Origin of the sequence: Agrobacterium sp. GD03872 (assembly GCF_029840625.1) — a bacterium.
GTDB classification, from domain to species: domain Bacteria; phylum Pseudomonadota; class Alphaproteobacteria; order Rhizobiales; family Rhizobiaceae; genus Agrobacterium; species Agrobacterium fabrum_A.
The window spans coordinates 1-109,408 of record NZ_JAOCCY010000012.1; the positions used below are offsets into that span (position 1 = coordinate 1).

The window sequence follows — 109,408 nt, forward strand, 5'->3', positions numbered from 1 at the left end:
GGGCACCCACTCGCTTCACAATTGCCCTGGAAAACCAAGGCAACCCCCCAAAATCAGCAGATATCCGTCGCTGAAATCTTGATGCCGAACCCTTCCAGCCCGACATAATGCCGTTCGCGGGTGGTCAGCAGCTTGATCGAGCTGATGCCGAGATCTTTCAGGATCTGCGCACCGAGGCCGATTTCCAGCCATTCGTTTTCGCGCGAACGGGCCTGTGCATGCGCCTCGTCCGGGTCGCGCGCCTTGCGCCGTCCGGTCACCTGACCGACACCGACGGAGCCCTCACGCAGATAAACGATGACGCCGCGGCCTTCTTCGGCGATCTTCTGCATATAGTGCCGCACCGGCTGGCGGTCACCGAACACGTCGTCGGCGACATTTTCCGGGTGCAGGCGGACCGGAATGTCGATGCCATCGCGGATATCGCCGAAAATCACCGCCATGTGCTGCATCGGGTCCCAGGGCAGGGAATAGGTCTGCGCCTTGGCCGGTCCGAAGGGTGTCTCGATGGTGAAGGAGGATTCCATCTCCACCAGCGTTTCCTTGCGCTGGCGATAGGCGATGAGATCGGCGACCGAAACGTGTTTCATGCCGTGTTTTTCGGCGAAATCCAGCACCTGCGGACCACGCATCACCGTGCCGTCGTCATTCACCAGCTCGCTGATGACGCCGATGGGCGGCAGGCCGGCGAGACGGCAGAGATCGACCGCCGCTTCGGTATGGCCGGAGCGCATCAGCACGCCGCCCTCGCGGGAAATCAGCGGGAAAATGTGGCCCGGCCGGGTGAAATCGGCAGCGCCGACATTGGGATTGGCAAGGTTGCGCACCGTTAGGGTGCGGTCATCGGCGGAGATGCCGGTCGTGGTGCCGTGCTTGAAATCGACGCTGACGGTGAAGGCCGTGGTATGCGCGCTGTCATTTTCCGCCACCATGGCGTTGAGGTTCAGCCGCTTGGCTTCCTCGCGCGGCATGGGCGCACAGACGATGCCGGAGGTGTGGCGCACAATCAGCGCCATTTTCTCCGGTGTGCAGTGCACCGCCGAAATGATCAGGTCCCCTTCGTTCTCACGGTCGTCATCATCGGTCACGACAACGATTTCGCCGGCTTCGAAAGCGCGGATGGCGTCGACGACGCGTTTCTGGTCATAGGCCATGGCGATATCCCCTCACTTCAAACGGCCGGTCTGGCCGCGATCCCTCAGATAGTGGTCGGCAACGGTGCAGGCGATCATCGCTTCGCCGATAGGCACGGCGCGGATGCCGACGCAGGGGTCATGGCGGCCCTTGGTGCGCACGTCCACATTGTTGCCGTCGGTATCGATGGAAAGACGCTCCGTCAGAATGGAGGAGGTGGGCTTGATGGCGAAGCGGGCGATGACAGGCTCGCCGGTCGCGATGCCGCCCAGAATGCCGCCGGCATGGTTGGAGAGGAAGATCGGCTTGCCGTCATTGCCCATGCGCATCTCATCGGCATTTTCCTCGCCGGAAAGCTCGGCGGAGGCGAAACCTTCGCCGATCTCCACGCCCTTGACGGCGTTGATCGACATCAGGCTGGAGGCGATATCCTGATCAAGCTTGGCATAGATCGGCGCGCCGATGCCGGCTGGAACGCCTTCCGCCACCACTTCGACGACGGCCCCGATGGAGGAGCCGGCCTTGCGGATGCCGTCGAGATACTCTTCCCATACCGGCACCATGGCGGCATCCGGGCAGAAGAACGGGTTCTGGTCGACCTGATCCCAGTCCCAGTTGTCGCGGTTGATTTTGTGCTTGCCGATCTGCACCAGCGCGCCGCGCACATTGAGGCTCGGCACCACCTTGCGGGCAATTGCGCCGGCGGCGACACGCGCTGCCGTTTCACGCGCGGAAGAACGTCCGCCGCCGCGATAGTCGCGAATGCCGTATTTCAGGTCATAGGTGAAATCCGCATGGCCGGGGCGGAAACGTTTGGCGATTTCGCCGTAATCCTTGGAGCGCTGGTCGGTGTTTTCGATCAGCATGGAAATCGGCGTGCCGGTGGTTATCATCGTCTCGCCGTCCTCATCCAGCATCACGCCGGAGAGAACCTTGACGATGTCATCCTCGCGGCGCTGGGTCACGAAACGGCTCTGGCCGGGTTTGCGCTTGTCCATCCAGTGCTGCACCTCGGCAAGGGTGAAACGAATGCCGGGCGGGCAGCCATCCACCACGCAGCCGAGCGCCGGCCCGTGGCTTTCTCCCCAGGTGGTAACGCGGAAAAGATGACCGAAACTGTTATGCGACATAGCTCTCAAAACCGGAAAACAGGGCGCCTGTGGACAGCGCCGTTTGAAACAAGCGGATTTGTCTTAGTGGAAAATCCGGGCAAGGCAAAAGCCTTTCTTTCTCAGTGGCCGGATAAGTGCGGTGCGCGCCACGTCGGGTCTCCGCCCTCATTCCTGCGGCAGGCACGGGGATAAGGCTGGGGGCGGCGATTCGCACCGGCCGGCAAGGTTTTTCAGGATGACGAAAATGTAAAAGCGCCGCCGTTTTCCACGTTTATCCGGAGTTTTCCAATATTGCCGGGAAATGCGGTGTAAAAATCACTAACGGCTTGAACACGATCCCAAATCCGTTCATCAATTGGGCCGAAAATGTCATGGTTGCGGGCAATTTCCGCCACATTCGAAAGGCAATTCTTCATGCATGTAAGGTTTTCACGCAAATCCACGAAAGCTAGATCGATGCGTATGATGATTGCCGCCCTTCTGGCCACCGCCAACCTCCTGATGCCCATCAACGGCTTCGCGCAGAGCGTCGACGTGGAAGGCACGATCAGCAAGATCGATGCGAACGGGCTGAGCATTACGCTCAACGACGGCAAGACCTATCGCGTGCCTGAGGAATTCAACTTCGAAGGCCTGAAGGCGGGCGTCAAGGTTGTGGTTTTCTACACGGAAGTGGATGGGAAACGCGTGGTCGACGATCTTCAGGTCGTTGAGTAAGCGGCGATTGCGGCTCTGCCTGCCGATGAGGCGATTCTTTCCTCTGCCATTACGATAAAACGCCTGATGAGCGGATGCGGCTTGTTTCTTCTCCCCGCCGGGGAGAAGTCCGCGGCAGCGGGATGAGGGGGCAAGGGTGCGGTCTATCGCTGGCGTTACCCCCCTCATCCGACCCTTCGGGCCACCTTCTCCCCGGCGGGGAGAAGAAACGAGAGGCGACGTTTAGCCAAATAAAAGCGTATCAAAGAGGACGGTGCGGAAGCTTATGCTGCCTGAGCCCTCACGACACCCACTCCGCACTGTTCCTGTCGATCTCGACCTTCAAAATCCGGTCCTGCGGTATCTGCGTCCTTGACGCCTCGTCCTTGTCCATGCCCGATACCAGCCGGAAGATGGAGCGGATGACGCCGCCATGGCAGACGCAGACCGTCGGCACTTCGACGGAAGAGAGCCATGCGCCGATGCGCCAGGACAGGATCTCATAACTTTCGGCATCCTGGCCGGGGGGAATGAAATCCCACTTGTTGGCCTTGCGCGCCTTCACCCGGTCGGGAAACTCTTTTTTCAGCTCCGGCAGGGTCTGCCCCTCCCAGTCGCCGAAGGAAACTTCGATCAGGCGGTCGTCGGTGCGGTAGGCAAGGGGGTCGAGACCCATCGCGCCGCGCATCAGTTCCATGGTCTCGCGCGTGCGCCCGAGCGGGCTTGCCACATAGTCGAAATCCGTGGCCTGCTCGCCGAGCAAATGGGCGAGCAGCCTGCCATTGCCGACCGCCTGCTGGCGGCCGAAATCGTTGAGCGGAATGTCTTTCTGGCCCTGAAGCCGGCGTATCGCATTCCAGTCCGTTTGTCCGTGCCGGATCACATAGACGAGCAAGGCGATACCCCTGTTTCAAGCATTTCCGCTGGCGGTCAGTCCTTCACCACCGAAATGTCGGGCGCATCCACTGCCTTCATGCCGATGGTGTGATAGCCGGAATCGACATGGTGGATTTCACCGGTCACGGCGGTCGAAAGATCGGACAGCAGGTAAAGCGCCGACTTGCCGACTTCCTCGATGGAAACCGTGCGCTTCAGCGGCGCGTTATATTCGTTCCACTTCAGAATATAACGGAAATCGCCGATGCCGGAAGCGGCAAGCGTCTTGATCGGGCCGGCGGAAACAGCGTTGACGCGGATGCCGCGATTGCCGAGGTCGACCGCGAGGTAACGCACGCTGGCCTCGAGAGCGGCCTTGGCCACGCCCATGACGTTGTAGTTCGGCATCACCTTCTCGGCACCGTAATAGGTGAGCGTGATGATCGAGCCGCCGTCATTCATGACCGGCTCCGCCCGCTTGGCGACAGCGGCCAGCGAGAAGACGGAAATGTCCATGGTGCGGTTGAAGTTGTCGCGGCTGGTGTCGAGGTAACGACCCGTCAGCTCGTCCTTGTCGGAAAACGCGATGGCGTGCACGACGAAGTCGATCTTGCCCCAGTGCTTTTCCAGCGCAGCAAAAACGGCATCGATCGTCTCGAGATCGGTGACGTCACAGTGGCCGGCCATGAAGGCGCCGAGTTCCTGCGCGAGCGGCTCGACGCGCTTCTTCAGCGCATCGCCCTGCCAAGTGAGTGCGAGTTCCGCACCTGCGTCCGCGCAGGCCTTTGCAATGCCCCAAGCGATTGAACGATTATTGGCGACACCCATGATGAGGCCGCGTTTGCCAGCCATGAGGCCGGATGCCTGAGCCATTTTATGCTCCCTAGTACTTTTGATCGGTCCTGCCTATGGCATAGGCTGCAATCCTGTTCAAGATTGCCAAAGATCATCAACTGTTAGGGAACGTAACAAAGGGTGCGTTGTCCCGGCTATTCGCAAAACTTTCACAGATACAGGCCCTCGCGCATGTGCCGCATCAGGTCGGTCACCTTTTCATCCGGCTTTTCGAGCAGGACGATGCGCAATTCGATGATGAGATCACCGGAGCCGCCCTTGCCGTCGGATAAACCCTTGCCGGCAAGCCTCAGCACCCGGTCGGAGCCGGACCAGGCGGGAATCGTGACATTTTCCTCACCGAGCGGTGTCCGAACTTTCGCTTCGCAGCCCAGAACCGCGTCGCTGAGCGAGATCGGCAATGTCGTGTGGATATCGAAGCCGCGAAGGGAAAAGGCGTCGTCGCGGGCGGCCAGCAATGTCACGGCAAGATCGCCGCGCGCCATGTTGGGAAGTTTCAGCCCCTGTCCCTTCAGCCGCACCACATGCCCGTCCGTCATGCCGGCCTCAAGCTGGAAGCGGACTTCGCGTTCATCGGCAAGCGGCACGGTAATCCACTTGTGCTCCAGCAGATCGGCGACCGTGACAGTGGCTTCCGCGGTGATGTCAGGCGCTTTTTCGGGCGTCTGCTGCGGGGTGCGGAACCGGCGCACGAGGGCGTTGAAGAGATTGGCGGCAAGCGAGGTGGGTGCGGTCCTGTCGTCGCCAGCGCCGGGCTGCGTGGTTTCGCCGGCGGCGGGCATATCGCCTTTTGCGGCGCTCGCGGCAGCCTTTGCCGCTTCCGCCGCCTGCTGCACCTTGGGATCGTTCTGCGCCTCGGCGCCAAAAATCCGCTCGACGATATCTTCGGCGGTTTCCGCTTTTGCGTCGGTTTTCTGGCCAGCCTGCGCCCGGTTGCGGGCGTCGGCGCGGGCCAGTTCCTCCATCAGTTTTTCAGCCGCCTTGGCGCGTTCGGCGGCCTCGCGCGCGGCTTCCCGCTGCTGCATGATGGTTTCGCCGCGCTGCTTTTTCTCGGCCGCCTTGCGGGCCTGATCGTAAAGATCGCGTTTCTTCGGGTCTTTCAGAAGATCATAGGCCTGGCCGATCTCGGCGAATCGCGCCGAGGCATCGGGATCGTCGCGATTGGCGTCCGGATGGACGGTTTTCGCCTTCGTGCGCCAGGCGGCCTTGATCTCCTCATGGCGGGCGTCACGTTTTACGCCGAGGATCGAATATGGATCGCGCATGCGAAACACCAGTTACGTTGGCTCAGGCGCCTGCCGCCTGTCATGGCGCAATCCTGAAACTAACCCCTCCGAAAAGGCGCGCCCGCGATCATTCGCCCGCACGCCCTCGTTTTATCAACGTCGACTGTTGCAATAAGTTGCTAATCACTCCTTTACGCAGGAAGCGCGCCGCGCCCGGCCGGTTCTATTCCCGATGGCAGGGTAAACAGATTATTTCTGCTCGAAGCGGGTCAGCAGCCATTCGCCGGTTTCCGACAGGCAGGCCTGTCCGGCATAGCTCGCCACGCCCTCGAAGGAGTGGCGTGTCGTCCTGAAATCGCGGCAGACGAAACCGCTGGATTTGTCTTCATGGATGGCGGTGACGACGCCGGCGCTGCCGGTGGCGGCATTGGCCCAGGGCAGCGGCTGATCGGCAAGCTTGGCGAGATCGGCCGAGGTGACGGCGTTGCGGATGGTCGCATCGTCGGTCTGCGGCGCATTGTTCGGCTGGTTGGGAATGGAGGCCGTGGAAAGCGAGCGGTCGACCTTGTCGCCGCCGAACAGATCGAGGCTGACGCAGCCGCTCAGCACCACAAGCATTGACACGACGGCGGAAACTTCCGCTACCGACGAAAGGAGGCTCTTTGTTCGACTGTTCGACTTTGCTATGACGGTCACCATCTTTCGCCAGAGATCATCTCTGGGGTCCAAATCAGCTCGGGAGCATTTTAGTCAATATGTCGGAAACGGGGTTAACATCCAGTGACTTCACGGAAGAAAATGAACCGTTCACGCTTTTTGCCGAATGGCTGAAGGATGCGACGGCTTCCGAAATCAACGATCCGAACGCGGTAGCGCTTGCCACCGTGGACGAAAATGGTCTGCCGAATGTGCGCATGGTGCTGCTGAAAGGCGTCGACGACCGAGGCTTTGTTTTCTACACGAATTTCGAAAGCCAGAAGGGTCAGGAGATCCTCGGTCAGAAAAAAGCGGCCATGTGTTTCCACTGGAAAAGCCTGCGGCGGCAGGTGCGCCTGCGCGGTGAGGTGGAGATCGTCAGTGACGAGGAGGCGGATGCCTATTACGCCTCGCGTCCGCGCGGCAGCCGCATCGGCGCCTGGGCGTCCAAGCAGTCTCGGCCGCTGGAAGGCCGTTTCGCGCTGGAAAAGGCCGTGGCGGAATATACCGCCAGATATGCCATCGGCGATATTCCGCGCCCGTCCTACTGGTCCGGCTTCCGCATCCGGCCGCTCAGCATCGAATTCTGGCACGACCGCAAGTTCCGCCTGCATGATCGCATCGAATTCCGCCGCGAGACGCCGGATGCGCCCTGGTCCAAAGTCCGCATGTATCCTTGATTGCGGCGAAAGCGTTGACTGTGGCGAAGGCGTTCGGGTTGTTGGTGAAATCTCACGCCAAACTCGACGTCATCCTCGGGCTTGACCCGAGGATCCATGGTCGCGCCTGATTGTGGATCCTCGCCTCAAGGGCGAGGATGACGGAGAAGGAAGCACACTGCTGTTACAGTTGAAGGCAGTCCCTGTCTTCGCCTATTTCAGCAGCGAATCGAACAGCGGCAGGCCGATGACGGCGGAGATGGCGATCAGCCCATAGCAGATGCGCCGGAACGCCGCCTCGTCGGCAAGCCTGTGCAATTGCGCGCCGGCATAAAGGCCCGCCCCATAAAAGGGCAGGGCGAGCAGGAAAAACACGAAGACATCGGCGGTGAACAGGCCGCCGACAAAATAGCTGGCGATGGAAAACACCGTCGAAACCGCGAAATAGAGAATGACATTGGCGCGCACGAAAGCGCCTTTCAGTGCCCCGCCCAGCCAATAGGCGACGACGGGCGGGCCGCCCAGTTGCGCAGCCCCCGAAAACAGCCCGGCCAGAAACCCGGTGAAGACGGTGAGCGGCGTTTTCGGCCGGCCGCTATAACGCCAGCCGGACACAAGAAATACCAGCAGCACCACGACCACGCCGGAGATGAGCCAGCGCAGGGTCAGTGGATCCCCCTTTGAAAGCAACAGGGTGCCAACCGGCACGCCGACAAGGGCACCGGCCGCCATGGTGAAGACCTCGCGCCGGTCGGCCATGCGAAAGGCAGGCGGTATCATGCCGAGCGTCAGGACACCGTCCACCACCAGCAGAACGGCTGAAGCGATACGCGGCCCGACGATGGCGCTGGCCAATGGAATGAAAATGAGCGCCGCCCCGAAGCCGGAGAAACCGCGGGCGAGGCCGGCAAGAAACGCCGCGCCCGCAAACATGGCGAGCAGCGCCGGGCTATGCGCGGTGACGAGCGAGGAGAAAAAATCGAGATAGGACATGGATGACGGCACGGTTTCGAATACCTTTTTCGTAGCCCTGCTAAGGACGCCTGTCGCGGAAATTTCGGTCACGGCGATATGGCGCCGCCCTTTCGAATCGACCTCGCCGGAGAATCGTGATTAGAGTTGTAGTCTACGAACAAAGGATGAACAAATGCTCATGTCCATGATGCGCCAGTTCGAGGTGGCCTCGCAGAAATATGCCGATGAAAACGGGATCGCCCGTGATCCGGACTGGTACATGCTGAAGCTTCAGGAGGAGGTGGGCGAGGTGACGCAGGCCTGGAACCGGCTGACGGGGCGAGGGCGCAGCAAGGGCCGGAGCGAGGAAGACCTGAAGCGGGATCTGGCCGATGAAACCGCCGATCTGCTCGGGCATGTGCTGCTGCTGGCGCATTCCAATGGTCTCGATATCGAGGCGTCGATAGAGCGGAAGTGGCGCTTCAGGCCTTCGGCATGACCTCTGCTGCGAGTGGACCAGCCTTTGCGGCGGTCCGCCGCTCGGTGTTTATGAGAGCGAAACGATAAAGAACAGAACGGCCAGCACAGCCGCCACCGGCGTCATGACCATGCGCTCCGGGCGGCTTCGCGACATGGCGTTCAATCCGATGCTCACTGCGAGAGTGCAGGCGATGGTCCAGATGCCGGGCTCGATGAAGCCCGCCGGCCAGATGCTGACAAGACCCGCCTTTTGCAGCGGAAAAGATGCGGCAAAGGCATAGATCGGGACAGACACGACGCTGGCGATGCGCTGTATGGCGGGCAATACCCTGTACTCGCCGCCCCAGGCAAAGCGACCGAAGGGCGCACCCGCCGCAAGGGCAATCTGAAACGCGGAAAGGGCGAGCAATATCAGCGTCGCGACCGACACCGCAACAAGTTGCATGATCGCCCCTTCCATGGATGCGCCGCAATGAATTTAAATCAGGCCGGCCTGTCGGCCGGTATGGGCCTCACCATAAAGACCGATGGCTAAGGCCATGTGACGCGGCTTCATGCCCCGGAAAGCAATACCTGCTGCATGAGACCGGCCACCGCATGAAGGTCGCTTGCAATGGCAATGCACTTCTCCCGCATTTCCGCGGTCGGCGGCGCCACATCCGGCACCATGATCGTCATCATGCCCGCCGATGTGGCTGAACGTACGCCCGAGTAGGAATCCTCCAGCGCAAGGCAGCGGCCCGGATCGAGGTCAAGCCGTCGGGCTGCGGTGAGGTAGGGCATGGGTGCGGGTTTCGGTTCGGTATAGTCGCCGCGCGCGACGATGGTGTCGAAACGTCTGAGAAGATCGTGGGGGCCGAGATGGCGAGTGACCGAATCGTGCCGCGACGAGGTGGCGATGGCGCGGCGGATATCGAGCCGGTCGAGCAGATCGAGAATGTCGATGACGCCCGGCTTCAGCGCCACGCCATCAGCCATCATCACGCCAAGATGCCGGAGCCAGGCGTCGCGGAAACTGTCGATCGGAAAATCCGCGCCATAATCGGCAAAGATGGTGCCGGTGATGACGTCCCACGGGCTGCCGCAGACCTTCTGATAGGTCTCGACCTTCATGCCGTGGCCGCCTTCCTCGGAGGCAGCCAGAAATGAATCGCGATAGAGCCTCTCGCTCTCGATCAGCAATCCGTCCATGTCGAAAACCACGGCCTGCGGAAGAAAAGGCAGCATGGCTTAACCGAACCGGAAGGGCCGTTCGCCGAGGCTCTCGAACGGGCGGATCAGATAACCATCGGGATCGGCGACGATGAATTGCCGGTTGCCCACTTCGACCGTGCCGCGCCTGTACCATTTTTCCTCCAGCGGCATGACGAGATCGATGGAGGATCGCTCCAGCCGGGAAAGAATGGGTTGCAGGGAGGGAACGGCGAGTTGCAGGTTCATGCCGCGGCCGAGCGGAAATTCAAGTGCGGCATTGTCAGTCACGAAGGTCCGGGTTGCGCCGATCTGGTCGATCATCAGCTGGGCATCGCCCAGCGCCAGATAGGTGAAACCCTCTTCGGGGCGCTCATAGACCACATGAAAACCGATCAGGTCGCAATAAAAGGCGCGGCTTTTCTGCCAGTCGCTGACGGCAAGTTCAGGAACGAGGGCATTTCGTATGATGGTCATGGTCTCCTTTGCCGCGCGGGCCCGGGGTGGGAGGAGGGGCCTGCCATGAGAGATGATCTTACCGTCTTCCCGGCCGCATGCCAGAGGAAACCTCATCATGGCAGCCATGTGCGGGGTTATGGGCTGACAGGGCGGCGACGCTGCGGGTGAGGACTGTCGCGGCAGGTTCGACGTTTCCCGCGACCGCGCCATGCCGCGGAACTAAGCCTTCGTACCGCCGACGGTGATCTGGTCCATGCGCAGATGCGGCTGGCCGACGCCGACCGGCACCCATTGTCCGGCCTTGCCGCAATTGCCGATGCCGGTATCGAGTTTGGAATCGTTGCCGATCATCGACACGCGCTTCATCGCATCCGGCCCGTTGCCGATCAGCATCGCGCCCTTCACCGGTGCGCCGATCCTGCCGTTCTCGATGAGGTAGGCCTCGGTGCAGCCGAACACGAATTTGCCGGAAGTGATATCCACCTGGCCGCCGCCGAAGGAAACGGCATAGATGCCCTTCTTCACGGAAGCGATGATCTCTTCCGGCGTCTTGTCGCCTGATAGCATATAGGTATTGGTCATGCGCGGCATCGGCACATAGGCGTAGCCCTGCCGGCGGCCGTTGCCGGTCGGCTTGGCGCCCATCAGCCGGGCGTTCTGCCGGTCCTGCATGTAACCGACCAGCCTGCCGTTCTCGATCAGCACATTATAGCCGGAAGGCGTACCTTCATCGTCCACGGTCAGCGAGCCGCGGCGGCTGTCGATGGTGCCGTCATCCACCACTGTGACACCGGGGGCGGCGACCATTTCGCCCATCAGGCCGGCGAAGGCCGAGGTTTTCTTGCGGTTGAAATCGCCTTCCAGGCCGTGGCCAACCGCCTCGTGCAGCATGACGCCCGGCCAGCCGGAGCCGAGCACCACATCCATGGTGCCTGCCGGCGCATCGATGGCGGTGAGGTTGACGAGCGCCTGGCGCAGCGCCTCATCCGCGCCGTGCTGCCAGTTTTCCGTGGTGATGAAATCGCCAAAGCCGACGCGGCCGCCAATGCCGTAGGAGCCGCTTTCCTGCCGGTCGCCTTCGCCCGCCACGACGGAGATGTTGATGCGGGTCATCGGCCTGACATCGCTGACGCGGTGTCCGTCGGCGCGCAGGATGTCCACCACCTGCCAGCTTGCGGAAATAGTCGCCGTGACCTGCCGGACATTCGGATCCTTGTCGCGCAGATAGGCGTCGATATCGGTGAGAAGCTTTACCTTCTCTTCAAAGCTCGGGCTGCCGATGGGGTTCTCGTCGCCATAGAGTTTCTTGTTGGTGCGCTGCGGCGCGGCGGCATAGGAGCCGGAATAACCTTTGGTCACCGCGCCCACCGCATCCGAAGCACGCTTCAGCGCGCCTTGCGACAGCTCGCCCGCATGGGCGTAGCCAACCGTTTCGCCGGCGACGGCGCGCAGGCCGAAACCCTGATCGGTGTTGAAGGAGCCGCCCTTCAGCCGGCCGTTGTCGAAGGTCAGCGATTCGGCCTGGGCATGTTCGATGAAAAGTTCGCCATCGTCAGCGCCGGCAAGCGCCTCGCCGACGAGCTTGCGCAATTGCGTTTCGTCGCAATCGAAGAGTTTTACAAGATCGTCGGTCATGGGAGGCTCCAGTCATTATCGTTCATGACCGATTTAGGCACTGGAGCGGACGGACGCAAGGCTGTCCCTTGATGGCGGGCTTTATGGAAGCGCGTCGTAACCCTCGGCAAAGCCGGAAAGCTCGATCGGAATACCGACGCGATCCTGGTCCACGGCCTCGCGCAGCGCGAAAACCGCGTTCTTGCCGGCGCGCAGCACCTTCAGCAGCTCGTCGTCGATATCCACCTCGACATAGCAGCCTTCGGAGAAGCAGCGGGTGAAATAGGCGCGGCCGATATTGTTATTGTCGATGTAAAGCTCCATGCCATCCTTCAAAAGCACGCCGAGCGGCGCGAGGATGCGAAGGATGCGCGACTTGCGGTCCGCCGTCTTCAGCACCACCACCGAAAGCCCCACTTCAGGCCGGTCGTCGGCGATGACGTTCTGCATCAGCGCGCATTGTTCTTCGGATGCGCCCGCCGGCTTGTCGCAGATGACCGACCATGCGCCATGCGTCGACTTCGGCGTTCCGGGCTGCTGTTGCGCCAGCGCCGCGGCGGCGGGAGCGATGATGGCAAGACCGGCGGCGGCAAGAAAAGTGCGCGCGAGCGGGGAAAGACGCATGGATACCTCTGGGATTCGAATCAGTGCGGCTATTTTGACGCCATAATCCGGAAAAAAAAGCCTCGAGCCTTCAATTCCAGCGGAGTTGGGCGGAAATAGGACCTGTCCGGCCAGATGGGCGTCTGATTTGCCGGGCGCGACATCCGTTATCCGGCAATGAAACCAGCCGGAAGAAGGGGCTTTGCCGCATTATCGCCGCCTGAAACCGCGTTCGGCCGGTCGGCTCCCGCATGGTGCGCGGGAAAGTCGACCGTGGATTGATCAATGGCAAAATTGGGGCGCATCCGTGTCCCGACGCATATTGCGGCAGAGGACAAACTGTGGTTTGAAGTTAGTACCATAAGCATGGATTCTGCGTCTGTGATTGATCTAGATCAGACGCGTGAGGGAGAGGGTACCGTGACGAATAGGATTTACGCAGCACTGGCGGGGATGACCTGTCTGCTCACGGCTGTCGGCGCCCACGCCGATCAGCCGGTGCATTGGCAAATGGGCATGCAGGAGGCCGCCACGCCGATCATGCACGAAATACGCTGGTTCGAACAATATACGCTCTGGTTCATTGTTCCGGTCACGCTTTTCGTTCTTGCGCTGCTCATCGTCGTCGTTCTGAAGTTTCGCGCCGCGAAAAATCCGGTGCCTTCCAAGACCAGCCATAACACGGCAATCGAAGTGGTCTGGACGCTGGCGCCGGTTCTCATTCTCCTGTTCCTTGCTTTCCCCTCGTTCAATCTTCTGAACGCGCAGCTCACGCAGCCGGAAAACCCCGACGTGACGCTGAAGGCGACCGCCACGCAATGGCTGTGGAGCTATGAATATACGGCCGCCCAAGGCGCCGAGCCGGTGTCCTTCGACAGCTACATGCTGAAGGATCAGGATCGCGCCGCCGCGGGCAAGGAGGACAAGGCCCGCTATCCGCGTCTTCTCGCCGTCGACAATGAAATGGTCGTGCCGGTCGGCAAGACCGTCCGTCTGCTCGTCACCGCCGCACCGACGGATGTGATCCATTCCTTCGCCATGCCGGCTTTCGGCGTCAAGATCGACGCCGTTCCGGGTCGCCTGAACGAAACCTGGTTCAAGGCGGAAAAAGAAGGCCTTTATTACGGTCAGTGTTCCGAGCTCTGCGGCAAGGATCACGCCTTCATGCCCATCGCCATTCGGGTGGTTTCCGAACAGCAGTACAGCACCTGGCTCGCCGCCGCCGCTTCCGATCTGAACGGTGCGAACCGGGCGCTGATGGCCTCTGTCGACGGCGCGCCGCGCACGGTCGATGTCGCCGCCAACGAAACCAACTGATTCTGGAGTGAGGACAATGGCTGGACCTTCCGCACACGACGATCATCACTCGCATGATCATTCCGCACATGATGGCCACGCTCATGACGATCATTCGCATGACGCGCATCATTCCCATACGCCGGGCTTCTTCGCCCGCTGGTTCCTGTCGACCAACCACAAGGATATCGGCACGCTCTACCTGATCTTCGCGATCATCGCCGGTATCGTCGGCGGCGGGCTTTCCGTCGTCATGCGCATGGAGCTTCAGGAACCCGGCATCCAGATCTTCCACGGTCTGGCGTCCATGGTTTACGGTTTCGAGGGCGATGCCGCCATTGACGGCGGCAAGCACATGTTCAACGTGTTCACGACAGCGCATGCGCTGATCATGATCTTCTTCATGGTCATGCCGGCGCTGATCGGCGGTTTCGCCAACTGGATGATCCCGATCATGATCGGTGCTCCCGACATGGCCTTCCCGCGCCTGAACAACATCTCCTTCTGGCTGATCGTTCCGGCCTTCATCCTGCTGCTGCTGTCGCTCTTCGTCGAAGGGCCGGCGGGCGCCTATGGCGTGGGCGGCGGCTGGACGCTTTATCCGCCTTTATCGACCAACGGCATGCCGGGACCGGCGGTGGATCTGGCGATCTTCGCGCTGCACGTTTCGGGCGCTTCGTCGATCCTCGGCGCGATCAACTTCATCACCACCATCCTCAACATGCGCGCCCCGGGCATGACGCTGCACAAGATGCCGCTCTTCGCCTGGTCGGTTCTGGTCACCGCGTTCCTGCTGCTGCTTTCGCTGCCGGTTCTGGCGGGCGGCATCACCATGCTTCTGACCGACCGCAACTTCGGCACGGCATTCTTCTCGCCGGAAGGCGGCGGCGACCCGATCCTTTACCAGCACCTGTTCTGGTTCTTCGGCCACCCGGAAGTCTACATCCTGATCCTGCCCGGTTTCGGCATCATCAGCCACATCGTGTCCACCTTCTCCAAGAAGCCGGTCTTCGGTTATCTCGGCATGGCCTATGCCATGGTCGCCATCGGTGCGGTTGGCTTCATCGTCTGGGCCCACCACATGTATACGGTCGGCCTGTCGCTCCAGGCGCAGCGCTACTTCGTCTTCGCCACCATGGTCATCGCGGTGCCGACGGGTATCAAGATCTTCTCGTGGATCGCCACCATGTGGGGCGGTTCGCTGACCTTCTCGACCCCGATGGTCTGGGCGATCGGCTTCATCTTCCTGTTCACGGTCGGCGGCGTCACCGGCGTGCAGCTCGCCAATGCCGGTCTCGACCGTTCGCTGCACGACACCTATTACGTGGTGGCGCACTTCCACTACGTTCTGTCGCTCGGCGCGGTCTTCGCGATCTTCGCCGGCTGGTATTACTGGTTCCCGAAGATCACCGGCTACATGTATAGCGAGTTCCTCGGCAAGCTGCATTTCTGGGTCATGTTCGTGGGCGTGAACCTCGTGTTCTTCCCGCAGCACTTCCTCGGTCTTGCCGGCATGCCGCGCCGCTATATCGATTATCCCGATGCCTATGCCGGCTGGAACATGGTATCCTCCTACGGTTCCTACATCTCGGCCGTCGGCGTGCTGATCTTCCTCTTCTGCGTCTGGGAAGCCTTCGCAAAGAAGCGGATCGCCGGCAACAATCCCTGGGGTGAAGGCGCGACGACGCTCGAATGGCAGCTGTCTTCGCCGCCGCCCTACCATCAGTGGGAACAGCTGCCGCGCATTCGCTGATGCGCGGGCCGGAAGGCGCGGGCAGGGCCTGCGAGTTCCCGGCGCTGAAAAAGAGGGACGGCGCGGTTCGGTCCGTGCCGTTTCCCGAACGGGCAGTCTCTCCTGCCGCGTGACATTTTGTCCAAGCGATGCCTGCCGTCCGACGTGATACATGCGCCGGACGTGATAAATGCCAAATCTGGCCTTTATGAAATGCAAGCGCAGACGAATGGCGGCAGGGTGCGGTGAAAAGCCGGAAAATGGCATCGGTTTTGCCCGGCGCCGCTCATGCCAGGACGTTCGGGACCCATGAATTGACGCATCGCGCATTCCGGAAATCACATTCGTTTTCGGGCCGGTGCAGGGGACGTCGCTTCACGCGGCGTTCGAAGGAAACAGGACAGGAAATGAGCATTATCGACAATCGCGACATGCTGGGCGTCAAGGGTTCCGAACTTTCGGAAGCTGGCGCGCGCGATTATTTCGAATTGCTGAAGCCGCGCGTCATGTCGCTCGTCGTCTTCACGGCCTTTGCCGGCCTGGTGCTGGCGCCGGGTGAAATCAACCCGGTGCTCGGCATCATCGCCATTCTCTGCATCGCCGTCGGTGCCGGCGCGTCCGGCGCGCTCAACATGTGGTACGATGCCGATATCGACGCCGTGATGAGCCGCACCGCCAGGCGGCCGATCCCGTCCGGCCGTATTGCGCCGCGCGAGGCGCTGGCCTTCGGCCTGACGCTTTCGGCCTTTTCGGTGGTCATTCTCGGCCTTGCGGTCAACTGGTTCTCCGCCGGCCTGCTCGCCTTCACCATCTTCTTCTACGCTGTCATCTATACGATGTGGCTGAAACGCTCGACGCCGCAGAACATCGTCATCGGCGGCGCTGCCGGCGCTTTCCCGCCGATGCTCGGCTGGGCCTGCGTCACCGGCGGCGTTTCGCTTGATAGCATCATCCTGTTCCTCATCATCTTCCTGTGGACACCGGCGCATTTCTGGGCGCTGGCGCTTTTCAAGATGCGTGATTACGGCGCCGTCGGTATTCCGATGATGCCGAATGTGGCGGGCGAGCGTTCCACCAAGAACCAGATGATCGTTTATGCGGTGCTGACCGCGGCCGCTGCCGTCGCGCCTTATTTCACTGGCCTTGCGAGCGCCGGCTACGGTATTTTCGCCGCCGTGCTGAGCGCAATCTTCATCTACTGTTCGATCGACGTCCGGCGCATGCCTGAAGGCGACGAGAAGATGCTGCCGGCCAAGAAGATGTTCGCCTATTCGGTGCTTTATCTCTTCGCGATCTTCTCCGGCCTTCTGGCCGATCATTTCGCGCCGGCCCTGAAGGCCGTGATTTCGGGAGTCCTGTAATGGAAACGGTGGAACTGAGCGCGGCTCAGAAAAAATCGAGACGCGGGCGTAATATCGCTCTCGGCGTTTTGCTCGCCGGCCTGGTGGTGCTGTTCTACATCATCACCATCATCAAGATCGGCTCGCACTGACGGTCTGACTGGAGGAGAGGGGAGGACATGGCGAATATGGAAACACAGGCGGCAGGGACTGCTAAGCAACGGGTGAGCAATCGCTCCATCCTCGTGCTCTGTCTCGTGTTTTTCTGCGGTATGATCGGCATGGCCTATGCCGCGGTGCCGCTCTATACGCTGTTCTGCCGTGTCACCGGCTATAACGGCACCACCCAGCGCGTCGAGCAATATTCCGACGTCATCCTCGACAAGACCATCAATGTCACCTTCGACGCCAACACGTCGAACGGCCTCAACTGGGATTTCCAGCCGGTCGACAAAAAGGTCACGCCGAAGATCGGCGAAACGGTGCAGGTGACTTTCAAGGCGACGAACCGTTCACCTGTGGCGACCACGGGCACGGCGGTCTTCAACGTCACGCCGATGGAAGCGGGCGCCTATTTCAACAAGGTGGAATGTTTCTGCTTCACCGAAACGACGCTGCAGCCGGGTGAAACGCTGGAGATGCCGGTGGTGTTCTTCATCGATCCTGACATCACCACGGCGCGCGAAACCAAGAGCATTCATACTTTAACGCTGTCCTATACGTTTTATCCGGCCAAAACCGAAAAACCGGTTGCGTCCTTGCCGGTAAAGACTTCATCTGGCGAAAGCAAATTGTGAGAGGAGATCTGGCCTTTTATCTGAGGCCGGATCAGGGAAGAGACATTCGGGGATTGTCGCAATGGCAGATACGCATCAGAAGAACCACGACTACCACATCATCGATCCAAGCCCCTGGCCGCTTCTGGCCTCGATCGGCGCCTTCATCCTGACCTTCGGCGGCGTCTGTTACATGCGTTACCTGTCGGGCGGCTCCTTCAAGCTGTTCGGCGCGGAACTGGCCAATCCCTGGCTGTTCTATATCGGCCTCGTCATCGTGCTTTACACCATGTACGCATGGTGGTCCGACACGATCAAGGAAGCCCATGAGGGCAACCACACCCGGGTCGTCTCGCTTCACCTGCGTTACGGCATGATCATGTTCATCGCCTCGGAGGTGATGTTCTTCGTGGCGTGGTTCTGGGCCTATTTCGATGCCAGCCTCTTCCCGCACGAGGCCATTCAGGCGTCGCGCCTCGAATATACCGGCGGACAATGGCCGCCGAAGGGTATCGAGGTCATCGACCCCTGGCACCTGCCGCTCTATAACACCGTGATCCTGCTGCTGTCCGGCACCTGCGTCACCTGGGCGCACCACGCGCTGCTGCATAATGACCGCAAGGGCCTGATCACCGGTCTGTTGCTCACCGTCGCGCTCGGCATCCTGTTCTCCACCGTGCAGGTTTACGAATACATGCACGCGCCGTTCGACTTCAAGAATTCGATCTATGGCGCAACCTTCTTCATGGCCACCGGTTTCCACGGTTTCCACGTCTTCGTCGGCACGGTCTTCCTGCTTGTCTGCCTGTTCCGCGCCATTGGCGGCGGTTTCACGCCCAAGCAGCATTTCGGCTTCGAGGCCGCGGCCTGGTACTGGCACTTCGTTGACGTCGTCTGGCTGTTCCTGTTCTTCGCCATCTATATCTGGGGTGGCTGGGGCGCGCCGCTGGCCGAATGATGCGGTTTGTTTTCTGACGCGGAGGGCGGCATGTGCCGCCCTTTGTGTTTAGGGAGGCGGGCCGGGCGGAGGTTAAACCGGCCCAAAGCGGGAGGTCTTCATGTCTGAACCGGGAAATGGCAGCTTTGCACCGGTAGACCCTATCAAGGTCGGGCTCAGGGGCTGCTGCCCGCGTTGCGGCAATGGCCGGCTGTTCTATGGCTTTTTGACCATAAAACCCGCCTGCAGCGCCTGCGGGCTGGATTACGGTTTTGCCGATGCGGGGGACGGCCCGGCCGTCTTTGTGATGTTGATCGTCGGTTTTCTGGTCGTTGGGCTGGCGCTGTGGGTCGATCAGCGTTTTGCGCCGCCCGTCTGGGTGCATGTCATGCTGTGGTTGCCGTTTACGGTGATTGTTTCCCTCATGCTGCTGCGCAAGCTGAAGGGGATCATGATTGCGCTGCAATACCGCAACAATGCAAGCGAAGGCAGGCTTGATCGTGAATGACGTTTCCCACATGAAGGCGGCGGAAAGACGGGTCTGGTTCGCTGCGCCGCTGGTGCTGCTGGCGCTTGCCATTCTTTTGGGCCTCGGCACCTGGCAGGTGAAACGGCTCTACTGGAAAGAGGCGCTGCTTGCCGATATCGAGGAGCGCCGCAGCGCCAGCCCGGCCACAATTGCCGATATCGAGGCGATGGCGAAGGGCGGCGGCGATATCGAATATCGCAAGGTCAGCCTGTCCGGCACTTTCGATCATGCCCGCGAACGGCATTTCTTCGCCACCCATCACGGCCAGACCGGTTATTACATCTATACGCCGCTGACGCTTGCCGATGGCCGCATCCTTTTCGTCAATCGCGGCTTCGTGCCGTTCGAGATGAAGGAACCGGCCAAACGACCTGACGGCCAGGTTTCCGGCGCGGTCGCGATAACAGGGCTGGCGCGCGCGCCGCTGGTTGCAAAACCGTCCTCGCTGCTGCCGGATAATGACATCGCCAAGAACATCTTCTACTGGAAGGATCTGGCGGCCATGGCGTCCAGCGCCGATATTCCGCCCGACCGGCTGATCCATTTCTTCGTGGATGCTGACAATGCGCCCAACCCGGGCGGTTGGCCGCAGGGCGGTGTGACGCTGATAGATTTGCCCAACAATCACCTGCAATATGCGATAACGTGGTATGGGTTGGCGGTGGCCCTTGTCATCGTCGCCGGTTTTGCCTATTTCCGGAACGGTAAGGCGCAGGGTGAATAAGGCGCGCGCCGTCCGGTAGGGCAGTTTATCGGGCAGGACCAAGGCGCCGGCCAAGGAGCACGAATGAACATCGCCGTTTCCAGACCCCCTTTGACGATAAGGCTGTGCGGACCGCGCGGCTTTTGCGCGGGCGTGGACCGGGCGATCCAGATCGTCGTGCTGGCGCTGAAGGCCTATGGCGCGCCGGTCTATGTCCGCCACGAAATCGTGCATAACCGTTATGTGGTGGAAGGGCTGGAAGCCAAGGGCGCGGTTTTCGTTGAGGAACTGCATGAAATTCCCGCCGAACACCGCGAGCAGCCGGTGGTTTTCTCCGCCCATGGCGTGCCGAAATCCGTGCCGGAAGATGCGCAGGCGCGTAACCTTTTTTATCTCGATGCCACATGCCCGCTGGTCTCCAAGGTCCATAAGCAGGCCATGCGCCATCAGCGGCTTGGCCGCCATGTGGTGCTGATCGGCCATGCCGGGCACCCCGAGGTCATCGGCACCATGGGCCAGCTTCCCGAAGGCACTGTCTCGCTGATCGAGACGGTGGAGGATGCCGACCGTTACGAACCGCTGGACCGCGAAAATCTCGGCTTCGTCACTCAGACGACACTTTCCGTCGATGACACGGCCGGCGTCATTGCAAGGCTGCAGGAACGTTTCCCGGCCATTCAGGCGCCCGCCGCCGACAGCATCTGTTACGCAACCACCAACCGTCAGGATGCCGTGAAGCAGGCGGCCCCCGGCTGCGACCTGTTTATTGTTGTCGGCGCCCCCAATTCCTCTAATTCAAAGCGCCTGGTGGAAGTGGCGCTGCGGGCCGGCGCCAAGCGCTCCGTGCTGGTGCAGCGGGCCGCGGAAATCGACTGGGACGAAATCGGCGATATACGCACCGTCGGCCTCTCGGCCGGCGCGTCCGCTCCCGAGGTTATTGTCGATGAGATCATCGAAGCCTTCAAGGCGCGTTTCGATACGACGCTCGATCTCGCCGTGACGGTCGAGGAAACGGAACATTTCCTCGTCAATCGCGAGCTGCGCAGCATCGAGCTGACGACCGACGACATGGCCTTCGTCAACGGCAATGCCAGCAACGCGCTGCCGCCGAAAACCGCCGCCGGCATTTGAAGCGGGACGACGCCGAATGTGGGCGGTTTCGCTCCACCCGCGTCGTCCGTCCTCGAGATTTCCACTCCGTCCTTCATCAAGAGATTTGAAATTGGCAGTTTATACGGACATCACCGAAGATGATCTGAGGAATTTCCTCACGCAATATGACGTCGGCAGCCTCACCTCCTATAAGGGCATTGCCGAAGGCGTCGAGAACTCCAATTTCCTGCTGCATACCACCAGGGACCCGCTGATCCTGACGCTTTATGAAAAGCGCGTGGAGAAAAACGATCTGCCGTTTTTCCTCGGTCTCATGCAGCATCTGGCCGCCAGGGGCCTGTCCTGCCCCTTGCCCCTGCCGCGCAAGGATGGCGAATTGCTGGGTGAACTGTCGGGCCGGCCGGCGGCGCTGATTTCGTTCCTCGAAGGCATGTGGCTGAGAAAGCCGGAAGCGAAACATTGCCGCGAAGTCGGCAAGGCGCTTGCCGCCATGCATCTGGCCGGTGAAGGCTTCGAGATCAAGCGGCCGAATGCGCTCTCGGTCGAAGGCTGGAAGGTGCTTTGGGACAAGTCCGAAGCCCGCGCCGACGAGGTGGAGAAGGGCCTGAAAGACGAGATTCGCCCCGAGATCGATTATCTCGCCGCCCATTGGCCGAAGGATCTGCCCGCCGGCGTCATCCATGCCGATCTGTTCCAGGACAATGTGTTCTTCCTCGGCGATGAGCTTTCCGGCCTGATCGACTTTTATTTCGCCTGCAACGACCTGCTCGCTTATGACGTGTCGATCTGCCTCAATGCATGGTGCTTCGAAAAGGATGGCGCTTATAACGTCACCAAGGGCAAGGCGCTCTTGGAAGGTTACCAGTCGGTGCGCCCGCTGAGCGAAGCCGAGCTGGAGGCGCTGCCGCTTCTGGCGCGCGGTTCGGCGCTGCGTTTCTTCCTCACCCGCCTCTATGACTGGCTGACGACGCCGGAAGGTGCGCTGGTGGTGAAGAAGGACCCGCTGGAATATCTGCGCAAGCTGCGGTTCCACCGCTCCATCGCCAATGTCGGCGAATATGGGCTGGCGGGCGAATGAAACATGTCGATATTTTCACCGATGGCGCCTGCTCCGGCAACCCCGGTCCGGGCGGCTGGGGCGCCGTGCTGCGTTACGGCGAGGTGGAGAAGGAGCTCTTCGGCGGCGAGGCCGAGACCACCAATAACCGCATGGAACTGATGGCGGCGATTTCGGCGCTCAATGCGCTGAAAAGCCCCTGCGAGGTCGATCTTTATACCGACAGCGTCTATGTGAAGGACGGCATCACCAAGTGGATTTTCGGCTGGAAAAAGAAGGGCTGGAAGACGGCCGATAACAAGCCGGTCAAGAATGTCGAGCTGTGGCAGGCGCTGGAAGCGGCGCAGCAACGCCACAAGGTCACCCTGCACTGGGTCAAGGGCCATGCGGGCCATCCCGAAAACGAGCGCGCCGACGAACTGGCGCGCAAGGGCATGGAGCCCTTCAAGCAGCGGTAACGGACGCCTGCCCGCCGCGGGCCTGACCGATGTGCAACGACCACGGCCCATCATCCCAATTGGGGGTTGTGAAAACTGAAACCCGACTTATCTTGTCGTCAAACAGCCCGACGGCGTTTCAGCGGAGGAAACATTCGGATGATCCTGCATTGTGTCTTTCTACGGTTCAAGGCCGCCACAGCCTCTTCTGAAAAACACGCGATATTCGAGGCGATCGCCGCCCTGAAGGATGTGATACCCGGCATCGTCGACGTGAAATACGGCCAGAATGTCTCGCCCGAAGGGCTGAATGGCGGTTTTGTCGATGGCTTCATCGTGACGCTGGAAAGCCCCGAGGCCCGCGACGACTATCTTGCCCATCCGCAGCATATGGAAGTGGGGGAACGTCTCGTGTCGCTCACCGATGGCGGTCTGGCCGGGCTTCTGGTGTTCGATATGAATGTTTGAGAAAGCGGTTTCCCGCCGCTCTCTTCCGTGATGCTCGGGCTTGTCCCGAGCATCTGTAACGTCTCGATTTTATTGGACGCGATTAGATCCTCGGCCTAGGGCCGAGGATGACCTCTTTTCCAGGGCCAAGAGGCCTTCTTCTTAACGTCAAAGCTGCTCGATCATCGTCGCAGCGGCCGAAACCGTCGCCTGGCCGGGGTTTTCTTCGACGTTGAGCGATTTCACCACACCGTCTTCCACCAGCATCGAATAACGCTTGGAGCGCACGCCGAGGCCGCCGGCGGAAAGATCGGCGTCGAGGCCGAGCGCCTTGGTGAAGGCGGCATCCCAGTCGGCGAGGAAGTGGATTTTGCCCTGGCCGCCGGACGATTGCGCCCAAGCGCCCATCACGTGCCAGTCGTTGACGGCGACGACGGCGATATCGTCAACGCCCTTGGCGAGAATGGCGTCGCGGTTTTCGAGATAGCCCGGCAGGTGGTTCAGCGAGCAGGTGGGGGTGAAAGCGCCGGGAACGGCGAAGAGAACCACCTTCTTGCCGCCGAAAAGCGCGTCCGTGGTGGTTTCCACCGGGCCGTCGGCCGTCTTTTCCTTGAAGGTTGCGGAAGGCAGTTTTTCGCCGATCTTGATGGTCATGTCCGTGCTCCTGTGGCCGTTCGGTTCGCGCGACTATAGAGTTTGGCAGGGAAAAGTGGAACCCGGTTTTCCCGAGGAGACAAACGAAAACAAGGGCCCCGGATTCTGCCAGATGCAGAATGAACCTGACAGAATCCGGAGCGCGGAAATGAAATCTGTCATGCGGTTTTCGAGCTAATTTCCGTCACCGAGACGCTGCTCAGGGCTTCGGGAAATTCAGCATCGTTTCCATGGCCCGGTCGCCGGATTTGACCAGGATAGGCCAGCTGTTGCCCTGCACCTGATAGGTTTTCGGCAGGCCCTTGATGTTCATGTAGAAGGAGAGCTTGCGCTTGTCGCGCACCAGGTTCTGCGGTTCGTAATAGGCAAAGCCGGAAGGACCGGCGATGAAGATTTCAGTTTCCTTCGGCGCATTCTCCGGAAGCTGCACTTGCACCCCCAGCATGGTCTTGTCTGGCGTGATGTGGAAATCGATGACCTTGAAATCGTCTGATGCCGCCTCGGGCAGCGTTTCGCGCGCCTCTTCGAGAAGGCGGCGCTCCTGGCCGTCATCGTTACCCGCATTGCCGCGGTCGATTGAAAACTTCGCTTCGAAGGGAATGCAGATATTCTGGCACACGCCGATAAAGGCGGTGAGATCGATCTTCCCGGTTGCGGCCGGGTCGGCGGCCTTCAGCTGAAAGGGAATGCTCACGGCGTGGTCATAACCGATATCGGTAATGTCGCCGTTTTCGATCCGCTTCGGAACCGGATAGGCCATGGTGATGAGGCTGACGCCGCCTGCCGGATCGAGCGTGATCTGGGGTGGAATGCCGGCTTCACCGGGCTCGCGCCAATAGGTTATCCAGCCGTCTTTCGGCTCGATCTGCAGCACCCCGCGCAGCACACCATCGGCATCCATGGCAAGGCTTGCCACGCGCATCTGGCCGCCCTCGCTTCTGGCCCAGTCGGTAATGTCGGCCCGGGCGACGGCGGCGCCGCCGAGGAGGGCGGCAAATGCGGCCGCGAAACGAAGATGTGAAAATCGAAAGAATATCCTGGCGCTCATGCTTCCCGTCTAACCCAACATCGCCCGGCGGACCAGTTACGAATTCGTGCGGTTCATCATTTTCGGTTGATTGATCGGGCGCGATGCCGCATCCTGTCCTTTGTCGAAGTGCGAACGCCGTTTTCCGTCGAAGGGCGGAATCCGGTCTGCTGGAGGCGCCGGTGAGCTTTTCAACCCTGATGGACAAACGCGAACGTGGCTTTCTCGATGGTCAGTTCCTCATCGCGATGCCGGGGCTGGACGACGGCAATTTTGCCCGTTCGGTAATCTATATCTGCGCCCATTCGGACGCCGGGGCCATGGGCTTTATCATCAACCGGCCGCAGCAGATCACATTTACGGATATTCTGCTGCATCTGAAGCTGGTGGACAGCAACGACGCCATCATGTTGCCCAACCGCACCCGCGAATTTCCGATCCAGTGCGGCGGCCCGGTGGAATCCGGCCGGGGTTTCGTGCTGCATTCCGATGATTATTTAAGCGAATCCAGCATTCCGGTCAGCGATGACATCTCGCTCACCGCAACGCTCGATATCGTCCGCGCCATTTCCAACGGCCGCGGCCCGCAGAGGGCCACCATGATGCTCGGTTATGCCGGCTGGGGTCCGGGCCAGCTGGAAAACGAGATCGCCAATAATGGCTGGCTGAATTGCCCGGCGGCGGAAGAGCTGATCTTCGACCGAGGACTGGACAATAAATACGAGCGGGCGCTGGCGCTCATGGGCGTTGATGCGCGCATGCTCTCCACGGATGCCGGGCACGCCTGAACCACGTATGGGCCCGCCCGTTTTGGCTGGAACCAAATCCTGACACCTGACGTTACCCACCCGGAAAGCCGGACAGACAGTACGGCTCAACTAGGGAGCAGTAACATGGGTAGCACATCTGACAAGATCGCCGGTAAAGCCAATGAAATTGCCGGCAAGGTGAAGAAGAACGTCGGCGAAGCGACGGGCAACAATGAATTGCGCGCCAAGGGTGCCGCCCAGGAAACCAAGGGCAAGGTTCAGACCGGCATCGGCAAGGCGAAGGATGCCGTCAAGGGCGCTGTCGACCGCATGTAATGTCACATGACAGATTGCGCCTCTCCCACGATGCGGCGCTTGGAGCGCATGTGTTCTCGCACATGCGCTCTTGTCGTGTGAGGCGCATGACGGCTCGGTCGTTGTGCCTTCACGTTCGCGTCTTATGTTTGCCTCACCCGTTCCATCGCTAGGGTTTCATCCATGAAGCTTTTTTCCTGCGCATCCTGCGGCCAGCCTGTTCATTTCGACAATCGCTTCTGTGTCTCCTGCGGCCATCGGCTGGCCTTCGTGCCGGAACGGCTTTCCATGGAGGCGCTGGCGCCGGCGGGCGAGCCGAACTGGCAGATTGTCGCGGACCCGCAAAAGCAGGTGCGGTTTTGCGCCAATGAGGTGAACGACATCTGCAACTGGTCGGTGCCGGCGGAAAGCGATACCGCCTTTTGCCCGGCCTGCAGCCACAATCGCCTGGTGCCTGACATCGCCACGGAGCAGGGCATCGAACAATGGCGGCGCATCAGCCAGGCGCAGCGGCATCTGTTCTATTCGATGCTGCGGCTTGGCCTGCCGCATCCAAACCGCGATGCCGATCCGGCCGGCGGCCTCGTCTTCGACTTTCTGGTGGATGAAGTGGCCCCTGACGGCTCCGTCATTCCCGCCATGACCGGCCACGACGAAGGCCTGATCGCCATCCGTGCGGCCGAGGCCGACGATGTGACGCGCGAGCAGGTGCGCGCCAATATGAACGAGCCGTACCGCACCATGCTCGGCCATTTCCGCCACGAGGTCGGTCATTTCATCTGGAACAAGCTGGTGCGCGACGAAAACCGTCTGGAGGCCTGCCGCGCCGTCTTCGGCGATGACAGCGAGGATTATGGTGCGGCGCTGCAACGCAATTACGAACAGGGACCGCGCCCCGACTGGCAGGAGAGTTTCATCAGCTCCTATGCCTCGGTCCATCCCTGGGAGGATTTCGCCGAATGTTTCGCCCATTATCTGCATATCGTCGATACGCTGGAGACGGCGCGGGCCTTCGGCGTGGCCATCGATCCTGACGGACACGAGGAAATGGCGGCGGAGGTCACCTTCGATCCCTACAATGCCCGCAGCGCCGCGCAACTGGTCAAGGCCTGGGTTCCGCTGAGCGTCGCGATCAACTCGATCCAGCGCAGCATGGGGGAGGCGGACCTCTATCCCTTCGTGCTGACGCCGCCGGTGGTGGCGAAGATGGAATTCATTCACGACCTCCTGCATGGGAGGGTGGCGGCGGATGCGTCAACACCGTTGCAGCAGGCTGCGACGGTTCAGTAGGAAACGACATGCTCCGAGTCATCCTCGGGCTTGACCCGAGGATCCACAACCACCCGCGACAATGGATCCTCGGGTCAAGCCCGAGGATGACGTCGCGTTAACGGGAGAGGTTGCGCTACTGCACCCCGTCCCCTTAAGAAGCCCGTTTCGTCGGCTGGAACCGTTCCCGCAAAAGCTTCAGCGCCGCATCGCCCGAAACCGGGGTGCCGAACAGGAAGCTCTGGCCGAAATGGCAGTTCATGCGCGCCAGTTCCGCCGCATCCTCGGGCGTTTCGATACCTTCCGCCACCACCTGCATGTCGAGCGCCCGCGCCATGGCGATGACGGAACGCAACAGCACGTTGCGCTTGTCGCTGGTATTGGCCACCAGCGCCTTGTCGAGCTTGATCGTGTCGAAGGGGAAGCGGGTAAGATAGGCGAGCGACGAATAGCCGGTGCCGAAATCGTCCATGGCGAGGCTTAAGCCCGTTTCTTTCAGCTTGGAAAGCACCAGCCGCGCCTGCTCCGGATTTTCCATGACGACGGATTCCGTCAGTTCCAGCTTCAGCTGCTGCGGATTGCAGCGCGTGCGGGTCAACATGCCGCGCACGTCGTTATACAATTCGTTGTTCAGCAATTGCGCGCTGGAAATATTGACGGAGATGAAGATCGGCATCTTCTCGATGGCGTGCTGCCAGTCCATCAGATCGGTCGCCGCCCGTTCCAGCGCGAACATGCCGAGCGGCTCGATCAGGCCGGAGGCCTCCGCAATCGGAATGAACTCGCTCGGCGGGATATTGCCGCGCTTGGGGTGCTCCCAGCGCATCAGCGCTTCAAAACCGGCCAGTTCGCCATCATCGAGCTTGACGATCGGCTGATAGGCCAGCGACAGCTCCTTGCGCTCGATGGCGCGACGAAGGTCGCTTTCCATCTGCAGCCGGTCGGTGCCCGATGTGCGGAAGGCGGGGCGGAACGGCTCGACGCGGTTGCCGCCGGCGCGTTTGGCGCGGTACATGGCGAGTTCCGCATCGCTCAAGAGTCCGGCCGCACTTTCCTGCTGGTCGATCCACGAAACGAGGCCGATGGAGGCGGTGAGGATGATTTCGCGATTGGCGAAATTGATCGGCACCATGATCGCCTTGTTCACCGCATCGGCAAAATCCGCCACACGCTGCGGATCGCGCTCGGAGGTCAGGATCAGACCGAACTCGTCGCCGCCGAGACGCGCCAGCGTATCCTGCGGTTTCAACAGACGGCGCAGACGACGGGTCAGCGCGATGAGAATATTGTCCCCCGCTGCAATACCCAGCGTATCGTTGACCAGCTTGTAACGGTCGATATCGATCGCCATCACCGTCGGCCGCACACCCTCGCTGTCAGGAGAGAGGTTGAGGATCGATTGCAGGCGGTCGAGGAATACCTGCCGGTTCGGAAGTCCGGTCAGATTGTCGTTCATCGCATCCTGCAACAGCCGCTCGACCGAATTCTTCTGCTCGGTAATGTCGGTGATGGTGCCGACGCAGCGGATGATTTCGCCGTTGGAGCCGAGAACCGGCCGCGCCCGGATTTGCAGCCAGTGGAAGTGCCCGTCTTCGGCGCGAATGCGGAATTCGTGGTTGAGGCGGCCCTTGCGATGGTCGAGCAGCACGTCGAGCGTTGCCTTGAACCGGTCGCGATCGTCAGGATGCAGGCGCGGCAGCCAGTTGCGCGCAGCGCCATGCATGGTGCCGGGTTCCAGGCCCAGCCGGTTGGAAATGTCAGGCGTGGTGACGATACGGTCGCGCGTCACATCCCAGTCCCACACGGTGTCGCCGCTGCCCGTCAGTGCGAGAGATTGGCGTTCGAGATCGGAGAATAGCCCCTGCTGATAGGCGCTGCCGGCAAAGGCGTGCTGGATGACGGTGAAGCCGATCAGGAGGACAATCAGAACCAGCCCGCCACCAAGGGCAGGCTGCACGATGTCGTTGTCGAGCTGCCCCGTCACTGTCAGCCAGCTGCCGAACAGCCAGACGAGGATCAGAGCCCAGGAGGGAACCAGCAGAATGGCGCGGTCGTATTTGTTGAAACCGAGATAGATGATGAGCGCGATGCCCGCCGTCGCCGTCAGCGCGAAGGAAACACGCGCGATACCCGACGCAACCGAAGGGTCATAGATCGCTACACCGAACAGCAGCGCCAGCCCAACCACCCACGCAAAGGTCGCATAACCCAGATGCGCGTGCCATCGGTTGAGGTTGAGATAGGTAAAGAGGAAGACGACGAAGCTGGAGGCGAGCGCCACTTCCGCTCCCGCCCTCCATATTCGCTGATCGCTTGAGGTGACCGTGATGAGCTTTTCGAGGAAACCGAAATCCACGCATATATAGGCCAGCACCGCCCAGGCGAGCGCGGCCGAGGCCGGCAGGACGGAGGTTCCCTTGACCACGAACAGGATGGTCAAAAGCACGGCCAGCAGGCCGGCAATGCCGAGCACGATGCCGCGATAGAGCGTGAACGCGTTGATCGTGTCCTTGTAGGCCTCCGGCTCCCATAGATAAAGCTGCGGCAGCTGCGGCGTCGAAAGCTCGGCGACGAAGGTGATGACGGAGCCGGGATTGAGGGTGATGCGGAACACGTCGGCATCCGGGCTCGGCTGCCGGTCAAGCGCGAAGCCTTCGCTCGGGGTGATCGCCATGATGCGCTGCGAGCCGAGATCGGGCCAGAACAGCTTGGAATTGACGAGGCGGAAATGCGGCGCGACGATCACGCGCTCCAGCTGCTCTTCGGAGACGTTGGCGAGCGCAAACACGGCCCAGTCGCCCTGATGGTCATCGGAGCTGGCGCGCACCTCGATGCGGCGGCGAATGCCGTCAGGGCCGGGCGCGGTCGAAACCTGAAAGGCTTCGCCCTGGTTGGCGTAGATGTCCGTGGTCGCGGTGAGATCGAGCGCCGTGTCGTCACGGGAAATCTTCACCGGTTCGAAAGCGTAGGAATAGGACGAAAAAAGCAGGAAAAACAGGAAAAACGGCGCAGCCAGCGCGATTGCCGCCAGACGTTTCGCAAGGCACGGCGCAGAGTGAGTGTAGGTCATGTATCGTACTTCGTTCCGCCGGAGCTTTGCTTGTCGGCAAGATGGGAAAACATCATATGATCCCGCCATTGGCCATTGATTTTCAGATATTCCCGCAGGAGGCCTTCCCGCTGGAACCCGGCATTTTCGAGAAGCCGGATGCTTTTGAAGTTTTCCGGAATACAGGCTGCCTCGATACGGTGCAACTGAAGTCCGTTAAAGATGTAGGGTATTACCAATTTTAATGCGGCAGACATATGGCCTTGCGCGGCGTAGCGCTCGCCGATCCAGTAGCCGATCATGCAGCTCTGCGCCGCACCCCGGCGGATGTAACCGATGGTGATGCCGCCGACGAGCAGCGTCTCTTTTTCAAATAGCAGGAAGGAGACGGCGGTGCCGGAGGAAAACTCCTGGCCGTTGCGCACCACACGCATGCGGAAGGCGCCCTCCGTCAGCTCGTCCGGACGCCAGGTCGGCTCCCAGGGCTGGAGAAACTGCCGGCTTTCCGAACGCAGCACATGCCATTGCTTGAAATCGCCGTAGCGCGGCAGTCTGAGAAGGTGATTGGCGCTGCGCAGTTCGGGCGTGTCGCTATGTCGGGAAAGAAAACGCAGCATTCACGATCCCTGTGCGGCAGACATCGCCATCCGCGAGCGGGATCGCGAAAAAGGTGAGCGGTCTTTGCCTTTAAATCCCGCTCTCATATCGGTTTATCCGTTCGCCTTTATCCTTGCGGGCTGCTGTGCGGAAAGCGCGGCAGTGATGTCGGAAAGAGGCGGCAGATGTTCGAGCGGGCCAATTGCGGACAATGTCGGAACTGTATCGAAAAACAGTCGTCCCGCAAGATCGGTCAGGCGTGTGCGGGTGATGTCGCCCAGCCGCTCCATCATCTCCTCATTGGGGATGGGCCGGCCGTAAAGCATCATCTGCCGGGCCATCTGGCCGGCGCGGGCGGCCGGGCTTTCCTGGCCCATCAGCAATTGCGCGCGGATCTGCGCCCGGGCGCGGTCGATTTCTTCCTGATGGATGGTCTGCGAGGACTTGCGCAATTCCTCCAGAATGACCGGCACCAGTTCCGGCAGGTCGTTGCCGCCGGTGGCCGCATGCACGCCGAAGATGCCGGTATCGGAAAAGCCCCAGTGAAACGCATAGACGGAATAGCACAGGCCGCGATATTCGCGCACTTCCTGGAACAGGCGGGAGGACATGCCGCCGCCGAGAATATTGGCGAGGATCTGCGAACAATAGAAATCGCGGGCGTGATAGGCCTTGCCCTCGAAACCGAGCAGCACCTGCGCATCCATGAGGTCGCGGGTCTCGCGGATTTCCCCGCCGGTATAAATGGCCTTTTCGAGAACCGGCGTGGCGACGGGCAATTGCGGCAGCGAAGCGAAACGTTCTTCCACCTGCTTCACGAAGCTTTCGTGATCGACAGCGCCGGCCGCCACGACGAAAATGCGGTCCGTCGTGTAGTTGCGGGCGAGATAATGCCTGATCTGGCCGGTGGTGAAGGATTGAACGGTGTCCGGTGTGCCGAGGATCGGGCGGCCGATGGTCTGGTCGCGATAGGCGACACCGGAGAAATTGTCGAAGATCACGTCGTCGGGCGTATCGGTCGCCGCGCCGATTTCCTGCAGGATGACGTTTTTCTCCCGCTCCAGCTCGTCTTCGTCGAACAGCGATTCCGTCAGGATGTCGGCAAGGATATCGACGGCGAGGGGAACGTGGTCTTTCAGAACGCGGGCGTAGTAGGAGGTCGTTTCCGTCGATGTCGCGGCGTTGACTTCGCCGCCGACATTTTCGATTTCTTCGGCGATCTGCCGGGCGGTGCGGCGCGCCGTGCCCTTGAAAGCCATGTGTTCGAGAAGATGGGCGATGCCGTGTTCGGCAGTCGTCTCGTTGCGGGAGCCGGATTTGATCCACACCCCAAGAGCGACGCTTTCGAGATGCGGCATTCTTTCCGTCACAACGGTCAACCCGGACGAAAGCCGGGTCAAATTAACTCTCATACTCAACGTCTTTCCGCGTCTCTATTTGCCGGCGCGTGCGTGTTTGCCGATGAAGCTTTCCACGGCTTTCAGCTCCGCATCCAGAATGTCGAAACGCTCCTCCCGGTTCATAATGTCAGCTAACCATACTGGAAGCGCAGGCTCGATTGCGCAAGCGGATTTTACAGCGGCCGGGAATTTAGCCGGGTGAGCGGTCGACAGAACGACCATCGGGCTTGACGCTTTTTCGTGCTTTTCCGCCACGAAAACGCCAGTCGCCGTATGCGGGTCGATCAGGTAGCCGGTCTTCTCAAGCGTTTCGCGGATGGTCGCCGCCACCTGTTTTTCGGTGGCGCGGCCGGCGCGGAAATCCTTCTTGATGAATTTCAAGGCCTTCGGCGGGATTTCAAACGCGCCGGACTGCTTGAGGCCGTCCATCGATGCCTTTACGGCAGCGGAATCGCGGCCATAGGCTTCAAACAGCAGCCGCTCGAAGTTGGACGAGATCTGGATGTCCATCGAGGGCGAGGTGGTGGGCTTGACGCCGCGCATCTCATAGCGGCCGGTTTTCAGCGTGCGCGCCAGAATGTCGTTGTCATTGGTGGCGATGACGAGCTTGTCGATCGGCAGGCCCATCTTCTTGGCGACGTAACCGGCGAAAATATCGCCGAAATTGCCGGTCGGAACGGTGAAGGAAATCTTCCGGTCCGGACCGCCAAGCGACAGCGACGCGGTGAAATAATAGACCACCTGCGCCATGATGCGCGCCCAGTTGATGGAGTTGACACCGGAAAGCTTCACGCCGTCGCGGAACTTCACGTCGTTGAACATCTCCTTCACCAGCGTCTGGCAATCGTCGAAATTGCCGTTGATCGCCAGCGCATGCACATTGGACGCGGTGGAGGTCGTCATCTGGCGCTGCTGAACCGGAGAGACCTTGCCGTTCGGGAAAAGGATGAAGATATCGGTGCGCTCGCGCCCGGCAAAGGCGTCGATGGCAGCGCCGCCGGTGTCGCCCGATGTGGCGCCGACAATGGTGGCGCGTTCGCCGCGTTCGGAAAGCGTATAGTCCATCAGGCGGGCGAGAAGCTGCATCGCCACATCCTTGAAGGCGAGCGTGGTGCCGTGGAAAAGCTCGAGAACGAAGGTGTTCGGACCGGTCTGCGTCAGCGGCACGACGGCAGGATGCCGGAAGGTCGCATAGGCGTCGTCGATCATCGCCCTGAACTTGTCGGCCGGAATCTCGCCGCCGGTGAAACGGTAGAGAACCTCGAAGGCGACATGCTGATAGGACTTGCCGCGCAGGTTGCGAATTTCCTTCTTCGACATGGAAGGCCATTCGCGCGGCACGTAGAGCCCGCCGTCACGGCCAAGGCCCGCAAGAAGCGCGTCGCAAAAACCAAGCGAAGGGGCCGCACCCCTGGTCGATACATATTCCACGAGATAGTCCCTTATCCGTTACCGATACGATCGGCGTCTTGTCCGCAGCGTCTCACCGGAATGAGGCGATTGGCGAGGTAATGAAGGGCTTTTCTGAAAATTCAAGCAAAACCGAACATGCCAATCGATTTTTTCCGGCGTCGCTGCTATAGACCATCGCCAACCTGGGTGAAAGGTCAATAAACAGCGTCTCCGGTTCTGTTCCGGGACAAGGGAGAGGATTTAGAAGAGTGTCAGGGAATTTCTTGCGTTTGTCCGCCGCGATGTCGCTTCTCGTCGTTGTTGCAGGATGCAATTCCTCCAACCCGTCGGACTCGCTTGCCGTCAACCCGCCGGCGGCGCAGGCCGCACCGACGGCTGCCGTGGTTCAGGCCAATTGCCCGGCCGTGACGGTTCTCGACGCCAACGCCGTTCACCGCGTTTACACCGGCGGCGCCAAGGACGATCCGCAGAAACTCGCCTATCAGGTCTCGCTATCAGATACGACGCGTTCCTGCACCGCCAATGAAACGACGCTGACGGTAAACGTGCTGGCGCAGGGCCGCCTCGTTCCCGGCCCGATGGCCAAGCCTGGCCGCGTCACCGTGCCGGTCCGCGTGACGGTGAAGGATGGCGACGGCGAAATCTACGGCGAAACGACCAACTTCGCCATCGATGTCCCGGCAGGCGGCGCCGGCACGCAGTTCATCTTCAACAACGACCATGTGGCGATCCCCAACGGACCGGGCGGCGCAGCGCGGTCTGTCAGCGTCTATATCGGCTTTGCCGAGCAGGGTGCGAAGGCCAAGACCGCACGCCGGTGATTTGACGGGCGAAATGTAAAAACCGGAGGCTGCTTTTGCGGGCTCCGGTCAGATCGCGGACAAACCATTCCTCACGCACGACGTCATCCTCGGGCTTGTCCCGAGGATCCAAACACGTATCGTAAAATCAAACTGTTGCAGATGCTCGGGACAGGCCCGAGCATGACGAAGTGGCGTTTGTGACAAAGCCAGAGATTAAAAAGCGCCTTCCCACTCCGCCATTGCCGCAATCACGGCCGGCAGGTCCTGCATGCGCGAGATCACCGTTTCGGCGCCCGCATCCGTCAGCCGGTCGGCATGGCTCGGATAGGTGTGGGATGCGCCGGTGAAGCCGATGACACGCATGCCGGCGGCTCTTGCGCCATGGATGCCGTGCACGGAATCCTCGACCACCACCACGCGGTCGGGGGAAACGCCGAATTGCGCCGCGCCATGCAGGAAGATGTCCGGCTTCGGCTTCACGCGGTCGGCGCCGAGATCCTTGGCGGAATAGATATGTGGCGCGAAATAGGGCTTCAGGCCCACCTTCGTCAGCATCATGTCGAGGCGATGGCTCGATGAGTTCGAGCAGATGCAGCGCGGCGTCGTCAGGCGCGAGAGCGCGAATTTGACGCCCTCGATGATCTTCACGTCGCGTTCCAGCCGCATGTCGAGCAGCTTTTCCGACTTGTCGAGCAGCGATGCGGAGAGCGGAATGCTGGCTTCGCTCTCCACCTGCAGGAGAATGTTCTTCCAGGTCATACCGGCGAAACGCTCGCCCATTTCCTCGACGGAGATCGGATAACCGGCTTCGGTAAGCAGGCGGGATTCCACCTGCGCCGCGATGATTTCGGAATCGACCAGAACGCCGTCACAGTCGAAAATAATGAGGTCGAAGCCGCTCATGGGCGCTCCCTGTATCGAATTTGGCTGGAAGAAAATGATGCCGGGCTTTTAGACCATGTCCGCGCCAAGCTCAACCGGCTCACCCGCAAAGGTCGGTCCCACCGGGCTCATAGCTTGCCCGTGCCGGAGACGGGAAACGCATAACCGGCTGACGGATTTCGAATATTCCGTTTTGCGCATCTGGAACCTGCAAAAACCGCTACACAGTCGCGCGGCATATGCGTTATGGGATATTATGCCCAAGCCAGTGAAAACCGCACCTGAAGACACCATTGCCGCGCGCATCAGCCGCACGCTCGCCGACCGCATCGTTCGCGGCGAGCTGTCGCCGGGCGAGCGGTTGCGGCAGGATCACATCGCCGCCGAATTCGGTGCCTCGCACGTGCCGGTGCGCGAGGCGTTCCGCCGGCTGGAGGCGCAGGGGCTGGCCGCAAGCATTCCGCGCCGGGGTGTCCGGGTGGCGGATTTCGGCCTTGACGATGTGCGCGAAGTGGCGGAAATGCGCGCCGCCCTTGAGGTTCTGGCGCTGCGCCACGCCATTCCCAACATGACGCCCGCCATTCTCGATCAGGCCGAGGCCGCAACATTGGAAGGCGATAGCGCCGTCGATGTGCAGCATTGGGAAGAGGCCAACCGCCGCTTCCACCGCCTTATCACCGCGCCCTGCAACATGCCGCGTCTGATGGAGGCGATTGACGGGTTGCATGCGGCGAGCGCCCGCTTCCTGTTTTCCGCCTGGCGGGCCGGCTGGGAGCGCCGCACCGACACCGATCACCGCGCGATCATCGACGCGCTGCGCGGCGGCCGCGCCGAAGAGGCGGTGCGTATCCTCGACGGGCATGTGCAATGGATCGGCCGGAAGGCCATCCGCACCTCGTCCGGCTCGGTGCGCGACGCCTTCGCCATCGTCGGATAGGGCGGGCCCGTGACCGTCCGCCTCCGGCCCCACCATCTTCTCTGTATGCTCACTTACGTGGGCAAGGGATATACGTCAGGCTTCGTCGAAAATTACGACCGTGTCGCGGCCCGCCTGAATGCCGGTGAGGAGGATATCGAGCTGGTGGATGGTCCGGACGATATTTGCGAGGGCCTGTTGTGCGAAAGCCATGCCCACTGCTTCAACGAAGGTGTGGTGCAGCGGGACGAGACGGCCCGCCTTTCGGTGTCAGTGCTTTTGGGTGAGACGCTGAGCGCCGGCAAGCGGCTGCGGGCGACGCCTGACTTTCTTGCGAAGATGCGTCTGGCTTTTGCCGCCGGAGACATCCGGCAGGCCTGTCGCGGCTGCCAGTGGATCAGGCTGTGCGACCGTATCGCGGCGTCAGGGTTCTCAGGCGTGAAAATCGGCGAACGGCCAGAGCCTCCGGCCGGGCGGTGGCCGAGGCCTACTCCGACACATTCGTCTCGGTTCTCTCGGCGGCCTTGACCGTCGCCTTGATTTCCTTCGGCTCGCGCCCGGTTTTCTTGTCGTAGCTCACCTTCACCGAATAATCGCCGGGATGCAGGGTTTCCTGATGCTGCGTGCCGTAACGGCCGGAAATCTCCTTCTGGGTGCCCTGAAGGTCTTTGGTCGTTTCGACGATATCGATCCGTTCCGCGCCCGGCGCGGTGATCGCGAGAACGCCGGCATCGAGGTCGAGGGTGATTTCGTTGCGCTTTCCTGCTGTTACGGTGAAGGGTTGTTCGACGGTGACCTTGCCGAGACGGGCGCGCATGACGAAATCGCCGGCCGGCATTTCCATCATCTTGCCGGTGCCGTAAATGCCGTTGATGGTCTGGCGCGTGCCGTCGAGGGTTTCCTTGGCCGACATGGCCTCGAAGCGGATATCATCCGTCTCGACCGCCCTGCCGCCTTCTGCATAGACGGCCTTGGCGATTACCACCCCGCTTGGAATGACCAGTTCGTGGCTGATCTTTTCTCCGGCCTTGATGGCAAGCTTCTCCTCGGCCCGCGCCGGGCCGATGCCGCCCGTGAGAAGGACTTCGCCCGCCGGCACGAAGACGGTATTCTGGCCATAGACGCTGTCCTTGAAGTCCCCTTCGGTGATTTCGGTTTTCGCCTGGGTTTCCACATCGCCGCCGGGACTGCGTTTCGGCACGACGGTCAGTTCCGCCGCATCGAAATTCACCTTCGGCCTCGCGACGCTTCCGTCCTTCACCTCGAAGGGCACTTCGCGGGTGACATTGCCGAGCGCCGCCACCCCGACATATTTGCCGGCCGGCAGTTTCGCCTCGAAGGTGGCGTCATAGGAGCCGCCGGCATTGTCGTCGGTACGCCCGCCGGAGCGGTCTGCCTTGTAAAAATCCCACCGTACCCTGTCGCTGTTGCCGAGCGAGGGGCCGCCATCGAACAGGACCGCATCGGTGACGACGTTATATTGCGGGGCCGGTTGCTGCGCCTGCGATGGCGCCGGCAGCGCCGTTGCGAAAAGCGCGGCGCAGACGACATTCATGGAAAAAGAAGCCATTTTCATCACGGACCCCATTGCGGATTACCCCCTGCCATAATGGCTCTTCCTGCTGCGCCGATATGCGGGGACAGGAGAACCCGTTGTGCACAACGTTTTTGCCCGACTTCGGGTTCCCCCGCCGGCGGCGTCAAATCGGGATCGCGCGCCGCGACAGCCATTTATTTTGCGTTTTCCGTGACTTGTTCAGGCTTTGATAACCATCTTCGGTAACCATAAGCATCAGTAGAGAGTAAGCGTATGGAGCGAGTACCAATGGCAGCAGTTTTTCCGCTGGCCGATTTTCGGCGTGCCGGTTTTGATCGTGCGGGCGAGAGCGACGCCTGGAAGGACAGCATCATCAAAGGTGATTGTGTCGCTGCCTTGGATGCCCTCCCGAGCCAGTCGGTGGATGCGATTTTCGCCGATCCGCCCTATAATCTCCAGCTTGGCGGCACATTGCACCGTCCCGACCAGTCGCTGGTCGATGCCGTCGATGACGAATGGGACCAGTTCGCCTCCTTCGAGGCCTATGACGCCTTCACCCGCGCCTGGCTGCTCGCCTGCCGCCGTGTCCTGAAGCCCAACGGCACCATCTGGGTCATCGGCTCCTACCACAATATCTTCCGCGTCGGCTCCATGCTCCAGAACCTCGATTTCTGGATCCTGAACGACATCGTCTGGCGCAAGACCAACCCCATGCCGAATTTCAAGGGCCGCCGGTTCCAGAACGCCCATGAGACGATGATCTGGGCCAGCCGCGATCCGAAAGCCAAGAACTACACCTTCAACTACGATGCGCTGAAGGCCTCCAATGACGATGTGCAGATGCGCTCCGACTGGCTGTTCCCGATCTGCAGCGGCCATGAGCGGCTGAAGGGTGACGACGGCAAGAAGGTGCATCCGACCCAGAAGCCGGAAGCGCTGCTGGCGCGCATCATCATGGCCTCCACCAAGCCGGGTGACATCGTGCTCGACCCGTTCTTCGGTTCCGGCACCACGGGTGCGGTCGCAAAACGTCTCGGCCGCCACTTCGTCGGCATCGAGCGCGAACAGGATTACATCGATGCGGCATCGGCCCGCATCGCCGCCGTCGAGCCGCTCGGCAAGGCGGAACTGACCGTGATGACCGGCAAGAAGGCCGAACCGCGCGTTGCCTTCAACACGCTGGTGGAAAGCGGCCTCGTCCGCCCGGGCCAGGTGCTGACGGATGCAAGACGCCGTTATAGCGCCATTATTCGTGCCGATGGTACGATTGCATCCGGCGGGACCGCCGGCTCCATTCACCGCCTCGGCGCGAAGGTGCAGGGTCTCGACGCATGCAACGGATGGACGTTCTGGCACTTCGAGGATGGCGACGCGCTGAAGCCGATCGATGAGCTCCGGGCGATCGTCCGCGGCGAACTGGCAAAGGCTGAATAGTCAAAGCCCGAAAGGCTTGAAGGCAACGATCCACCGCCCGCCCTTGTCAGCATACGTCTCTGTCCGGTTTAGTACCTTCAGTCCCGGATGGAGAACGACCAACGCCCGGCACTTCGGTGTCGGGCGTTGGTATTTTAGAATATGAAATTTTAGCCAGACAAGTTTCGCGCAAGAGATGGGAAATACTGTCTCAATCAAAGCAGTGGTTGTGAAAATCCCATCAGGACAAGTCACAAAAACATTGCGTCCGATGCCGCTTGCGGCAGGACTGGCGCAGGCCGGAGACCGCCATTTCCGCCTGCGCCAATTTCTTTTCCCGATCTGGGAATTTATCGGACTTCCACCCCATAAGCCCGCAAATCCTGCTTCAGCTTTTCCGCGCCGGTGAAGTGCACGGCCTGCCAGCCTGCCGCCTTCGCGCCTTCGACATTGGCGAGCGTATCGTCGATGAAGATGCTTGCGGCGGGGTTGAGGCCGAATTCCCTGGCGTGCAGATCGTAGATCGCCACATCCGGCTTCAACAGCTTCACATCGCCGGAAACGGTGACGCCGCGCGGCAAAGTGAGGAAGGGGAACATCTTCTGCGCCTCGCGGAAGGTGTCGGAGGCGAAGTTGGTCAGCATCGTCACGTCGTGGCCGCTGTCGATCAGGGCGACCATGATCGCGACGCTGTCGTCATAGGAATGCGAGACCATCTCGTGCCAGAACTTGCGGAAGGAACGAATGTGCTCTTCCCGCTCCGGAAACTGCTCCACCAGCAGCGCCTCGGCATCCTCCCAGCGGCGGCCGCGATCCTGTTCGAGGTTCCAGTCATGGGTGCAGACATTCTCGAAGAACCATTGGCGCTCATCGGCATCGGGAATGAGGCGGCTGTAGGGAATATGCGGATCGTAATGGATCAGCACCTTGCCGATGTCGAATACGATATGCTCAATCTTGGTCATCGAAATTTCCTGCGTTCATCGAATGCGGATGGAATAGCCTGTGCTATGACTTTTTTCATCACCGTCGGCAGCGCCTGTGCGTCAAGATTTGTAACCGGCTCCCACCATCCGTCATCCGGCCCGGCTTGAAGGCCGTCCGGAACCTGCGCGCGATAGACGGTGAGCCGCAGTTCGAAATGGGTGAAGACATGCACGATGACGCCCGCCGCCTGCCAGCCGGCGGCAAAGGGCGCATGGCTCGCCTCCGTGCCGCCGTCCATGCGGGCGGTCCATGCCGTTGTCGGCACCTCGGTCATGCCGCCGAGAAGCCCGCTTTCGATGCGCCGGCGGAGCAGGATTTCGCCGCTCGCACTCACCGCCACGAAGGCGGCCCCGAGCCGCACCGGCTTGGCCTTTTTGGCGGCCTTGACCGGAAAACGCTCCGGCTCGTCATGGGCAAGCGCAAGACAGTGGCCGTTGAACGGACAGAGCGCGCAGGTCGGCCGTTTCGGCGTGCAGATCGTTGCGCCGAGATCCATCATCGCCTGGGCGAAATCGCCGGGCCGGTCAGAAGGGGTAAGCTCGGACACCTTCGCTTTCATCGCGGGTTTTGAGCCGGGCAGGGGGGCGTCTATCGCAAAAAGCCGGGAGACGACGCGCTCGACATTGCCGTCCATGACAGCCGCCTGCCGGTTGAACGCGATGGCCGCCACGGCGGCGGCGGTATAATCACCGATGCCGGGCAGTTGCTTCAGCCCCTCTTCGCTGTCCGGAAAGATGCCGCCATGGTCGCGCGCCACGGCTTCGGCGCATTTCTTCAGGTTGCGGGCGCGGGCATAATAACCGAGCCCCGCCCATGCCGCCATGACGTCCTCGACCGGCGCCGCGGCCAGATCGTTGACGCTTGGCCATGCTGCGAGAAACTTCAGGAAATAGGGTTTCACCGCCTGCACCGTCGTCTGCTGCAGCATGACCTCCGACAGCCAGACGTGATAGGGATCGGCGCGTTTTCCCTGTTTCGCCCTGGCCGGGGAGGTGCGCCAGGGGAGCTCGCGATGGTGCCGGTCATACCAGGCGAGCAGCATCTGCGCGTGCGGCGTCGAGACGGTTTTTTGAAGCATGGTTTGCCGTTTCTGTTCGATTTGGCCTATAGTTGGGCCATCAGAAGCGGGCGATCAAGAACATGCGGATTCGCCCGCCGCAAAATCGCGAGTGAAACATGCGTTATCCCCAGAAGGGCGCTGGTCAGAAGAAAGGCGTCGTGCAGATCGCCGAAGTCGCCAATGGCATCATGGACCCGGTGCTGTCTAAACGGGCGGGCATCAACACGGCGCTGCTCGGCTCCTGGGACGAGATTGCCGGCGATGACTTCGCCGATTGCACCCGGCCGGAAAAGATCACCTGGCCGCGCCGCGACGAGGGGCCGGATCGCGGCGGTTATCAACCCGGCGTGCTGACGATTGCCTGCGAAGGCGCGCGCGCTCTGTTTCTCACCCATGCGCAGGGCGAACTGATTGCCCGCATCAACGGCTTTTTCGGCTTTCCGGCGGTGCGCCAGATCAGGATCGTGCAGAAGCCGGTCTCGCAAACCATCACCCGCCGGCGCAAACCGCAGCCCTTGCGCGGCGATGCGGCAAAACGTCTCGATGACATGATGGACGGCATCGAGAGCGAGGCGTTGCGCAAGGCGGTTGAAAGGCTTGGCACGGCGGTATTGCAGAAGAAGCCGCGCGGCAGGACGATTTGACGTGCACGGGCTGTCCTTGACTGGTCACAATTCTTTGACAAGAAGAGTTCAAAACCCCGCTTGTGATGAACAGGCCGTCGCTATATCGGAATCAACGGACAATAGAGTCTATTACCAACAGGTGCTTTCATGCATTTTCCCGAACTGACCATTTCCCGTCGCAGCCTCCTCGGCGGCGTTGCTCTTGCCGCCGTTGCCACGGCCCTGCCGTTTGCCCTCACGCCCGGTATCGCCGAGGCGCAGGAACTGCCTGAATCCACCGGTGACGTGGATATGGCTGCGGTGATGAAGCCCGGCCCGCTGCCGGAAGCCGCGCTCGGCGATGCCAACGCACCCGTCAAGATCGTCGAATATATGTCGATGACCTGCCCGCACTGCGCCAACTTCCACAACAAGACCTTCGAAGAGATCAAGAAGAAATACATCGATACCGGCAAGGTCTATTTCGTGCTGCGCGAATTCCCGTTCGATCCGCGCGCCGCTGCCGCCTTCATGCTGGCGCGCTGCGCACCGGAAGGTCAGTATTTCCCCTTCGTTTCCATGCTGTTCAAGCAGCAGCAGAGCTGGGCAGTCGCGCAGGATGCGCGCGCCGCCCTGCTGCAAATGTCGAAAATGGCCGGTTTCTCACAGGAGTCTTTCGAGGCCTGCTTGACGAACCAGAAACTTCTGGATGATGTGAACGCAACGATGCAACGCGGTGCGACGGAATTCGGCGTCAACTCCACGCCGACTTTCATCATCAACGGCAAGAAATACGCAGGAGACATGTCGGTTGAAACCATGTCGGCTGTCATCGACAAGCTGCTCTGATCGCCGGACCCTGAAAGAAACGGGCGGCGGATATGTCCGCACGCCCGTTTTTTATTGCCCGTTTTCTTGCCGGGGCGTGACGGCATGAAGTTCAACAAGCTCCGCCTCGTCGGTTTCAAGTCTTTCGTCGAACCTTCCGAATTCATCATCGAGCCGGGGCTTACCGGTGTCGTCGGGCCGAATGGCTGCGGCAAGTCCAATCTGGTCGAAGCGCTGCGCTGGGTGATGGGCGAAAACTCCTACAAGAACATGCGCGCCTCCGGCATGGATGACGTCATCTTCTCCGGCTCCGGCAATCGACCGGCCCGCAACACCGCCGAAGTCGGCCTTTACCTCGACAATTCCGACCGCACCGCGCCCGCCGCGTTCAACGATGCCGATGAAATTCAGGTCACACGTCGCATCGAGCGTGAAAACGGCTCCGTTTACCGCATCAACGGCAAGGAAGCCCGGGCCAAGGATGTGCAGCTTCTGTTTGCGGACGCCTCCACCGGCGCGCGCTCGCCCTCCATGGTGGGGCAGGGCCGTATCGGCGAACTCATCAATGCCAAGCCGCAGGCCCGTCGCCAGTTGCTGGAAGAGGCGGCCGGCATTTCCGGCCTGCATTCGCGCCGCCACGAGGCCGAGCTTCGCCTGCGCGCCGCCGAGACCAATCTGGAGCGGCTGGAGGATGTGACCGCCCAGCTGGAAAGCCAGATCGAAAGCCTGAAGCGTCAGGCGCGGCAGGCCAACCGTTTCAAGATGCTGTCAGCCGATATTCGCGCCCGCGAGGCGACCCTGTTGCACATCCGCTGGGTAGAGGCGAAGGAAGCCGAAGGCGAGGCGGAAAGCGCGCTCAATCAGGCGACCAACATCGTCGCCGAAAAAGCGCAGGCGCAGATGGAAGCGGCCAAGCAGCAGGGCATCGCCAGCCTGAAGCTGCCGGAGCTGCGCGAGGACGAGGCGAAAGTCGCCGCCGCCCTGCAACGCCTGCAGATCGCCCGCACCCAGCTGGATGACGAGGCAAATCGCCTTCTGCGCCGTCGCGACGAGCTGGCCCGCCGCCTGTCGCAGCTTGGCGAGGATATTGTCCGCGAGGAACGGCTGGTCTCGGACAATGCCCAGATACTCGCGCGGCTCGATGAGGAGGAGGCCGAACTTCTGGAAATCCTCTCCGATTCCGGCCGTCATGCGGAAGAGATGCGCGAAGCCTTCGAAGCCGCCGCGATCAAGCTGGCGGAAAGCGAAGCCATCTTCACCGCGATTACCGCCGAACGAGCCGAGGCCGCCGCCGCCCGCCAGCAACTGGAGCGGGCGATCCGCGATCTTTCCGACCGCAAGCTGAGGCTGGAGCGGCAGTCGCAGGAAGCATCCGCCGAGATCGATGCCATCGACGAAAAACTCTCCGGCCTTCCCGATCCTTCCGAACGGCGCGAAGCGGTCGAGGCGGCGGAGATCGCGGTCGAGGATGCCCTGATCGTGGTGGAGGAAGCCGAAGCTGCCGTCGCCGAGGCCCGTTCCGCCGAAGCGCTGGCGCGAGCGCCGCTGGAAACGGCGCGGAACCGGCTGAACGCGCTGGACACGGAAGCGCGCACCATCACCAAAATCCTTGCCTCCAGCGCCGCCGCCAATGGCAGCTTTACGCCGGTGGCCGAAGAAATGACGGTGGAGCGCGGTTTCGAGGCGGCATTGGGTGCCGCCCTCGGCGACGATCTCGAAAGCCCGCTCGATCCCGCCGCGCCCGCCTATTGGGCCGGAAATGGCGATGGCGCTGATGATCCCGCCTTGCCGCAGGGTGCTAAACCGCTTCTGGATTATGCGCAGGCGCCGGAAGCCCTGCGCCGCGCTTTGGCGCAGATCGGTGTCGTCGCCAACACGGCGGAAGCCCTGCGCCTGCTGCCGCATCTGAAGGCCGGCCAGCGGCTGGTAACGCGCGAAGGCGCGCTGTTGCGCTGGGATGGTCACATCGCCAGCGCCGACGCGCCGGGTGCCGCAGCGCTTCGCCTGTCGCAGAAGAACCGCCTCGCTGAAATCGAGACAGAACTGGATGAGGCCCGCTCCATTCTGGACGAGGCCGAAGACCAGCTTGCCGCGAAAACCGAAGATATTCGCAGCGGCGAATTGCGGCTTTCCGACGTGCGCGACAGAAGCCGGCTTGCGACCCGCCATCTTGCCGAGGCGCGCGAGGCGCTCACCGCAGCCGAACGCGCCTCGGGCGATCTGTTGCGTCGTCGCGATATCGTGTCCGAAGCACTGAACCAGATCGGCGCGCAGATCGATGAGATCGCCGTTCAGGAGGAAAACGCCCGCATCGAAATGGAAGACGCGCCCGATCTTTCCGTGCTGGATCTGCGGCTACGCGAAAGCCAGCTTGAAGTCGCGACCGATCGCGGCCTTCTGGCGGAGGCCCGCGCCCGCCATGAGGGTGTGAGCCGCGAGGCGGAAAGCCGCCAGCGCAGAATTCAGGCGATAGGACAGGAGCGTTCCACCTGGCAGTCGCGCGCGGCAAGTGCGGCCGATCACATCGCCACGCTGCGCGAACGCGAGGAAGAGGCGCGCGAGGAAATCGCCGAGCTTGATATAGCGCCGGAGGAGTTCGACGAGAAACGCCGCAACCTGCTCAATGAATTGCAGAAGACCGAAGAGGCTCGCCGCGAGGCCGCCGACCGGCTGGCCGAGGCGGAGAACCTGCAGCGCGCCGCCGACCGTGTGGCGGCAACCGCGCTTTCGGAACTGGCCGAAGCCCGGGAAAAACGCGGCCGCGCCGAAGAACGGCTGGTCTCCGCCCGCGAAAAGCGGCAGGAAACCGAACACCGCATCCGCGAAACGCTGAATACCGAGCCGCATATGGCGTTCCGCCTGACTGGCCTCGGTCCCGACCAGCCGAAGCCCGATATTCGCGATGTCGAGCGCGATCTCGACCGGCTGAAGATCGAACGCGAGCGGCTGGGCGCCGTCAATCTGCGCGCCGAGGAAGAGCAGGCCGAGCTTTCCGCCAAGCTTGCGGCGCTGATCAAGGAACGCGACGACATCATCGACGCCGTGCGCAAGCTGCGCGCTGGCATCCAGAACCTCAACCGCGAAGGCCGTGAGAGGCTGATCGCCGCTTTCGATGTGGTCAATTCGCAGTTCCAGCGGCTGTTCACCCATCTCTTCGGCGGCGGCACGGCGGAATTGCAGCTGATCGAATCCGACGATCCGCTGGAAGCCGGCCTCGAAATCCTCGCCCGCCCGCCGGGCAAGAAACCGCAGACCATGACGCTGCTTTCCGGCGGCGAACAGGCGCTGACGGCCATGGCGCTGATCTTTGCGGTGTTCCTCACCAACCCCGCGCCCATCTGCGTGCTGGACGAGGTGGATGCGCCGCTCGACGACCACAATGTCGAGCGTTATTGCAACCTGATGGACGAGATGGTGGCCTCCACCGAAACCCGCTTCGTCATCATCACCCACAATCCCATCACCATGGCGCGCATGAACCGCCTCTTCGGCGTCACCATGGCCGAGCAGGGCGTCTCGCAACTGGTGTCGGTCGATTTGCAGACTGCCGAGCAGCTGCGCGAAGCTGTCTGAGGCGGCCGGTTCGGGGCCCGGCCCCGGCTTTTGCTCAATGTCAATTTATCTTGTCGTATCACCCATTCGGGTGAGCGACAATGTGCGGTATTTTGCTATGTTTTCTAAAAGCAATTCGGGTTTTCTTCAGACCCCACCATCCGGTTTCCTGTACCGGATGGAATGCCTTGCGAGGCCGCTGCCGTGGCCTCGCAAGGCTTTCTTTTTCGGCTGAAGAATACGGGCGGGCTCCCTCATTCCTGTGCTTGTCACAGGAACCCAGCCAGCCCAAGTCCTTGGCTGAAAAGAGTCTCCCGCCGCGCAGACGCGTGTCGACCGGATTCCTGTGACAAGCACAGTAATAAGTAAGGGGGGCGGTGAGGCTCTGTAGTGTTCGGACGAAGCTGTGTGAGCATTTTTTATGGCACCCGCTTCGCATCGAGCGTGTGGACCACTCACCCCGGCACCAGCCGCAGCCGCGTGCCCCAGGGGTCTATCGCCTCTACCACTTCGTTCTCCATCTCCACCAGCACATAACCGGCGGCCCGCAGCCGCGTCTTCTGGGCTTCCAGATCGGCGGGATCGCGAATGGTGAGGGAAAACCAGTCGAGGCCGGTCTCCATGGCGTTGCGTTCCTTCGCGCCGCGGCTGTTCCACGTATTCACCGCCAGATGATGGTGATAGCCGCCGGAAGAGAGGAAGGACGCATCCGAACGTGCATCCTGTGTCGGTTGCAGGCCGACGGCCACTTCGTAAAAGGCGCGGGCGGCGGCGATTTCGCCGACCCGCAGGTGAACATGCCCGATGCGCATTCCCGGCGGGGCGGCCTCGTAATGGCTGGTTTTGGTGTCGGTGAGGGCCACGAGATCATCGACATCGAGCGGTTCGGTACCCATTTTCACCACCCGGCCGCTCCAGACCCAGATGTCCTTCGGCCGGTCGCTATAAACCTCGATGCCGTTGCCCTCGGGATCGTTGAGATAGATCGCCTCGCTGACATTGTGATCGGCAAAACCTGAAAGCGGTACCTGCCTGAGCGCCGCATGCACCAGCCAGCGCGCCAGATCCTTGCGGGAGGGCATCAGATAGGCGATGTGGAACAGGCCGGCGGAGGTGGGGCTTTCGAAATCCGCCGCCGGTTTGTGCACGAGATCGAGCAGCGGCACGGTGCCGACGCCAAGCGTCACACCCCTTGCCGTACGCTCCACCTCGTTCATGCCAAGCACCGAACGATAATATTCAATCATCTGGTCGAGATCGCGCACCCGCAGCGCCGCCTGGCCGATATGCATCGGCGTCGTTAAGGCGAAGGGCAGGGCGGCATTTGCGGGGGCGGCGCCCCCCTCGGCTTTGAGCGCGCCGGCAAGGGCGGTGGCGGCACAGGAAATTCCGGCAAATTTCAACGTATGGCGGCGGGTAAATTGCATGAATAATCTCTTTGCGGCGATTTGAATGGCTTAGGCAACACTCCGTTTCAGCGCATTACACGAATGCGTCAATCAAGCCGTTATTTGGATTTTGCGGCAATTCTGGCGCGCAATTTGCCGCAATTATGCTGCACTGCGATGTAAACTGCATGTTGCGGCGTTTCCAACATGCCGGCAATGCTGTAGATGATAGAAAAATGACAACGCTTCTGGGTGGAGAGCGTGGAATGAAAAAATGGGTTTATACCTTCGGCAACGGTGCTGCCGAAGGCAGGGCAGGTGACGTTGCGATATTGGGCGGCAAGGGCGCGAACCTTGCCGAAATGGCAAGTCTCGGCCTTCCCGTTCCCCCCGGCCTCACCATCATAACCGACGCCTGCGCCCTTTATCACAAGAACGGCCGCGATCTTCCTGAAGACCTGAAGCTGCAGGTCATGGCCGGCCTCCACGGCATGGAAACCGTGACCGGCAAGACCTTCGGCGGCAGCCACTCGCCGCTGCTCATCTCCGTCCGCTCCGGCGCGCGCGCCTCCATGCCCGGCATGATGGATACTGTCCTCAATCTCGGCCTCAATGACCGCACCGTGGAGGCGCTGGGCCATGATGCGGGTGACGCCCGTTTTGCCTGGGACAGCTACCGCCGCTTCATCCAGATGTATGCCGATGTGGTCATGGGCCTCGACCACGAACTGTTCGAGGAAATTCTTGAAGACGAGAAAGGCCGGCTCGGCCATGAATACGATACCGATATGTCGGCGGTCGAATGGCAGCACGTCGTTTCGCTTTATAAAAAGCTGATCGAGGAGGAGCTGGGCGAAGCCTTCCCGCAGGATTGTCACGTGCAGCTCTGGGGCGCGATCGGTGCGGTGTTCGCCAGCTGGACCAATCACCGCGCCGTGACCTATCGGCACCTGCACAATATTCCGGGTGACTGGGGCACGGCGGTCAACGTTCAGGCCATGGTCTTCGGCAATCTCGGCTCGTCCTCGGCAACCGGTGTCGCCTTCACCCGCAATCCTTCGACGGGGGAGGCGGAGCTTTACGGCGAATTCCTCGTCAACGCTCAAGGCGAAGACGTGGTGGCGGGCATCCGCACGCCGCAATCCATCACCGAGGCCGCGCGTCTTGCCTCCGGCTCCGACAAGCCGTCGATGGAAAAGCTGATGCCGGAGGCGTTCAGTGAATTCCTGGCGATCTGCAAGCGGCTGGAAAACCACTATCGCGACATGCAGGATCTGGAATTCACCATCGAGCGCGGCAAGCTCTGGATGCTGCAGACCCGCTCCGGCAAGCGCACCACCCGCGCCGCCATGAAGATCGCCGTCGATATGGTGGAAGAGGGGCTGATCTCGCAGGAGGAAGCCGTCTGCCGCATCGAGCCCTCATCGCTCGACCAGCTGCTTCACCCCACCATCGACCCCGGCACATCGCGTCCCATCATCGGCTCCGGCCTGCCGGCTTCGCCGGGGGCAGCGACGGGCGAAATCGTCTTTACCGCCGAAGAGGCGGTTGCGGCGGAAGCCGAAGGCCGCCGCGTCATTCTGGTGCGCATCGAAACCAGCCCGGAAGATATTCATGGCATGCACGCCGCCGAAGGCATTTTGACCACGCGCGGCGGCATGACCAGCCACGCCGCCGTGGTGGCGCGCGGCATGGGCATTCCCTGCGTCACCGGCGCCGGCTCCATGCGCGTCGACATGCGCAACAAGGTGCTGATCGGCGTCGGCTGCATGCTGAAACGCGGCGATGTCATCACCATCGACGGTTCTTCCGGCCGGGTGCTGAAGGGCGAGGTCCCGATGACGCAGCCGGAACTCTCGGGCGATTTCGGCAAGCTGATGCAGTGGGCAGACAGCCTGCGCCGCATGACCGTGCGCACCAATGCCGACACGCCGGCCGACGCCCGCGCCGCCCGCGCCTTCGGCGCGGAAGGCATCGGCCTCTGCCGTACCGAACATATGTTCTTCGAGGGCGACCGCATCCACGTCATGCGTGAGATGATCCTCGCCGAAAGCGAAAAGGGCAGGCGGGCGGCGCTCGATGAGCTTCTGCCGATGCAGCGCTCGGATTTCACCGAACTTTTCCAGATCATGCACGGCCTGCCGGTGACGATCCGCCTGCTCGATCCGCCGTTGCACGAATTCCTGCCGAAGACCGATGGCGAAATCGTCGAGGTGGCGGCCGCCATGGGCATGCCGCAGACGGTGTTCCGCCAGCGGCTGGATGCGCTGCACGAATTTAACCCCATGCTCGGCCATCGCGGCTGCCGTCTCGCCATTTCCTATCCGGAAATCGCCGAAATGCAGGCCCGCGCCATTTTCGAAGCGGCGGTGGCCGCAGCACGTATCACCGGTGCGCCGGTCGTGCCTGAAATCATGGTGCCGCTGGTCGGACTGCGCGCGGAACTGGATTACGTCACCGAGGTCATCGACGGCGTCGCCGCAGCGGTGGCGCAGGAAACCGGCATGGAGATCGAATATCTCACCGGCACCATGATCGAGCTGCCGCGCGCGGCACTGCGCGCCCATGTGATTGCGGAAGCGGCGGAATTTTTCTCCTTCGGCACCAACGACCTGACGCAGACCACCTTCGGTATTTCCCGCGACGATGCGGCGCGTTTCATCAATACCTATCAGCGCAAGGGCATCATCGAGCGCGACCCGTTCATCTCGCTTGATTTCGACGGTGTGGGGGAATTGATCCGCATCGCTGCCGAACGCGGCCGCCAGACGCGGCCGGAACTGAAGCTCGGCATCTGCGGTGAACATGGCGGCGACCCGGCCTCGATCCATTTCTGCGAGGATGCCGATCTCGACTACGTGTCCTGCTCGCCCTTCCGCGTGCCCATCGCCCGCCTGGCCGCGGCGCAGGCAACGCTGGCGGCGAAGAGGGATGAGGGCAGGGTGGCGAGCAATGTCGCCTTCATTCCCGTCAGGGGTTCTGTTGGACGATGATGCGCCGCTCCACCACCACGGGGCGGTAGAACATGTCGCGGTTCATCTGCGCCTGCCAGGCGCGGTTGTCGGCGCGGCGGTCCATTTCCAGATCGAGAAGGCAACCGGCCATCGAGTCCGTGCCGGGGCGGAAACCGTAACCCCGGCATGTCGCCTCATCCCGCGCCCGACGCTCTTCCGGCGTCAGCGTCTGGCAGGCGGTGAGCGCCAGCATGGCGGCAAGCGCACCGAAGACGATGGAAACACGCATTTTGTTTCTCCCTTAACATGACAGCCGTACGGCACTTTTATTGCCGCGATTGATACGCCTGTTTTGATACGGGGAAAAGCCGCGTTGGGGCGGAAAGTTGCGTTTGGCAGGCAAACCTCTTCGCTGTCATGCGGGCCCTGAACCGGCATCCACTTGGTTGAGCCTCGGCATCAGGACTGTCTGGAACGCGCCATTTCAGCGCGCATCCAGCTTGAGTCTCCCCATGTCGAGAGCCAGATCATCAGATCGGTGAGAAAGCCGATAATCGGCAGCAGAAGCATATGGCCCAAACCGCGCGTCGTCTGGTTTTTCTCGGCCTCGTGCAGATGAGCCAATTCCTGTTCCTGAATTGAAGCGATAAGCCTATGCAGCTCGGAATCTCTCGTTTGCAGGAAGGCCAATTGATCTTCCAGATGGCGGTGAACGGTGCTTTCAACGGCTTCGGTGCAAATCCAGACCATGTTGCGTCCGCCGAGCGCGGTCAGAAAACCGAGCAGGAGACCCCCAAGGCTCCAAAATGCCATGACGCGACAAGGCCTTGCGTTTCTGGATGGCATGGCGTCCCGAAACCGGCGGCAATGATCGATCTCGTCTTCCCGCATTTCCTGAAGAGCGGGTACGATGTCCGGGAACAGCCGGCGAGCCATCCATATCTGCGCGCCGTAGATACGAATAGCGCCAAACTCACCGGCGTGATTGACCTTGAGGATACGCCGAACGGTAAGCGCCGGGTCGTATTTGCCGGGACTGCCGGACGTTCGAAACATTACCAAGGCGCGTTCCATTCCAGCTAAATGCAGCAGATGTTACCGGCACTATGAGAGGCGGCTGTGACCACGATTGATAAGCCTGTTTCGATGCCGGGAGAACCCCATTCGGCGCGGAAAGTTAAATCCGCCGGAGCGGAGATGCGTTCTCGCAGCCTCCGCCGGTTTCGAAACCAAACATTCTGATTCCGCTCAGGGATTGCGAAGAAAAGACGGCGGGAACAAACCCTGTTGAATGAGCCAGTCGCCGAGCAGAACCGTGAGGATGGCGATGAGGACGATGCCTCCGATAAATGCGAAGAGGCCGAGCGTGGCGCGGGTCCAGCGGCGGGTTTGATAGAGATAAATCGCAAGCCCGATGGGTGCGAGCAGAACGGTGGTGATTTTGGCGGCGGAGCTGCGCCGGAGGTCCCGCTTTTCGGCATCCTCTATCTGCCACCAGGCAAATAGCGTGATGATGCCGATCATCTGCACCAGATCGTTTGCGGTAAAGGATGCTGGAGGCCCGGCAGGCCAGACGGCCGCGTCGATCAGAAGCCCGAGGGAGATGAAAGCGAGCAGACCGACATAAATCCAGTTACGTTTCGCCATGCACAGTTTCCGCTCTAAATTGCGCTATTGCCCGTGCCGTTATCGCTATCGATGAAATTGGCACCGTCAACCCCAAACTATCAGGGAACAACGGGAATGGTCCGCATGGGGCGTCTCCTTTTTCACCGGAAACGCCCCATGATTATCGCTGTCAGGCCGGCGCTGCTTCCCGGTCGTCGAGTGCGTCGATATCCTTGGCGTTGTTATAGACGGCCTCATCGAGAATGCCCTCGCGCTTGGCGACGATGGTGGGCACCAGCGCCTGGCCGGCGACGTTGACCGCCGTGCGGCCCATGTCGAGGATCGGGTCGATGGCGAGCAGCAGGCCCACACCTTCCAGCGGCAGGCCGAGCGTCGAAAGCGTCAGTGTCAGCATCACCACCGCGCCCGTGAGGCCGGCGGTTGCGGCGGAACCGAGCACGGAGACGAAGACGATCAGCACATATTCCTGGATGCCGAGCGGCACCTGGAAGAACTGCGCGATGAAGATCGCCGAAATCGCCGGATAGATGGCGGCGCAGCCGTCCATCTTGGTGGTGGCGCCGAGCGGCACGGAGAAGGCGGCATATTCACGCGGCACGCCAAGGCTCTTTTCCGTCACGGTTTCGGTCACGGGCAGCGTGCCGATGGAGGAGCGCGACACAAAGGCGAGCTGGATGGCCGGCCATGCGCCCGCAAAGAAACGCGAGGGCTTCAGCCCATGGGCGAGAAGCAGCGCCGGATAGACCACAAAAAGCACCAGCGCCAGACCGATATAAACGGCCGCCGCATACCAGCCGAGCTGCGACAGTGTCGTCCAGCCATATTGATCGACCGCGCGGCCAAGCAGGCCGATGGTGCCGATGGGGGTGAGGCGGATGACCCACCACAGGATTTTCCGCACGATGGCGAGCAGCGACTGGTTGAAGGCGAGGAACGGCTCCGCCGCCTTGCCTGCTTTCAGCGCCGCGACACCGAAGGCGATCGAGACGACGAGCAGCTGCAGCACGTTGAAGTTCAACGAGGTGCTGGCCGCGCCATTATTGAGCTTGGTAGACGCTTCGAGGCCGAAGACGTTGGCCGGGATCAGCCCCTTCAGGAAATCCAGCCAGGAACCGGTGGAAGAAGGTGCCGCCGCTGCCGTATTGGCAATCGCCGTGTTGACGCCGGGCTGAATGACGAGGCCGAGCACGATGCCGATGACGACGGCGATCAGTGCGGTGATGGCGAACCAGAGAAGTGTCTGCCAGACGAGCTTCGCCGCATTGGAGAGGTTCTTGAGATTGGCGATGGAGGCCACGATGGCCGTGAAGATCAGCGGCGGAACCAGCGCGCGCAAAAGCTGCACGAAAATGCTGCCGATGGTTTGCAGCGTCACCGAAAGCCAGTTCGCGCTGCCGGCGGCATCGGGGCCGATGTTGCGCGCAACAAGCCCGAGCAGCAGGCCGATGACCATGGCGATCAGAACCTGAAAGCCGAAATTGCGATAAAAGGGTTTAGGCCCGGAGGGCCCGGCGGACGTCGTTGCCTGTGACATGACATGTCTCTTTATTGTGCAAGAAAACGAGAATGTTGCACGTTTTACACGCATTCTCGAGGGAGGTCGCCGAGGATACGCCGATTTCCTCAGCAATTAAGGGATGAGCTTGCGTATTTGTTGCACTACCGGTGCATTATTCTCTTAAGGCGAGACAATGCGGAAAAATATTCCGGTCTCTTGTCGCCGTGGACCTCTCAGTCAGTCGAAGCGGTGCCGCAGGCCTGGAACCCATGGTTTGGCAGTGTCGTTGCCTCATACTCCGTCACCCCGGATCAGGTACCGCATGACGCAGGAAAGGTTTGCGCACTTTAGCATCGGATCAAACCCGTCCTTTGTTTTCCTCGCTGCAAATCCGGTCTATGACATCATATGCAGGTGATTCCCTGCCAGAATTCGGGTGCAACGCTTTTTAGCCAATGCGATCTTACGGATATCCGCTTCCATGACTGTGCGTTTCGTCCGGCCTTTTTCGGTAGCAGCCTATCTTTCCCGCTATCTGGGTCTTGCGGCGCTTGCGCTGTTTCTCATCGCCGCCTGCATTCATCGTTTCGGGCCGCTGACGACGCCGGATCTCGTCGGTCTGTTCATCATCGCCGCCGGCATCGCGCTGTTTGCCGTGCTGTTGGCGCTGATCGGCCTTGAGCGGCTGTGGACTAAAGGCGCGCACGGCGGTCTTTCGGCGCTGACGGCGCTGCTCCTCTCGGCCCTGCCGCTCGGCGTGGTGGGTTACGGTGCTTTTCTTTACTGGCAGCAGCCGAAGATTTACGATATTTCCACCGATCTGGCCGATGTGCCGGAATGGCTGGTGATACCAGCCGCCAACCAGCAATGGCTGGTGAGGCCTGCGACCGTCACCAAAGCGGATCGCGACGCGCAGGCCGAGGCCTATGCGAGCCTTGCCGGCCGCCGTTACGAAGGCGCGATCGACCGCATCTATGCCGCCGCCAAAAAAATGGCCAATGCCCAGAATATCCGCATCACCCATACGAAGGGGGTGATCGGAGCGGAAGATGCGCCCTCCGTCGGCGTGCCGGAGCAGGACAGGACGCAGCCTGCGGAAGAGGGGCCGGTGGAGGATCTGCCCTCCATCGTGCCGGTGCCCATGGCCCGGCCGACCGACGCGCCGTTGCCTACCTTCTTTAATGGCAGCGGCGTGGTGCTGATGCAGGGTGAAACGCGCACGCGCATCTGGGGCCTGCGTTTCGATATTCTCATCCGGCTCAAGGAAGAGGCGGAAACCACCATCGTCGACGTCCGCGTCGCCTCCCGTTACGGCCCGCACGATCTCGGCGTGGGTGCTGCGATTGCGGAAGCCTATCTCGATGCGCTGGATGCGGAGATGCAGGGGTTGAACGACAATTGATGTGCAGCTGACGCCACGCGTCGTCTTGATGGGGACGAGCGGCTGCCGCCTGTTTCTTCTCCCCGAGGGGGGAGAAGGTGGCCCGAAGGGCCGGATGAGGGGGAACCCTCGCCGAATATAGTGACCCTTGCCCCCTCATCCCGCTGCCGCGGACTTCTCCCCCTCGGGGAGAAGAAACAAGTGGCATCCGCTCGATCCAATCAAGGGTTGGAGTGAGAAGTGAGGTCGCAACGCGCCCGGAAATGTCGCGTGCCAGAAATATCCGCTATGCCGGAAAATACTCACCCAGCAGCGAAGGCGCACCATCCGTCTGCACCTCGCCCTTTTCGATCAGGTCTTCGATATGCGCCAGCACGGAAAGTGCGGCCGCTCCATGCAGGCGCTTGTCGGTGCTGGCGTAGATCACCTTCACCATGTCGGCGATCCGCCGGTCGCCTTCGCGGATACGCTTCAGAACCGCCTTTTCCCGCATGCGGCGGTGGGCGCGCAAGCCCCGCATGAAGGCGGCGGGATCGGTGACCGGGCCGCCATGGCCGGGCAGGAACAGCCGGTCGTCGCGGGTGAGCAGCCGTTCCAGCGAGGCCATGTAATCGCTCATCGCCCCATCCGGCGGCGCGACAATGGTGGTGGCCCAGGCCATGACGTGATCGGCGGAAAAGACGATGCCGCTGCCATCGAGCGCGAAGGCGGCGTGGTTGGCCGTGTGTCCGGGCGTATGCAGCGCGGTAAGCCGCCAGCCGTCGCCGGAAAGGCTCTGCCCGTCGCCAAGGGCGATATCGGGGACAAAAGCAGTGTCGGAGCTTTCGGCAAAGGGATTGGTCTCCCCCACATGCAGCGGCCGGGCAGCCCGGTGTGGGCCTTCCGCTACCGTCAGCGCCCCGGTCGCCTGCTTCAGCCGCCGGGCAAGCGGCGAATGATCGCGGTGGGTGTGGCTGACGAAGATATGGGTGACCTCGCGGCCATCAAGCGCCGCCATCAGCGCCTGAAAATGCGCCTCATCCTCCGGGCCGGGATCGATGACGGCGACGGAACGGTCGCCGACAATATAGGAGTTGGTACCATGGAAGGTGAAGGCGGAGGGATTGTTGACGGTGATGCGCTGAATGAGCGGAGCGACGGGAACCGCCTCGCCATAGGCCGGCTGGAAATCGAGATCGAATGCCGGGTCCGCCATCGAGACCTCCTGAAAAATGCCATGCCAGCTTGAGCCGCAGCCTCAACCGCGCCATCGCCAAGCCCTAACATGTGAACTTCGCCACGGCACCCAAAAAGCTTGAATTTTGTGAAAAAATAAGTCGCCGGGTCATTGCCGGGCCGGGCAGGCTTTGCTAATCAGGCCCGGTTCAGGCAGCGGCGTTTCGCCTTCGCTGCCCTGTTGGGGCGTCGCCAAGCGGTAAGGCACCGGTTTTTGGTACCGGCATTCCCAGGTTCGAATCCTGGCGCCCCAGCCAATCGCGCTTTTTCACAGCGAGCTTTAATGCTTAAAATTTGCTGATTCTTCGCTTATTGTCGAAGGTCGTCTTTCATGGCCTCTACCAAGCCTGCGAATGCGGCCTCGCGCGCGGATAGAGGCCCATCATTGGTATCTGCCATCGCCTGTGCAAATTGCGCTACCTCTAAAGATCCAAAAAGCTGACATCGAGTTTGCCAGAGAGCGTAGTTTTTAGAATTCTCGTCGGATGGATGAATTGCAGCTTTATGAAGTGCATCAAGGAGGCCAAGATAGGCTTCTCGTTTCTCTTGATATAGTCGATCTAATATTATCGCGCGGCGAGCGTTAAAATGATCAATATATGATTTTAAAAGTGAACCAAGACCAAGTCCACCTACTAGTGGCAATACCCATTCCATGGTGCCTCCTAAATTTGGAGCTCTAATCACTTATTGGCCGCGGATTTTTAACGAGGCCAGTTCTGCACGTGCTTCATTGAGCGCCTTGTCGAAATCCACTTCGGTTGAACCGCCACTGGCTTTGCCCTCAGCCCACAATGCGCGCAGCTTGGCGATGTCGTCGCGTCGCTGAACCCATTTTGCCGACCAGTCTCGCATCGCTTCACGAATGACTTCGCTGCTGCTGGCATAAGCACCGCTTTCCACGGCGTCACGCAAGATTTCGGCGTGCTGGGGCGTCATCGAAACGCTGATCTTTTCAACGTTGGCCACGGTTATCTCCATCATCTGGTAGGAATTATTACCACCGAGTAGGTTGGGGGCCAGATATTTCGGTGGCGGTATATCCGATGATGGTCGGCTTACCACGCCACGCTATAACCCGGGGTACTGTTAAGCGCGAAAACCTGTCCTCCGTCCTCCTCGGGCTTGACCCGAGGATCCACGATCCGTTGAAGTGAATGGATCCCCGGGTCAAGCCCGAGGATGACGTCGAGTGTGGGAAAGGCGTGCATCAACAAAAACGCCGCGCATCCAGAGACACGCGGCGTCCAATCTTAAATCTCGCGACGATGCCTTAAAGCGCGATATCCGGCACCGTCTTCACCGGCGCACCCGCAGGGGCCGCACCGGCACCCTTCAGCGCCTCAAGGTCGATCTGCGGCGGGGTGGGCAGCTGCAGGTGTTCGGCGGTATAGGCCCATTCCTGCTGCACCTTTTCCGGGTTGTCATTGAGCTTCGTGCCGTAGCTCGGCACGATCTGGCGGATCTTGGCCTGCCATTCCGGCGTCGCCACCTTGTCCTTGAAGACCTTTTCCAAGACGCTCAGCATGATCGGTGCGGCCGTGGAGGCGCCCGGCGAAGCGCCGAGCAGGCCGGCGATGCTGCCGTCCTGTGCGGCGACGACTTCGGTGCCGAGCCGCAGCACGCCGCCCTTTTCTTCGTCGCGCTTGATGATCTGCACGCGCTGGCCGGCCTGCCACAGGCGCCATTCGCCTTGCTTGGCATTGGGGAAATATTCCTTCAGCGCGGCAAAACGGTCGTCATCCGACATCATCAGCTGGCCGGCGAGATATTCCACCAGCGGATATTCATCGATACCCACGCGCACCATCGGCCAGGCATTGCTGGTGGTGACGGAGGAGACGAGATCGAAATAGGAGCCTTCCTTCAGGAACTTGGTGGAGAAGGTGGCGAAAGGTCCGAACAGGATGACACGCTTGCCGCCCAGCACGCGGGTATCGAGATGCGGCACCGACATGGGCGGCGAGCCGACCGAGGCCTTGCCATAGGCCTTGGCCAGATGCTGCATCGTCACATCGGGGTTCTCGTTGATCAGGAACGAGCCGCCCACCGGGAAACCGGCATAATCGTCCGCTTCCGGAATGCCGGACATCTGCAACAGATGCAGCGCGCCGCCGCCGGCACCGATGAACACGAATTTCGCATCCACCACCTGTTCGGCATCGGTCTTGGTGTTGGTATAGGTAACGCGCCAGCTGCCATCGGCATTGCGCTGGATGTCGGAAACCTCGCTATTGACCTGCAGGTCGAAATTCTGGTCGCCCTGCAGATGCGATACGAATTGGCGGGTGATTTCGCCGAATTCCATGTCGGTGCCGAGCGGCGACCAGGTTGCGCCGATCTTCTGGGAAGGATCGCGGCCTTCCATCATCAGCGGCACCCACTTCTTGATCTGCTCGGGATCGGTGGAATATTCCATGCCGGCGAAAAGCGGGCTGGCTTTGAGCGCCTGATAGCGCTTTTCCAGATAAGCGACGTTCTCGTCACCCCAGACGAAGCTCATATGCGGCGTGTGGTTGATGAAGGAGCGCGGGTTCTTCAAAACGCCGTTGCGCACCTGCCATGCCCAGAACTGCCGGGAAATCTGAAAGGATTCATTGATGTTGACGGCCTGGGTGATCCTGACGTTGCCGTTGTCGTCTTCCGGCGTGTAGTTGAGCTCGGCAAGCGCGGAATGGCCGGTGCCGGCATTGTTCCAGCCGTTCGAGCTTTCCAGCGCCACGCCGTCCAGACGCTCCAGCATCTGCATCGACCAGCTGGGCTCGAGTTCGCGCAGCCAGACACCGAGCGTCGCGCTCATGATGCCGCCGCCGATCAAAAGCACATCGACCTTCTTGGCGGCCGTATTGGCGAGAAGAGGGGTCGCCGGCAGCGCCGCAGCAGCAAGCCCGGCAAGCGCACCGCCCAGAACCTGTCGGCGGTTCATCGGGAGCGCATGGGAAAGGGTGGTTTCCTGGGAGAGATCAGTGAGCTGGGATTTGTCTTGATCGATGGGAGTCACGGCCATACCTGATTCTTGTTTTGTGTTAAAAACATTCCTCCCATCTGCCCCGTTATAGCAAAGCGTAAACCTGCACAACCCGGACTCATTCACTCAAGTTCTGGCGGTTTTGTGGGGATTTTGCCGGGAAATATGGCCGCAATGGCAAATCCAGCAATTTTGCCGATCGTCATTTTTGCGATTGCGAAGATTAGCTGGCGCTTTCAAACGGTTGAAAGGGTCCTGAGCGCCGGATACAGCAAAACGGCCCGTGGCTTGCAGCACGCAGGGCGTCATCGATCATCGGTCGACATTTTAAGTGAAAATTTTTTCAGGAAAGTGACAACAATCCCGAAAAAGTGAAAAGGCCCGCCGTTTCGGGCGGGCCGTGGCTCGTTCGGGCTTGTGGCCGAAAGCTCAGTTTGCCGCGAGGAATTCCGCGCAATAGCTCGGGCCGTTGACGCCGGGGCGGTCGGAGACCGTGCGTACGGCGGTGATCGTGTAGTCGCTGGAAACGACGAGTTGCACCGTGCAGGAGAGCGAGGCGGTGCGGGCGGGCGAGATCTGGCGACCCTTCTTGCCGTCCTTGCCTTCTTCGAACCTGGCCGGAATGGTGGCCTTCTTGTAGCCGCCGCGCCAGTTATAGACGGTGGAGCTGCCGCTTTCCGTGTCGCTCAGCGGCGGGCCGAATTTTGCGAAGAAAATGCCTGCGGACTGGCCGACCCAGCGGGTCTCAACGGGGCTCTTCTGGGTGAAGGAGGGAGTGGTGGAGCCGCCCGTGGAGGTGGTGCAGGCCGAGAGCGCAATGGCAAACGCTGCGAGCGTTACGCTGCGAGATAGCATGGTGAAATGTCCTTTGTGCCGTGTCCGGCTTCCCGCCGGTCATTCCGTTCCCCTAGCAGATTTGGAGACGGCGGGCAGGGGAGGCGTGCGGCTCGATGAAAATTTCCTGCCACAATTGCTTTTTTGTAACGTTTTGAGGCCTTCCGCCCGGCGCCGCAGGTGCTTGGCCGGGTTGTTTCAACAGATGGAAAAAACTTGTCACAAAAAATGCAATAAGCCGCTTGTCGAATGCCGGAGGCTGGTCTATAGAAGCGCCGCTGGTCACGGAGTGTAGCGCAGTCTGGTAGCGCACCACGTTCGGGACGTGGGGGTCGGAGGTTCGAATCCTCTCACTCCGACCAGCGGAAAGCCTAATATTTACAGCGGCTTGCGACTGATCCCGGTACTTCCTGAAAATCCCTAAATCAAACTCTCGGACCGAAACCGGACCGATTAAAGCGCGGACTGATTAGAACGCGTTCGCCGCCTGCGCCTGAAAATCAGGGCTGACGTGCGAATAAGTGCGTTCAAATTCCTCGACAGTGAGGCCCAGAGAGGCGGCGGCCTGCTCCGGATCGACGCCCAGTTGAGCCAACCAGGTGGCACGCGTATGGCGGAGAACGTGTGGTGTCACGGCGTCACTCAGGCCGGCCGTGCTACGGACGTTGCGGAACGCCTTATGCGGCTTCGTGATTTTGACGCCATTATAATTGACGGCGAAGCGCAGGCACACGTCCTTACCCTCCTCGTTGACCGTCGTGTCCACCGCTTTCCAGTATTTAAGGAAGCGCAATAATCTCGGCGGCACCTTGACTGGTGTCCGGCGTTTGTTGTGTGCGACCCGCTCACCTGTTGCTCGACGATAGATGACGCCGCGATCGATATCTATGTGCCCACCTGTTGTGTTCGGCATCCATTGCAGGTTCAGGATCGCCGAAAGGCGTGTGCCGGTGTAAAGGCCGATCAGTAGCAGCCGCGTGATATGAGGGTTGGCGACACCCGTACGGCTCCACCTGGTCGGCCTCTTGCTCTCAATGTCAAAGGCTGTCGGCTTCCAGCCAAGTGACGCCCACAGGAGTGCCGCCATGTCGGAACGTGACAACCACGTCTGGCGCGGCTCGCCCTTCTCCGGAAGAGAAACCTTCGGCACGACATCGAGCGTGTATTCGGCGTGATAATAGTTGATGGCCGCGCGCAGGACTTCCAGATCCCGGCGAGCGCCGCCCTCGTTGCCGCGATCATCAGCATATTCCCGGCAGGTGCGCCCGCGAACTTCTGCCGGCGTCATGGCTCCGAAGAAATCATTGAGCCGCGCTAGCATGGCGACAGTCTCTTTCGGTCTTGCCGTCCTGGGTGCCTTCTCCTCGCTGTACACGATAATGATATCGCCAAGCGTCACCTCAGACGAGTTACCTCCGCGCCGCGGCTGGTATTGGCTGGCGATGTATTCGGCAAGCTTTCTTTGAGCAGCTGCAGTTTCAGTCTCGCCGCATTCTGTGCTGATGCGCCTGTCTCCGTCTTTGATGACCCATGTTTGGGTGTCTGGTCTGAACCAGAGCCTTGCAGGCTGTTTTTTACGAGGCATCTTTCCTTCATCCTTTCGATGGCGTTACGCGTGACGAAGGCTTTCCCGGCAATCATCAATACCTCCAGATTGCCTTTTCGCGCTTCGGTCCGAAGCGCTGACTTCGTCAGCCTGCCACCGAAGAACAATTTGCATGCTTCCGCAAGCGTGACAGGCTCATCGTCCGCAATCGCCTCGCAATATTTCCCCTCCTTCATATTGCACCGCCTATCTGCCGGCGTCGCGCGGACTTCCACTTCGCATACTCGATAAACGAGAGGCCGCCGTCGTAATCGAGCCAATCTCTATATCGCTGCTGGCCTCGCGTGAGTTTGGGTGGCGCAGGGCTGTATTCGCGAACGGCGCGTTTTCCAGCTTCCGTCACCCAAAAGCCGTCATCACCGCCGGCTAACGGATGGTTCTTGCGAACACCCATATATCCAGTCTCAACAAGCGCCATGCAGTCTGCGTGATCATCGCTGCCTTCGCCGGTCACAAAATGGTTGCGATAGAACGTGCCTCGTCCGTACTGGTCAAGGCCAAGCGAATGCTGGAGGATGTGAAGCCGCTTAGCGTCCATTGCCGTCGCCCTCCGTCTTGGCGAGGGCTGTGCGCGCGGCAACGTAGGCTGGATGATCTTCGCCGTTGCAGGCAGAATAGGCGGCGCAGAGATCGCTTACTGCCTCACGCAACTGTTTCATCGCAGCCTCTGCTGCGTCTGCTCGAACCCGCTGTGCACGAATTTCAGCGTACGGATCGGCCTCCATTTTATTGATATCGCCTTTGGGCAACATGGCGTCGAAAGACCAGCCATCCATGTCGTCGAGTAATTCCCGAAGCCAGTCGGCGTGGTTGGTGCTGCCGAAGTAAACTCGGTCGCCTTCGTCCTCGATGTGGTCGAAGATCTCCTGAACCTTTTGACGTGTATCGTTCAGGAGGGTCACGATTGACCGATATTTACCCTTGAAAACATTTTTCTCCGTTTCTGCCGCGGTCAACCCATCCTGATGGCCGGCTCGGTACGTAGCCTCTCGACGACGTTGACGATCCCCACTCATTCGCCGATCCTCCGCAGATGATGGTAAGTCTCAAGAAAGGTCTCGGCGGCGACATGAGGCTCTTCCCAAGGGAATATCTCTGCCGCGAATGGCTGGTGTCCATCGACCATTTTCCACGTTTCGCCTTTGGTGGGCATGAGGTCGCGCTGCTCTGTTGCCAGCATACGCAGGTCGAGATGCTTGATGTACCAGGGAGAAAGGATATTGATGCCGAAATGCGACAGGCCGGCGGCTTCGCAGCGCTTCTCAATCGTCTTGTAATCCGGGCACTTGGATTTCAGGGGCGAACTCATGTCGCCGCAGGTCGCTTCGCCAACCTCGTGCATGAGCGCCGCCATCTTGTGGCCCGGTTCGGCGTAACCCGCCATGATGACGCAATGCTGGGCTATGGGATAATAGACCCGCTTGCCGGTGCGTCGGCTGACGCACTGGCCGGTAAAGCGTGATTGGAAGGCGAGGCTATAAGCCACATCCTCAATCGTCAGTTCTGCGGCTTCGGGGTTTTCGAAGTCGAAATAGGTGCCGGATCCGAGAAGGATGGTCGGGCCGATGATGCGGCGGACAGATGCAGATTGCTCAGTCATGACTACACCCTCATCGGCATGAGAAGGCGGGTCATTTCCGCGTCCTGGTCGGCAAGGGCTATCGGGTTGCCGTTGTTGATGATCTTGAGTGTGATTGATCCCTGGCACCGCTTCACCATATCGGCCATGTAGCGACTGTTGACGCCGATCTCCGCAAGCCCTTCAGGCCACGTGGAAGAAGTGGCGACCTTCGCCATGCCGAGTTCTATATTTCTGACCTCGACATTGAGTTTTCCTTCGACGCCGTGAAGGCGAATTGCGGAGCCGCGCCATCCGCCGATGGCCGTCGCCTGACGAATGGCTGAAAGCATTTCTTCCGTCCGGATTTCGACCTGATGAGGGACTTCTTTCGGTATCACCCTTTCGATATCGGGAAACGTTCCGTCGATCAGCTTGCTTCTGAGGGTGACGCCGGGAGCTTTGAAATCGAGGAGGGTATCCACGATCTGATTACCCTTGCCGACGGCAAAGATTTCGATATCGGACGATGCAAGGAACTGCGAAATCACGCCCACAGTCTTGCGGGGAATAATGTAGGAGAAGCGGGACCCGTCTTCATCTGCGGCATATCGGCAGAGGGCGAGGCGATGCCCATCGGTGGCCGCCATACGCTTGCCGCTGTCTGTTGCGGCCCAGTTGACGCCATTCAGATAATACCGTGTCTCTTCGGTCGAAATGCAGCAGGACACTTTCTTGAGTGCGGCGGCAAAATGGCCGTTCGTAAACCGTTCAATCATGCCCGCGCGATCACCGATGATGGCCGGAAAATCGGCGGCATCGCACGCATCAATGGTATAAGCAGCGTCGCCAACATAGATGGAAGCGCTGTGCCGGACGCTCGTCGCGCCGGTTTTTTCATTTGTTGTTTCGGTCTGCTCCGGCTCAATGCGGATCGATCCGGTCCCGGCTGCCGATGCCACCGAAGCAAGAAACCGCGCCGGTAAACATAGCGACCAGGTGCCGGCGCCGTCTACTTCATCCACGTTCATGGTTGCATGCAGGTCGAGGTCCGTGGCCTCGATGGTCAAGCCCTTTCTGCCGTAGGTGAGGCGAACATCGTTCAGGACGGGAATCGTGTTGCGGATCTCGATTATCGAATTCGCCAACTTCAATGTTGAGGCGAGTGTCTTTGCCTCGACGGAAACGAAATTTTCTGTTGTGGCTGTTTTATTCATCTTCAAAGCCTTTCGCGCTGGTGGTTTCTGCTCTCCAGAATTTTCGCGTACATGCTGGGGCACGGCAGCGTGATGCTGCTGCCGAAGCGGCGGATAACGACGGTGGTGAAATCGAAACGGGCCTCGTTCCATGTCTTGCCGTAAAGAGGAGCCGTGATGCCAAGCTCCTTGCAGCGCGTGGTCACGCGGCCAACGCTGGCGCCGTAGTATTCGGCTATCTGGGTGCGTCCCATGCCACGCTGGACGCAACGCACCAGCATGACGGACGATGGCAGCTTTGCGGGGCCGCGCTTATCGGTGTGCCGCATGGTGGACACTCCTTTCGTGGATATTGAGGGATTTGAGAAGATTGCGGCTATCTGCCCATTTGGCGTGGCCGACCCATGCGGCAAGGAATTTCTCCAGCCGCTGATGATCGCCGCCGGCACGATAGGCGCGGATCTTGCGCTTTGCCCGCGTGACGCTGTCACGACGCAGCAGCTTATGGGTGGGCCAGATGCGATAACCGACGAAGTTGGCGCCACGGCTGACGGGCTGGATGCTCCATTTGGAAAAGCGCAGACCCAGCCGCTCGCGTGACAGTTCTTCTATCGAGGCGCGCACCTTGCGCAGATGTTCGGATGACTTTCCCAGCACCACGATATCGTCCATGTAGCGATACCAGTATCGCTCGCCGAGATCCTGTTGCAGGTGCCGGTCGACGACGCCGCCATAGATGTTGGCGAAGATCTGCGACAGCAGGCTACCGATCGGTAGACCGATGCCATCGCGTGGCAGCATGGTCTCGATTAGCCGCAGCGTGGCGCGGCAAGAAATCTTCGCCTCAATGAGCTGCCACAGCGCGCCATGCTCGATGCTGGCGAAGTATCGGGAGAAGTCCGTCTTGAGAATGTATAGCGGCTCGCTGTCGAGGCTGAGCCGGCGCATATCAGCCTGCACGGCCTTTGCCGCCGCATGCGTTCCTTTGCCCGGACGGCAGGCAAAGGTACGCGGCAACAGCGTCGCCTGAAATATCGGTTCGATGACGGCGCACAGCGCATGCTGCGCCACTCGATCCTCAAAGGGCAGCGCCGAGATCATCCGTTCCTTCGGATCGAAGATCTTGAACTCGTGCGGCTGGCCGGAACGATAGGTGCCGTCACGCATGGCCTGCGCCAGATCCTCCAGATTGAGGATCGAAAACTCGTTGAATTCCAGAAAGCCTGCCGTCAGGCGCTTGCCGTTGGCGGTGCGCCGCCAGGCGCGGCGCATGTTGGCGTCCGCCGTGATCTGGCCGATAAGGTTCCGGTATTTCTTTCCCATGGTAATCACTCCGGATCGCCGGTCGCGGGTTTCGACGGCATTGCCGCTACTCCCCGCTGTACCGGACCCTGTCATGTGTTCGCCGAAGCCGGACGGACGGGCCGACCACCTTGACGGCAGGGCGGAAGCCGCCGTGCCGACCGTGGAAGATGACCGGCGGGGCCGTGACCGTCGCCGAGCCGTGAATAGGTCGTCGCTCGCGCCGCGCGCACCGATGTTCTCGTTCGAGTTCTCGGGCCAGTAGTCCAAGTTCGCGTACCGGGAGCCGGCGTTCTCGCCGTTGATCCAGGAGCCGCCAAAGATGGACGGACGCAACAGCATCATGACCCCGACCGCCCGTTGCCTTTTGCCGATCTGATCCACTGACCGAGCATCGATCCCGCTTCAGCGATGTGGCGCAGCGCCACCTTGTGCTGATGGTGGGAAAGGAATTTCAGCTTCGGATCGGAGGCAAAGCGCAACCAGAAGCGCAGCGTTGCCAGATTGGCGTCTGCCGCGTAGAGCTTTGAGGCCTGTTTCGACTTCGCTGCCTGATAGAGAAAGCCGACCTGGTCAAACAGCAGCCCGATCAGCCTGTCGCGCAACACACTGTGGCTGCGCGGGCAACGCTGGAATATCGGGTACAGGTAGGCCACGGCTTTCTCGAATTTCTCGACGATCGCCAGATCCTGCGGATTTACAAACTCATCTCGTGTCATGGCTGGCGATCATCCGTTTCAGGAGACCCGCGCTTTCGCGCCGGTCAGGCATGGTTCAGGTGGTCGCTCGCGCCGCGCGCACCGACGCTCCCGCTCGAGAGCCCGGGCCAGCAGGCCAAGTTCGCGTACCGGGAGCCGGCGAGCTCGCCGCTGAACCAGGAGCCGCCAAAGAAGGACGGACGCGGATTGTCCGGATCGCCGTCCGTGCCCCACTGCCACATGGTGCCGGTGATATCGAACAGGCCCCACTTGCTGATAAAGCTGACGGCATTGTCTTCGAGCGATCCGGTTACGGTCGGCTCGTCATCGCGGGACGCGCGCTCCTTCACGCCATAGGCGGCGGCGAAGAATTCTTCCGCGCCGAGCAGGCGCTTGCCGTGGCCGGCGTAGATTTCCACCGCCGTTGGGTAGTCGAGCTTCTTGTATCGGCTCTGGCCGTCGAGCTTCATCGGCAGGTCGCGGCCATCGGCGATGACGGCCTTCGCGCGGCTGGTACCGTGACCAGCGTGATCGACGCCGAGAAGATAGATATCGACCCAGAACAGTTTGCCGCCCAACGTCTCGATCAATGCCATGCCACGCGGATCCGCGCAGGCGGGGCGGAAGCCGACATCCCAGATGGAATATGGGTTGATTGCCGGCGCGCTGTCACCGCCCTCGCGTGCCGAAGCATTGCCGCCCGGTGCGAAATGAAAGCCGCCAAAGAACCGCTCGGCGGTCGGCTCGCCTTCCAGAAGTTCGGCAATCGGCAAACCATATTCATTGATGCTGATGCCATAGTCGCGGCCGGGTACCGGCTCGTCGATCAGGACGGGGATATCGGCATCAAAGGCGTGGGTACGCTCACTCGTCGTAACCGTGGTGCCCGACTTCACGAATACACCGGTGCTATTGTATTTTACCAGTACCGGGGCTGACTGGTCGCGGCGCTGAATGGAAATGCCGCCAAGGGATTTTTCGGCTGTTGCCGTCATGGTGATAATCCTGATTGAGAGGGAAAGAAAAGAGACCCGCGCTTTCGCGCGCGTCATGCAGGCGTCAGGTGGTCGCTCGCGCCGCGCGCACCGATGTACACGAGCGAGTGCACGGGCCAGTAGTCCAAGGCCGCGTACCGGGAGCCGGCGTACTCGCCGTTGATCCCGGAGCCGCCAAAGATGGACGGACGCGGGTCGTCGATGTCGCCGTCTGTTCCCCATACCCAGAGATTGCCGGTTGCCTGCATCAGGCCGTAGAGGCTGGTACGGGCGGCATCGAGCCCGGTTGTGCGCGGGCGATTGGCGGCGGCGGAGCGTTCCGTCACGCCGTGCGCGGCGGTACGGAATTCGTCATAGGTCAGCAGGCGTTTGCCGTGGCCTTCGAGGATGGATTTCGCGGTCGGGTAGTCAAGAAGATCCAGCGTGCTGCCGGTCGCTGGCGCCACGCCAAAGCGGCTGGTGCCGTGAACTGCGTGGTCGGCGCCGAGAAGATAGATATCGACCCAGACGATGTTTCCGGCGATGACGCGCACCATGCCGCGCGGATCCGGGCATGCGGGGCGATACTCGATATCCCAGAGCGAATGCGGATTGATAGCAGGCACGCTGTCGCCTCCCTTGCGCTCGACAGCATTGCCGCCGGGGGCGAAGTGGAAGCCGGCGAAAAAATCGCCGTTCAGCGGATTGTCGTTGGCGACGGTGGCGAACAGATCGCCCATCGCATTGATACCGACAGCATAATCGCGACCGGGCACCAGCCCGTCGAGCGCAATCGCCGTTTCGCGGTCATACGAATAGGTGCGGTCGCCGATCTCGACCAGCGAACCGGCCTTGATGGAGACCGAGGTCGGGCCGGTGGCGAGCAGGATCGGCGCGCCGGGGCTGGGATTGTGAATGCTGATTGCCTGCGGTTCGGCAGTGGTGGTCATGGTCTGGTCCTTTTTGGTTTGGGCTGGAAGTGGTCAGACGCGCGCGTCGGCGGCGTAAATGCGTTCGATTTCGGAGAGACGGGTGACGGAAAGCGCGACCCCGCCAATGCAGCCGAGCAAAAGCACGGCGGTGACGCAGGCCAGAAAGAAGCGTCCATAAGGAACGGCGCTATCCTTGCGGAAGGTGCCGAGGTCATGCCGGGTCTGCGGGATCATGGGGGAAATGTGGATCAAAGCTGCCTCCATCCGTTTCGGATGCCGCCTCGCGGGAAGAGACGGACACCGAAACCGGATGTGGCGTCAGGCCGGCAGAGGCGTCATGCGACGGCCAATGCGCAAATCCTTCCGCGCATGGAGAAGCGTGATGTAGGATATGCGGAGCGCGTCGGATGCCCGTATATCGCCGGTTTGATAGCGCCTGCGGATCTCGGATGCTGCCCGAAGCCGAGCGAATGCCGAGATGATGTGTGCGGCACCTGCGCGCCAGCCGTCATCAATGTACGACTGCCTGAATGCGGGTCCGCAATGCGCCTTGCGGCGTTGTGCTGGTGAGAATTTCGCCATGCTGATCTCCATCCGTTCGGGAAACCGCCTCGGGCGAGGCGGAAACCGGAGCGGATAATCAGGCAGCTTCAAGAAGGGCGTCGTCATTTGCCTTCATGCGAGCCTGTTCGTGCAGGCGGTCGATATCGGCGTTCGGGAAATAAAGGTTTAGCTGCTCGCGGGTGCAGCCTTCACCGAAGCGGCGCATCGCGGCGGCCATGGCTTCGATCTTCTCACTGTCGTTCATCGCACTGACGTTCATGTCGGTCTCCATCCGTTGATGTTGGACCGGGCGGCGCGAGGGTGAGGGGTGCGTCGCCGCCCGGTCTTTCTCCGAGCCGTCAGGTCAAAGCGGCTTGGATGGAGAGGACAATAATGCGGTCATTTGTCCGCTGTCAACACGAATGCGGACAAATGACCGCGAACGCCGCTTAAGGCTTTGTGCCGAAAGCGGTTTTTTCTTGCTTTACTGAGGGGTGATTCGTGGTCGCGGCGCTCTAATCGCGCAAGAGTCGTTCAATCGGCATCTGTTTTCCGTAGATGCGGCTGTAGATTTTTTCCGCCTGATTTATGGCGGTGCGACGGTCTGAGTTCGTAAGGGGCTTACAGTCTGCGTCGTAGCTCCAGCGGTCGGCAGCATCTTTCTCATTCTCTGCCGCCTGGATAATCATGCGCCAAGAGCACGCTCCGACGGCGTCGATTTTTGTCGACCCGTCGCAGCCGTTTTTAAGGCAGAAGGCAACATTCCGTTGACTTCCATAGTCTCCATTGTTCGCCCGCTTCCAGTCGCTCGCCATCTGTTTTGTCTGCGCCATACAAACGGTATGGTCTAGGGAGGTGCTACAGTCCGCCTTCTGGAACTTAGTGGCCTGCGCAAATGATGCGGCTGGGAAGATGGCTAATGCAGCAACGGCAATCAATGCGCTGGATCTCATCTCAGACTCCAAAAAGCTCGTTCATTGTAAGGACTTTATGCATCGAGATGAGGGTTGCTCTCGAAATCTCGATTTCTGCCCTCGGATTGTGTTTTTGGATAACAATCCAATCGGTTGAGCGTCGAAGAAAGATGCCGATCGTCGCCTCTATCGCACCATTTCCGGTTAGCTGGCTTTGTATAACCACAGGGTCGCCGACTTTGACTGGTTTATGCGGACTGATGAACAGCAAATCGGCGGGCCAGAACTGAGGGACCATCGACTCGCCCTCAACATACAACGAATAGATATCCCTCGCACCCATGAGAGCGGGCGGCCTCCTCACAAAATCAACCGGGTCTGTTGTCAGCTGGAACGCGCCGCGCAAATGTGATCCTGCTGCGGTGCCAAGTACTGGCACGTCGTTCGGCATTTCGTGCCGATCCGGTATTCTGAGGGTTTTGGAGCCGTTCTCATTCTTGTCGGAAGATCGGGCGCCTCCAGAGAGTCGGTCTAGCGGAACATCAAGGCCGAGCGATATTTTCCGCATTGTGTCGAGCTTCGGCGTAGTGCCTCGCTCGAAAAGCTTCCGAAAATAACTCCGCTCAAGGCCGCTGCGCTTGGCGGCTTCCTCGGGTGTTATGCCAAGCTCATCAATGACTTGTTTGATTGTATCTAACACTTCGTTCTCCATGTGCGGATTATCAGCCGCGATGCGGTCAAACAAAAGCGGTCTTTTGGTCTTGACATTTGCGGACAAAAGACCGCATTTAGCCCGCATGGCTATGAAAGATCAGATTGTCCGCATCGCAGACTTGTATGCAGCTTCCGCCGGTATCGGCCGAAAGCGCTTGTCAACGATTGTCTTCAATCGCGGCGCAAAGCTCGACGGCATAGCCAGTGGTGGCGATCTTGCGACCGGCACCTTTGAAAAGGCGATGCAATGGTTTTCCGATCATTGGCCCAAAGATGTTGCGTGGCCCGCTGATGTGCAGCGGCCTGAAGTGACTAGGACGCAGGAGGCCGCAGAATGATTGCGCTCCAGTTTTTCCGCAGCGTAGGGAAGCGGTCATCCCGCGTGGTTCATACCCACGATGTCGCAGGTTCGAATCCTGCCGCTGCAACCAATCCCGGCGCTTTCCCGGCAGTGCGCGCACGGGATACCGGACGGATGGAGCTTCTGACCATTCCGCCATCCGTCCGGATCGTCTTTCCTGTTGCGCGAGGGTTACTCCTTTCCCCTCTGCGCACCCGCCGTGACGCCTTTCCTCCCGGCTCCGGCGGACCTTTTCTTTCGTTGCGTTCATCTTTGTCTCTCCAGCTTACGCCACCGCTGATGTGGCGGGGCTGTGGTTGATCTGATGGGCAACGAATAGGCCGCGCCCGCGCGGGCTTCACCGAATCCTTTTCCGTTTTTCTTTCCTTGACGCGTTTTCAGGGGTGTTTTCGTGCGCACTATTTCCGAAGAAGAAATCCGCAGCCTGAAAGGCGCGACAGACGCCAGCTACAAGCTGGGCGGCGGCGTGACCGATTTCCCGCTGCTCACCCGCGTCAATGTCTCGACGCTCTCCAAATACGCCAGCTTCAACGACGAAAACCGCGAGGCGCTGATTCCGGTCGATGTCGCCATCGAGGCCGACCGGCGTGCGAAAACGCCCGTCATCGTCGCCGCCATGGCGCGCACGCTCGGCTTCAAGCTGGTCATCGATGACGATCACCCTCATGAGGCGCGGCCCGTAACCGAGACCGACGCCATCGACCTGATGAGCGAGGTCATGGACGTCGTCCGTGAACTGCAAGCCGCCCAGGCATCCGGAACGCTTGGCACGGCCGCCGCAAAGAAGCGGATCGGCAAGGAAATCCACGAAGCAATTCGCGAGCTGAAAGAGATGCTCGTGAACATCAAGAAAGGCTGACTGGCATGGCATTGCGAAAGGTAGAATTCTCAAAAATTGACCGGCCGGCAGAAATTTCCGCCGGCCCGGCTCCCATCCTGCAATGGATCGATATCGATAAGTTGGTCGTCGACGAAGATTACCAGCGTGACCTGAAGCTGCAGAACTGGAAGGCGATCCGTCGCATCGCGGCAAATTTCCGCTGGTCAATGTTCTCGCCGGTGTTCGTTTCCCCTGTGGAGGGGGGGGGCATATGCGATAATCGACGGCCAGCACCGCACGCATGCAGCGGCGATCTGCGGCTTCTCGCAGGTTCCCTGCCAAATCGTCCAGATGAACAGGACCGAACAGGCGGCCGCCTTCGCTGCCGTCAATGGCGTGGTCACTGCCGTAACGGTTTGGCAGCTCCTGAAGGCTGCGCTTGCCGCCGGCGAGCAATGGGCGGTCACGGCCCGTTCGATAGCCGAAGAAGGCGGTTGCCGGTTGATGACCTCGAACGGATCGTCTCTCACGAAAGTTGCGGGCGATATTTACGGTATCAAGGGGTTTCTCTCGGTCATCGAAACGCGCCCACGCGATGCGGTTGTTGCTGCCCTCAAAGCGCTGATGAAGGCAGAGGGATACAACGACAATCGCGAAATCTGGGATTCGGCCCTTCTGATTCCTCTGCTTCTCGCGCTCTCGGAGAGGCCGCCGGCGCTATCGAACCCGGGTTTCGTTTCCGCGCTGGAAAAATACGACATCTGGGATCTAGTGGATCGCGACGCATCCGAACGCCGTGCCGCACTTCGCCTTGGACGCAAACATCCGCCAAAATCCGAAACGCTGCGCACCGGCATTCTCACATGGATCGACACCGCGTTTCCGGCGCGAATTGCATTGCCTCCGTCCGAAAAGCTGACGCGGCAGGAAGCCATGGCGCGCGTGGCGGCCATCGGAGTTAATCTGTGACGCTCTGCATCGCCGAAACCAGCCGCCCCAAACTCGTCCATGAGGCCCGCACCGCGCGGGTGATGGAGCTTTGGCGCGCCGGTCGATCCACCCATGAAATCGCTGAAACGCTGGACCTCGCCGAATGCGAGGTTTGCCGCATTATCGAGGAGGCAGGACATTGAGTGCCGCTGTTTCTCTTTTCACCCATCCGCTTTCGGATCGTGATCGCGGTTTTCTGCGACACGTCGCCCAGGCTGACGACTGGCATGAGATCCGCCACGGCGAAATGCCGTTCGCCGTCCAGTGCATGCGCGCCGGATACGTTCGTCTGTCCAATGACAAGCGGCAGGCAATCATCACCAGCAGCGGGCAGGCCTATCTCCGCCAGTTGAGAGGTGTGCATTGATGTCCGGCGAGTATGATCCCTACGCAATTCACGGGCGCAAGCCCGAGGAACCGAAGCGCGCTGGCGAGCGACCGGGCGACAAGCTGGAAACCGAACCCGTCGCGTCTTCGCATCTTCGATCCTTCATCGAGCGCATGGAGCGTTTGGCCGAAGAGAAGGAAGTCATCAAGGATGACGAAAAGGCGGTGATGGCCGAAGCGAAAGCTATGGGCTTCGACAACAAGGCCATCCGCACCATTCTCCGCATTCGGAAAAAGGATCCGCAGAAGCTCGCCGAGGAGCTTTCGATTCTCGATATCTATCTCGTGGCCCTCGGCATGGATGAGGGTCTGCGATGACGGTTCTGGGCGAAAGAAAACAGGCTATCCTCGCTAGCGCTTGCGAGCGTGGTCAATTCGATGTCACGAGCGAGGCAGATCGAAAATCCGCAACCATCCTGCATATGGCCGGATATCTGGCACGCGACCCCAAGGTTTCGGGGCGCTTTTATCCAACGACCGCCGCGTATGACGAAGCCGGCGCAACCCCGAAAAGCACCCACGGCGTTGAGAGGAAAATCTCGTCTATCATCGTCGGCAAGCGACTGAGGGCGCTCGACGAAGACAAGGTTGCGGCACTGATGGTCTCCATTCCGGAGCATGGGCTGCGCAATCCGATCTCGGTTTACGGTCTGGAAAGCGACGAAACTGTCGAACTATCGGCAGGCGAGCACCGGCTTGAGGCCATGCGCCGGCTTGAGAAAGAAACGGTTCCATGCGTTCACTATCAGGGCGACGCGCTTGACCGCGAGCTCTGGGAAATCGACGAGAATCTTATCCGAAGCGATCTCACCCCTGCCGATCGCGCGCTGTTCGTTTACCGGCGCAAGGAAATCTATCTGCTGAAGCACCCGGAAACCGCCAATGGCGGTGACCGCCGATCAGATCGCCAAGTTGGCGAACTGAAATCAGGTGAAGTCAAACGCTTTACGGCGGCCACGGCAGAGGCAACCGGGCAATCTGAGCGCGCCATCCAGCGTGACGCCGAACGTGGTGAGAAAGTCTGCGAGCGTGCATTACGCATGCTTTCGGGAACGCCGTTGAACACAGGCGCAACGCTGGATCGCCTGAAGCGGCTCTCTCCGGAAGAGCAGATCGTCTGGATTGACGGCGCGCTGCGCGAGCGCCGCCGGGTGCAGGAAGAGGCAAAACGGATCCGCACCGAAACGATGAAGATCAATCGGACCATCAGGAATGATATCGTCAGCGCCATCGCCTCCAAGGGGCGGGTGACATCGGGCAGGATGCCGCACGCCGCGTTCCCTGTCGGATACGTCGATGCGCCGTGGCAACAGGAAGCTTGGTCCGACGAGACCGGGCAGGACAAGGGGTTGATGTACCCCGCCATGCCGCTCGAAGAAATCATGGCCTTATGCGCCGGGGATAAATCCCCATTCACGCCTGACGCCGTCATTTTCTTCTGGGTGCCGATGAACCGGCTGGATGACGGTATTGCCGTCTTGAAGGCGTGGGGCTTCGAGTTCGTTTCCGGGATCGTCTGGGACAAGATTGATATTGGCATGGGCCGATGGGTGCGCGACCGCGCGGAAATTCTCCTGATCGGCAAGCGCGGTAAGATCTCGCTTGCCCCCGAAATGGGAACACAGCCACCCAGCCTTTATGCCGAAAAGAAGGGTCCACACAGCCGGAAGCCAGTCTGGTTCGCCGAACAGATCGACCGGCTTTATCCGACCATGCCCAAGCTCGAAATGTTTCAGCGCCGCGAAAGCCTCGCGGACGGCGATGTGCGCCTGAACGGAATATGGGAGTTCTGGGGCAATCAGGCCGGCGCGCCGGAAGGCGGTACGGAATGATGATCACTCGCACGCCTGAAATACACGCACTTATCGCCGAAGATGCTCCAGTTGCGATTGGTGTTTCCGGCGGGAAGGATAGCCAGGCCGCTGCGCTGGCCACATTAGCCTATCTCGATTCGGTCGGGCACAAGGGGCCACGCATTCTCATTCACGCCGACCTTGGATCGGTGGAATGGAACGACAGCCTTCCGGTTTGCGAGAGGCTTGCGGGCCATCTCGAATGTGATCTGGTAGTGGTTCGTCGCAAGGCTGGCGGTCTCATGGAGCGATGGGAAAGCCGTTGGCTGTCCAGCAAGACCAGATACGAGTTGCTCAGTACCGTAACGCTCGTGCCCTGCTGGTCCACACCTGACATGCGATTCTGCACCTCTGAGCAGAAAACCCATGTGATCATCGCGGAACTTAAGAGGCGTTTCAAAGGCCAGACAATCGTCAATGTGACGGGTGTTCGCCGGGAGGAGAGCAGAAATCGCGCACGCATGCCGGTTGCGGATACGGACAAGACCGGGCGCATCGCCAACTGGCGCCCGATCATCGATCTGACGACTGATCAGGTCTTTCAGATGATTGACGACAGCGGTCTACATCCGCATCCGGCTTACCGCATGTTCGGTATGAGCCGGGTTTCGTGCCGGTTCTGCATCATGTCGAACCTGGCTGACCTAACAGCAGCTAGTGCGCAGCCGGAAAGCCATGAGCTTTACCGGAAGATGGTGCAACTGGAAATCGACAGCAGCTTTGCGTTTCAAGGCGCGCGCTGGCTGGGCGATATTGCACCGCATCTTCTCAGTCCGGAAATGCGCGATGGCCTCGCAAACGCAAGGCATCTGGCCATCCTGCGAAAAGAGATTGAAGGGCAAATCACCAAAGAAATGCTCTACGTCAAAGGTTGGCCAACCCGCATGTTGACCGACGATGAAGCCGATCTGCTCGCCTCAGTGCGATACAAGGTTAGCAGCCTGTACGGCCTCAAATCGGTCTGCCTCGACACTCCTTCGATCCATGAGCGCTACGCTTACCTGCTGGATGAGAAGGCCAGAAAGGCGGCGACATGACGGCGCGCGAGCAGGAAAACCGACAGCGTGAAAAGGCCCGCGTCGCACGGCTGGAGGATATCACCCGGCGTTGCAAGGGTGACAGGTGGCGGTTCGATACCGATGGTGACCAGACGCATATCATCGCGCGGCGCTCTACAGGTGAGAGCGTCATCCTCGGCACGCTCTATGCGGACGCCTTGCCGGATGAAGTCGAGCTACTGACCGGGGCGCTGGAAAACACCATCCTGTTACTGACCCTGCGGGAGCGCGCCAAGATTGCCTTTCGAAGCGGTCAAAGCCAGCCGCAAGAACGCCAGCCGACCAGCCGTTTGCGCGATGGCAACTTCGCCGCAAACGCGGCCATGTTGTGCGCGGACACGCTGTTTCATCGATTTCTTGAGCAGCGGCAGCATCCTGCCCAGTCGCGCACCATCCACAACAAGGAACATGCCGATACGGTCCTGAAAAGCCTGATCGGCATCACCAGCAAGACACAACTCAATCGTGAGGAACGTGCGCAGGCGGCGTTTATCGACCTGCGCTCGGACTTCGAATTATGGAAAGGGGGCCGGTCGTGACGGGGATTTCGCCGGTTATCGAACAGTTACAGGATTGCAGGACGGATGCGGAGCGGGCGCGGTGGCTGCTCAATATCCCGACATTCACCTTCTATCGCGAGCAGACCGCAATTTACCGTGCCCTGCGAAAGGCCGGTTTCGGTCGCGGTGAACAGCTTGTCGATCTGGAGATCTCGGCGCTGCTGACGGTGCGGGACCGCTTCGGGCGGTTGCCGGCCGACGTCGAGGATCTGCTGAACGCCGCCCGCACCTTCATGGAGACGCTGGCGCGGAAAGGTGGTGTGAAGTGAGCATTCTCATCATGAGCCGCCTGTTCCGCGCCCAGCTTGGCTCCAGCAGCCGCAAGATGCTGGCGGTTCGGCTGGCTGACTTCGCCGACGACAACGGCAAGGGCATCTGGCCGTCCGTGGAAACGCTGGCGCAGGAAACAGAATTGTCCGTCCGGACCGTGCAGCGCCTTCTCGCCGATTTCGTCAATGAAGGCCTGTTGATCATCGTCAGGAAGGCCACGGGCCGCCCTGGTGAGGCGACACGATATGACTTCGATATGCGAGCCATTGACCGCCTTCCGGACGCAAAACAGCCGGAAACAACGGGTGACACCATGTCACCCGTCACCCCGGCAGATCAGACGGGTGACACCATGACACGGGTGACACCGACGACGGAGACGGGTGACACTGACTGCGGAGAGGGGTGTCACCATGTCACCCGAACCGTAATAGAACCATCAATAGAACCTTCAGTAGAGAGAGATGCGCCTGCGCGCGGCAATTTGGGGGATGAGGAAGAAAATCCGAAAGCGATCGAAACGGCGTTCAAGCGGTTCTTCCTGTCGTGGAAGACGGCGATCCACGACAGCGAGCCGGATGCGCGCCGGGAGTGGGGCGCATTATCGCCGGATGAGCGGGCAAGCGCGCTTGCTCACTCGGAGAGCTATCAGGCCGTCGCCCTGTCCACCGGGCGGAAGTATCTCTGCTCTGCCGCCAAATACCTGAAGGAACGCCGTTGGGTGAAGCTTGCGGAACAGAGCGTGCAATCACCGCAGACCGAAACGACGGAGACGTTCTCGGTGTTCTCCCGCGCTGGTCGCGCTCTCCTGATGATGAAGCTTTTCCTTCCTGTTCGGGCGCTCTCCCTGACGCTTATCGAGCAGAATATCATCGAGAACAAGCCGGAAAAGAAGGACCTGATCTGGCGCGACAAGAAGGAAAGGCAGGGTTGGCCGGAGGCCGTCCAGCTTATCGAGCGGAAGCGCTTTACGGTAACGAACCACATTGTCGAGATCAGCAAGGATTTTGAGCGGGTCGCGGTCAACGGGCCTGTATGGGAGGCATGGAAGCGGGCCTATGCGGAGCGATGCTGGCCGTGGCCGCTTGCTCCGGAACGTCTGGAGTTTGCCCAGTTCCCGCCGATACCAGCCGACGTGAACGATCTGGACGAGGCCGTGTCCATCGCAATCGACAATTTCCAAACCAGACTGAACGAGGGACGGAACGATGATGCAGCATAAGTTCGAAGATATCTGCGGTTACGTCTCACCCAAGGGCTTCGCGAAGCTAGACCGCATCGCGCAGGAGGCTGCGAGGGTCGCTCACGAGCGCGAATCGGCTTCGAAAGAAAGGGCGCACAGCGTGTCCGATTCGGCGTGGATTATCGCTCAGGTGGACTACGGACGCGAAAAGGCTGTTGAAAATGCGATGATCGAAGCCGGCATCGAGGCATGTGTGATCATGCGGATGGGACCGGAGAGGAAGCGCCACGGAAGGCGATTGCCGCCGTCACGCCTACCGGTATTCAACGGGATACTGTTCGTCTTTTGCGTTCCCGACAACCATGCCCTGCGTGGCATTCTCTCATTCGACGGCGTCAAAAATATCGTTATGGGTGGCGAAAGAGCGGTTAAAGTCAGCGTCGAAACAATCAATGAGTTCAAAGAATTGGCCGCAGATGGCGCTTATGATTACGGTCGCCGCTCCGATGCGATCAAGAAGGGTGAAAAGGTTAGGATCACGAGTGGTCCATTCGTCGGCTACGAGGTGTCTGTTGATGCGTTTGGGGAGGGAGGGCACGGTGACGCAGTCGTAACCATCATCATCTTCGGAAGGCCGACCGTGTTCAACATGCCGCTTGCAATGCTTGAGAAAGTGTGAGTACAAATCTGCCCACGGTCGATGCGGTTCTTAGTGGCGATTACGTTTCACGCCCGCACCCAGCCCTGACAGTCTCCCCAAGCGAGACACCGATTCAGGGTCAGTGCTACAGCTATGCGACGATGAATGACAAGGCGGCCAGACGGTCGCCTTTTTGCATTGTAGGTATGGGCGAAAGATCGGCGAGCATAGGGGATCGCCATCCCGTCGCCCCCTCGACCCTCCCGCATCGACCCCACCCCCCCTCACGGGTCCTCCTCCGATCCCCTCCCCATGCGGGCCGGGACGACCCCGAAAGTTCGCTAGTTACGGCGCGCAAAAAACTGACCTGACTCACCTGACTCGAAAGCTGACGACCTGACTCCTATGGCAACAGATGCACAGCATAGCCTTCCGGTTGACGGTGGCCTCTGGATCACCGTGGCTGAGCTCGCCCGCCGGAAGGGGGTGAGCAAGCAGACGGCTGCCGAGAAGGTGAACCGGCTGGAGAACGAGGGTAGGATTTCGACCCGTAAAGAAGGGCGGTCGCGGCTTGTTGAACTAGCGGCATATGACCGCGCGGTCGGCACGGTAGGCGATGCGGCGAAAGAGATTGGCGCGCAGACGAAGCGGGACGAAACGTCGGGCGAAAATTCCGGGTTGCGCGATGCTCAGACCGAAAGGGCCAAATACGAGGCCCGCCTGAAAGCTCTCGATTTCGCTGAGCGCAGCGGTCTGGTTATTCCGCTCAAAGGTGAGCACGGCGTTGAGGGTGCGCTGATCAAGATCTGCGATCAGGTGCTTCGCGATCTCGGCACGCCGATGCAATGGGTTGATGATCTGATGGAGGCAGGCCGGAAAGGCGAACCGCACTTCCGTCGCGTGATGCGCGGGAAGGTCGCAGATCTTCGGAAGCTGGTCGCTGAACACTTGCTGACACTTTCTGGTGAGGCGGCGAAGGCCGAAGCGGACGGCATCAATATCAACATCCATTTCGACGGCGACGAGTGATGCAAATTTCCCTTAAGCGTTCTGCGCTCGCGGTTATCGCGGCGACGCTGGCGGCTGCGATCATGCCGCCAGAACGGCTGGATGCAGTCGAGTATGCCCGCACCATTGTTGTTCCGGATGGGCCTCGTGCGCTTGACACTTGGGATGACAGCCTGACGCCGCACATCCGTGAACCGTTGCTGATGACGATGGTCGAAAGCGGCCACAACGAAATCGCGGTTCGGAAATCTGCGCAGACGGGCTTCACGACCCTGATGCTTTGCTCGGCTGCCTATTCGATTGCGCAAGACCCTTGCCGCATGATGATCGTCCAGCCGACAACCAATGCACTCGCCGAGTTCAACCGCGAGAAACTCTCCGTCATGCTGCAGCAGACAGAGGGATTGCGAAAGCTGGTTCGTGACCAGACGAGCAGGTCCGGTGAAGGCTCAACGGCGCTGGCAAAGCGTTTTCCGGGCGGATCGCTGAAACTTGCCATCGCGAATTCTGCAGCTGATCTCCGATCGTCAACGATCCGTAAGGCTTTCCTCGACGAGATTGATGAATACCCGGATGACCTTGACGGGCAGGGTGATCCTTTCGCCATGATTGAGGCGCGGCAGGAATCGTTCCTCACCTCCGGCGACTGGCTGCGGACATACGTTTCCACCCCGACCGTGAAAGGGTCGTCGAAGATCGACGACAAATTCATGGCCGGTGATCAGCGCTATTGGAACATGCCGTGCCCTGGCTGCGGATCGCATTTTAAGTTCGTGTTCGACCGGAAATATTTCCGGTTCAACGATGAGTTTCCTTACGATCCATACTATGCGACACCATGCTGCGGCACGATCATACAGAGCCATGAAAAGGTATCTCTGTATCGCAAGGGGAAGTGGATACCGGAGGCTTCGCGTCCCGGCGCATATCCGTCCTACCACTTCGATGCGCTGACTTCGCCGTTCGTGCCGTGGGAGAAAATCGCCGAGCGCTTTATCGGCTGCAATGGCGATCCGCAAAAACTCAAAGCTTTCTTCAATCTGACTCTCGGTCTCGCCTTCGACATGAAGGGCGATGCTCCCGACCACGTCAGACTGATGGAGCGCCGGGCCAAGGATCTGAGGCGAGGCAAAATTCCTGCGGGCGGCATCGTCTTCGTTGGCACCGCCGACGTTCAGATGAAGGGCATCTGGTATCTGTTCAAGGCCTACGGGCCGGATCGGCAGAGCTGGCGCGTGGATGCCGGCTATATCGAAGGCGATACAGATGATCCACATGCTGGCGCCTTCCTCAAGCTTGAGGAGTTGCGCCAGAAAAATTGGCCGGACGCTTTCGGAAAAACCCGTCAGGTTGATGTTTTCGGTATCGACTCCGGTTACCGCGCCCATGTGGTTTACACCTGGGCGCGTGGCAAGGCTGGTGTTTTTTGCCTCAAGGGTCTCGACGGATGGTCACGTCCGCCCATGGGGCAGCCGACGCCGCAGGACATCAACTGGAATGGCAAGCGTATCCGGGACGGTGTGATGGTCTGGGGCGTTGGAACATGGTCTTTGAAGGGGGCCTTCTATTCCAATCTCCGCAAGGAGGGCAGGGCCGCCGGGCATGACGTTGACCCGCCCGGCTATTGTCATTTCGGTGACTGGATGGACGAGGAATACTTCAAGCAGATCACGTCCGAATATCTCGGCGTTGAGAGCCGCAAGGGCAAAAGCAAAGGTAAAGGCAAGGGGCAAAGCCAGCAGAAGTGGATTCCTCGTATTGGATACGAAAACCATCTTCTTGACTGCGAGATCTACGGCGACGCCCTCGGGGACTATCTCGGTATTTCGCGAATGACGCCGGAAGAATGGCAACGGCTTGTCGCAATGCGTGGCGTTCCCGAAGAGGTATTCCGGGCAGACATGTTCGCTCCCGCCCCGCTCGCCGTTCAGCAGACAATTGTCGAAACGACCTCGGATGCTTCGGAAGCAACCGAGGGGTACGACGTGGACGAAAAAGAGGGGGGTGACTGGCACCAGCCCGTATCATTCTGGGATTGACGCTCATGGCTTTCACGCAGGCGGACCTCGACGCAATCAACAATGCGATTGCCACCGGCGCCAAAAAGGTTCGGTTCCAGACACATGAAGTGGAATATCCGAGCGTCAACGAAATGCTGAAGGTACGGCAATTGATCAAGGATGAACTTGAGGGGACCGGCGAACCCGATGGCGCGATGTTCGCCGAGTACCGAGGTGGATACTGATGAACGTCCTCGACAAGGTCATATCATTCTTCAATCCTGTGTCCGGCGTAAGCCGCGCCGCAGCGCGGCAGATGCTCACTTCATTTGAGAAGCGGGAATATTCTGCTGCCCAGTTTGGCCGCCGAAACAAAGGGTGGCGATCACGGGGGACTTCCGCGACAACAGAGGTTGCGGCAGCAATGTCCACATTGCGCGACAGGTCGCGTGACTTCGTTCGGAACGGTTGGGCGGGGCAGCGTATTCTAGATGTTCTGACGTCTCACGTCATTGGCACTGGTATTCTGTCTATCCCGAACACCGGATCTGATCGGATCGACAATCGCTATCGGCTTCTTCGTGAGGAGTGGGAACAATGCTCTGACGTGGAACGGGTTCTGGATTATGGCGGTCAACAGGCGTTGGTCCTGCGATCCATGGCGGAAGGCGGTGACAGCGTCTTGCGGTTGCTTCCAATCAAGTTGGAAGATGCCGGAAAAACGGTCCCCCTGCGGCTTCTTGGGCTCGAGGGCGATCTGATAGATACGTCTCGCGACAGCGTCATGGTCGGCGAAAACAATGTCCGCCTCGGGGTCAAACTTGGAGACTGGAACGCCCGAGAAGGCCTTTACATTCATCCTTCACATCCCGGCGATAGCGGGTTTTCGTTCGGCAACGAGTCCAGCCTAGTCCCTTGGGATGATATTTGTCACCTTTACCGTCCACTGAGGCTGGGGCAGCTGCGGGGTATTTCATGGTTCGCGCCAATTCTTTTGAGCGCAAAGGAAATACAGGATCTGATGGAGGCGGCCATTGTTCAGCAGAGGACGCAGGCCAGTTTCGCCGGATTTCTGAAGCGTCAGCCCGGATCTGCAAACCCGCTGGCGCCGAAAAAGGATGTTGATGGATCGAAGGTTACACGCATCGAACCGGGACAGATTCAGGATATTGGTGATGCTGATATCGTTTTTGCCAATCCGTCATCCCAGTCGGTGTTTGGTGAGGCGTACAAGGCCGGGTTATGGGCGATGGCGGCGGGTGCTGGCATCACCTACGATCAGCTGACGGGTGATCTCACGCAAGCCAATTACTCCTCGCTTCGTGCGGGAAAGATCGAATTTCGGCGTCTCGTCGAGCAGATCCAGTGGCATATCTTTGTGCCCTCTGTTTGTCGGAAGGTTGATCGCCGGTTTGAAGAGCTTGCGGTTATGTCGGGAAAGCTTCCGGCCCGACGCGACGGGTATCGTGTTGATCACGTCATGCCAGCCATCGAACCTATCGATCCGAAAAAGGATCTCGAAGCCGATATTCTTGCTGTTCGCGCCGGACGAATGTCGCCTCAATCGTTCATCTCTGCATGGGGTCACGATTGGCGCAAAGTTGTGAGTGACTTCGACGCGTTCTTCAAATTCGCAGACGCAAATAACGTGCTGCTCGACATCGATCCACGGAGGCCCGCTGCTGGGGCAAAATCAAGCGCCGCGCCACCTGCGGCGGAAGGAGCGCAAAATGAGTAACATTATCCGGTTGCCCCAGCTTCTCCGTGATGCGGAGGTTCGGGCGGCCTCATTCAACGAGGCTGACAATACAATTGATGTCGTCTGGACAACGGGCGCTCCAGTCCGGCGGGTCAGCTGGATCGATGGTGAATTTGACGAAGAGCTTGTCGTTTCACCGAACGCGATCCGGCTTGATCGGCTTAATGCCGGCGCTCCTTTCCTTGATACGCACGGAACATGGAGTCTCGCTGACGTTATCGGATCGGTCGTAAAAGGTTCGGCCAGAATAGAGGGCGGCGTTGGTGTCGCAAAGGTTCGCCTTTCTACTGCGGCCGATGCTGTCGATCGGGTCGCGAAGATCAAGGAAGGCAGCGTTTCCAATATCTCGGTCGGCTATCGCATTCATGCGGTGGAAAAAACCGAACGCGAAGGGCGCATTCCCGTGCATCGGGTCATTGACTGGGAGCCGTGGGAAATTTCAGCCGTCCCGATTCCGGCGGATCCCGGAGCGCATGTCCGCAGCGGAAAAGATGACGCGCCACTCTATGCGTGCCGCGTTGAGCCGGATCTTTCGACGGCAAACAGCATTCGACGCATCCGCATGCAAATGCAAATGCGACAACAGCAATTGGCAGGCTAGCGCAGGCTACCGCATGCCATGGCCGTAATTGCGGTCTCGCCCTTCCTCGCCTTTGGGCAAGGCATTCTTCAAGGAAAATATCGATGATGAAGAAAAACGTTCTGGCGGTAGCCTGCACGCTCGCTATCGCAATGGTTCTTGTCGGAGTCGGTCTTTCGACCGATGCCTTCGTGGCCGTGCCGCACACGCCGTTGCATGTCGCCGGGCTTGTGGTTGACGGCATCCGTGACCTCACCTCCTACATGGCTATCCCGCTGGTTGCCATGCGCGCCAATCTGGAGGACCTGCAAAAACGGGCGGCGGAAAAGCTGCTTGAGCTGAAAGACGATACGGCTCCCGACGCTGCACGCACCATTGAGGCCGATCACAAGAAGCTTCTCGAAGAAATCGAGAAGCTGAAAGGTGATATTCGTCAGGCCGAGGTCGACGAGGACGCCCAGCAGGGGGATCGCAATAATCCCCCCAGCAACACGGAAGGTGCTCGGGCGGCAGATATTCTGGATCTCGGCACCCGCGCAGGCATGCAGATCGACGCAATTCAGACCGCGCTGCGCAACGGCGTTTCCGTCGAAGCCTTCCGGTCCCAGGCTTTCGATTTCATGGCGCAGCAGGCATCGCGTTCGCCGTCCAGTTCGATCCACGTTGTCCGCGATGAAGCCGAGGCCCGCCGTTCCGGCATGGTGACCGCGATGGCATTTCGCCTGGGCGGAATGGATCAGCCCACCGGTGATGAGGCGACGCGCGCACGCAGCTTCATGGACAATCATGACGTTGTTGAATTCGCCGCGGCAGCCATCGGCCACCGTGGTGCGGCCCGTACCGTGCGCGAGCGGGAAGATATTCTCGTCCGCGCGTTCCATAGCACGAGCGACTTTCCGGCGATCTTCTCCAGTGCCATCAACACCGTCCTCGAACGTCGTTACGCTCTGGCGCAGCCGACCTATCGCCGTATTTCGCGGCGCCGCGACTTCGTCGACTTCCGACCGCATTACGCGGTTTCGGTCGGTGAGTTTCCGATGCTGGAGAAGCTCACGGAAGCGGGCGAGATCAAGTTCGGCACCTTTGGCGAGGGCAAAGAACAGATCGCCGTCGCGCCCTACGCGAAGGGTATCAGGGTGACCCGTCAGATGATGGTCAATGATCGGCTGAATGCCCTCGGTGAAGTCCTGGGTGGTTACGGCCGAACGGTCGCCCGTTTCGAGGAGCTGACTTTCTATACGATGATGTTGTCCGCAAATACGAAGCTCGCGGACGGCAAAGCGGTATTCCATGCCGACCATGCGAACCTTGCCGGATCTGGTTCTGCGATCAGCGTCGCAAGCATCGGCGCCGGCAAAGCGGCAATGCGCAAACAGAAGGGCCTCGACGACGCCATTCTGAACCTGCAGCCCTCCATCCTTCTTGTTTCTCCCGATAAGGAAACGGAAGCGCTGCAATATCTGGCGCCGATCACCGCCAACGACTCCGTTAAGGTGAACCCGCACGTCGGTACGCTGGAGCCGGTTGTATCGGCCCAGTTGACCGGAAACGCCTGGTATCTCTTTGCCAGCCCGGATGAAGCGGCGGTCTACCAGTGGGGCCTGCTTGATGGTTACGGCGCGCCGCGCATTCGCTTCGACGAACCTTTCGGCACGCAGGGTTTGGCCATGACCGTCGAGCACGATTTCGGCGTGGGTGCCATCGACTTCCGTGGCGGGTACAAGAACCCCGGCGAATAAGCCGGGATTCTTCCTCTCCGTTGTTTGCGCCTGAGTGCGCTTGGTGAAGCAAGGATTTTATCACTATGAAAAACTACGTTCAGCCGGGTAAGGCTATCGACATTACAGCGCCGACCGGCGGCGTTGTGTCGGGGCAGATTGTCGTTATCGGATCCCTGATCGGGGTTTCCAACTTGACGGCCGCCGAAGGTGAACCCTCTGTCATCGACACCGAGGGCGTGTTCGAAGTACCGAAGACTTCGGCCCTCGCGATCGCTGTTGGCGATAAGCTCTACTGGGATGCGACAAACAAGGTCGTCAATAAAACCGCAAGCGGCAACACGCTGGTTGGTATTGCTGTTGCTGCCTCTGCAAATCCGTCGCCCACCGCTAAGCTCAAGCTCGGCGCGACGACGGTCTGACGACATGGTATCGCTTTTTGAGCGGCTGGCGAAAACCAGCCGCTCCACCGTTGAGCGCGTCCATGGCGTCGATGTCACCGTCTTTCCGATCAGCAACCATGATCCGAACGCAGGCATAAAGCTGGACGGCTCCAATCCCCCCTATCCAACGGTTGCGTGTTTCTTCGAAAATACGGAATTCAAGGGAGAACAGAGAGCGCAGCCATCGGCAGACGGGCGGAAGATCCTGCATCGTGCTCCACAGCGCCAGGCGTCTATCCGGCTCATCGACGGCAAGCCGTTCAAGACGGATTTTTATCTTCGCCGGGAAAGCGATCAGAAGCTTTTCACGATAACGCAATTCGACCCGGACGGGTCCGGCAACGTCATGGCGTTGCTCGCCGTCGCCGCGTCTCTCCCGACTTGATGAACTGGATACATCATGCTGGCTCCGGAAGCGTTAAGGCTGATCACCGTCGAGGTTCTGCGCCCCACGGCGTCATTGACATCGGGGATATTCCCGACAGTAGCCGGTCGTCTCGTATATGACAGCCGCGAAATTGCTGTGCAGGACATCTCGACGGAGCGGCCTTATACGCCGGTCCTTGCCCTGCACAGTTCAACCGCTGCGCTGAAGCCTCGGGGCGAGCCTGCCGCCCTTAACGACCTTGAACATGAAGCGGTTCTTGATATCGTCGCCGAACTTGCTGTCGTGGCCGGCGATGAGACTGGGGCTTATGCCGATGCTCTTGCCGGGACGGACCCGAATGCCCGGCTCGTCTTGGCGGCTTTGTGTTCCAAGGTGCGTTTTTTGCTGGAGCGATCTTCGTCCGGTGCGCCGTGGCGCAAGCTCGTCAAGCGCATTGTCTCCGTCGAGGCGATACCCTTTGCCATTCCTGACCTCGGGTGGCGTTACCAGCGCACCACGCTGCGTTACACGGTAGAGCTGGCGGCGGATGTTTTTAATATCGAGGACGGCGGATTGCCTGAGCCGATCCGCTCTGTATTCCAGAGCCTTCCCGCCGACTCCTATGCAAAGGGAAAGCTCGCCGAGCTGGCGGGCTATTTCAACGCCGAGTCCGTCGAAAAGCTTGAAGAGGTTGCGGGATCCGTATCGGGTCCCGGCGGCGTTTCCCTTCAGGTTGGTCGCAACGATCTAAATCCCACCCCCTGACCGGAGACTTTCAATGTCCAAGATTTATGTGGCGGCCGAAGGGTGCGCCATCCCCGGCGGCTGGCCGGAAGGTGGTCGCCCCATCGATCCGCTCTCGCGCCAGCATCGCCGCATGATCGAGACCGGTGACCTGGTCGAAAAAGAACCGCCCGTGGAAACGCCGGCCGAACCCGTGAAACCGTCCAGGAAGGATTGACCCGATGGTGAACAACATCCCCGACAATATCGTCGCACCGCTGCTCGCCTTCGATATCGAGTCCGGCGGGCAGTTTTCGTCCGAACTGAACGAAATCCTGCTCGGTTTCGGCCTCGCCGGCGGCGCTCTTGTAGAAGGCCAGATTGCTATCTGCAGCACCGTCAATGAAGCCCGTCGTCTTGCCGGTCGCGGTTCGATGCTGGAAAGCATGTTCATCCGTGCTCGCAAGAATGCGCCCGCCCAAGTCATCTATCTTGGCCGCGTCGCCGATACCGGCACGGCGGAAATCCGGACGTTGACCGTTGGCGCCATCCCTGCGGCGGGTGGACAGGCCGTGGTTCAGATCGCTGGCGAAAGCGTATCGATCGATATCGCGGCCGGGACATCGGCGAACGATACGGCTTCGGCGCTTGCTGCGGCGATCAACGCCTATTTCAACGCGCTCACGAAGAAGAGCCTGCCTTTCACGGCGACCGTGGCTACCAACGTCGTCACCCTCACGGCACGGCACAAGGGTGCATATGCGGGCCGGCTCGACATCTTCATTCCGGTTCTGGAAGGCGGGAACGTCTTTACCAGTGCCAACCTGACGGCGGCGACGACCACGGCAGGCGCCGGCAATCCCGACCTCTCCACCATCCTCGCCGCGATGGGCGACGATCCTTTCGAGGCGATCGTTTCCGCATTCAGCGACGATGCCGCCGTGGCGCTACTCGATGCGTTCGTGACATCGCGCTGGGGATATGATCAGCAGCTTTATGGCCACGCGTTCTATCCCTTCACGGGCACCGACAGCCAGGTGAACGCCAAGGGTCTGGCGCGGGACACCTGGCATCTGTCACTGATCCCGATCCTTTCGGGCGGCGGCAATGGCACCCCGGATTACGAGGAGGTTAGCGCCGTCTTGTCACGGGCGTTGCCCATGCTCGGATCCGGATCCGACGGTCGCGTTTCTGCAAACCAGTCCGGCCTTGTCGTCAGCGGTGTGATCGCCCCGCGTGATCGCAACTACTGGCCGGATTATCCCACCCGCAATGCATGGCTGCAGAACGGGGTTTCGGCATGGAAGGTGGATCGCAGCGGCAATGTGCTGATCGACAAGATCATCACCCAGCAGCAGACGACGAACGGTGTGCCTGACACGGCGCTGCGCGATATTCAGGCGGTCTATCAGCTCACCTATGCCCTGAAATTCATTCGCGCGCAGCTGGCCTACGAGCATTCCAACAAGGCCATCGCCGACGACAATCCGGCGAACCTTCCGACGGTCGTCACGGTAGCCGATATCAAGGCGACGCTGGTGCATGCCTGCATCGACCTTTCCCGGCGCGGCGTTCTGGAGTTCGGCAACGATATCGCGGCTCAAATCACGGTCACCCGCAATCTCGACAATCCGAACCGGGTGGACATCGTCCTGCCGATGGATCGCGTCAACCCGCTCGACATCTTCGCCGGTCTTGCCCGCGTCTACGCTCAGCTTTGAGGCGGTCTCCGCCTCTTCCTCTCTTTGATCCTATCTGCGGAGAACACAAATGGCAGGCAATGATTTCGGCGGGCGGATGACTGCCCGTCTCGCGAGCGGCTCCCTTCTGTCGTTGCGCGGCAATTTCACCGTGATGTCGGCGGGCCAGTCGAACGAATCTATCACCAACCAGGACGGCTCGACGGATCGCGTCGGCACGCCGACCGCGCCGCGCGCTGAGGTGACTTTCAAAGACGCCAGCGATGTTGACTTCAATGCACTGATGACGGCGCCTCGCCAGAATTTCACGGTGCATGAGGAGTTCACCGGCGTGACGCATTATTTCTTCAATGCGTTTTTCAGCGGCGAACCGAGTTCAAACCGGCTCAACGGTGAATTGTCCGGCCTCCAGATCGTCGCCGAAACCTACCGGCGCGGATAAGGGGTAATCATGCCAGAAAGGATTATATCGCTCTCCCGGAAGTATGAAATTCCGGGCGTCGAGCCATTCTCGGAAGTGCGGCTTCGGGCGCCGACGTACAAAGAGATTTTCATGGATGGTATCGGCGAGCCGCGTGAGACCCATGTGGTTGCCGGTCAGCCGATGGTGGTGACGCATTACGAGGCGATTGACCGTCATCTCCTCAATATCTGCCGGTCCCCATCCTATGACGCCCTTTCGGTGCTGGAAGCACATGATGCAATCGAGGTCGCCGAGGCGGTGTGCGATTTTTTTATGCGGCAGCCGGAGTTGCCGAAGCCGTCGACCTGATGGTGTTCCAGCTCGGCTGGGACGCCACGATGGTGCAGGGCATGACATACGCTGAAATCGCGCACTGGTGTAATCGTGCTGTCATCTTCGCCGAACGAAAACGGAGCCGGTCATGAGACTGGAAATGAACAGCAAGGATTTCGAGGAGCTGGAGCGCGCATTCAGGCGTCTCCCCGGCGAAATCCGCACCAAGGCAATGCGCCGGGCGATGACGCGCGTCGCCCAGACGGCGCGATCCCGCATCGTTGCGCGCCTCGGGCCGCACACGCAAATGCCGCGCGAGCTGGTTGCGTCGCTGACGACGGCGCATTTCAACGCCGGCGGCAACACTTCCAAAGTGGTAGCCGAGTCCGGCTGGATACCCTTGCAGCGTCTTGGCGCAGTGCAGAATGCATCCGGCGTCTATGCGAAGCTTCGCGGCTCATATCGGCACGCCTTCATCGCCGCCATGAAAAGTGGCCATGTTGGTGCATTTCGCCGGGTGCCAGGCACGCAAATGTCGTCTGCGACCGGCAAGCGCGAGCAGATCCGCGAATTGTTTGCAGCGAACCCGGCCCATGCCATCACCAACAATCCGGATATCTATCTCGATGTCCTTGCTGGTGTGATCGAAGACTACTTCTTTCCGCGTGTCGTTCACGAGATCGAACGCCTCTTACCTCGATAGGATGCATCCATGGCCAATCGGAAAATCCGGGCGGAGCTTGAGATTGATGGCAAGGATAGCACCAGTCCGGCTTTCCGCTCCGTTGCCACCCGCATGGGCCAGATAGAGCGACAGATGTCGCGGTTCAATAAGACCGCTTCCGACTTCGACCGCAAGGTCGCGTCGATCAATCGGCATTCGGCTGGAATGCAGCGCGCCGCCGAAGGCTTTAACAAGGCCGGTGCGATGCTGCGAACCGGTATCGCCGGCTATGGTGCCTATGAGGTAGGCCGCGTGATTGCGGGGACGGTCAAGGATTTTGCGGCGCTTGAACGCCAGATGACACGCATCGGCATCACGGCCGATGCTTCGGCGGCGCAGACAAAAGAGGCCTTCGCGCAGGCGCAGCAGATCGCGAAGGATCTGAACTACGACAGCGTGCAGCCCGCAATCGAGGCGATTGATACGCTTGTTGCCTCCGGCAAGTCGCTGGATGAGGCGATGGCGTTTCTGCCTTCCGTACTCGCCACGGCGCAGGCCACGGGTGCGGCAACGCAGGACATTGCCAACACCGGTCTTAAGGCTGCCGACGCCCTGAAGATCGAAACGAAGAACATGCAGCGCGCCTTCGACATCATGGTCATGGGCGGCAAGGCCGGCCAGTTCGAATTGAAGGATATGGCGCAATACATCCCCGGCCTCGCAAACAGTTTCGCGACGCTTGGTTACAAGGGTGAGGATGGCCTGAAGAAGCTTGTCGCTATCCTTCAGACGATCCGTGAAGACACGGGTGATGCCAGCAGCGCCGCCACCCAGGCGCAGAATATCTTCGGCAAGATGTATTCCGAGGAAACAGGCAAGAAATTTGCCAAGTTCGGTATTGATCTTCGAAAGGAGATGGAGGCCGCGAAGAAGACAGGAGAAGACGCCGTGACTGCGTTCATCCGGCTCTCCAATGAGGCGATCAAAGGCGACCTTTCCAAACTCCCGCTGCTGTTCAGCGACCAGGAATTTCGTTTGGGCATGCAGTCCCTGATGACCAGTAGCGACAGCCTGAAGCGGTTCATCGACACGATGAATTCCGCTGAAGTCAATGGCACGGTTTTCCGCGATGTGAACCGCATCTTTGGAGACACGCAAGCATCGATCGACAGGATGTCGAACAGCTGGGAAAAGCTCAAAACATCCATGGGCGAAAGTGTGGCTCCTGCTGTCACGCCGCTGATGGATGGCGCCGTAAAACAGCTTGATCGATACAACGCCCGCCAGCGCGGTGCGGAGAAGCGTGGATGGGGTTGGTTTCGTCGAAACCTTGGGATCATATCCACGACTGAGGAAATGGATCTCGCTTATGAGGGCGGGTACCGCGACGAAAAGTTTCTCGGCGAGTATTGGGCTTCCCGGTATGGCGCAGGCAGAGACGATCCGCGCCGCCCCCGCGCCTCGACTGGTCGTCAGGGACGGCCGGTTGTTATCGGGGATTTTCCGGGCGGTGGGCATGGATATACCAACCGGACATTGCCTGCTGGTTCCGCCCCCGTTCCTGCGCCGCGCCCTAGGGAGGTTCCTTCGGGTCCGTCCGCTATGAGCGAACTCCAACGGCAGTATCGCGAATACGGACAGGGCAGGGTGGCTGGACAGAAGATTTCGACTGAAGTCGCGAACATGGATGTGTTCCGCGGCATTCGCGAGCGTCTGGAGCAATCGACCGAGATTGCCGGATCCCAGGCCGGAAAGTCGATTGCCGATGGTGGCCAGACGGCTGCCGCCGCTATCGAAAGCGGATCGCAGAAACTTCAGACTGCCGGGGACAGCTTTCTGTCGGGCCTCAGTGCCGCGGCACAAAAGCTACTCGATGCGGCGAACAGGTTGCAGAACATCCGGATCAATGCGTCAGCGATCGGGGCACAAGGCGGCCGGGCTCTCGCAAACGCTGATACCGGCCGGACCTTCCCGCCGGATATCTCGAAGCCGACTGGCGCACAGTAAAACCCGATAATTGGAGACACGAAGAATGAGGGACTGGGCATCAACACTCAGGCGCGCCAGTTTTCGCGGTGTCAGTTTCTGGGTGGAGTATGAAGATCTCTCCGGCGGCAAGCGTCTGGCGCGGCATGAATATGCTGGCGGCAGGCGCACGCGCATGGAAGAGATGGGTCTCAAGACGCCTTCCTTCAGCGTGACGGCATATCTGCTTGGTGATACCAGCGATGTTTCGGCAGCGTTGCTGTCGTCCGCCTGTCTGGCGGCGGGTCCCGGACGGCTGGTTCTCCCCATGGATGCGGGACAGCTTGCCTATGTCGAGGATTTTCACCGGTCCCGTGAGCGGGATCGCCGTGGGTATGTTGCGTTCGAATTCACGGCGGTGCCTGCTAGCGGCGAGGTTCTGGCCTCACTTAGCCTCGCCGATGTCGATACCACCTTTCTCGGCACCTTGTCGGTCGCCGCGTCTGCATTCGGAAGGTTCTTCTGATGGCTGCTGACAAACAGGCATTATGTGACTGGCTTGGCAGTTTCGCGACGACCCTCGTTGTTGATGCGCTCGACGCGGAGAACATCGCCGCGCGCCTCGATGTAGCGCCGGCGCTTTCCGCCGATGATTTCGCGATGGAAAGCCTGTCGATAATGCGGGTCGTCGCCGAGAGTGTTTCGTCGGCATCCGGCTTCGATACCCTCCGATCCGGGCAATTCGAGGATGCGGAGACCGCAAACGCAGCCTCTGTCTTGCTTGCCGTCGGACTTGCGATTGCAGGTGGGCGCGCGGACTGGATTTCCCGACCGCAGGCGCGCGCGGGCCGTGACCGGATTGCTTCCGCTGGCGACGCTGCCCTGACGGCTGTTTCGGTTATGGGTGCAGACGGCGTCGATCTGTATGTGTGGCTCTCTGCCCTGACGAATGTCGCGGTCCGACTGGTGTCGGATCAGGCGGCAGACGCGGTTCCGGTAGTCCGGGTCGAAACAGGCATATCTCTGCCTTCGACGTTTCTCGCTTACCAGCTTTACGGTGATGCTGGCAGGGCTGAAAGCCTTGTCGAAATCGCCGGCGTTTCCACACCGATGCTCATGCCATCGGCCTTCAATGCTCTGGAAAAATGATGCAGGAAATTTCGACAGGACCATTCGAGACGGTCGTCTGCGACGGTCTGCCGCCGATCATCCGCATCAATATCAGGGTGTCGGCAGAAGAGGCTGTGCGCAGCGCGAATGCCGATTTCGTTATCACGGGATCCGGTCTGCCTGTCATGCCGGGGAAGCCGACGAAAATCACGGCGAGCGGCGATCTGTTGCTCACCGGTTATGTGCGGGACGTCGATAGCGGTCACGATGAAGAAAGTCGGTCACTCTCCTGCGGCATCGTCTCTCGGACCGTGGATTTTGTCGAATGCTCGGCTGAACATGGGAGTGGGGAAATTCTCGATAAGAGCCTCGACGATATTGCCAGGGATCTGGATAGTCACGGAATCGGCATTGAGACGGATGGCAGCGAATTGCCGAAAGAAGCGCGCCACAAACTCATGGTCGGGGAGAGCGCGTTTTCCAGCATTGAGCGTCGTTCGCGGGGTCGCGGCGTTCTGATCCACGACACGCCGGAAGGTCGCGTCAGGTTGGCGACGAAGCCTGCCGGAAAGCATGCGGGCAGACTGAAGCGGGGTGTCAATATTCTCCCAGGCTCCAGCGCCAGCTTTACCGAAAAAGGCCGGTACAGCGATATCAAGGTTCGTGGTCAGGCCACGGAAGGCAGCGATAAGCAGCAGTTTCGCGGGCAGTCGTCGGCGAAAGATAACGGCATCAGTCGAAAGCGGACGCTGATCTTGCGGCACGAAGGTGAAGCATCCACCGGCCGCATGAAAAAACGTGCGGCATGGCACGCGAGGCGGGCGGCGGGTAATGGCACTACGGCCAACATCATCGCCAGCGGGTGGCGTGACGATGCGCGAACCCTGTGGCAACCAAACTGGCTGGTCTATGTTGAGGATGACTGGCTCGGCTTGGATGGCTGGATGGTCATCAAGTCGATCAATTTCGAACAGGGCGACATGACAAAAGCGACGCTTTCGCTCGCCGATCCTCGCGCACTCGGCGGGGAAAATCCGCGAGGCAAGACGGCATCCGGTTACTCCGCCGCGGCGGTCGATGAAGGGGACTTCGAGGACGAATGAGCGGCTTCATACGTTTCGACTTCGATGGCCGCCTTGAAGAAAAGGGCGGTCAGCAATTTGTCTCCGGGCGGGGCATGTACAATGACGGATACACCCGTATCCATCGCCCCGAGCCGCATGGTTTTGCCTCTTCGCCACCAGCGGGGTCGAAAGGTCTTCTGCTGCCGTCGCCGGGCAATCCGGATTTCGCGGTTGTTCTTGGGTTAGAGCATCCGGGCCACCGTCCGGCTGACATACCGGGTGGCGGCTCGGCTCTCTACGATGCCTCCGGCAATATCATCAAGGTCGTCATGGGCGACGGTATCGCGGTGGATGTCACCGGAACGGCATTCCAGATCCGCAAGGGCGGCGTGACGTTCACGGTTTCCGCCGCCGGCGTCGATATTCAGGGCGGAGCCGTCAGGCACAATGGCAAAGATATCGGCGATACGCACCGCCACACCGGCGTGGTTCCGGGCGGTGGTCAAACAGGTTTCCCGGTATAGGAAAATTCACATGCTTCGCATCATACCTCTTGAAGAGGCGGACGAAATTTATCGTTCGCCCGATCTCCGCTGGGACGGCCTTATTGGCGATCTTTTGCTGAACAATCTCGATCATGCGTCTGCGCCGGGTGATTTGCGCGCGGAGCAGGGTCTGGCGACGCAGGTACTTATCCTTTTGATGACGGATCGCCGCGTCGAGGAAAGCGAGTTGCGGGATGATGAGCAGAACAGGGGATGGCTCGGCGACAGCTTCGATCGTCTCGACGGCGAAGATGTTCTCGGTTCTCGCCTTTGGCTGCTGAGGCGGCGTTCGATTTATGACGGCATCGAGGTGGATGCGCAGGACTATGCCCGTGAAGCCTTGCAGCCTCTCGTGACGCAGGGCGCAGTTGCACGCATCGATGTGGCCGCCATCGCCAACCGGGCGGAAAACCGCCTCGACCTCGATATCGCGCTCTACGGCCGGGACGGCGAAAGCGTGTTCAACCAGAAATTCGGACTGTTATGGAGACAGATAGATGGCGTGGAATATCCGCTCGCTGGATGATGCCTCTGCTGCGGTGCGTGGCGCCTTCAGGCGATATATGCCTGGCACGGATACCGCGCTGAAGAACAATTTCGTGACGATCGTTAGCAAGGTTCTGGCGTCGATCTCCTACGAATTTGAACTGCGTATGGGCTGGTTGTCGAAACAGATCCTTTTATCAACCTCGACAAGCCTCGCGTGGATCAAGCTCCATGCCGCCGAGGTGGGCATCTATCAGCGGTCCGCAACGACTGCGCGCGGAGAGATTACCGGTACGGGGGCAGCTTCGACGACGTATCCGTCAGGCATCCGCTTCATCTCCGGCAATGTGACATATGTTTCCACATTGCCCGTCACCTCCGGCGCTGACGGGGCGCTGGTGGTGCCCGTTGTCGCTGAGGTCAATGGTTCGGTGGGCAATCGTGCGAGCGCCGGCCTTCTGTCGCTTGCTGATCCCGGTCTATATCCCACCCTCGGTACCAGCTGGGTGGTCGACGATGACGGGCTCGGGGGAGGGGCGGATGCCGAAGATGCGGACAGTCTCAAGGAGCGCGGGCTGCAACGAAAGCGTAACCCTCCAGGCGGCGGTACGCTGACGGACTATGAGCGGATCGTGATGGGCGTTTCCGGTGTACTGAAGGCGTGGGCCTTTCGTGTTCCCGGTTCTCCCGGTGGCATCGTCGTACATTTTCTCTTCAGCGGGCGAGATGACAATATTCCGCTTCCCTCCGACGTAGAAGCGGTGCAGGCGGTCATTGATGAGCAGAGGCTTATCCGTGTCGACGATAGCGTCGCGACGGCTCCAGTGCCTCGCCCTGTGGATGTGACCATCACCGGACTGTCGGGTGATACGGCTGAAATTCGGGCGGCTATCAAGAGCGGCATCACTGCCATGTATATTGACAGATGCCGACCAGGGCTTACCGGCGACAGTTTTACCGTCTCCCGCAGCTGGTATTCGGAAGTCATATCCGGCGTGACCGGAGAAGATCGCCACACCCTTGTCGAGCCGGTCGCCGATATCGTGCTGACCGGCGGACAATTTCCAGTAAACGGGGAATTTGATTTTGGCTCGTGATCCGGGGTTGAACACCAGAACGACAGAGGCCAGCGCCGGCGCACCTGCCGGTGGTGTTCCGTCTGCATGGGACAGTCTGGCCTCGCCATCGAATGATGACCTTATCGGCGGCGCTGTTTCGCTCTGGCCGCCTGGTGCAGCCTTTGGCACGCCAGACGGGCAGGCAATGTCCCTGTCGAGCCTGCTTGCCGATTTCACGCGAGTGCTGATTTCGCCCTGGGAGTGGCTGTACGCGCGCGCGTTCAAGCTCGTCAGTGAAAGCACGGTCTTCGGCGTCGATGAGATGCTCGCCGACTGGGAAATTGAGTATGGCCTTCCGGATGCCTGTGCCGCCGACGAAGAGAGTGTGGCGGCAAGGCTTCGGACGCTCGAAGCGAAATTAATGGCCGTTGCCATTGTCACGCCTTCGGACTTCATACGGCTCGCAGCTTCCTACGGTTTTACGATTACGATCGAAGAGCCGGCGATCTTCGAATGCGGTTTCTCGGAATGCGGCGGCGAGCACACCGTCGGAAACGTCCGGCAGGAAGTTTACTGGCTCGTGACGGTGACCGATCTGGCGGTTGACTATTTCCGGGCCGGTGAAAGTGAGTGCGGGTATGACCCGCTCTTTTCCTATGGTGAGGCAGAGCGGTTGCTTTGCCTCTTGCGCCAACATTCGCCCGCATGGGCGATCCCTGTTCTGGCAAATTAATCGGAGCCATCTACCATGAAATATCACGCCCCATACGGATCGACCGATCCGGATGCGTCTTACGTTGACAAGGATGTTCCGGGCGCCGTGCGCGGTTCGGCCGTGCCCGCGAAAGCAATTGAAGATCCCCAACGGGAGATCGTGAATGTAATTACGAAAACGGGGGTGGTTCCGGGTAACGGAAACCAGCTGGCAAAATCCATCCAGTCAGGAAAGCTGAATTTCGGCATCATCGGCGGGACAGCGAATGCCCTCACGATGACCCTGTCAGAGGTGCCGACATCGTGGGCCGATTTGGTTGGAACGCCTTTGCGCGGTATTATCGCCACCACGAATACGGGTGCCTGCACCCTCAATGTCAACGGCCTTGGCGCAAAGCCGATCAAGATCGATAACGGTAGCGATCCGCTCGGAGGGGACCTCAAAACAGGGGCGGTTGTTGTGTTCGTCTATGACGGCACCAATGTTCAGGTCACATTTGCATCATCCATGCTGACGGAGCGCCTGAATAAAGGCAGCACCATCGTATCCTATGGCACGGCCGGTTCGTTCTCATGGACGCCACCCGCAAACGTGCGCTCGGTCTTCGTCCGTGTGTGGGGCGGTGGCGCCGGGGGTGGTGGCAATCAGAATACCGGTGCAGGCGGCGGCGGTGGCGGTGGTGGTTACGCTGAAGGTTATGTGGCGGTTACCCCCGGAACTCCCGTTACCGTTGTCGTTGGCGCTGGTGGCGCCGGCGGCCTCAATTCGACTGCGCAAAATGGTGTTGCAGGTGGAAGTTCTTCATTCGGTCCATCGGTGTCTGCTTCAGGTGGTACTGGTGGTGCGGGTGCACCAAACGGGACGCAGGGTGTCAGCGGACCGGGGGGGAGCGGGACTGGCGGACAACGCCAGGCAAACGGCGGGCAAGGTTCTTCTGGGGCTTGGATATTCAATGCGAGCGCCGGAATCGGCGGGAACGGTGGCGCCGCGGCTGCTGGCGGCGGCCCTGGTGGCGGTATCTCATCCGGTCAGCCCGCCAACGGCCAATCACCCGGCGGCGGTGGCGGTGGTGGAGCCATGAATTACTCCGGCGGCGCAGGTGCCGCCGGCCTGGTTATCATTGAATATTTCGCGGGATGAGATCATGGGCGCTTTTTTTTCCATATCAACATGTGCTTCGGTCCCAAACGTCAACAGCCCCTCCGGGGGGAATGTGTCGATCGACAATCTTGGACCCTATGGGCCCCCGATCTTCGAGTGGAATTTCCCAGTCACCGTTCCAGTGGGAAAGGTGATGTTTATCACCGACATTGAGTTCGTTTCCAAATGCGTTCGCAGGCCATCCCAGGACGGAACATGGCGAAACTCATACTTGGTGCTCGATAGCATCACTACAATGGGGGAAAATCTCCCGGTTCGTCACTATGTGACCCCGATAAGGCTTCCTGCTGGCTTTAAAGTCACAGGTCATTTTCAAAATAACAGCCCTGAAGATCAGAACATGATTGCCAGAGTTCATGGCTATATGGAGGATATTTGATGCCCGCTTTTGCCCGCGTAGACAACGAGCGTGTGATAGAGGTCGTGTCACTCGATAAAGGCGTGAAGATTTCCGATGCCTTCCACCCGGACCTTGCCGCACAGTTCAAAGCTTGCGCTGATGGGGTGATGCCGGGATGGGTCTATGATGGGAAAACCTTCAGCCAGCCCGTTGCTGAATCCATCACGAAGAGCGAATTGCTTGCCTATGCCGCCATGAAACGGTTTGAAATCGAGACCGGCGGCATCGTTGTTAACGGCTGCCGCGTCGACACCAGCCGTGACAGTCAATCGATGATCGCCAACGCTCATTCATATGTCGTCGCGTCGGGGGCCGCTTCCACCAAATTCAAATCCCTGTCTGGATTTGTGACTTTGTCTGCCGCCGAGGTTAAAGAAACGGCGCTCGCGGTAGGAGCGCACGTTCAGAGTTTGTTCGACGCCGAAGCCACCATCGACGCTTTGATCACCTCGGGTGACATTGCGAGCCTTGCCGATATCGACGCCTATCAGTGGCGCTCCGGTGATTAATGGCGTTCAAAGCTCAGGCTTAAGGATCATTGTCGGCAAGATAGTATCTGCGTTGGAGGCTATATACGAGTTGCGGGCCTCCATACTCATTCCGAAGAACGGGTAATTCAAATAGGTCGCTGCGACTATAACCGCGCAAATACTTAATGCCACCGTGGCTTTATCGAGTGAACGTGAAAGGCGTTCCGCGACGACCGGCAAGATGAATGTATATGGCATGATGTAAAATTCTGTCTGATTGCCGTGACGGACTGCCAGCGTGAACGCTATTCCGGTAAGGAACGCCGCCGAAAAAAGGGCGATCCTCGTTTGACAGGTCGTAAAAATAACGCTTGGTTTTTTTGCTGCCTTTGCGACAAATTCGATAATAGCAACTGCCGCGCAATACAAACAATACGACACGACAACGGCCGAAAGTGCGAATGACCAGTAGGATATCTGAGAGAAATTGTCGTCCCGGAGGTATGGTAACCACTGAAACAGGTTGCCGAAAAACCACAGGGCATTCGCGGTAATCAGGGATTGGTCAAGCTTGGAAAATTCGTCATTCGACGCCGGGTTCGCGTAAAACAGAAAGTTCACAACGGCTTGTTTCAGGACGCTGAGAACGGATGCTCCCGTGAGCAGAAAGATGATAAGGTCAGCGACCAGATATAGGGCAGCCAGCGCGATAATGGCATTGATCCTGGACCTCGTGTCGGCTTGCTGCTGAAACTCATATGTCACTATGAAGGCGAGCAGAAACGGCAGGAAAATGATCGGAGGCGAGTAACAAGTCACACCGAAAACATTGACGGCGATCGCAATTCCGTATGTCAGGTATCGGACAGATAGCCGGGTCGGAGCGGCCGCCACCAAAAGAAATGAAATGAGCAGCAGTGATTGCGAGATAATCTGGCGCTCCACGATAGTCGACATCACCACATGCTGAGCCGTAATGGCATAAATAAAGGCAACGAGAGCGCTAACTTTTCGATCTGCGCCTATTGCCAGCGACAAAGAAAACATGAGTGCAATGTTTAGTGCACCTAACATCTTTGGGAACATGCTGGCGACGAAAACGCCTTTTTGCATAGAGATCGCGGTCAGCGGGTTGGCGAAATCGCTAACCGGATAGACCGCGTCGAGCCACCACTGATATAGATTGTCTTGGAACCAGTATCGAAGGCTGTAGCCACTGGCTGGAATGCCCTGCAAGGATGAATAGATAACGGTCTGCATGATGTGGTTCGCGTCTAGGTTCCATTCCGCATACGGAGCCAGAAGACGAACCGAGAGGGCAAAGAAGAATAGAAGCGCAGCGATTATCGTTGGTCTGCAAAATGAGACCTTCCGTTCGCCGCTATTCTCATATGCTGCCGTCATCGCCTTACCCCATCACCTGAGCGCCTAGTGAAACAGGTATTTAGCAATTTCCGCGCGGTCAACGACTAATGAGCAAGGCACCACCTTGATCACCATCTCGCTTCGGTCGGCCTTTTTGATAGCCGGTATCGCTGTCGGACCTTACAACCACAATCAGGACACCCCCATGCTCATCCACAATTGGCGGCGCGTGCTTTGGCGCGCCTCGTCTCTTTGGGCTGTCTACGTCGCAACGGTCCTGCAAGTAGCTGAGAACGCCATTCCCTACGTCGCCGATTATCTGCCGTGGTGGGTCCCGGTCGCGGTCCTCGTTCTCGCTCCCATTTTCCGAATTATCTCCCAAGGAGGACTCTATGCCGATCAACAAGATCACGCCGACAAAGCGCGGTAAGGCTGCGATCGCAACGGTGCTGGCTGGTATCTCGGCTGGCAGCTACGCAGCTTATGACCGATATTCACCATCCGGAAAGATGGACCCGTCCGTTGTTCTGGCCGTAGAAAAGGCGATCATTCCATGGGAGGGGCTGGTTCTCAAATCCCATTGGGATCCCTTTGCCAAAGTCTGGGACATTTGCTACGGCGAAACAAAGGGTGTCGGCGCCGGCATGACGAAGACGCCGGCGGAATGCAGGGACATGCTGCTTCGCCGCGTCTACAGCGACTTTCAACAGCCTATCCTCAAATGTTCCCCCAATCTGGCGAACGCTCCCGTCAGCGTGCGGGCGTCCATGATCTCCGGAGCTTACAACTTCGGCGTTGGCGCATGGTGCAGATCGACGGCGAAAGCACGTGTGGAAGGGGGGCAATGGCGTGCCGCTTGTGAAGCCCAGACAGCATTCAACCGCGCCGGCAGGCAGATCGTGCGAGGGCTGGTCAATCGTCGTGAAATGGGTGACGCCCAGCGCATCGGCGAGGCTGAACTTTGCGTGAGTGGCTTATAATGTTCGGTATTCTGGACTGGCTAAAAATCGGCGCCGGCGTCTGTGCCGGCATCGTCATCACCTCCATCTACTGGCTCGGCGTGCCGCTGCTGAACGATTATCCCGTTCTGAAGAATATTCCGCTGATCGGCAATCTGGCCGTCGGTCATGTCGAGACCGTCAAAACCGAGGCGCTGAAGGGCTATGTGGTTCTCTCGGAAAAAACAGCAGCAGAAGCCAGGGCGCACGAGTTGGAGCGGCAGATCAATGCCGCCGCCCAATCCCTCGAAGAGCATCGCAAACGCGCTGTAGCGGCCGAAAAGGCGAAGGAAGAGGCAAATGAACGACTGGAAAAGCTCATTGCTGAAGACGGCGGCGACGACGGCCTTCGCTGGAACGATGCTGATGTCGAATGGCTGCGCCAGCACTGAAGAGCGATTGGTGAAAGCAGCCGAAATACAGGCAAAGGCTGAAGCAGGTATTGCTCTCCCGGATCTGCCTGCAGAATGCCGCAGGCACGTCGGGCGCGTTATTCCTAAATCTGGCGAGAAGGTCCGCTGGACGCAAAAGCGGTGGGAATATAGCGCTGACGTGGCTGATCGTCAGATAGACGATTGCGCCGCCTTCTACGACGACACGAAAAATCGTTTCGAGAAGGGGCGCTGAGATGGCAACCGTTTCCGGCTACAGGGGTGAGGCGATGTGGGTTCGCATTCGTCATCGGTTTGGCCCTCGAATGATGGAGTGGTTTCTGGCGGGGCACATGATCCTGTTCGGATATGTCCTGCTTCTTCCATCCCAGACATTCAATCAGCCGGCCTTTTCGGCATTCGTCGCTCTGGTTCCTTCCGAAACCTTTCTGGGCTGGTTGATGTCGCTTATCGGCTGCCTGCGCATCATTGGCCTCGTGATCAATGGCGCGCGCAAGAATGTAACGCCGCAGATCCGGCAGTTTTCTGCGACAGTTGGCTGCCTGTTGTGGACTGGCATCTCATACGGTTTCGCGTCCTCGGGTGTCATCAGCACCTGGCTCGCTATTTATCCGCTTTTTGCGGTGAGCGAGCTGGTCAATATCAATCGCGCTGCTCATGACCAAGGGGAAGCAAGGCATGGAACAAGTAGAACTTCTAAGTAAACTTCCGTTCCCTGCTGTCCTGATGTTTGGGGCCACTCTCGCCGTCATTTTTTATGTCCGACATTTCGGCCTGAAGGCCGGAGAGAGTGCAGCGAGGCCGCAAAAACAGTCGTCTGCCGAAGTCGCCGCCGTCATCGTCGATCCGACTGCGCTCAACAATGCCACCGAGGCTGTAAGGGCGCATACGGCCGAAGCCGTCAACATGAGAAAATCCTTTGAGCGCGGTACCGAAAAGATCTGCGACGCCGTCGATCGGCTAAGCGATCAGATCGACGATCTTCAGAAAGAAATGATCCGCCGAAAGGCGTGATGTGGATGTTTCTATTCTCAATTGCGGGCAGCCCACGAGCTTACCTTTTGCTTTGTAGCAGACCTGCCATTCATTTTGAAAGCAGATCAGCATCGGCCAGCTCAAGGGCTTCCTGATGGTCGTCTGAATGTCGGATGATCTCAGGAGTGGCGCAGGCATTGTTCCTTCCTTTTTGTTCTACAAATGTTCTCATTTCAGGAAAGAGTCAATACGGAACTCCGTGGGTCGACGGTTCACATCCTTGACCCTCGTTATGAATTAGAACATATGTCGCACGCGGACCGATTGCGGACCGTTTCGCTTGAATATGCCGGAACAGAAATGGAACATATGCCCATACCTGCCCCGGAAAAGGTGGGTTTTCAGGAAGCAATCGCCGTTCGGGACGTGGGGGTCGGAGGTTCGAATCCTCTCACTCCGACCAGTCGGAAGCCAACGAAAACAGTGGCTTTTATCATCCCGAAATTCCCTGAAATAGCAGTCTCCCAGCAAAACCGGGCAGTTCGAAACCCACGGGTTGGTCCGTGTCCGGAATCCGGTATTGCGTGCGAAGACACATGGTCCGGTATCCTTGCGGTTGTGGTTTCGGCGCCTGAAGAAAAGAGGCCCGTCGCTCCGCCAAGCGCCAGGCCTCAATGTCGCGGCCTTGTTTCAGGGGACGCGCGACAGGCATGGTCTTAAAAGCGTCGATCCCGGTCCACAACCTCAGAACTTACCCGTCACCGCCATCGGCCCTGAATTTCAGGGGCATCGTCACGATCAACTTATCGCGATCAAAAAAGAGGCCCGCTGTTTTTTCAAACAACGAGCCTCTGTTGGGTCGCTTGGCGGAGCGACCGCAGGCAAATTCGCCTTTCGCGCATGAACGTCAAATGAACAAACGGCTTCTTCTCGCGCCGAGAAACAACCCGTAAAAATCAGGGGTCATGGATCGGAAAGCCGCCTCAGCCGTTATCCAACCATAACAACGATGGAGGATAACATGCTGAAGGGTATCGCATTGTGGGCGATGGGCGTTCCGATCTTCGTGATCATTCTGCTTTATATGTTCGTGTTTTAAGCTGGTTCAGGGCTCTCGAACGAAAAGGCGGCCGCTTGGCGGTCGCCTTTTTATTGTCTGCATCCGCGCCTGTCAGTCCAGATCGCCGATCAGCTGTGAGGCCGTCGCCGCATCCGTGCGGCGGATGTCGATCTCGTCGCGGTGTTTGGCCAGCAGTTCGCTCGCCAGCAGCTTTTCCGCAAGATCGGCGGGCAGCGAGAGAATGACCCGGTCGCCCTTTTCTTCCGTCGCACCGACGCTGCGCTTGCCGGCGATCATGCCGCCCGCAACCGTGTTGTTGGTGTCGGGATCGATCAGAATGAAGGAACCGGTCGAGCGGTTCTGTTCATAGGGATCGAAGATCGCCGTCTCGTCGAAGGAAAGCCGCACCTTGCCGATGGCGTTCATCGGCAGCGAGGTTTCATGCGCCTGCCATTCGCCTTCCTTCAGGTTCAGCTGGCTGACAGGCTGCACGCTGACGCGCTGGCGGCGGCTGCCGCTTTTCAGCCAGTAGCGCTTGCCTGCCTCGATACCGCCCGGCTGCAACGCCACGATCTGGGCGTCGAAGGCAAGGCCGGTCTGCGGTTGCGCCTCGATGGAGACGATCATGTCGCCGCGCGACACATCCACCTGACGGTCGAGGACGAGCGTGACGGCATCACCCGCAACGGCGGCATTGCGCACCAGATCGAAGGTGACGATCTGCTTGACATTCGCGACCATGCCGGAAGGCAGGACAACGATGCTGTCGCCCGGCTTCACCGAACCGCCGGCAACCGTGCCCTGATAACCACGGAAGCTTTCACCTGGGCGCGAGACACGCTGCACCGGCAGGCGGAAGCCGCCGGACTGCGCCGAGCGAACGGTCGCAAGCTCCAGCGTCTCCACCAGCGTCGGGCCTTCATACCAGGGCATGGAGGCTTTGCCTGAAAGCACGACGTTTTCACCCTTCAGCGCCGACATCGGAATGGCGGTGATCTGCTTGATGCCGAGATTGGAGGCGAAATCGCGGAATTCATGGGCGATCAGCTCGAAACCGGCCTTGTCGTAATGCGTCAGGTCGATCTTGTTGACGGCCAGCACGAATTGCCGGATGCCCATCAGCGCGGCGATGGTGGCGTGGCGGCGCGTCTGTTCCAGAATGCCGGTACGCGCATCGACGAGCAGCACGGCAAGATCGGCGGTGGAAGCGCCGGTCGCCATGTTACGGGTATATTGCTCGTGGCCGGGCGTGTCGGCGACGATGAAGGCGCGACGGTCGGTGGCGAAATAACGATAGGCGACATCGATGGTGATGCCCTGTTCGCGCTCCGCCTGAAGACCGTCGAGCAGAAGCGCGAAATCGGGCAGGCCGAGATCGTTCTGCTTGCCGCTGTCACGGTGCAGGGTGGCGGCCTGGTCTTCCTTGACGGCCTTGGTGTCCCAGAGAAGACGGCCGATCAGCGTCGACTTGCCGTCATCGACACTGCCGCAGGTGATGAGGCGCAGCGGACGCGTGTCGCGCGCCACTTTCGAGTGTTCGGCGAAGGGCAGGATGGTGGCGGAAGAGGAGGGGGTGTTGGCGGCGGCAGTGCTCATCAGAAATACCCCTCGCGCTTCTTTTTCTCCATGGAGCCGGACTGGTCGCGGTCGATGGCGCGGCCCTGCCGTTCGGAAACGGTGGCGATTTCGAGTTCGGCGATGACTTCCTGAAGCGTCGCCGCCTCGGAACGGATAGCGCCGGTCAGCGGGAAGCAGCCGAGCGTGCGGAAGCGGATCGAGCCGTGCTTGATCTCTTCGCCGGGCAGCAGCTCCAGACGCTCGTCTTCAGCAAGGATCATCATGCCGTCGCGCTCGATGTAAGGACGCTCGGCGGCGTAGTAGAGCGGCACCAGCGGAATGTTTTCCGCCTCGATGTAACGCCAGATATCCACTTCGGTCCAGTTGGAGAGCGGGAAGGCGCGCACGCTTTCGCCCTTGCGGACCATGCCGTTATAGATGTTCCACAGTTCCGGCCGCTGGTTGCGCGGGTCCCATTTATGATCGGGCGTGCGGAAGGAATAGATGCGCTCCTTGGCGCGGCTCGCCTCCTCGTCACGGCGCGCGCCGCCAAAGGCCGCATCGAACTGGCCGGCATCGAGCGCCTGGCGCAGTGCTTCCGTCTTCATGATATCGGTGTAAAGCGCCGAACCGTGGGTGAAGGGCGTTACGTTTTCGCTCGCACCGCGCGGGTTGGTGTAGGAAATCAGGTCGAGATCGTATTCCTTGACGATATTGTCGCGGAATTCGATCATTTCCTTGAACTTCCAGCCGGTATTGACGTGCAGCAGCGGGAAGGGAATGCGGCCGGGGAAAAACGCCTTGCGCGCCAGGTGCAGCAGCACGGAACTATCCTTGCCGATGGAATAGAGCATGACAGGGTTGTCGAATTCGGCGGCGACTTCGCGGAAGATGTGAATGGCTTCGTTTTCAAGCGCCTTCAGATGCGGATCGAGCGGCGGCTTGGCTGCGACAGTATTCTTGCTGTCCGTCTCGTGGACTGCGTTGGACATTGTGAACTCCGGGAATGTACTGAATGATTATCGTTGCGGGATGGCGGAAACGGCGGATGTCTGCTCCGCACCGGCGACGTGAAGACCGCATTCGCGCTTCTCGTCGTTTTCCCACCACCATCGTCCGGCGCGCTCAGGCTCGCCGGGCTTGATGGCGCGCGTACACGGCTCGCAGCCGATGGAGGGGTAACCGCGCTGGTGCAACGGATTGACGGGAATGTTCTCCTCGGCGACATGCGCCCGGATGAGGTCGATATCCCAGTCAGCCAGGGGATTGATCTTGATGAGATTGCGCTCGGCGTCGAATTCGGCGAAAGGCGTGGTGGCGCGATTGCCCGACTGGCCGCGACGAAGGCCGGTGATCCAGAAGGCAGCACCATCAAGCGCCTTGCCGAGCGGGATGAGTTTTCTGACATGACAGCAGGCGTGACGGGCTTCAACGCTTTCATAAAAACCGTTGAGACCGTATTTTGCGGCATAGGCGTCGATATCGTCCTGCTCCGGGCGGAAACGGCGGATTTCGATGCCGAAACGCTCTTCGGTTTCATCGATGAGATCGACGGTTTCCTTGAACAGCCGGCCGGTTTCCAGCGTCACGACATCAATCGGCAGGCGGTGCGTGCCGATGGCGGCCGTAATGACCTGATCCTCGATGCCGAGGCTGGTGGTGAAGACCGCCCGCCCGCCGAGGCCGGCGATAAACGAAAGCCGACCCGCCAGATCGAGCCCGGCAAGCGTGGCGTCGAGGGAAGCGGCATCGGCAGAGGCATTTGCTGAATTGATCGTCATTGTCACGTCCGGGATTTCCATGGCCGATTATTGTTGAAATCCGGCTATGCGAACAGAAATGACAGTCTTTGTGCGCTGCACTTGAGAGCAAAAATGCCTCACGCGCGCAGGGTATGAGCAAAAGATACCCGTTCACCTTCTTTGCAGCTTGGATATGCACCGTGGTGCGATCGGAAGTGATAACGACGTATATTCGCGGCTCAAGAAAATTTTGAGCTCGTATTACCCGAGCTGAGACCCTGCAGGCTAATGATCAGCGAGATCAAGGCGATGTAGCGCTGAGCGACCGGATCAGCCGTTATGTTTTGTATTAGTGAAGAGAAAATCCTATTTTTATAATAAAGATATGTAATATATATCTGGATATGGCAAATTAATATTTATTTATACTTTTAATGCTGCAATAATATAAGTGTATTAACTACGGGGATGTAAATCATGCAAAATTTAAAAATATCATTATGGGCAATCGCCGCTCTATTTATTCCAGATAGTCACGCCTTTGCTTTTAACTTCGGTTTTGTGAGGGTGCCAGATTGGATGGATTATTATATTTCGGTGCTTTTGGGTGTGTCTTTGGTCAGCTATCTTGGGGTTCTCGCAACGAAACCCCAAGGAGTTCCAACAAATCAGCTTTCGCAGGTGAAGATTTCTCTCATCACAAATATTTTCCGTTTTATTTTGCTCATCGCGTTCGGACTGTTAATGCTCATGGTATTCGTCGGCATGGGTCTACGACGCTACGCAGAAGCGTAAGTCCGGCGTACCGGGCTGTCATAAAAGTCGGTCGCAAACCCGATTTTGCTTCTGATTTATGCCACAGCAATTCAACGCCGGCGATTTTATCGAAAAACTTGGCTTGCGTGTTCGAGCACGCCAGCTAAAGGTTCATGGCGAAAAGATTTGAACAAATAGGCAAGTCGTTTTCGCTTTAACGATAAATATGAAAACTTCTTTAGCCGGAATTGCCGGGTTTCCCGGCTTGTGGTCTACTGGTTTTACGATGATTTCGCAGAAGGCAAAATACGCGCTGAGGGCGCTTCTTTCGCTGGCAAAGGCCGACGGCTGCAGTCCTGTGCAGATTTCCGACATTGCCCGCGAACAGGCCATTCCGAAAAAGTTTCTGGAACAGATCCTTCTCGAAATGAAGAAGGAACGCCTCGTCGAAAGCCGGCGCGGCAAGCAGGGCGGTTATCTTCTGGCGCGCCCGGCCGCGGATATCACCTTCGGCGAGGTGCTGCGCCTCATCGACGGGCCGCTTGCCCCCTTGCCCTGCCTGTCGCAGACCGCCTATCGTCGCTGCGAGGATTGTGACGGTGAGAAGCAGTGCGAGATCCGCCACGTCTTTGCCCGCGTGGCCGATGCCACCCGCAACATCCTTTTCAACACCACCATTGCCGATGCCGTGGCGGGTGTCGAAGTGCCCGAGCTTTTGACGGCCTAGCACCACACCATCCACAAACTCCACCGTCATCCTCGGGCTTGACCCGAGGATCCATGGTCAGACTGGGTTGTGGATCCTCGGGTCAAGCCCGAGGATGACCGACGGAGAGGGCATACCTGCCTTCCGGCACATGGTACTGCAACTTGTGACACGAGTTTCGCAGAGGCGGCTGCTCAAACAACGAAACAGGCGGCGGAGCTCTTAGCTGTCGCCCTCCTGCGTTCCCCAAACGAAAAAATCGTCTAAAACCCCATAATATTTTTCGCCATCGCGGCAAAAAATCGTCAAAAATGTGAAATGCTTTTGCATTCAGAAAAGTTTTACACGACGCTTGTTGCGCCTTTCGCTTATGCTGCGCTGTATTTGTTGCCCGGGAAAACGCTCTCGGGAAACACTTTTTCGATCGTATTCGGCCTCATTGACCAACTCTACTCAACCGGTAGAGTTAAGCCATCGCAATCAGGAGGGAATACCGATGTCCAAGCTTCTGTCCGGTTTGAGCGTTGTCGCTCTTAGCCTTTCACTGGCACTTGGCGGCGCTGGCTCGGCCGCCGCGCAGACCAAGCTGCTCAACGTGTCCTACGATCCGACCCGTGAACTCTACAAGGATTTCAACGAAGCCTTCGCCAAGAAGTGGAAGGCCGACACCGGTGAGGATATCACCATCCAGCAGTCGCATGGCGGCTCCGGCAAGCAGGCGCGTTCGGTCATCGACGGTCTGGAGGCGGACGTCGTGACGCTGGCGCTGCAAAGCGATATC

125 protein-coding genes and 3 tRNA genes (1 of these 128 cut by a window edge) are annotated in these 109,408 nt (G+C 59.8%); 77 read left to right on the plus strand and 51 right to left on the minus strand.

What is annotated here, in order from left to right; all coding sequences use genetic code 11:
* Nucleotides 1-53: 53 nt before the first annotated feature.
* Both ribB and aroC read right to left on the minus strand, forming a co-directional pair.
* Nucleotides 54-1,154, minus strand: a complete 1,101-nt coding sequence (gene ribB / locus N5D22_RS20405; RefSeq protein WP_279657767.1) for a 3,4-dihydroxy-2-butanone-4-phosphate synthase — start codon at nucleotides 1,152-1,154, stop codon at nucleotides 54-56.
* Nucleotides 1,155-1,166: 12 nt separating this feature from the next.
* Nucleotides 1,167-2,264: a chorismate synthase gene (gene aroC / locus N5D22_RS20410; protein WP_078051164.1), complete on the minus strand. Its 1,098-nt coding sequence runs from the start codon at nucleotides 2,262-2,264 to the stop codon at nucleotides 1,167-1,169.
* A 438-nt stretch (nucleotides 2,265-2,702) separates the two neighbouring features.
* Between aroC and N5D22_RS20415 the strand changes: the two genes are divergently transcribed.
* Complete coding sequence (locus N5D22_RS20415) at nucleotides 2,703-2,963, plus strand: DUF1344 domain-containing protein (RefSeq protein ID WP_006699882.1); 261 nt, start codon at nucleotides 2,703-2,705, stop codon at nucleotides 2,961-2,963.
* Nucleotides 2,964-3,243: 280 nt separating this feature from the next.
* Here the strand turns inward: N5D22_RS20415 and N5D22_RS20420 are convergent, their stop codons facing one another.
* The 4 genes from N5D22_RS20420 to N5D22_RS20435 all read right to left on the minus strand — a co-directional run bounded on the left by N5D22_RS20420 (nucleotide 3,244) and on the right by N5D22_RS20435 (nucleotide 6,517).
* Complete coding sequence (locus N5D22_RS20420) at nucleotides 3,244-3,837, minus strand: histidine phosphatase family protein (protein ID WP_262516656.1); 594 nt, start codon at nucleotides 3,835-3,837, stop codon at nucleotides 3,244-3,246.
* 35 nt (nucleotides 3,838-3,872) lie between these two features.
* Nucleotides 3,873-4,691: an enoyl-ACP reductase FabI gene (gene fabI, locus N5D22_RS20425; protein WP_279657765.1), complete on the minus strand. Its 819-nt coding sequence runs from the start codon at nucleotides 4,689-4,691 to the stop codon at nucleotides 3,873-3,875.
* Nucleotides 4,692-4,822: 131 nt separating this feature from the next.
* On the minus strand, nucleotides 4,823-5,938 hold the full coding sequence (locus N5D22_RS20430; protein ID WP_279657764.1) for a DnaJ C-terminal domain-containing protein: 1,116 nt from the start codon (nucleotides 5,936-5,938) through the stop codon (nucleotides 4,823-4,825).
* 210 nt (nucleotides 5,939-6,148) lie between these two features.
* Complete coding sequence (locus N5D22_RS20435; RefSeq protein WP_161987745.1) at nucleotides 6,149-6,517, minus strand: RT0821/Lpp0805 family surface protein; 369 nt, start codon at nucleotides 6,515-6,517, stop codon at nucleotides 6,149-6,151.
* Between the two features lie 137 nt (nucleotides 6,518-6,654).
* Between N5D22_RS20435 and pdxH the strand changes: the two genes are divergently transcribed.
* The gene (gene pdxH / locus N5D22_RS20440) at nucleotides 6,655-7,275 is read left to right on the plus strand and encodes a pyridoxamine 5'-phosphate oxidase (RefSeq protein ID WP_279657763.1); all 621 of its coding nucleotides are present in this window, start codon (nucleotides 6,655-6,657) and stop codon (nucleotides 7,273-7,275) included.
* Nucleotides 7,276-7,467: 192 nt separating this feature from the next.
* Here pdxH and N5D22_RS20445 read toward each other — a convergent pair whose 3' ends face one another.
* Nucleotides 7,468-8,247: a sulfite exporter TauE/SafE family protein gene (locus tag N5D22_RS20445; protein WP_279657772.1), complete on the minus strand. Its 780-nt coding sequence runs from the start codon at nucleotides 8,245-8,247 to the stop codon at nucleotides 7,468-7,470.
* Between the two features lie 154 nt (nucleotides 8,248-8,401).
* On the opposite strand from N5D22_RS20445, the gene N5D22_RS20450 reads away from it, so the two are divergent.
* Nucleotides 8,402-8,707, plus strand: coding sequence for a MazG nucleotide pyrophosphohydrolase domain-containing protein (locus N5D22_RS20450; RefSeq protein WP_279657762.1), 306 nt, complete (start codon nucleotides 8,402-8,404; stop codon nucleotides 8,705-8,707).
* Between the two features lie 48 nt (nucleotides 8,708-8,755).
* On the opposite strand, the gene N5D22_RS20455 is transcribed toward N5D22_RS20450, so the two are convergent.
* The 5 genes from N5D22_RS20455 to N5D22_RS20475 form a co-directional block, all read right to left on the minus strand.
* Nucleotides 8,756-9,133 (minus strand): hypothetical protein, encoded by a 378-nt coding sequence (locus N5D22_RS20455; protein WP_279657761.1) that lies wholly within the window; start codon nucleotides 9,131-9,133, stop codon nucleotides 8,756-8,758.
* 107 nt (nucleotides 9,134-9,240) lie between these two features.
* Nucleotides 9,241-9,915: an HAD family phosphatase gene (locus N5D22_RS20460; protein ID WP_279657760.1), complete on the minus strand. Its 675-nt coding sequence runs from the start codon at nucleotides 9,913-9,915 to the stop codon at nucleotides 9,241-9,243.
* Between the two features lie 3 nt (nucleotides 9,916-9,918).
* Complete coding sequence (locus N5D22_RS20465) at nucleotides 9,919-10,356, minus strand: VOC family protein (RefSeq protein ID WP_003521098.1); 438 nt, start codon at nucleotides 10,354-10,356, stop codon at nucleotides 9,919-9,921.
* 201 nt (nucleotides 10,357-10,557) lie between these two features.
* On the minus strand, nucleotides 10,558-11,973 hold the full coding sequence (tldD, locus tag N5D22_RS20470) for a metalloprotease TldD (protein ID WP_279657759.1): 1,416 nt from the start codon (nucleotides 11,971-11,973) through the stop codon (nucleotides 10,558-10,560).
* An 81-nt stretch (nucleotides 11,974-12,054) separates the two neighbouring features.
* Nucleotides 12,055-12,576 carry an invasion associated locus B family protein gene (locus tag N5D22_RS20475; RefSeq protein ID WP_279657758.1) on the minus strand — a complete coding sequence of 174 codons (522 nt, stop codon included), beginning with the start codon at nucleotides 12,574-12,576 and terminating at the stop codon, nucleotides 12,055-12,057.
* Nucleotides 12,577-12,975: 399 nt separating this feature from the next.
* On the opposite strand from N5D22_RS20475, the gene coxB reads away from it, so the two are divergent.
* The 12 genes from coxB (at nucleotide 12,976) to N5D22_RS20535 (ending at nucleotide 22,943) form a co-directional block, all read left to right on the plus strand.
* Nucleotides 12,976-13,872 (plus strand): cytochrome c oxidase subunit II, encoded by an 897-nt coding sequence (coxB, locus tag N5D22_RS20480; protein ID WP_279657756.1) that lies wholly within the window; start codon nucleotides 12,976-12,978, stop codon nucleotides 13,870-13,872.
* Between the two features lie 16 nt (nucleotides 13,873-13,888).
* The gene (ctaD, locus tag N5D22_RS20485; protein WP_279657755.1) at nucleotides 13,889-15,604 is read left to right on the plus strand and encodes a cytochrome c oxidase subunit I; all 1,716 of its coding nucleotides are present in this window, start codon (nucleotides 13,889-13,891) and stop codon (nucleotides 15,602-15,604) included.
* 386 nt (nucleotides 15,605-15,990) lie between these two features.
* Entirely contained in the window at nucleotides 15,991-16,944 is a 954-nt protein-coding gene (locus N5D22_RS20490; RefSeq protein WP_279657754.1) for a heme o synthase, read from the plus strand.
* A complete protein-coding gene (locus N5D22_RS20495; protein WP_003521105.1) occupies nucleotides 16,944-17,075 on the plus strand; it encodes a hypothetical protein in 132 nt (43 codons plus the stop codon). Before N5D22_RS20490 ends, N5D22_RS20495 begins: the two co-directional genes overlap by 1 nt.
* A gap of 27 nt (nucleotides 17,076-17,102) precedes the next feature.
* Nucleotides 17,103-17,720 (plus strand): cytochrome c oxidase assembly protein, encoded by a 618-nt coding sequence (locus N5D22_RS20500; protein ID WP_279657751.1) that lies wholly within the window; start codon nucleotides 17,103-17,105, stop codon nucleotides 17,718-17,720.
* Between the two features lie 61 nt (nucleotides 17,721-17,781).
* Nucleotides 17,782-18,657, plus strand: a complete 876-nt coding sequence (locus N5D22_RS20505) for a cytochrome c oxidase subunit 3 (protein ID WP_279657750.1) — start codon at nucleotides 17,782-17,784, stop codon at nucleotides 18,655-18,657.
* Between the two features lie 100 nt (nucleotides 18,658-18,757).
* Nucleotides 18,758-19,144, plus strand: coding sequence for a DUF983 domain-containing protein (locus N5D22_RS20510; protein ID WP_279657749.1), 387 nt, complete (start codon nucleotides 18,758-18,760; stop codon nucleotides 19,142-19,144).
* Nucleotides 19,145-19,154: 10 nt separating this feature from the next.
* On the plus strand, nucleotides 19,155-19,889 hold the full coding sequence (locus tag N5D22_RS20515) for an SURF1 family protein (RefSeq protein WP_279657771.1): 735 nt from the start codon (nucleotides 19,155-19,157) through the stop codon (nucleotides 19,887-19,889).
* A gap of 63 nt (nucleotides 19,890-19,952) precedes the next feature.
* Nucleotides 19,953-20,999, plus strand: a complete 1,047-nt coding sequence (gene ispH, locus N5D22_RS20520; protein WP_279657748.1) for a 4-hydroxy-3-methylbut-2-enyl diphosphate reductase — start codon at nucleotides 19,953-19,955, stop codon at nucleotides 20,997-20,999.
* A 91-nt stretch (nucleotides 21,000-21,090) separates the two neighbouring features.
* Nucleotides 21,091-22,059, plus strand: coding sequence for a homoserine kinase (locus tag N5D22_RS20525; protein ID WP_279657747.1), 969 nt, complete (start codon nucleotides 21,091-21,093; stop codon nucleotides 22,057-22,059).
* Entirely contained in the window at nucleotides 22,056-22,496 is a 441-nt protein-coding gene (gene rnhA / locus N5D22_RS20530) for a ribonuclease HI (protein WP_279657746.1), read from the plus strand. Before N5D22_RS20525 ends, rnhA begins: the two co-directional genes overlap by 4 nt.
* 138 nt (nucleotides 22,497-22,634) lie before the next feature.
* On the plus strand, nucleotides 22,635-22,943 hold the full coding sequence (locus N5D22_RS20535) for a Dabb family protein (protein WP_065115054.1): 309 nt from the start codon (nucleotides 22,635-22,637) through the stop codon (nucleotides 22,941-22,943).
* Between the two features lie 147 nt (nucleotides 22,944-23,090).
* On the opposite strand, the gene N5D22_RS20540 is transcribed toward N5D22_RS20535, so the two are convergent.
* Together N5D22_RS20540 and N5D22_RS20545 are read right to left on the minus strand one after the other, a co-directional pair.
* Nucleotides 23,091-23,576, minus strand: coding sequence for a peroxiredoxin (locus N5D22_RS20540; protein WP_279657745.1), 486 nt, complete (start codon nucleotides 23,574-23,576; stop codon nucleotides 23,091-23,093).
* 199 nt (nucleotides 23,577-23,775) lie between these two features.
* A complete protein-coding gene (locus tag N5D22_RS20545; protein WP_279657744.1) occupies nucleotides 23,776-24,624 on the minus strand; it encodes a protein-disulfide reductase DsbD domain-containing protein in 849 nt (282 codons plus the stop codon).
* Nucleotides 24,625-24,785: 161 nt separating this feature from the next.
* On the opposite strand from N5D22_RS20545, the gene N5D22_RS20550 reads away from it, so the two are divergent.
* The 3 genes from N5D22_RS20550 to N5D22_RS20560 all read left to right on the plus strand — a co-directional run bounded on the left by N5D22_RS20550 (nucleotide 24,786) and on the right by N5D22_RS20560 (nucleotide 26,957).
* Nucleotides 24,786-25,391 (plus strand): YqgE/AlgH family protein, encoded by a 606-nt coding sequence (locus tag N5D22_RS20550; RefSeq protein ID WP_003521117.1) that lies wholly within the window; start codon nucleotides 24,786-24,788, stop codon nucleotides 25,389-25,391.
* Nucleotides 25,392-25,496: 105 nt separating this feature from the next.
* A complete protein-coding gene (locus N5D22_RS20555) occupies nucleotides 25,497-25,688 on the plus strand; it encodes a CsbD family protein (protein ID WP_279657743.1) in 192 nt (63 codons plus the stop codon).
* A gap of 162 nt (nucleotides 25,689-25,850) precedes the next feature.
* The gene (locus tag N5D22_RS20560; protein WP_279657742.1) at nucleotides 25,851-26,957 is read left to right on the plus strand and encodes a putative zinc-binding metallopeptidase; all 1,107 of its coding nucleotides are present in this window, start codon (nucleotides 25,851-25,853) and stop codon (nucleotides 26,955-26,957) included.
* A gap of 133 nt (nucleotides 26,958-27,090) precedes the next feature.
* On the opposite strand, the gene N5D22_RS20565 is transcribed toward N5D22_RS20560, so the two are convergent.
* The 4 genes from N5D22_RS20565 to thrC form a co-directional block, all read right to left on the minus strand.
* Nucleotides 27,091-30,006, minus strand: coding sequence for a sensor domain-containing phosphodiesterase (locus N5D22_RS20565; RefSeq protein ID WP_279657741.1), 2,916 nt, complete (start codon nucleotides 30,004-30,006; stop codon nucleotides 27,091-27,093).
* Complete coding sequence (locus N5D22_RS20570) at nucleotides 30,003-30,602, minus strand: GNAT family protein (RefSeq protein WP_279657740.1); 600 nt, start codon at nucleotides 30,600-30,602, stop codon at nucleotides 30,003-30,005. Before N5D22_RS20570 ends, N5D22_RS20565 begins: the two co-directional genes overlap by 4 nt.
* 93 nt (nucleotides 30,603-30,695) lie before the next feature.
* Nucleotides 30,696-31,994 (minus strand): pitrilysin family protein, encoded by a 1,299-nt coding sequence (locus N5D22_RS20575; RefSeq protein WP_279657739.1) that lies wholly within the window; start codon nucleotides 31,992-31,994, stop codon nucleotides 30,696-30,698.
* A 21-nt stretch (nucleotides 31,995-32,015) separates the two neighbouring features.
* Nucleotides 32,016-33,413 (minus strand): threonine synthase, encoded by a 1,398-nt coding sequence (thrC, locus tag N5D22_RS20580; RefSeq protein ID WP_279657738.1) that lies wholly within the window; start codon nucleotides 33,411-33,413, stop codon nucleotides 32,016-32,018.
* 263 nt (nucleotides 33,414-33,676) lie between these two features.
* Here thrC and N5D22_RS20585 point away from each other — a divergent pair, with 263 nt between their 5' ends.
* Nucleotides 33,677-34,216, plus strand: coding sequence for a PilZ domain-containing protein (locus tag N5D22_RS20585; RefSeq protein ID WP_347881160.1), 540 nt, complete (start codon nucleotides 33,677-33,679; stop codon nucleotides 34,214-34,216).
* A gap of 195 nt (nucleotides 34,217-34,411) precedes the next feature.
* Here the strand turns inward: N5D22_RS20585 and N5D22_RS20590 are convergent, their stop codons facing one another.
* The gene (locus tag N5D22_RS20590) at nucleotides 34,412-35,101 is read right to left on the minus strand and encodes an HAD family hydrolase (protein ID WP_003520496.1); all 690 of its coding nucleotides are present in this window, start codon (nucleotides 35,099-35,101) and stop codon (nucleotides 34,412-34,414) included.
* 235 nt (nucleotides 35,102-35,336) lie between these two features.
* Between N5D22_RS20590 and N5D22_RS20595 the strand changes: the two genes are divergently transcribed.
* Together N5D22_RS20595 and N5D22_RS20600 are read left to right on the plus strand one after the other, a co-directional pair.
* The gene (locus N5D22_RS20595) at nucleotides 35,337-36,017 is read left to right on the plus strand and encodes a GntR family transcriptional regulator (protein WP_279657736.1); all 681 of its coding nucleotides are present in this window, start codon (nucleotides 35,337-35,339) and stop codon (nucleotides 36,015-36,017) included.
* A 45-nt stretch (nucleotides 36,018-36,062) separates the two neighbouring features.
* Complete coding sequence (locus N5D22_RS20600) at nucleotides 36,063-36,524, plus strand: DUF1284 domain-containing protein (RefSeq protein ID WP_279657770.1); 462 nt, start codon at nucleotides 36,063-36,065, stop codon at nucleotides 36,522-36,524.
* Here the strand turns inward: N5D22_RS20600 and N5D22_RS20605 are convergent.
* Nucleotides 36,484-37,584 carry a hypothetical protein gene (locus N5D22_RS20605; RefSeq protein WP_279657735.1) on the minus strand — a complete coding sequence of 367 codons (1,101 nt, stop codon included), beginning with the start codon at nucleotides 37,582-37,584 and terminating at the stop codon, nucleotides 36,484-36,486. The two genes, N5D22_RS20600 and N5D22_RS20605, sit on opposite strands and share 41 nt — an antisense overlap.
* 237 nt (nucleotides 37,585-37,821) lie before the next feature.
* Here N5D22_RS20605 and N5D22_RS20610 point away from each other — a divergent pair, with 237 nt between their 5' ends.
* Nucleotides 37,822-38,967, plus strand: a complete 1,146-nt coding sequence (locus N5D22_RS20610; RefSeq protein ID WP_279657734.1) for a site-specific DNA-methyltransferase — start codon at nucleotides 37,822-37,824, stop codon at nucleotides 38,965-38,967.
* Between the two features lie 329 nt (nucleotides 38,968-39,296).
* Here the strand turns inward: N5D22_RS20610 and N5D22_RS20615 are convergent, their stop codons facing one another.
* Complete coding sequence (locus N5D22_RS20615; RefSeq protein WP_279657733.1) at nucleotides 39,297-39,911, minus strand: HAD family phosphatase; 615 nt, start codon at nucleotides 39,909-39,911, stop codon at nucleotides 39,297-39,299.
* Nucleotides 39,908-41,011 (minus strand): A/G-specific adenine glycosylase, encoded by a 1,104-nt coding sequence (mutY, locus tag N5D22_RS20620; RefSeq protein ID WP_279657732.1) that lies wholly within the window; start codon nucleotides 41,009-41,011, stop codon nucleotides 39,908-39,910. Before mutY ends, N5D22_RS20615 begins: the two co-directional genes overlap by 4 nt.
* Nucleotides 41,012-41,109: 98 nt before the next feature.
* Here mutY and N5D22_RS20625 point away from each other — a divergent pair, with 98 nt between their 5' ends.
* From N5D22_RS20625 to N5D22_RS20635, 3 genes are all read left to right on the plus strand, one after another.
* Entirely contained in the window at nucleotides 41,110-41,637 is a 528-nt protein-coding gene (locus N5D22_RS20625) for a DUF721 domain-containing protein (RefSeq protein ID WP_279657731.1), read from the plus strand.
* A 129-nt stretch (nucleotides 41,638-41,766) separates the two neighbouring features.
* Nucleotides 41,767-42,447: a DsbA family protein gene (locus N5D22_RS20630; protein WP_279657730.1), complete on the plus strand. Its 681-nt coding sequence runs from the start codon at nucleotides 41,767-41,769 to the stop codon at nucleotides 42,445-42,447.
* A gap of 84 nt (nucleotides 42,448-42,531) precedes the next feature.
* Entirely contained in the window at nucleotides 42,532-45,999 is a 3,468-nt protein-coding gene (locus N5D22_RS20635; RefSeq protein ID WP_279657729.1) for a chromosome segregation SMC family protein, read from the plus strand.
* Between the two features lie 434 nt (nucleotides 46,000-46,433).
* Here the strand turns inward: N5D22_RS20635 and N5D22_RS20640 are convergent, their stop codons facing one another.
* Complete coding sequence (locus N5D22_RS20640; RefSeq protein WP_279657728.1) at nucleotides 46,434-47,405, minus strand: VOC family protein; 972 nt, start codon at nucleotides 47,403-47,405, stop codon at nucleotides 46,434-46,436.
* 227 nt (nucleotides 47,406-47,632) lie between these two features.
* Here N5D22_RS20640 and ppdK point away from each other — a divergent pair, with 227 nt between their 5' ends.
* A complete protein-coding gene (gene ppdK, locus N5D22_RS20645) occupies nucleotides 47,633-50,359 on the plus strand; it encodes a pyruvate, phosphate dikinase (protein WP_279657727.1) in 2,727 nt (908 codons plus the stop codon).
* Here ppdK and N5D22_RS20650 read toward each other — a convergent pair.
* The 4 genes from N5D22_RS20650 to N5D22_RS20665 all read right to left on the minus strand — a co-directional run bounded on the left by N5D22_RS20650 (nucleotide 50,337) and on the right by N5D22_RS20665 (nucleotide 53,483).
* The gene (locus N5D22_RS20650) at nucleotides 50,337-50,609 is read right to left on the minus strand and encodes a hypothetical protein (protein ID WP_279657726.1); all 273 of its coding nucleotides are present in this window, start codon (nucleotides 50,607-50,609) and stop codon (nucleotides 50,337-50,339) included. The genes ppdK and N5D22_RS20650 overlap by 23 nt on opposite strands.
* Nucleotides 50,610-50,779: 170 nt before the next feature.
* A complete protein-coding gene (locus N5D22_RS20655; protein WP_279657769.1) occupies nucleotides 50,780-51,376 on the minus strand; it encodes a demethoxyubiquinone hydroxylase family protein in 597 nt (198 codons plus the stop codon).
* Nucleotides 51,377-51,568: 192 nt separating this feature from the next.
* A complete protein-coding gene (locus tag N5D22_RS20660; protein ID WP_269830342.1) occupies nucleotides 51,569-51,967 on the minus strand; it encodes a hypothetical protein in 399 nt (132 codons plus the stop codon).
* A gap of 151 nt (nucleotides 51,968-52,118) precedes the next feature.
* On the minus strand, nucleotides 52,119-53,483 hold the full coding sequence (locus N5D22_RS20665; protein WP_279657725.1) for a dicarboxylate/amino acid:cation symporter: 1,365 nt from the start codon (nucleotides 53,481-53,483) through the stop codon (nucleotides 52,119-52,121).
* A gap of 445 nt (nucleotides 53,484-53,928) precedes the next feature.
* Here N5D22_RS20665 and N5D22_RS20670 point away from each other — a divergent pair, with 445 nt between their 5' ends.
* Nucleotides 53,929-54,849 carry a DUF1499 domain-containing protein gene (locus N5D22_RS20670; protein ID WP_279657724.1) on the plus strand — a complete coding sequence of 307 codons (921 nt, stop codon included), beginning with the start codon at nucleotides 53,929-53,931 and terminating at the stop codon, nucleotides 54,847-54,849.
* A gap of 265 nt (nucleotides 54,850-55,114) precedes the next feature.
* On the opposite strand, the gene N5D22_RS20675 is transcribed toward N5D22_RS20670, so the two are convergent.
* Nucleotides 55,115-56,023, minus strand: a complete 909-nt coding sequence (locus N5D22_RS20675; RefSeq protein ID WP_279657723.1) for an MBL fold metallo-hydrolase — start codon at nucleotides 56,021-56,023, stop codon at nucleotides 55,115-55,117.
* 202 nt (nucleotides 56,024-56,225) lie between these two features.
* Here N5D22_RS20675 and N5D22_RS20680 point away from each other — a divergent pair.
* Nucleotides 56,226-56,300: transfer RNA gene (locus tag N5D22_RS20680), tRNA-Gln, on the plus strand.
* Between the two features lie 52 nt (nucleotides 56,301-56,352).
* Here the strand turns inward: N5D22_RS20680 and N5D22_RS20685 are convergent.
* The 3 genes from N5D22_RS20685 to mqo form a co-directional block, all read right to left on the minus strand.
* A complete protein-coding gene (locus N5D22_RS20685; RefSeq protein ID WP_279657722.1) occupies nucleotides 56,353-56,700 on the minus strand; it encodes a hypothetical protein in 348 nt (115 codons plus the stop codon).
* A gap of 30 nt (nucleotides 56,701-56,730) precedes the next feature.
* Complete coding sequence (locus tag N5D22_RS20690) at nucleotides 56,731-57,012, minus strand: type II toxin-antitoxin system ParD family antitoxin (RefSeq protein WP_279657721.1); 282 nt, start codon at nucleotides 57,010-57,012, stop codon at nucleotides 56,731-56,733.
* A 304-nt stretch (nucleotides 57,013-57,316) separates the two neighbouring features.
* Nucleotides 57,317-59,050, minus strand: a complete 1,734-nt coding sequence (mqo, locus tag N5D22_RS20695; protein WP_279657720.1) for a malate dehydrogenase (quinone) — start codon at nucleotides 59,048-59,050, stop codon at nucleotides 57,317-57,319.
* Between the two features lie 135 nt (nucleotides 59,051-59,185).
* Between mqo and N5D22_RS20700 the strand changes: the two genes are divergently transcribed.
* Nucleotides 59,186-59,386 carry a hypothetical protein gene (locus N5D22_RS20700; RefSeq protein ID WP_279657719.1) on the plus strand — a complete coding sequence of 67 codons (201 nt, stop codon included), beginning with the start codon at nucleotides 59,186-59,188 and terminating at the stop codon, nucleotides 59,384-59,386.
* A gap of 54 nt (nucleotides 59,387-59,440) precedes the next feature.
* Here the strand turns inward: N5D22_RS20700 and N5D22_RS20705 are convergent, their stop codons facing one another.
* The gene (locus N5D22_RS20705; protein ID WP_279657718.1) at nucleotides 59,441-59,866 is read right to left on the minus strand and encodes a hypothetical protein; all 426 of its coding nucleotides are present in this window, start codon (nucleotides 59,864-59,866) and stop codon (nucleotides 59,441-59,443) included.
* Nucleotides 59,867-60,130: 264 nt separating this feature from the next.
* Between N5D22_RS20705 and N5D22_RS20710 the strand changes: the two genes are divergently transcribed.
* Nucleotides 60,131-60,207, plus strand: a tRNA-Pro gene (locus N5D22_RS20710).
* Between the two features lie 107 nt (nucleotides 60,208-60,314).
* On the opposite strand, the gene N5D22_RS20715 is transcribed toward N5D22_RS20710, so the two are convergent.
* The 15 genes from N5D22_RS20715 to N5D22_RS20785 form a co-directional block, all read right to left on the minus strand.
* Nucleotides 60,315-61,430 (minus strand): tyrosine-type recombinase/integrase, encoded by a 1,116-nt coding sequence (locus N5D22_RS20715; protein WP_279657717.1) that lies wholly within the window; start codon nucleotides 61,428-61,430, stop codon nucleotides 60,315-60,317.
* A 193-nt stretch (nucleotides 61,431-61,623) separates the two neighbouring features.
* Nucleotides 61,624-61,989 (minus strand): hypothetical protein, encoded by a 366-nt coding sequence (locus N5D22_RS20720; RefSeq protein WP_279657716.1) that lies wholly within the window; start codon nucleotides 61,987-61,989, stop codon nucleotides 61,624-61,626.
* Entirely contained in the window at nucleotides 61,979-62,467 is a 489-nt protein-coding gene (locus tag N5D22_RS20725) for a hypothetical protein (protein WP_279657715.1), read from the minus strand. The genes N5D22_RS20720 and N5D22_RS20725 overlap by 11 nt, the downstream gene beginning before the upstream one ends.
* Nucleotides 62,464-63,051 carry a hypothetical protein gene (locus N5D22_RS20730; RefSeq protein WP_279657714.1) on the minus strand — a complete coding sequence of 196 codons (588 nt, stop codon included), beginning with the start codon at nucleotides 63,049-63,051 and terminating at the stop codon, nucleotides 62,464-62,466. Before N5D22_RS20730 ends, N5D22_RS20725 begins: the two co-directional genes overlap by 4 nt.
* Nucleotides 63,052-63,053: 2 nt before the next feature.
* Entirely contained in the window at nucleotides 63,054-64,226 is a 1,173-nt protein-coding gene (gene dnaN / locus N5D22_RS20735; RefSeq protein WP_279657713.1) for a DNA polymerase III subunit beta, read from the minus strand.
* 2 nt (nucleotides 64,227-64,228) lie between these two features.
* Nucleotides 64,229-64,534, minus strand: coding sequence for a hypothetical protein (locus tag N5D22_RS20740; RefSeq protein ID WP_279657712.1), 306 nt, complete (start codon nucleotides 64,532-64,534; stop codon nucleotides 64,229-64,231).
* Entirely contained in the window at nucleotides 64,518-65,528 is a 1,011-nt protein-coding gene (locus N5D22_RS20745) for a reverse transcriptase/maturase family protein (RefSeq protein ID WP_279657711.1), read from the minus strand. Before N5D22_RS20745 ends, N5D22_RS20740 begins: the two co-directional genes overlap by 17 nt.
* 320 nt (nucleotides 65,529-65,848) lie before the next feature.
* Complete coding sequence (avd, locus tag N5D22_RS20750; protein WP_279657710.1) at nucleotides 65,849-66,226, minus strand: diversity-generating retroelement protein Avd; 378 nt, start codon at nucleotides 66,224-66,226, stop codon at nucleotides 65,849-65,851.
* A gap of 44 nt (nucleotides 66,227-66,270) precedes the next feature.
* On the minus strand, nucleotides 66,271-67,200 hold the full coding sequence (locus tag N5D22_RS20755) for a hypothetical protein (protein ID WP_279657709.1): 930 nt from the start codon (nucleotides 67,198-67,200) through the stop codon (nucleotides 66,271-66,273).
* Between the two features lie 53 nt (nucleotides 67,201-67,253).
* Nucleotides 67,254-68,129, minus strand: coding sequence for a hypothetical protein (locus tag N5D22_RS20760; RefSeq protein ID WP_279657708.1), 876 nt, complete (start codon nucleotides 68,127-68,129; stop codon nucleotides 67,254-67,256).
* 33 nt (nucleotides 68,130-68,162) lie between these two features.
* Nucleotides 68,163-68,363 (minus strand): hypothetical protein, encoded by a 201-nt coding sequence (locus N5D22_RS20765; RefSeq protein WP_279657707.1) that lies wholly within the window; start codon nucleotides 68,361-68,363, stop codon nucleotides 68,163-68,165.
* Nucleotides 68,364-68,429: 66 nt separating this feature from the next.
* Entirely contained in the window at nucleotides 68,430-68,693 is a 264-nt protein-coding gene (locus N5D22_RS20770) for a hypothetical protein (RefSeq protein ID WP_279657706.1), read from the minus strand.
* Nucleotides 68,694-68,751: 58 nt separating this feature from the next.
* The gene (locus N5D22_RS20775) at nucleotides 68,752-68,934 is read right to left on the minus strand and encodes a hypothetical protein (protein WP_279657705.1); all 183 of its coding nucleotides are present in this window, start codon (nucleotides 68,932-68,934) and stop codon (nucleotides 68,752-68,754) included.
* Nucleotides 68,935-69,169: 235 nt separating this feature from the next.
* Nucleotides 69,170-69,607 (minus strand): hypothetical protein, encoded by a 438-nt coding sequence (locus N5D22_RS20780; RefSeq protein WP_279657704.1) that lies wholly within the window; start codon nucleotides 69,605-69,607, stop codon nucleotides 69,170-69,172.
* Between the two features lies 1 nt (nucleotide 69,608).
* The gene (locus N5D22_RS20785) at nucleotides 69,609-70,313 is read right to left on the minus strand and encodes a helix-turn-helix domain-containing protein (protein ID WP_279657702.1); all 705 of its coding nucleotides are present in this window, start codon (nucleotides 70,311-70,313) and stop codon (nucleotides 69,609-69,611) included.
* Between the two features lie 52 nt (nucleotides 70,314-70,365).
* Between N5D22_RS20785 and N5D22_RS20790 the strand changes: the two genes are divergently transcribed.
* From N5D22_RS20790 to N5D22_RS20975, 38 genes are all read left to right on the plus strand, one after another.
* Entirely contained in the window at nucleotides 70,366-70,620 is a 255-nt protein-coding gene (locus N5D22_RS20790; protein WP_271045885.1) for a hypothetical protein, read from the plus strand.
* A 17-nt stretch (nucleotides 70,621-70,637) separates the two neighbouring features.
* Nucleotides 70,638-70,713 (plus strand) — tRNA-Met (locus tag N5D22_RS20795).
* A 321-nt stretch (nucleotides 70,714-71,034) separates the two neighbouring features.
* Nucleotides 71,035-71,502 (plus strand): phage regulatory CII family protein, encoded by a 468-nt coding sequence (locus tag N5D22_RS20800; RefSeq protein ID WP_279657700.1) that lies wholly within the window; start codon nucleotides 71,035-71,037, stop codon nucleotides 71,500-71,502.
* A gap of 213 nt (nucleotides 71,503-71,715) precedes the next feature.
* The gene (locus tag N5D22_RS20805) at nucleotides 71,716-72,432 is read left to right on the plus strand and encodes a ParB N-terminal domain-containing protein (protein WP_279657768.1); all 717 of its coding nucleotides are present in this window, start codon (nucleotides 71,716-71,718) and stop codon (nucleotides 72,430-72,432) included.
* Entirely contained in the window at nucleotides 72,429-72,596 is a 168-nt protein-coding gene (locus N5D22_RS20810; RefSeq protein ID WP_279657698.1) for a hypothetical protein, read from the plus strand. Before N5D22_RS20805 ends, N5D22_RS20810 begins: the two co-directional genes overlap by 4 nt.
* Nucleotides 72,593-72,820 (plus strand): hypothetical protein, encoded by a 228-nt coding sequence (locus N5D22_RS20815; RefSeq protein ID WP_279657697.1) that lies wholly within the window; start codon nucleotides 72,593-72,595, stop codon nucleotides 72,818-72,820. The genes N5D22_RS20810 and N5D22_RS20815 overlap by 4 nt, the downstream gene beginning before the upstream one ends.
* Nucleotides 72,820-73,158: a DUF2312 domain-containing protein gene (locus N5D22_RS20820; protein ID WP_279657696.1), complete on the plus strand. Its 339-nt coding sequence runs from the start codon at nucleotides 72,820-72,822 to the stop codon at nucleotides 73,156-73,158. Before N5D22_RS20815 ends, N5D22_RS20820 begins: the two co-directional genes overlap by 1 nt.
* A complete protein-coding gene (locus N5D22_RS20825) occupies nucleotides 73,155-74,672 on the plus strand; it encodes an MT-A70 family methyltransferase (RefSeq protein ID WP_279657694.1) in 1,518 nt (505 codons plus the stop codon). Before N5D22_RS20820 ends, N5D22_RS20825 begins: the two co-directional genes overlap by 4 nt.
* Nucleotides 74,669-75,730, plus strand: a complete 1,062-nt coding sequence (locus N5D22_RS20830) for a phosphoadenosine phosphosulfate reductase family protein (protein ID WP_279657692.1) — start codon at nucleotides 74,669-74,671, stop codon at nucleotides 75,728-75,730. Before N5D22_RS20825 ends, N5D22_RS20830 begins: the two co-directional genes overlap by 4 nt.
* The gene (locus N5D22_RS20835) at nucleotides 75,727-76,290 is read left to right on the plus strand and encodes a hypothetical protein (RefSeq protein WP_279657691.1); all 564 of its coding nucleotides are present in this window, start codon (nucleotides 75,727-75,729) and stop codon (nucleotides 76,288-76,290) included. The genes N5D22_RS20830 and N5D22_RS20835 overlap by 4 nt, the downstream gene beginning before the upstream one ends.
* Nucleotides 76,287-76,580: a hypothetical protein gene (locus tag N5D22_RS20840; RefSeq protein WP_080819394.1), complete on the plus strand. Its 294-nt coding sequence runs from the start codon at nucleotides 76,287-76,289 to the stop codon at nucleotides 76,578-76,580. Before N5D22_RS20835 ends, N5D22_RS20840 begins: the two co-directional genes overlap by 4 nt.
* A complete protein-coding gene (locus N5D22_RS20845) occupies nucleotides 76,577-77,803 on the plus strand; it encodes a helix-turn-helix domain-containing protein (protein ID WP_279657690.1) in 1,227 nt (408 codons plus the stop codon). The genes N5D22_RS20840 and N5D22_RS20845 overlap by 4 nt, the downstream gene beginning before the upstream one ends.
* The gene (locus N5D22_RS20850; protein WP_279657689.1) at nucleotides 77,790-78,443 is read left to right on the plus strand and encodes a transcription termination/antitermination NusG family protein; all 654 of its coding nucleotides are present in this window, start codon (nucleotides 77,790-77,792) and stop codon (nucleotides 78,441-78,443) included. The genes N5D22_RS20845 and N5D22_RS20850 overlap by 14 nt, the downstream gene beginning before the upstream one ends.
* Before the next feature lie 366 nt (nucleotides 78,444-78,809).
* Nucleotides 78,810-79,433, plus strand: coding sequence for a winged helix-turn-helix domain-containing protein (locus N5D22_RS20855; RefSeq protein ID WP_279657688.1), 624 nt, complete (start codon nucleotides 78,810-78,812; stop codon nucleotides 79,431-79,433).
* Nucleotides 79,433-81,451: a terminase gpA endonuclease subunit gene (locus N5D22_RS20860; RefSeq protein WP_279657687.1), complete on the plus strand. Its 2,019-nt coding sequence runs from the start codon at nucleotides 79,433-79,435 to the stop codon at nucleotides 81,449-81,451. Before N5D22_RS20855 ends, N5D22_RS20860 begins: the two co-directional genes overlap by 1 nt.
* 5 nt (nucleotides 81,452-81,456) lie before the next feature.
* On the plus strand, nucleotides 81,457-81,657 hold the full coding sequence (locus N5D22_RS20865) for a hypothetical protein (RefSeq protein ID WP_279657686.1): 201 nt from the start codon (nucleotides 81,457-81,459) through the stop codon (nucleotides 81,655-81,657).
* Nucleotides 81,657-83,150: a phage portal protein gene (locus N5D22_RS20870; RefSeq protein WP_279657685.1), complete on the plus strand. Its 1,494-nt coding sequence runs from the start codon at nucleotides 81,657-81,659 to the stop codon at nucleotides 83,148-83,150. Before N5D22_RS20865 ends, N5D22_RS20870 begins: the two co-directional genes overlap by 1 nt.
* A complete protein-coding gene (locus N5D22_RS20875) occupies nucleotides 83,143-83,772 on the plus strand; it encodes an HK97 family phage prohead protease (RefSeq protein WP_279657684.1) in 630 nt (209 codons plus the stop codon). Before N5D22_RS20870 ends, N5D22_RS20875 begins: the two co-directional genes overlap by 8 nt.
* A gap of 83 nt (nucleotides 83,773-83,855) precedes the next feature.
* On the plus strand, nucleotides 83,856-85,490 hold the full coding sequence (locus tag N5D22_RS20880) for a Mu-like prophage major head subunit gpT family protein (protein ID WP_279657683.1): 1,635 nt from the start codon (nucleotides 83,856-83,858) through the stop codon (nucleotides 85,488-85,490).
* A gap of 65 nt (nucleotides 85,491-85,555) precedes the next feature.
* The gene (locus tag N5D22_RS20885) at nucleotides 85,556-85,891 is read left to right on the plus strand and encodes a DUF2190 family protein (protein ID WP_279657682.1); all 336 of its coding nucleotides are present in this window, start codon (nucleotides 85,556-85,558) and stop codon (nucleotides 85,889-85,891) included.
* 4 nt (nucleotides 85,892-85,895) lie between these two features.
* Nucleotides 85,896-86,297 carry a hypothetical protein gene (locus N5D22_RS20890; protein WP_279657681.1) on the plus strand — a complete coding sequence of 134 codons (402 nt, stop codon included), beginning with the start codon at nucleotides 85,896-85,898 and terminating at the stop codon, nucleotides 86,295-86,297.
* A 15-nt stretch (nucleotides 86,298-86,312) separates the two neighbouring features.
* On the plus strand, nucleotides 86,313-87,044 hold the full coding sequence (locus N5D22_RS20895) for a hypothetical protein (protein WP_279657680.1): 732 nt from the start codon (nucleotides 86,313-86,315) through the stop codon (nucleotides 87,042-87,044).
* 13 nt (nucleotides 87,045-87,057) lie between these two features.
* Nucleotides 87,058-87,240 (plus strand): hypothetical protein, encoded by a 183-nt coding sequence (locus N5D22_RS20900; protein ID WP_279657679.1) that lies wholly within the window; start codon nucleotides 87,058-87,060, stop codon nucleotides 87,238-87,240.
* A gap of 4 nt (nucleotides 87,241-87,244) precedes the next feature.
* Entirely contained in the window at nucleotides 87,245-88,723 is a 1,479-nt protein-coding gene (locus N5D22_RS20905; RefSeq protein ID WP_279657678.1) for a hypothetical protein, read from the plus strand.
* A 49-nt stretch (nucleotides 88,724-88,772) separates the two neighbouring features.
* Nucleotides 88,773-89,144: a phage tail tube protein gene (locus N5D22_RS20910; RefSeq protein ID WP_279657677.1), complete on the plus strand. Its 372-nt coding sequence runs from the start codon at nucleotides 88,773-88,775 to the stop codon at nucleotides 89,142-89,144.
* Nucleotides 89,145-89,255: 111 nt separating this feature from the next.
* The gene (locus N5D22_RS20915; RefSeq protein ID WP_279659071.1) at nucleotides 89,256-89,474 is read left to right on the plus strand and encodes a hypothetical protein; all 219 of its coding nucleotides are present in this window, start codon (nucleotides 89,256-89,258) and stop codon (nucleotides 89,472-89,474) included.
* Between the two features lie 112 nt (nucleotides 89,475-89,586).
* Complete coding sequence (locus N5D22_RS20920) at nucleotides 89,587-90,141, plus strand: hypothetical protein (RefSeq protein WP_279657675.1); 555 nt, start codon at nucleotides 89,587-89,589, stop codon at nucleotides 90,139-90,141.
* 9 nt (nucleotides 90,142-90,150) lie between these two features.
* Nucleotides 90,151-92,109, plus strand: a complete 1,959-nt coding sequence (locus tag N5D22_RS20925; RefSeq protein WP_279657674.1) for a phage tail tape measure protein — start codon at nucleotides 90,151-90,153, stop codon at nucleotides 92,107-92,109.
* Nucleotides 92,110-92,134: 25 nt separating this feature from the next.
* Nucleotides 92,135-92,593 (plus strand): DNA circularization N-terminal domain-containing protein, encoded by a 459-nt coding sequence (locus N5D22_RS20930; RefSeq protein ID WP_279657673.1) that lies wholly within the window; start codon nucleotides 92,135-92,137, stop codon nucleotides 92,591-92,593.
* Nucleotides 92,593-93,216, plus strand: coding sequence for a hypothetical protein (locus N5D22_RS20935; RefSeq protein ID WP_279657672.1), 624 nt, complete (start codon nucleotides 92,593-92,595; stop codon nucleotides 93,214-93,216). The genes N5D22_RS20930 and N5D22_RS20935 overlap by 1 nt, the downstream gene beginning before the upstream one ends.
* A gap of 95 nt (nucleotides 93,217-93,311) precedes the next feature.
* Nucleotides 93,312-94,280 (plus strand): hypothetical protein, encoded by a 969-nt coding sequence (locus N5D22_RS20940; protein WP_279657671.1) that lies wholly within the window; start codon nucleotides 93,312-93,314, stop codon nucleotides 94,278-94,280.
* Entirely contained in the window at nucleotides 94,277-94,765 is a 489-nt protein-coding gene (locus N5D22_RS20945; RefSeq protein ID WP_279657670.1) for a phage baseplate assembly protein, read from the plus strand. The genes N5D22_RS20940 and N5D22_RS20945 overlap by 4 nt, the downstream gene beginning before the upstream one ends.
* Before the next feature lie 10 nt (nucleotides 94,766-94,775).
* A complete protein-coding gene (locus N5D22_RS20950; RefSeq protein ID WP_279657669.1) occupies nucleotides 94,776-95,312 on the plus strand; it encodes a phage GP46 family protein in 537 nt (178 codons plus the stop codon).
* Nucleotides 95,284-96,369 (plus strand): baseplate J/gp47 family protein, encoded by a 1,086-nt coding sequence (locus tag N5D22_RS20955; protein ID WP_279657668.1) that lies wholly within the window; start codon nucleotides 95,284-95,286, stop codon nucleotides 96,367-96,369. Before N5D22_RS20950 ends, N5D22_RS20955 begins: the two co-directional genes overlap by 29 nt.
* Nucleotides 96,359-97,063 carry a putative phage tail protein gene (locus N5D22_RS20960; RefSeq protein ID WP_279657667.1) on the plus strand — a complete coding sequence of 235 codons (705 nt, stop codon included), beginning with the start codon at nucleotides 96,359-96,361 and terminating at the stop codon, nucleotides 97,061-97,063. The genes N5D22_RS20955 and N5D22_RS20960 overlap by 11 nt, the downstream gene beginning before the upstream one ends.
* A 15-nt stretch (nucleotides 97,064-97,078) precedes the next feature.
* Entirely contained in the window at nucleotides 97,079-98,185 is a 1,107-nt protein-coding gene (locus N5D22_RS20965; protein ID WP_279657666.1) for a glycine-rich domain-containing protein, read from the plus strand.
* Nucleotides 98,186-98,339: 154 nt separating this feature from the next.
* Entirely contained in the window at nucleotides 98,340-98,585 is a 246-nt protein-coding gene (locus N5D22_RS20970; RefSeq protein WP_164056011.1) for a hypothetical protein, read from the plus strand.
* On the plus strand, nucleotides 98,585-99,115 hold the full coding sequence (locus tag N5D22_RS20975) for a DUF4376 domain-containing protein (RefSeq protein WP_279657665.1): 531 nt from the start codon (nucleotides 98,585-98,587) through the stop codon (nucleotides 99,113-99,115). Before N5D22_RS20970 ends, N5D22_RS20975 begins: the two co-directional genes overlap by 1 nt.
* Nucleotides 99,116-99,121: 6 nt before the next feature.
* Here N5D22_RS20975 and N5D22_RS20980 read toward each other — a convergent pair whose 3' ends face one another.
* Entirely contained in the window at nucleotides 99,122-100,480 is a 1,359-nt protein-coding gene (locus N5D22_RS20980) for a hypothetical protein (RefSeq protein ID WP_279657664.1), read from the minus strand.
* Nucleotides 100,481-100,565: 85 nt separating this feature from the next.
* On the opposite strand from N5D22_RS20980, the gene N5D22_RS20985 reads away from it, so the two are divergent.
* Genes N5D22_RS20985 through N5D22_RS21010 form a run of 6 tightly spaced genes read left to right on the plus strand, consistent with a single transcriptional unit; the run spans nucleotide 100,566 to nucleotide 102,845 of the window.
* Nucleotides 100,566-100,871: a hypothetical protein gene (locus N5D22_RS20985; protein WP_279659069.1), complete on the plus strand. Its 306-nt coding sequence runs from the start codon at nucleotides 100,566-100,568 to the stop codon at nucleotides 100,869-100,871.
* Complete coding sequence (locus N5D22_RS20990; protein WP_279657663.1) at nucleotides 100,834-101,421, plus strand: lysozyme; 588 nt, start codon at nucleotides 100,834-100,836, stop codon at nucleotides 101,419-101,421. The genes N5D22_RS20985 and N5D22_RS20990 overlap by 38 nt, the downstream gene beginning before the upstream one ends.
* Nucleotides 101,421-101,831 (plus strand): hypothetical protein, encoded by a 411-nt coding sequence (locus N5D22_RS20995; protein WP_279657662.1) that lies wholly within the window; start codon nucleotides 101,421-101,423, stop codon nucleotides 101,829-101,831. The genes N5D22_RS20990 and N5D22_RS20995 overlap by 1 nt, the downstream gene beginning before the upstream one ends.
* A gap of 10 nt (nucleotides 101,832-101,841) precedes the next feature.
* On the plus strand, nucleotides 101,842-102,066 hold the full coding sequence (locus N5D22_RS21000) for a hypothetical protein (RefSeq protein WP_279702769.1): 225 nt from the start codon (nucleotides 101,842-101,844) through the stop codon (nucleotides 102,064-102,066).
* 1 nt (nucleotide 102,067) lies between these two features.
* A complete protein-coding gene (locus tag N5D22_RS21005) occupies nucleotides 102,068-102,535 on the plus strand; it encodes a hypothetical protein (protein WP_174056141.1) in 468 nt (155 codons plus the stop codon).
* Complete coding sequence (locus N5D22_RS21010) at nucleotides 102,489-102,845, plus strand: hypothetical protein (RefSeq protein WP_279657660.1); 357 nt, start codon at nucleotides 102,489-102,491, stop codon at nucleotides 102,843-102,845. Before N5D22_RS21005 ends, N5D22_RS21010 begins: the two co-directional genes overlap by 47 nt.
* Nucleotides 102,846-103,977: 1,132 nt before the next feature.
* Here N5D22_RS21010 and cysN read toward each other — a convergent pair.
* Genes cysN through N5D22_RS21025 form a run of 3 tightly spaced genes read right to left on the minus strand, consistent with a single transcriptional unit; the run spans nucleotide 103,978 to nucleotide 107,225 of the window.
* Nucleotides 103,978-105,462 carry a sulfate adenylyltransferase subunit CysN gene (cysN, locus tag N5D22_RS21015; RefSeq protein WP_279657659.1) on the minus strand — a complete coding sequence of 495 codons (1,485 nt, stop codon included), beginning with the start codon at nucleotides 105,460-105,462 and terminating at the stop codon, nucleotides 103,978-103,980.
* Entirely contained in the window at nucleotides 105,462-106,415 is a 954-nt protein-coding gene (gene cysD / locus N5D22_RS21020) for a sulfate adenylyltransferase subunit CysD (protein WP_279657658.1), read from the minus strand. The genes cysN and cysD overlap by 1 nt, the downstream gene beginning before the upstream one ends.
* 27 nt (nucleotides 106,416-106,442) lie before the next feature.
* The gene (locus N5D22_RS21025) at nucleotides 106,443-107,225 is read right to left on the minus strand and encodes a phosphoadenylyl-sulfate reductase (protein ID WP_279657657.1); all 783 of its coding nucleotides are present in this window, start codon (nucleotides 107,223-107,225) and stop codon (nucleotides 106,443-106,445) included.
* A 417-nt stretch (nucleotides 107,226-107,642) separates the two neighbouring features.
* On the opposite strand from N5D22_RS21025, the gene N5D22_RS21030 reads away from it, so the two are divergent.
* The 3 genes from N5D22_RS21030 to N5D22_RS21040 all read left to right on the plus strand — a co-directional run.
* Nucleotides 107,643-107,960 carry a hypothetical protein gene (locus N5D22_RS21030; protein WP_279657656.1) on the plus strand — a complete coding sequence of 106 codons (318 nt, stop codon included), beginning with the start codon at nucleotides 107,643-107,645 and terminating at the stop codon, nucleotides 107,958-107,960.
* A 247-nt stretch (nucleotides 107,961-108,207) separates the two neighbouring features.
* Nucleotides 108,208-108,648 carry an Rrf2 family transcriptional regulator gene (locus tag N5D22_RS21035; RefSeq protein WP_279657655.1) on the plus strand — a complete coding sequence of 147 codons (441 nt, stop codon included), beginning with the start codon at nucleotides 108,208-108,210 and terminating at the stop codon, nucleotides 108,646-108,648.
* Between the two features lie 475 nt (nucleotides 108,649-109,123).
* Nucleotides 109,124-109,408, plus strand: the beginning of a protein-coding gene (locus N5D22_RS21040; protein ID WP_279657654.1) for a sulfate ABC transporter substrate-binding protein. Its footprint extends 741 nt past the window's final position; 285 of the gene's 1,026 nt are visible here — the first part of the coding sequence; it begins with the start codon at nucleotides 109,124-109,126; the stop codon falls past the right edge of the window.

Bases quoted from the DNA above. Each gene is read 5' to 3' on its own strand.
- ribB (WP_279657767.1), bottom strand. From the start codon at position 1,154: ATGGCCTATGACCAGAAACGCGTCGTCGACGCCATCCGCGCTTTCGAA.
- aroC (WP_078051164.1), bottom strand. From the start codon at position 2,264: ATGTCGCATAACAGTTTCGGTCATCTTTTCCGCGTTACCACCTGGGGA.
- N5D22_RS20415 (WP_006699882.1), top strand. From the start codon at position 2,703: ATGCGTATGATGATTGCCGCCCTTCTGGCCACCGCCAACCTCCTGATG.
- fabI (WP_279657765.1), bottom strand. From the start codon at position 4,691: ATGGCTCAGGCATCCGGCCTCATGGCTGGCAAACGCGGCCTCATCATG.
- N5D22_RS20430 (WP_279657764.1), bottom strand. From the start codon at position 5,938: ATGCGCGATCCATATTCGATCCTCGGCGTAAAACGTGACGCCCGCCAT.
- N5D22_RS20435 (WP_161987745.1), bottom strand. From the start codon at position 6,517: ATGCTTGTGGTGCTGAGCGGCTGCGTCAGCCTCGATCTGTTCGGCGGC.
- pdxH (WP_279657763.1), top strand. From the start codon at position 6,655: ATGTCGGAAACGGGGTTAACATCCAGTGACTTCACGGAAGAAAATGAA.
- N5D22_RS20445 (WP_279657772.1), bottom strand. From the start codon at position 8,247: ATGTCCTATCTCGATTTTTTCTCCTCGCTCGTCACCGCGCATAGCCCG.
- N5D22_RS20450 (WP_279657762.1), top strand. From the start codon at position 8,402: ATGCTCATGTCCATGATGCGCCAGTTCGAGGTGGCCTCGCAGAAATAT.
- N5D22_RS20455 (WP_279657761.1), bottom strand. From the start codon at position 9,133: ATGCAACTTGTTGCGGTGTCGGTCGCGACGCTGATATTGCTCGCCCTT.
- N5D22_RS20460 (WP_279657760.1), bottom strand. From the start codon at position 9,915: ATGCTGCCTTTTCTTCCGCAGGCCGTGGTTTTCGACATGGACGGATTG.
- N5D22_RS20465 (WP_003521098.1), bottom strand. From the start codon at position 10,356: ATGACCATCATACGAAATGCCCTCGTTCCTGAACTTGCCGTCAGCGAC.
- tldD (WP_279657759.1), bottom strand. From the start codon at position 11,973: ATGACCGACGATCTTGTAAAACTCTTCGATTGCGACGAAACGCAATTG.
- N5D22_RS20475 (WP_279657758.1), bottom strand. From the start codon at position 12,576: ATGCGTCTTTCCCCGCTCGCGCGCACTTTTCTTGCCGCCGCCGGTCTT.
- ctaD (WP_279657755.1), top strand. From the start codon at position 13,889: ATGGCTGGACCTTCCGCACACGACGATCATCACTCGCATGATCATTCC.
- N5D22_RS20490 (WP_279657754.1), top strand. From the start codon at position 15,991: ATGAGCATTATCGACAATCGCGACATGCTGGGCGTCAAGGGTTCCGAA.
- N5D22_RS20495 (WP_003521105.1), top strand. From the start codon at position 16,944: ATGGAAACGGTGGAACTGAGCGCGGCTCAGAAAAAATCGAGACGCGGG.
- N5D22_RS20500 (WP_279657751.1), top strand. From the start codon at position 17,103: ATGGCGAATATGGAAACACAGGCGGCAGGGACTGCTAAGCAACGGGTG.
- N5D22_RS20505 (WP_279657750.1), top strand. From the start codon at position 17,782: ATGGCAGATACGCATCAGAAGAACCACGACTACCACATCATCGATCCA.
- N5D22_RS20510 (WP_279657749.1), top strand. From the start codon at position 18,758: ATGTCTGAACCGGGAAATGGCAGCTTTGCACCGGTAGACCCTATCAAG.
- N5D22_RS20515 (WP_279657771.1), top strand. From the start codon at position 19,155: ATGAAGGCGGCGGAAAGACGGGTCTGGTTCGCTGCGCCGCTGGTGCTG.
- ispH (WP_279657748.1), top strand. From the start codon at position 19,953: ATGAACATCGCCGTTTCCAGACCCCCTTTGACGATAAGGCTGTGCGGA.
- rnhA (WP_279657746.1), top strand. From the start codon at position 22,056: ATGAAACATGTCGATATTTTCACCGATGGCGCCTGCTCCGGCAACCCC.
- N5D22_RS20535 (WP_065115054.1), top strand. From the start codon at position 22,635: ATGATCCTGCATTGTGTCTTTCTACGGTTCAAGGCCGCCACAGCCTCT.
- N5D22_RS20540 (WP_279657745.1), bottom strand. From the start codon at position 23,576: ATGACCATCAAGATCGGCGAAAAACTGCCTTCCGCAACCTTCAAGGAA.
- N5D22_RS20545 (WP_279657744.1), bottom strand. From the start codon at position 24,624: ATGAGCGCCAGGATATTCTTTCGATTTTCACATCTTCGTTTCGCGGCC.
- N5D22_RS20555 (WP_279657743.1), top strand. From the start codon at position 25,497: ATGGGTAGCACATCTGACAAGATCGCCGGTAAAGCCAATGAAATTGCC.
- N5D22_RS20560 (WP_279657742.1), top strand. From the start codon at position 25,851: ATGAAGCTTTTTTCCTGCGCATCCTGCGGCCAGCCTGTTCATTTCGAC.
- N5D22_RS20565 (WP_279657741.1), bottom strand. From the start codon at position 30,006: ATGACCTACACTCACTCTGCGCCGTGCCTTGCGAAACGTCTGGCGGCA.
- N5D22_RS20570 (WP_279657740.1), bottom strand. From the start codon at position 30,602: ATGCTGCGTTTTCTTTCCCGACATAGCGACACGCCCGAACTGCGCAGC.
- N5D22_RS20575 (WP_279657739.1), bottom strand. From the start codon at position 31,994: ATGAGAGTTAATTTGACCCGGCTTTCGTCCGGGTTGACCGTTGTGACG.
- N5D22_RS20585 (WP_347881160.1), top strand. From the start codon at position 33,677: ATGTCGCTTCTCGTCGTTGTTGCAGGATGCAATTCCTCCAACCCGTCG.
- N5D22_RS20590 (WP_003520496.1), bottom strand. From the start codon at position 35,101: ATGAGCGGCTTCGACCTCATTATTTTCGACTGTGACGGCGTTCTGGTC.
- N5D22_RS20595 (WP_279657736.1), top strand. From the start codon at position 35,337: ATGCCCAAGCCAGTGAAAACCGCACCTGAAGACACCATTGCCGCGCGC.
- N5D22_RS20600 (WP_279657770.1), top strand. From the start codon at position 36,063: ATGCTCACTTACGTGGGCAAGGGATATACGTCAGGCTTCGTCGAAAAT.
- N5D22_RS20605 (WP_279657735.1), bottom strand. From the start codon at position 37,584: ATGGGGTCCGTGATGAAAATGGCTTCTTTTTCCATGAATGTCGTCTGC.
- N5D22_RS20610 (WP_279657734.1), top strand. From the start codon at position 37,822: ATGGCAGCAGTTTTTCCGCTGGCCGATTTTCGGCGTGCCGGTTTTGAT.
- N5D22_RS20615 (WP_279657733.1), bottom strand. From the start codon at position 39,911: ATGACCAAGATTGAGCATATCGTATTCGACATCGGCAAGGTGCTGATC.
- mutY (WP_279657732.1), bottom strand. From the start codon at position 41,011: ATGCTTCAAAAAACCGTCTCGACGCCGCACGCGCAGATGCTGCTCGCC.
- N5D22_RS20625 (WP_279657731.1), top strand. From the start codon at position 41,110: ATGCGTTATCCCCAGAAGGGCGCTGGTCAGAAGAAAGGCGTCGTGCAG.
- N5D22_RS20630 (WP_279657730.1), top strand. From the start codon at position 41,767: ATGCATTTTCCCGAACTGACCATTTCCCGTCGCAGCCTCCTCGGCGGC.
- N5D22_RS20635 (WP_279657729.1), top strand. From the start codon at position 42,532: ATGAAGTTCAACAAGCTCCGCCTCGTCGGTTTCAAGTCTTTCGTCGAA.
- N5D22_RS20640 (WP_279657728.1), bottom strand. From the start codon at position 47,405: ATGCAATTTACCCGCCGCCATACGTTGAAATTTGCCGGAATTTCCTGT.
- ppdK (WP_279657727.1), top strand. From the start codon at position 47,633: ATGAAAAAATGGGTTTATACCTTCGGCAACGGTGCTGCCGAAGGCAGG.
- N5D22_RS20650 (WP_279657726.1), bottom strand. From the start codon at position 50,609: ATGCGTGTTTCCATCGTCTTCGGTGCGCTTGCCGCCATGCTGGCGCTC.
- N5D22_RS20655 (WP_279657769.1), bottom strand. From the start codon at position 51,376: ATGTTTCGAACGTCCGGCAGTCCCGGCAAATACGACCCGGCGCTTACC.
- N5D22_RS20660 (WP_269830342.1), bottom strand. From the start codon at position 51,967: ATGGCGAAACGTAACTGGATTTATGTCGGTCTGCTCGCTTTCATCTCC.
- N5D22_RS20665 (WP_279657725.1), bottom strand. From the start codon at position 53,483: ATGTCACAGGCAACGACGTCCGCCGGGCCCTCCGGGCCTAAACCCTTT.
- N5D22_RS20670 (WP_279657724.1), top strand. From the start codon at position 53,929: ATGACTGTGCGTTTCGTCCGGCCTTTTTCGGTAGCAGCCTATCTTTCC.
- N5D22_RS20675 (WP_279657723.1), bottom strand. From the start codon at position 56,023: ATGGCGGACCCGGCATTCGATCTCGATTTCCAGCCGGCCTATGGCGAG.
- N5D22_RS20685 (WP_279657722.1), bottom strand. From the start codon at position 56,700: ATGGAATGGGTATTGCCACTAGTAGGTGGACTTGGTCTTGGTTCACTT.
- mqo (WP_279657720.1), bottom strand. From the start codon at position 59,050: ATGGCCGTGACTCCCATCGATCAAGACAAATCCCAGCTCACTGATCTC.
- N5D22_RS20700 (WP_279657719.1), top strand. From the start codon at position 59,186: ATGGCAAATCCAGCAATTTTGCCGATCGTCATTTTTGCGATTGCGAAG.
- N5D22_RS20705 (WP_279657718.1), bottom strand. From the start codon at position 59,866: ATGCTATCTCGCAGCGTAACGCTCGCAGCGTTTGCCATTGCGCTCTCG.
- N5D22_RS20715 (WP_279657717.1), bottom strand. From the start codon at position 61,430: ATGCCTCGTAAAAAACAGCCTGCAAGGCTCTGGTTCAGACCAGACACC.
- N5D22_RS20720 (WP_279657716.1), bottom strand. From the start codon at position 61,989: ATGGACGCTAAGCGGCTTCACATCCTCCAGCATTCGCTTGGCCTTGAC.
- N5D22_RS20725 (WP_279657715.1), bottom strand. From the start codon at position 62,467: ATGAGTGGGGATCGTCAACGTCGTCGAGAGGCTACGTACCGAGCCGGC.
- N5D22_RS20730 (WP_279657714.1), bottom strand. From the start codon at position 63,051: ATGACTGAGCAATCTGCATCTGTCCGCCGCATCATCGGCCCGACCATC.
- dnaN (WP_279657713.1), bottom strand. From the start codon at position 64,226: ATGAATAAAACAGCCACAACAGAAAATTTCGTTTCCGTCGAGGCAAAG.
- N5D22_RS20740 (WP_279657712.1), bottom strand. From the start codon at position 64,534: ATGCGGCACACCGATAAGCGCGGCCCCGCAAAGCTGCCATCGTCCGTC.
- N5D22_RS20745 (WP_279657711.1), bottom strand. From the start codon at position 65,528: ATGGGAAAGAAATACCGGAACCTTATCGGCCAGATCACGGCGGACGCC.
- avd (WP_279657710.1), bottom strand. From the start codon at position 66,226: ATGACACGAGATGAGTTTGTAAATCCGCAGGATCTGGCGATCGTCGAG.
- N5D22_RS20755 (WP_279657709.1), bottom strand. From the start codon at position 67,200: ATGACGGCAACAGCCGAAAAATCCCTTGGCGGCATTTCCATTCAGCGC.
- N5D22_RS20760 (WP_279657708.1), bottom strand. From the start codon at position 68,129: ATGACCACCACTGCCGAACCGCAGGCAATCAGCATTCACAATCCCAGC.
- N5D22_RS20770 (WP_279657706.1), bottom strand. From the start codon at position 68,693: ATGGCGAAATTCTCACCAGCACAACGCCGCAAGGCGCATTGCGGACCC.
- N5D22_RS20775 (WP_279657705.1), bottom strand. From the start codon at position 68,934: ATGAACGTCAGTGCGATGAACGACAGTGAGAAGATCGAAGCCATGGCC.
- N5D22_RS20780 (WP_279657704.1), bottom strand. From the start codon at position 69,607: ATGAGATCCAGCGCATTGATTGCCGTTGCTGCATTAGCCATCTTCCCA.
- N5D22_RS20790 (WP_271045885.1), top strand. From the start codon at position 70,366: ATGGCTATGAAAGATCAGATTGTCCGCATCGCAGACTTGTATGCAGCT.
- N5D22_RS20820 (WP_279657696.1), top strand. From the start codon at position 72,820: ATGTCCGGCGAGTATGATCCCTACGCAATTCACGGGCGCAAGCCCGAG.
- N5D22_RS20825 (WP_279657694.1), top strand. From the start codon at position 73,155: ATGACGGTTCTGGGCGAAAGAAAACAGGCTATCCTCGCTAGCGCTTGC.
- N5D22_RS20830 (WP_279657692.1), top strand. From the start codon at position 74,669: ATGATGATCACTCGCACGCCTGAAATACACGCACTTATCGCCGAAGAT.
- N5D22_RS20835 (WP_279657691.1), top strand. From the start codon at position 75,727: ATGACGGCGCGCGAGCAGGAAAACCGACAGCGTGAAAAGGCCCGCGTC.
- N5D22_RS20850 (WP_279657689.1), top strand. From the start codon at position 77,790: ATGATGCAGCATAAGTTCGAAGATATCTGCGGTTACGTCTCACCCAAG.
- N5D22_RS20855 (WP_279657688.1), top strand. From the start codon at position 78,810: ATGGCAACAGATGCACAGCATAGCCTTCCGGTTGACGGTGGCCTCTGG.
- N5D22_RS20860 (WP_279657687.1), top strand. From the start codon at position 79,433: ATGCAAATTTCCCTTAAGCGTTCTGCGCTCGCGGTTATCGCGGCGACG.
- N5D22_RS20865 (WP_279657686.1), top strand. From the start codon at position 81,457: ATGGCTTTCACGCAGGCGGACCTCGACGCAATCAACAATGCGATTGCC.
- N5D22_RS20870 (WP_279657685.1), top strand. From the start codon at position 81,657: ATGAACGTCCTCGACAAGGTCATATCATTCTTCAATCCTGTGTCCGGC.
- N5D22_RS20875 (WP_279657684.1), top strand. From the start codon at position 83,143: ATGAGTAACATTATCCGGTTGCCCCAGCTTCTCCGTGATGCGGAGGTT.
- N5D22_RS20880 (WP_279657683.1), top strand. From the start codon at position 83,856: ATGATGAAGAAAAACGTTCTGGCGGTAGCCTGCACGCTCGCTATCGCA.
- N5D22_RS20885 (WP_279657682.1), top strand. From the start codon at position 85,556: ATGAAAAACTACGTTCAGCCGGGTAAGGCTATCGACATTACAGCGCCG.
- N5D22_RS20890 (WP_279657681.1), top strand. From the start codon at position 85,896: ATGGTATCGCTTTTTGAGCGGCTGGCGAAAACCAGCCGCTCCACCGTT.
- N5D22_RS20895 (WP_279657680.1), top strand. From the start codon at position 86,313: ATGCTGGCTCCGGAAGCGTTAAGGCTGATCACCGTCGAGGTTCTGCGC.
- N5D22_RS20900 (WP_279657679.1), top strand. From the start codon at position 87,058: ATGTCCAAGATTTATGTGGCGGCCGAAGGGTGCGCCATCCCCGGCGGC.
- N5D22_RS20905 (WP_279657678.1), top strand. From the start codon at position 87,245: ATGGTGAACAACATCCCCGACAATATCGTCGCACCGCTGCTCGCCTTC.
- N5D22_RS20910 (WP_279657677.1), top strand. From the start codon at position 88,773: ATGGCAGGCAATGATTTCGGCGGGCGGATGACTGCCCGTCTCGCGAGC.
- N5D22_RS20915 (WP_279659071.1), top strand. From the start codon at position 89,256: ATGGATGGTATCGGCGAGCCGCGTGAGACCCATGTGGTTGCCGGTCAG.
- N5D22_RS20920 (WP_279657675.1), top strand. From the start codon at position 89,587: ATGAGACTGGAAATGAACAGCAAGGATTTCGAGGAGCTGGAGCGCGCA.
- N5D22_RS20925 (WP_279657674.1), top strand. From the start codon at position 90,151: ATGGCCAATCGGAAAATCCGGGCGGAGCTTGAGATTGATGGCAAGGAT.
- N5D22_RS20930 (WP_279657673.1), top strand. From the start codon at position 92,135: ATGAGGGACTGGGCATCAACACTCAGGCGCGCCAGTTTTCGCGGTGTC.
- N5D22_RS20935 (WP_279657672.1), top strand. From the start codon at position 92,593: ATGGCTGCTGACAAACAGGCATTATGTGACTGGCTTGGCAGTTTCGCG.
- N5D22_RS20945 (WP_279657670.1), top strand. From the start codon at position 94,277: ATGAGCGGCTTCATACGTTTCGACTTCGATGGCCGCCTTGAAGAAAAG.
- N5D22_RS20950 (WP_279657669.1), top strand. From the start codon at position 94,776: ATGCTTCGCATCATACCTCTTGAAGAGGCGGACGAAATTTATCGTTCG.
- N5D22_RS20955 (WP_279657668.1), top strand. From the start codon at position 95,284: ATGGCGTGGAATATCCGCTCGCTGGATGATGCCTCTGCTGCGGTGCGT.
- N5D22_RS20965 (WP_279657666.1), top strand. From the start codon at position 97,079: ATGAAATATCACGCCCCATACGGATCGACCGATCCGGATGCGTCTTAC.
- N5D22_RS20970 (WP_164056011.1), top strand. From the start codon at position 98,340: ATGTTTATCACCGACATTGAGTTCGTTTCCAAATGCGTTCGCAGGCCA.
- N5D22_RS20975 (WP_279657665.1), top strand. From the start codon at position 98,585: ATGCCCGCTTTTGCCCGCGTAGACAACGAGCGTGTGATAGAGGTCGTG.
- N5D22_RS20980 (WP_279657664.1), bottom strand. From the start codon at position 100,480: ATGACGGCAGCATATGAGAATAGCGGCGAACGGAAGGTCTCATTTTGC.
- N5D22_RS20990 (WP_279657663.1), top strand. From the start codon at position 100,834: ATGCCGATCAACAAGATCACGCCGACAAAGCGCGGTAAGGCTGCGATC.
- N5D22_RS20995 (WP_279657662.1), top strand. From the start codon at position 101,421: ATGTTCGGTATTCTGGACTGGCTAAAAATCGGCGCCGGCGTCTGTGCC.
- N5D22_RS21005 (WP_174056141.1), top strand. From the start codon at position 102,068: ATGGCAACCGTTTCCGGCTACAGGGGTGAGGCGATGTGGGTTCGCATT.
- N5D22_RS21010 (WP_279657660.1), top strand. From the start codon at position 102,489: ATGACCAAGGGGAAGCAAGGCATGGAACAAGTAGAACTTCTAAGTAAA.
- cysN (WP_279657659.1), bottom strand. From the start codon at position 105,462: ATGAGCACTGCCGCCGCCAACACCCCCTCCTCTTCCGCCACCATCCTG.
- cysD (WP_279657658.1), bottom strand. From the start codon at position 106,415: ATGTCCAACGCAGTCCACGAGACGGACAGCAAGAATACTGTCGCAGCC.
- N5D22_RS21025 (WP_279657657.1), bottom strand. From the start codon at position 107,225: ATGGAAATCCCGGACGTGACAATGACGATCAATTCAGCAAATGCCTCT.
- N5D22_RS21030 (WP_279657656.1), top strand. From the start codon at position 107,643: ATGCAAAATTTAAAAATATCATTATGGGCAATCGCCGCTCTATTTATT.
- N5D22_RS21035 (WP_279657655.1), top strand. From the start codon at position 108,208: ATGATTTCGCAGAAGGCAAAATACGCGCTGAGGGCGCTTCTTTCGCTG.